We start from the raw sequence: 101,373 nt of genomic DNA, 5'->3' as shown, positions 1-101,373 counted from the left end.
AGCGCCGTGAGGCGTGGAGCGGACCAGTACTAATCGGTCGAGGACTTAACCAAGTTGTAAAACGTGGTGTTCTCAAAGAGAAAATAATTGAATAATATCTAGTTTTGAGGGAAGAAGTTCTCTTATAGTGTGGTGGCGATAGCCTAAAGGATACACCCGTTCCCATGTCGAACACGGAAGTTAAGCTTTAGCACGCCGATAGTAGTTGGGGGATCGCCCCCTGCGAGGATAGGACGTTGCCACGCGATTATTCCGGCATAGCTCAGTTGGTAGAGCACCTGACTGTTAATCAGGTTGTCGACGGTTCGAGCCCGCCTGCCGGAGCTTTAGATGGAGAGTTGTCCGAGTGGCTGAAGGAGCAGCATTGGAAATGCTGTAAACGGGTACTAACCTGTTTCGAGGGTTCGAATCCCTCACTCTCCGTTTTCATAAGTATGACCCGTTGGTCAAGTGGTTTAAGACACCGCCCTTTCACGGCGGTAACATGGGTTCGAATCCCGTACGGGTCATTTTGGAGGATTAGCTCAGTTGGGAGAGCGTCTGCCTTACAAGCAGAGGGTCACAGGTTCGAGCCCTGTATCCTCCATCGTAACATAACATTATTATGGTCCGTTGGTCTAGTTGGTTAGGACGCCTCCCTGTCACGGAGGAGATCACGAGTTCGAGTCTCGTACGGACCGTTGTTATGTTATTAACAATTTAATACACAACAAACATATTACATGAATGGTATATGGCTCGGTAGCTCAGTCGGTAGAGCAATGGATTGAAGCTCCATGTGTCGGCGGTTCGATTCCGTCCCGCGCCATTTATGGTGGGGTAGCGAAGTCTGGCTAAACGCGGCGGACTGTAAATCCGCTCCTTCGGGTTCGGTGGTTCGAATCCACTCCCCACCATTCATAGGGATATAGTTTAAAGGTAGAACTACGGTCTCCAAAACCGTCGGTGTGGGTTCAATTCCTACTATCCCTGTTTGTAATGTGATGGCGGTATTGGTGAAGTGGTTAACACACCGGATTGTGGTTCCGGCACGCGTGGGTTCGATTCCCACATACCGCCCTAGATTGGGCACTTGATTTATTTCAGCTGATCCAGTCAGATTGGATAGGCGATTATGGTGGTATAGCCAAGTGGTAAGGCAGAGGTCTGCAAAACCTTCATCGTCGGTTCGAATCCGATTACCACCTTTGACTTGGGTGTATCCAATCAATATTTTTTTGCCGGAGTGGCGGAACTGGCAGACGCGCTGGACTCAAAATCCAGTGACCGTTGAGGTCGTGTGGGTTCGAACCCCACCTCCGGTATAAGAAGTTTCATCTCGGTAGTCATCACATCAGGTGGTGGCTTTTTTGTTTTATGGTGTGTGGCTAGTAAGCGTAAGCACGCAATGACTAATCAAATCGGAACTGATAGCTTATTTACCATGGAATTTTACTCAGGATTCACAAGGAAAGACTCAGTTAAATACAGCCGCTTGGAGCAGGGGAAAATATTATCGAGTTACATTCATGTATAAGCGGCATCAGTACACCGAATAGCGTGATACACTAGCCGATGCCAAGTTACGTGAAGAGTTGCGGTACAAGTACTGGTCGAACTATGGTGACAAAAACTAAAGCCGTTCTGTGATTAGCAATGTGATTTTATTAGCTACTCATTTAATTGCTTTTCACGTTTGATCAGTAGCTCACGTAATTCGCTTATAGCATCGGCCTGGCTACGAATAAATCCCCAAGCAGCTGATTTTGCATTTAGGTAGCGTTTGCAATCAGCATTGTCAGTGTCCTATTTTTTGTTGGTTGTAGTTTTAGCCTTGGGTATATGTCTGGTCAGGCATATACATTCCTTCGAGTTATATAAGCCGAATTACAGCGTTGACAAGCGTCAAAACAACTCCGACGCCGATAGCGATAGTGAGGTAGCGCATGTATTCAGCTAGTTCAGTACAATCGTTATTTTTCTTTTCCATAGTGTCCACCTCGTGTTATTATGAGCATAGAAAAGCAAGGGAGTCACTCCCGTTACTTTATTTTACCAGTTTCTTGATTAGCTCGCTGATGATTTGAACTAAGCAACCTACGTCAAGCGCTACTGCCAAGTATGTCGCCTGTTTAGCTAGCTGAAATTTGATATTTTTTGTCAGCGGCCTTTTTCTTTCGCTTGTTCTTCACAAAACGCAAGAACAATTTAATCACTAGGACCAAATCTAGTACTAAGGATCTCTCAGGAGTTGGAGGTAGGTGTAAGTCAGTGTTCTAAGCTTGACCGCAGGCGGTAGTAAAAACGCTTAACGGGTGTCTGGAGATTGAACGGAGGCATGTTGTTCAGCGACATTAACTGGGCTAATAGTATCAAGCAACACGCCTTTAGGAAAATCGCGGCGAACCATGTCTAAGATTATTATTTGAGCACGGGTCACAAACTCTGGACCGCTGTTCGCAATGACCGACCTGATAATGGTTCCGTACAGGACGATGATGGTTTGCACGACATAGGCCACTGAATCAGCGGCGATCAATCAAACGGATGAGCTGGAATCGGGTTTGACGTTCAATCAAGGCCGTAATCACACGTTTGTGACCGTCATGTTTACCAACCAATCGACCTCAAAGTGTCCAAACTGTTTACGAGTCGCCACTTCAGGCGGTCGTTCCGCAATGCTTAGTCTCAGTTGTCGACTGTTTTTATGAACGACGTACTTAGGTAGTTAGTGGCTCATCTTCTCAGTGAGATTCAAAACACAGACCTCTAGTGGCTATTCATACAGCGTTTGAGTATCATTGAGTCGAAAGTGGCTAACTTCTTTATAGTCATCAGTGGCGTCGAACGGCGTCGGGAGCCCAGCTATTGGCTTTAAAATGTGCCAAGAAGGATTTACAAGGATAGTGACAAGTCTTACGGTTCTTGTGACACCGCTGTTCAGCAAGTTCGGTCACGTAAATTTGATAGCGTTTTTTCTTACCGTTAACAAACTGCTTATTGGTCATCAAGTTTCGTTTGACCTCTTTATTTATGATCCGTTGACTAACACTAATCAGAACAGCAGCCTATTTACCATGAAATTTTACACAGTCGCCGATTAATCGTGACGAGTTAAATGTAGAAATGGCTAGAGGCAAAGAAGATGGCGTCCTCAAAAAAACGAGGACGCCATCTTTTATTAATCTATATTTCAATGCAGTTAAACAGATAGCTATTGCTAAGCCGCCAACGGTACCACTATGAGTGGGTGTTCCTAAAAGGCATGTTAGACTACTCTGTGTTTCGAGACAGTTAGTCTAAGTTATTCGAGAACAATTGACGAGTAGGGGGGTAATCAAGATAACGCAAGCACAAGTCATTTCGAAATTAAGCTGTCGTCCGACCATTATTGGACTTGTTCGTAGTATGCAGGGCTCAAGAAGGATATGCGGTAGTATGAGGGCGATGAATTGAAAAACTAGAGAGTTATGCGGTGAAACACCATAGTTGCTTAGAAGACAATGGACAGTGTTAGGAACGACAGCTTTTCGATTCGTCTCGGGTGACTATTATTTTCCGTAATTAACACCGGGGTAGCGTTAAGCAGGGGGCTCAGCTGACCTAAATGACGTGCAGGGGCTTGTGGGCGGCTAGTCGATATTTCCGGTTAGTGGCTACTTGATCGTATCAAGATGAGGAAGTGACCGTATTTGGATACTGACCGGGAATACGATATTTTTGTAATGTGGTTACCCAAGTTTTTGTAGGCTGAGTTAAGCATAAACAGTAGTCGTGTCCCGGAGATGGGGGTTGACCCCACACGACCTCAGGGGTCATTAGAAAAAGGACAAATTAAAAACCCCAGCCGGGCAAGCCAGGGTTTTGCAGGTAGTCGTTAGCAAATTTTTTAATTTTGATAAGCATCTTGTAAACCGACCTTGTCTTGATGGTCGATAGACGCGTACCGGTCGGATGCATACATAACGCTAGATTCATCAGCAGAATGACTTAAGCCTAAAGCGTGACCAATTTCATGAGTAGCAACGTTGGTTCGTTGGCTCTTGGTGTAGTTGTACTTGTTTAAGAGGCTCCGGTTTAAAGTAGACTTGGCAGAAACAATTTGATTATTGTCGTCGCCCTTCTTTAAGTAGGAGTAGTTGGTGTAACCAGCAAGTTGACCACTCTTGGTACTGAGAGTATCGGAAGAGGTTAACGTGATATCGGCCTTTTCGCCACTCTTAGCAGCCTTCAACTGGACAACCCCAACCTTGTTCCACCGATTAACGGCGTTTTTCCAAACACTCTTGTAATAGGAAGAAGAAGTGTTGGTTTGGTAAGTGATAGTCGTGTCTTTCCAACTCCCCCATGAAGGTGTTGGGTTACTAGCGGATGCTAGGATCGTAGTACTGAAACTTGCTAGGACGATAGCCGTAGTGGCGATGATTAAGACTGCCCATTTTGTAATTTTTGCTAACATTTTGAAATACCTGCTTTCTTAAATTCCGAATGATCAACATTTAAGTTGTTCGCTATCTTATTGACTATGGTTAGTATAAAGCGAGTTACTAATTGGTTGGTTGGTCACATCTACTAGTATGGACAGTTTCTGGGGGACAAAATTGTTAATGTGGATATAAAATAGCCCCTTATAGTTGATAGGCCTTAGAAACCGTTACACATTGGCAATTGTGGCCATACTGTTAACTCCGTAAAACGGTGCAAATTCCACGAAATTTGCGCAAAAAAAAGATCACTCTGATTATGATGGTGTTGAAAATAATCAGGGTGATCCTAAAATTAGTCTATTTAGATAACAGACGTGTTACGAACATTAGAGTGCAACAGGTGTGTATTTATCATTAATTTACTTATATTTGACAGCGGTTCCATATGCAGCAACAGACTGCATATCTGTTCCAATCGATCCAGAATCAAAACGCATCATGACGACGGCATCTGCACCCATATCTGCCGCATTTTGCCGTAAACGGTCAACGGCAATACGACGTGCCTCGTCGAGCATCTTGGTGTAATCGCGGATCTCCCCCCCGACGACGTTCTTTAATGAAGCCCCGATATTCCGCAAAACGTTCTTGGATTGCGTGGTTAATCCGAAAACCTCACCGAGTACTTCGTAATCTTGACCAGGAATGTGTTCGGTGGTGGTTACTAAAATGGTTGTCATGTAAAATCCTCCTCCATTGATTACTCCCAATATACCGTTGCTGAGCAGGTAGCACAAGGTTGGAAAGTTTTTTTCTGTGGAGTTCTGGCTAAATTTGCCACGTGACTCACAGACTATCTGTATAATTAGTAGAATTGTGGCTAAGTATACAGGTAATGACCAGAGTATCTGCATAATATAAAAAAATAAATAAGTGAAATGGTATTAATTAAATTAAAATAAAATAATTAGCAGTATCAATTTAATTTACCGTATGTTATGGTTAGTCATACGGACGCTTGCTCACAGAGCTTTCGATAGAGAGGGGACACCTGATATGTCCGAAGAAGAAATGAGTCAAGAAGCACACGACGAACAAGCGTCCGATTTCCGCCCGGAGCTACAGCCATTCGACGAGAAACAGAAAGAACTGATCAACCACTATTTATTTTCCAGGACTGCGTATAGTTTGGCCGCGGCAGCCCTTGAGGATAACTTGAACGTTCCATTAGATCACTATCAACAGAAACGCCTATTTTACCGAGATATCAGTGATTTAGCACACTTTCGCCGTAACTTTTTTGATAGTGTGGGGAACTTTCTTCAACTCTCATTCGATACCACTTACCAACTCGAAATCTGGGATCGTCAATTTCATAGTAAATACAATTATTCGCAATCAGAGCTAAGTCAAGCTGGATTGTGTACGGTCAAAATGGGAACGGCAGTGGAGACGATAACCTATGGCAAACTTGGGTTTAAAATTCGCCGCTCATTTGAAATCGAACACGAGCATCTCTTCGGGACCAAGAGCCAGTTCTACGTCGCCGGGAAGCAAGTTCCTTGGGTGGACGGTCTCATGCTCTTACAGCACCAGTTAAAGGAACACACACTCTGGTTAAAGGGCTACATTTTAAAGATTGAAGACTTCACATAAGATAATTACTAGAGATATCCCACCGACAATCTGGGATATTTTTTTTAAATAGAAAAAGTCCAACCACATAATGATTGGACCGTTTATTTCGTGAGAGACTGAGTAAGCAGGGGAATCAGCTGATGAGTTGTCGGCTGCACGTTGCCCCGCAGAATATCGGTATGGCTAACAGCAATAACGTTACCATTACTGCTTAGGTGTTGGCGTAAACGCAGAATTTGTGCGTCTACCACGTAAATATTTTTAGAATCGACGGTTAAGTCCCAGTGATGTTCGGCTTGCACCGTTACTGCCGGGAGCTTGAGGGCAACTGCTAAGTTTTGACAAAAGTGATTAATTAGGGCGGCGTCGACGACAGGGTTTCCAGTCAACGCGGGTTGATATTTCCCGCTCAAGATGTCACCAATCACTTTAATTTCCGTCATGTTGGTTCCTCCATTATTAGATGATGCCTCATTTTAGCACGGAAACTAGGGTAGAGGCGCTACTTCATCTGGAGCTTAGCGAAACTTTAAAGGATTGTTTCAGGTTTAGAGAATCAAGTAGCCAACTAATAGTTGAAGAAAACCAGACGTGATCAACCGATAGTGATCGTTCAGATGTTGTACTAACCACCAGTGGGCGGCAACGAGTAAGACGACCACCACTAATTTCCAAGACACGGACAACGTTAATAGGGAAAGAATAAAAACTGCGGGAGTAACTAAAGTGAGACGCCAATCACGTTCTCCAGTCAGATAGTAAGGCTCAAAGAAGGTCAGGTAACTGGCCATCAATGGAATGAGCGGCAGTAGAAATTGTAAAGCGAGGTAGTGGTTACGTAAGAAAAATAAAATAACGGGGATTCCACAGCCAGCCAGAAAGCTAAAGACCACTAGGCCGTAAACGGATTGCAACCCTAACTGAGGGATGCATGCGAGAACTAAGAAAACACAGATCAGGAGCGCAAAGATTTGAATCAAATGTTCTTGAGGCGCGGCTAAAAATCCCATTGTACCAGCGGCGACGACCAAAATTGGCCCGATTCGTGATTGAAAATGACGAACGAGAATTAAAAAGTATCCAGCAGCTAAAAAAATGCCGTATATAATAAGATAGAATTTAACTTCACCAGCTAGTGGTGTACCGGTAGATGCCGTCGAACCAGCGATCCACCAGAGAATGTTTTGGCAGAAGGTGAATACGAAAAGTTGTTGCACCGTACGGTTTTTAAAGAAGGCCATGAGTGTGGTCATGGAATCGCTCCATTTCAACTGTTTATTGTATGTTGCCTTTAATCTTAATAATTATCTGGCGATTGGTCAATGTTTCTTTCAAAAATACTGGTAAGCTTTCTTTATAGTTCTACGGAATTGTGTTAGACTTCTTAAGTTATGAGTCAATTCCCGATAGGATTCACGAGTCTAGTGAAGCTGCCTTGTAACCGACTGGCGCGAGATTATCGGTCAACTCGTCGTCAACACTATCTAGGGGGAATATCCATTGCAAGAAAGACATTTATTTACTTCGGAATCCGTTTCTGAAGGACATCCTGATAAGATTGCTGATCAAATTAGTGATGCCATCTTAGACGCGATGCTACGACAAGATCCAGATTCACGGGTCGCCTGTGAGACCTCTGTTACAACTGGTCTCGTGCTGGTCTTTGGAGAAATTTCAACCAAGGCCTATGTCGACATTCAAAAAGTGGTGCGTCAAACCATTAAAGAAATCGGCTATACAGATGGTCAGTACGGGTTTGATGGCGACAATTGTGCTGTTCTCGTTGCAATCGACGAACAGTCACCTGACATTGCACAAGGGGTCGATGACTCCTTAGAGACGCGTGAAGGTGATGAAGATCCGCTGGATAAGATTGGAGCAGGCGATCAAGGGTTGATGTTCGGCTATGCTGTTAATGAGACACCTGAGTTGATGCCACTGCCAATCGAGTTGAGTCATGCCTTGATGCGGCGAATCGCCACTTTGCGGAAGACCAACGTCATCGACTACTTGCGCCCAGACGCCAAGGCTGAAGTGACGGTGGAGTATGACGACAACGAACGACCAGTTCGGGTCGACACCGTTGTGCTGAGCACCCAACATGATCCAGATGTGACGCTAGACCAAATTCGGCAAGACGTTATTGAACAAGTGATCAAACCGGTCATTCCAGCGAACCTGTTGGATGACAAGACCAAGTACTTCATTAACCCAACTGGCCGTTTTGTTATCGGTGGTCCCCAAGGGGATGCTGGCTTAACGGGTCGAAAGATTATTGTTGATACGTACGGTGGAGCTGCCCATCATGGTGGTGGGGCTTTCTCGGGTAAGGATGCGACTAAGGTGGACCGTTCAGCAAGTTATGCTGCGCGGTACATTGCCAAGAATATCGTAGCAGCCGAATTAGCAACCAAGTGTGAGGTGCAGATTGCTTACGCCATTGGGGTTGCAGAACCCGTCTCCGTGTACATCAACACCTTTGGGACCGGAACGGTTGCTGAGGGCAAGCTGAACGCCGCTGTGCGTGACCTCTTTGATTTGCGTCCAGCAGGAATCATCAAAATGTTAGATCTTAAGCGGCCAATTTACAAGCAAACCGCTGCATACGGTCATTTTGGCCGAACCGATATTGACTTACCTTGGGAACATTTAGACAAGGTTGAAGCGTTGAAAGCAGCCGTAAAGTAAGGCCGTTTTTGTGAAAGAATAGTTGTGGTGGCCCTCAGGGACTGGCACAACTTTTTTTATTTTTCGAGCTAAGCTCTTGCCTTTTGGCAGGGAACCCTTGATAATATGAGATATTACTGTTTTATCAGAAATTGGGAAGTGGCAGCAATTGGCTACTTAAATTCGTTGTGTGGCGGGGCCCAACGGCAGGAGGATATTATGTCAAATAAACAAACTAACGTGGGGGTCGTCACGGCAGCCGTTTTCGTTGCCACCTTCATGTCTGCCATTGAGGGGACCATTGTCTCTACCGCCATGCCAACCATCGTTGGGGACTTACACGGGGTCGCTCTAATGAACTGGGTTTTCTCGATTTTTCTACTAACGAGTGCCCTTGCCACACCAATCTATGGGAAATTGGCCGATACAGTAGGCCGTAAGCTGGTTTTCTTAGTCGGTCTCTTCATCTTCGTCTTGGGCTCAACCTTATCGGGCATGTCGCATAGCATGGAAACGCTGATTGCTTGGCGGGCCCTACAAGGAATTGGCGCCGGGGCTATCATGCCAGTCTCTTTTACGATTTTAGCGGATATTTATCCGGTCGAGAAACGAGCTCGAGTAATGGGCCTAAACGGCTCAGCTTGGGGGATTGCTGCGGTAGTGGCACCTTTGTTGGGGGGCTTCATCGTTGATCAATTGAGCTGGCACTGGATTTTCTTCATTAACATTCCCATTGGAATCATCACCATGGCGCTTATTTGGTTTAATCTAAATGAGTCTACGCAACGGAAAGCTTTCACGATGGACTGGGCTGGTTGTCTGTGGCTGTCGGTCGGTTTACTGGCGCTAATGCTGACCTTCCAGTTACTGGGTGAAGGTGACTTGAACATTCTATGGGTCGTTGCCGGATTGGTTGTAACGGTCGTCGCCTTCTGGCTATTTCTTCGTCGTGAACGGCAAACGGCTGATCCGTTGATCCCGTTGACCCTATTCCGTGATCGCACATTTGTCATTCAAAATTTGATTGCGGCATTGGTCAGTGGATTCATCATGGGTTTTGAAGTTTACTTGCCCACTTGGACGCAGGGACTGCTGGGCTTACGGGCCTCTCAAGCCGGCTTTGCCATCACACCTAGCTCATTGATGTGGATTATTGGCTCCTTTATTGCCGGTCGTTTGATGGTTCGGCGATCACCGTATCAAATTATCAATATTGCGTTGACTTTGATCATCATTGGTGCCGTAACGATGGCTCTAATTCCGGCAACCACGCCGTTCTGGTTTTTCTTCGTCATTGCGGCCATTTGTGGGACCGGGTTTGGGATTACCATTACGACCACGACTGTGACCGTTCAGAGCCACGTTGCGACCGATGAGATTGGGGTGGCGACTTCCTTTAACACGTTGTCCAGAACACTGGGACAGACGATGATGGTGTCCATTTTGGGAATCATCATGAACGTTCAAATGGCCAAGGGAGTTGCGAGCCATTCAGGAACGACGATGGGGATGATGAATAAGTTGATCAACCCACAAACTGCCAAGAGTTTGCCAGCACACTTGTTGCCAGAGCTACACGGCATCTTATATCAAGGGCTACATCTGATCTTTATTGCCGGAGCAGTTTTAATTGTTATCTCATTCTTGGTGAATTATTTGGACCGTAAGGATACGCAGCAAATCAGTGGGAACCAGGGGTAATTACTCCCGTTTTTCGTAGAATTACGTTATAATTATCATTAAATAACCAAAAGTGGAGGCGAGGAAGATGTTTGAGAATAATCATGCGCGGTATGCAAGCTATGGTACCGTTGCGGCCTTACCAGGTGACATGATCGATGCTGTCTGGCAGATTATTGACCGCGACCTCCAAGGCCTGTTCCCGTTAGATAACTTGTTAACGTTTAAGCTCCATGAAAATCAGGGGACTACGACGTTTGAGTACGTGCAGGAAGATGACCAGCAAATGGATCTGCGTGCCGGATTTGACACACAGTTTGCATACACACCGGAGTTGCCGGACACCGTCTTGGCATATGATGATGGGGACAGTCAAATTATTTTGCTACCATCTGAAACGGCTGAACATTAAATGTGTAACTAAAAAGTAGTTCGGGAATTGTCCTGAACTACTTTTTTTATGGCTGAATTGGGCGCGCTACGGGTACTAGAAGCGCCGCAGTTGGTAGTTTATTGAATCAAACCGAAATGCCGTAACCCATTGACGATACCATCGGTCATATTGCTTGTGGTCACATAGGTAGCCTTATTCTTAGCTTGGAACACACCATTGCTCATCGCAATTGGAACGTCAACTTCATCGAACATCTGCAGGTCATTTAAGCCGTCACCAAACGCATAGGTTTTCGCATCTTGTAATCCGGCTGTTTTGAGTAACGTTCGAATCCCAGTCTGCTTGGTGATGCCCATGACCATCGTGTCTAGTGCTCGGGGATTATTTCGGACGAGGGTCAGCTGACCGGCAAATTCACGCTGATAGATTTTTTCCTTGTCCCGATTAAAAATATTAAGGAAATTAATGTCGTGGGTTAGATACCAGTCGGGATCGACTACTGCGGATAGGCGTAGCAAATTGAAATTATCCTGGGTATCCTGATTGGCCTGACTCAACCGAAAACCTTGATTGTTAAAGTAGCCAACCGGATCACCCTGTTGCTTGGCAAATGTTGTGATAGCTTTTAGCGTGGAAATAGGGATGTTGGCTGCAGCCAGGCGTTTGCCTTGATACTGGACATAACTCCCATTAGCACTAACCACCGCACCAATATGTGTGGTGTCTAAGATAGATTGAATCTCAAATATGTTTCTTCCAGTCGCAATAACTGGTAGAATATGATGTTGTTGCATTTCATGAATAGCCGCAACACTTGTTGGCAAAACGTTCTTATTATCGTCAAATAGCGTTCCGTCCAAATCAAAAAAAACGATTGCGTGATACATAGAATGCCTCCTAGTTCTTATGCCTATAGTTTCATTATACAACAAGTTGCTTGATCTCCGTTTGGATTCGATTAGGTTACGTTGGTCACTAGAAGTTCAGAAAATTTGGAGAAATTTTGTCAGTCAGATGTAGTAGTCGGCTATTTTATGGTACACTATATCTTGTATTTTTAATAAAAGAGGGGCTATCATGGTGATAATTACAGCTGGAATGATCGGAGTCGGTAAAACGACTTTAACTGGAAAGATTGCGTCACACCTGGATACGCAAGCATTTTTTGAACCGGTTGGCGACAACCCGGTGTTGCCACTTTACTACCGGGACCCGAAGCAATATGGCTTCTTACTACAGATTTACTTTTTGAACAAGCGGTTTAGTATGATTAAACGCGCTCTGGCCGACGACAACAACGTTCTTGACCGTTCCATCTACGAAGATGCGCTCTTCACCCGCGAAAACAACGCCGAAGGTAACATTACCGACACGGAACTCGAGGTCTACTTAAATCTCCTCGATAACATGATGCATGAATTGGATGAACTGCCAAAGAAAGCGCCTGATTTGTTGGTTTACGCCGATGCTGATTTTGACACGATTCTGCACCGAATCAAGAAACGTGGTCGTGACTACGAACAGTTTGACGACAATCCAGAATTGGAATCTTACTACAAGAAGATGTGGACGGCTTACCAAGGCTGGTTTGCCGACTACGATGTTAGCCCTAAGATCAAGATTGACTTACAAAAGTATGACTTGGACGTTCCTGGTAATACGGAACTCGTTCTGGGTCAAATCGATGACGCACTAAAAGACTTACGTAGTGACGCCACCGTATAAAGTATCATAAAAAATCTCCCCAGTCAGAAATGACCGCGGGAGATTTTTTAATGGGTAAGGGTAAAGATGTTTTTCGAATAATTAACCTAATTGTTTTTCAATGTTAGCTAAAGTGACCAGGATCGTATCAGCAAAGACCATGTTAGCAGCACCTAATTCAGTGGCGTCACCGATTCCCAGAGAGACTTCACCAGCCGCATTGATAGCTGCGACGCCAGCTGCAGCATCTTCGACCCCAATACATTGTTCTGGTGGGAGGTTGAGGAGTTCGGCACCCTTGGTGTAGATTTCAGGATCTGGTTTGCCCTTCTTCAGGCTAGCTGGATCAACGATTTTAGGAAAGTAGTCTGCCAATTGTAGCTTGCCTAAGACTCGTGGCGCGTTCTTTGATGCAGATGCCAACGAGAGCTGGTAACCATTGGCCCGCAAACTGTCTAAGAAGTCTTTCATCCCAGGTAAGATATTGGCAGGGGTCATCTTGTCGACTTCGGCCACATAATTCGTGTTCTTTTGGGCGGCTAATTTTTTCTTTTCGGTTTCAGTGTAGTCGTTTTCCTTGCCACCGGCTTTTAAGATCATTTCCAGAGAGTCCATGCGGCTAATACCCTTTAAGCCGTTACCAAGTTCCTCGCTCCAAGCAACACCGAGGGAATCAGCCAACTGGTGCCAAGCCGTTCCGTGAAGAATGGACGTATCGGTAATAACGCCGTCCAGGTCAAAAACGAATCCTTTAATATCAGCAAATTTTGTCATGTAAAACACTCCTTAATAGGTAATGGTGGATGGAACGTGTGGTTTTAATGAAACCTGTTGTTGCCCAATTTTTAGGGTTGCTGCGTGATTGGCCGTGACCGTGACTTGGTGATGGTCGATGGCAAATGTATAACGTGTACCGCGCAGCAGCTGATTGAAACGAATGGCTTGCCAAGCTTGTGGCAAGTGGGGAGTGACGGTCAGCTCAGGGGCTAACGCGTCAACACCGGCGTAATACCGGGTAGACATCAAGGTAACGGCGCCCATGACGCCGAGGTGAATCCCCTCAGCGGTCGTGCCACCTTGAATGTCATAATAATCGGAAAAGAGCGCTTGAGAAAAGAGTTGCCAGGATTGGTCCATATTTCCCGCCATAGCCGTGAGTGCGGCGTAGACGATGCGTGAGAGGGTCGATCCATGAGTGGTACGGTCGAGATAGAATTGTAGATTTTTCAGTAATGCTGCCTGTGAAAAGTGATAGCCCAGTTGTTTTAATAAACCGATTACCGTTGGTGCATCGAAATTGTAGAAAGCCATCAGGGCATCGGCTTGCTTGGCCACCTGATAGGCATCAGGAGTCTTACCTTCAGCTTTTAAGATGCGGTCCATCCGGGAAATATCGCCGTACTTTTGTCGATATTTACGAAAATCAAGTTGTGGTAACTTGAAGTACCCTTCAAACTGGCCGAGGATGGTTTCATCATTGATGTCGAGTTTAAGGTGATGACTGACGTCGGTGAACTGTTTCAGCGTTTGGGCCGTAACCGTGGTCTTGTGATCTACCTGCTTAAGGGTTGCGGCGTCTAAGTGTTGTCGAATATCGGTCAATTCGTTGAAGACCCACGTGACCATGAGGTTGGTATAGGCGTTATTGGTGAGACCAGTGGTGTCCGCATTGGGATAGTTTTCGTGAAATTCATCTGGGCCCATGACCTTGGCAATCGAATAGCGGTGATCGCTCGGATCGAGCTGGGCTTTACTTAGCCAGAATTTAGAAATTTCTTGCACCATTTCTAATCCATACTTTGCCATGAAGTCTTGGTCGCCAGTGATACGGCAGTACATAATCACGTTGTAGGCGATAGCTAATGAAACGTGACGTTGGAGTGAGGAATAGTCTGGATCCCAGGTGTTAGTCAGGGGATTCAGGTGGACGACTTGTGATTGCTCGTCGCCAACTTCACCGGACTGCCAAGGAAACATCGCCCCCGCGTAGCCGGCTTTCTGTGCATTCTTTTTAGCCGCAGGGAGTCGACGGTAACGGTACATTAGCAGGGATCTCGCTAGCTTCGGATCGTGGAGTGCGTAAATTGGTAGGTCGAACATTTCATCCCAGAAAACGTGGCCCCGGTAAGCTTCACCATCTAGCCCACGAGCGTTGACCGAGGCGTCGATCTTGCCAGAAGCGATGGCTTGCGTTGCCGTGAACAGGTGGTAAAGGTTGACCCGCGTCAGTTTCTGTGAGGTCATGTCACCAGTGATTTGAATATCGGCATCCGTCCATCGGTGTTGCCAGTAGGTGGTACTGCTGGTCAGTGTGTCCTCAAAACTAGCTTGACTAAGTTCTTGCGTTGCAGTTGGGAGTAAGTCGCCGGTCGTTTCGCGATCAGTGAAGAGTACGACATTTTTCTCAAAGGTATAGGTGTGACGGGGGTGCACGTCAACGGACCGCATTTGACGAACCTGTTGCTCGGCGTTAGGCCGGTTAGCATTCGGCGTCTGTAACGCTTCTCCTGGCCCGGTCAGGTGTGACCCCATGACAAAATTGACGGCCGAGGACCGCGTCTGACCTTCGAGAAAGATACTGTCGGGTTGTTGACTGGTTCCTGTAACCCGGATATGCCGTTGATCAAAGGCACTATACCGCGCAACGTTGCCATTGACGACGCTGCCGTCAATGGCCGAGTAGACCTGCAGACTGCCCGAAAAGTTGAGCGGGGTGATTTGATAGCGAATAGCGAGGCGATGCCAATCCTTGAAGTTAGCCAGTTTCGTGGTTTGAATCCGGAGAGCGTGACCCGTTGAAAGCTGGACGAGCATGGTCGTGGTCAACGTCCCGGTGTGCAGGTCCAGGCTGCGATAAATATCTTGAATATCTGCAGCTTTGATCTGAAACGGATTCTGATGATCGACGCCAAAAGAAAGAGCCTGAGCGTTGGGTAAGTTGATGAGATCTTCGTTGGTGACTTGCCGACCGTTTAAATTTGTTGTCAGTTGGTCGTAAAGACCCGCAGTATACATGCCAGGATAGTTGTCGGTATCGGCATGCGCTTCGGTATAGGCACCCCGGAGACCAAAGAAACCGTTACCAACTGTCAACATGGCTTCTTGCCCGTAATTCCGTTTGCCTTGGTACTGGCCGTAATAATCAAGGTGCCAAGACAGATAGTCGCGCTTAACAGCCAGCGCGTGTTCCAAGCCGTGATCCGCAATGGCTTGCTGGCTAACGACAGGAATATTGAGCATGTTGGCGATGGCTAAGCCAATATCAATGCGCTGGTGATTGATCCCGACGATGGTATCTGAGAACGGATAGCTCAGGGCATTATCGACCACGGCGGCGTCGACGTCCAAGCCAGCTAGCTTTAAACGCAAGTTTTCCAGATTTTCTCCAATGGTTTGCTCGGGATTATAAGCGATGATAAATTGCCTCTGGGTCGGCTGGCCATTTGGATGATAACTGACCTCTAGTGAATCGTCTAAAACGTGAAGTGTAATGATTTTCAAACTCGAATCTGCTTCCTTCCTGCTAGTGATTAGCGTATTCCTTCACTTTCAATCTTAGGCGAGCAGCAACCAATTAGCAATTATTTCCCTTTAAAATTGCTGAACTCATGATAGCACATAATGCCTACACGACGCAATTGCAATCGGTTGCAATTGTTAACTGAACGTTAGTTGCACGAAAACGCTTACAACTGGAGCTGGACGGTTGGGGTGTTCCGTGCTTTTCTGAAAATTAACGGTTAGGAAAAATTAATCAGCTAACCTTTAGGTAATTTAAAGCTCCTGTATCTTGGCAACTAAATAGGGGCTGGAACGATACAAATAAAAAATCCCGGACAGTAAGTCGTTCCGGGATTTAACGTAATAGTTTTAGGTTAAGGGATGCTAGTTGACGATGTACAGGGGGTCAGCACCTTGGTCGACCTCAACGGCGTTATTAGCCACGATAGCAGCCATAGCATCTCTGGCTTCGACGGTCGCGTTGCCAACGTGTGGCGTCAGAATAACGTTGTCGAGGGCTTTGAATCCATCGTCAACGTTGGGTTCTGCTTCATAGACGTCAAGTGCAGCACCGGCTAACTGGCCAGATTTCAAGGCGTCTAGGAGGGCGGCCTCGTCAATGACGGGTCCCCGTGCAGCATTGATCAAATAAGCGGAGTTCTTCATTGCAGCGAATTCGGCGGCGCCGAGTAAATGATGTGTGTGATCGTTTAATGGACAGTGCAGTGTCAACACGTCACTCTTTTCAATGACCTCAGCTAATGTCGCATACGTGGCGTTGAGACTGGCTTCGGTGGCAGCTGGTAGGGGATGTCGTTGGGTATAGACGACCTTCATGTCAAAGGCGGCCATCCGCTTAGCAACGGCCTGTCCAATTTGGCCCATACCAACGATTCCTAACGTTTTACCCGCAAGCTCATGACCCAAGAAAAAGAGGGGTGACCAGCCAGCAAAGCCCTTGGTCCGCATGAGACGGTCGCCTTCGACCATCCGGTGAGCGAGGGTAATGATGAGGCCGGTTGTGACTTCAGCGGTCGAGGTAGTTGAAACCTTTGGGGTATTGGTGACTGGAATGCCTTTAGAACGGGCATAATCGGCATCAATATTGTTGAAGCCGGCACCGTAATTGGCAATTAATTTTAAATTTGGATCCGCATCGATGACGTCACAGTCGACTTGGGTAGATAATGGTGTAATGAGATAATCCTTACCGACAATTCGTTGGAGCAGGTCTTCTTTGGTGATCAAACCATCACCGGAATAACTTGCAACGTCGAGACCCGCCTGCGTTAAGATGTCCAAGGCGGATTGGGGGATGGGGGCAGTTACTAAAACACTGGTCATGTATGTCACTCCTTCAGTAGAATTCAATTTACACTTTCATTGTAACCGTTTCCAATTGTGAAAGCACCACTTGAGAAGATTAACTTCGAAATTACCCGGTAAACGTGGTAAGATTTGAACAATGAGATGGGATGAAGGAGCGAGGCGGATGAAGAGTGTGGCACTTATTTTGATGACGATCATGACGGGAATCCTGATTGGCGGAACGCTATGGCTGCTGTTAGCGTTGTCACTGACGGGGTGGTTGAAGTGGCTGGTCGGATTTGCGGGATTTGCTATTGCAACGGGATTAAACCTGGGGATTTTTTGGCTACTGTGGCCGAAGACAGGTTTTGCGGATGATGACGATGATTAGAGATTAAAAGTGAAAATTAGTTTCAAAATTGAATGGTAAAAATTTGGCAACGTTGTCCAACCATTGCTTTACCGGCCGGCAGATATGAGTTGGAACGGGATGAATACATTTTTAAGTCTCTACAATACCAGCCAAGTGTCGACCTTCGGGCTTACTTGGATGTCTCTGAGGTAGCAGAGATCATACCGCTAGCGACGTTGGTGGGTTGGGTTTAAACCTTAGCAACCACCTGGAATTCAGCGCTTGAAATTGACATGTACAATCGGAGCTGAAGTGCGGACATTACCACTAATTTAGGGATGACAATTCCAACTGTCGCAAGAACAACCTGTTTAATTTTTAAACCTGCTTAATAAAAAAAGGACAAATAAAAAAGCCATTACGATAAGTCGCAATGGCCAAAGAGTAAGGTTACAACATAATTGGGGGATTATGTTGTAAAAATTTCATCTACTTTGGGGGAGTAAAATGAAATCTGTCTGTTGAATGAGGACAGAAGCCTCACGCACAAGTTGAACGTTGGTTCAAACTTGCCCGCAACCATATAGTACCGCATAATGATAAAAAATGCTATTAAAAAATAAATATTTTATAAAACTATTGAAACTAACTTTTATAAAGTAACATTTTGTGGCATTTTTCAGGGCTCTAACAGTTAGTTAACCGAGGTTACATAGTGAAAGGAAGATGTATTGATGCAAGGAAAAGTTAAGGTGGGGGGTGCATTTGGGTGGCTCTGGCTTATTCTAATGCTGATTGTGACCAGCGTCGTCCAAGTGCCCCTGGTTTATATCAAAGGTGGGACCCTAGCCCATCAACTTATGTGGGCAGGACTTTACTTACTAGGATTTGTGGCCGCCATTGCCGTTGGCTTCTGGGGTTACCACCGTGTGCATAAGGGTTGGCAACGCTTGACCTACAATGATTGGTGGCTGATGGTCAAGGGGTACGGATTCATCATTATCAGCGAAATTATTTTAGGCTTAGCCAATCACATCTTTTACGGTGAAACGAGTACGGCTAACAACGATGCACTGCAACAGTTGATGGGGCGGAGCTCACTAACATTGGTCATGCTAAGTCTAACGGCAGTATTTGCATCGCCGTTTCTGGAAGAGCTCACGTTTCGTGGCCTGCTCATCGATGGCTGTTTTCCGGCCAAATGGTTTTGGGTTCCGGTCATTGCCAGTGGCGTGGTCTTCTCGCTGGTCCATATGAGCGATAACATTATCAGTTGGTTGCTCTACGCCATCATGGGCGGGACATTTGCCTACATTTATAAGCGGACCGGAAAGCTGCAGAGTACGATCATTCTGCATGGTTTTAACAACTTAATTGCGATAGGGGAAATGCTGATTCTCATACGCCATTAGCTTAGTCGTGCCAGTCAGCCAAAATAGTACGCGTCATATCATTGAGGGCCTGCTGATAGGCTCCATTTTCGTTAACGGTAAATCCGTGGCGGGAGTCAGTATAGCGCCGACAAGTGACCTGAGTGCCGACGTTGATGAGCTGTTGACCAAAGGCTTCGGCCTCAGTCAGCAGCGTATCGTGGTCAGCCGTTAAAATACTCGTGGCTGGAAATTCACGTAAGTCGTCTGTACTGGCATGTGTTGGTGAAATTAAGGGGTTACCAGGAACCTGATTTTGCCGATAAAAACGATTGAATAGCTGAGCTGTTTCCAATGGAATGACGTTAGTAGCGCCATCTGGAAACGGCTTTTCTTCTGGGGACGTATCCAAGTCTAGGACGGGATAATCGAGAATCAGACGTTGGGCAAGGTCCGTTTGCCGGCGTAAAGCTAAGAGTTGCGTCCCAATAATTAAGTTACCGCCAGTGCTGTGGCCAATCAGTGTGGGTGCTTTAAAGTGTGGAAAACGTTGATGGAGCTCTTCAACTACAGTGTAGCTAGCCTCCAAGGGTTGCGGAAAGGGGTGCTCTGGTGCTAACGGATAGTCGACATCAAAAATGGCGGCGTGTGTCCGGTAACTGAGCTTTTGACAGAATAAACGGTCCCAGTCGTTGTGGGGGAAAATAAATTCGCTACCGTGAAAGTTGATGATCATGTGATGGGCAGGCATAAGTGGCCAGTGAACATACACGGGAACCTCTCCTGCAGACGTTGGAATGATGAGGGTTTCTTCTCGGTCAACGGCTAACAGGGGTGCTGGCTGGTGGTTAGCAGCGGCTTCTTGTCGTAGCTTGCGGGCTTGTGATAAAAGTGACATCGGGGAACCTTCTTTCGGTAGATGATGCCTAGAAAATGGGCATCTTATTTACACATTAAGATAATTATATAGCTAATAAAGGACAAAAAACTAGCAACCTCACGAAATGGTGAAGTTGCTAGTTTTTTTAGACGAGATCGTCAACCTTTTTTGGAATTAAGCGCTGGTTGCTGACATTGTCAAGTTGTTCCTTAACGGTGACTAGTTCAGTCATCATGGAATCAATCTCTTTATTTGTCATTCCCAACAAGGTTTGACATTGGCCGATGCGTTGATAAACTTCATCACGCTTGGTAGTGGCCATATCGGTTAAGTGAATGAGGACTTGACGCTCATCGGTTCGGCTACGAACCCGAGTGACCCAGCCCTGTTTTTCTAAGCGTTTCAGTAGGGGCGTTAACGTCCCACTGTCAAGCTCGAGGCGGTCACCAAGTTGATGGACGGTCAAGGGCGCGTCCTCCCATAAAACCAGCATCGCAATATATTGCGGATAAGTTAGGCCAAAGGGCGCCAAGGCACTTTGGTAAAAATGATTGAATTTCTTGCTAGCAGAGTAAATTGAGAAGCAAAGTTGTTCATCTAGCAAGACAGGAGAAACTTTGGGCATGGCACAGGCCTCCTTTCGGTTACTTTCCAGAGTATTGTATACAATTAAATTGCTGATAGCAAGTAAAATTACTTTATTGCTTTGCTTAAAGTCAGGCGATTTATAAAGCAATTTTGTAAGTCACACACACCATCACACTAACGTAACATTAGAATAATTATATAGCATGTCGATAGGTAACTTCAATGATTATTGATAAAACAAGTCTTTTGTGCATTAATTTGATATCTGGCTAAGCTGAATCTGTGCAGGGGGTGTAAGGGTTTTGGAGACCTCTGATATTGAAGAAAAAGTTTTTTCGTTTTAGCCAATTAATCAAAAGAATAAGGTAATTAGCTCGTTAAAATAACGAATGAGCACCGTAACAACAGGGGTTACAGCTAAGCTTATCAAAATTGATAGTGTAAAAGGCACCGGTGAATTGAGATCAAATTAACCAGAGCACAACTGAGAATAGTTTAAATGGTCAGCAGCATTAAATATCGAGCGATAAGTAAAGACGACAACTAATTGCGAACAATTAAACAATAGTATAGCAAATTTGTTGCAAAAGAAAAAGCCATTTGCTAGTGGCATACGCTGTAAAACGCTGTTCCTTCAGGATTCATTTACGAAGGGCAAGTTAATATTGGTTAGTAAAACATGAAAACTGTATAGAAACAATAAACCGAGTGAGATAAATGACTTATCAGGTTTAAGAATCTCCCAGTGTGGGAGGGCTAGCCAGCCAATGAATAGTGTGCGGAAAAACAGGTGAGATATGAGCAATTTTCCATCCGTGAGGGAACAATGCTGATTGTGAAAAGCCGTAGCGGTATTTTTTAATATAAGGTTGGAAAAAATGGGGTATGAAACGATTTAACGGTCAAAGTGGAAGTAATGAATGCTGAATGTAAAAAAATAGGAACCTCGCAATTGCGAAGTTCCTATATCAGTTATTCATGATGCCCCGAGCAGGAATTAAACGCTTAGCTCACTAATCGTGATACCAGTGGGTTAGGCAGGGATCTAAAATCCGATGAGCGCGATTTGTTACCCTCTAAAACCGTCGAGAACGCTGAGTAATTTCTTATTTTGTTCGTCTTTCATCTCATGGATCATGTGTGAATAGACTCTAAGCGTGACGTTGAAATTTGCATGGCCTAGTCTCTCGGAGACATAGTATAGCGTTAGCCCCTTATAAATTAAGTAAGAGGCATGTGTATGGCGTAACCCGTGAAAGGTTATGTGCTTGGCTCCAATGTGCTCTAGCGTGCGTTTAAGCATGTTATTTGCGGCGGTACTGCTCGGTGGTGTAGTGCCTTGACCGAGGAAAACTAGATTGAATGGGTTCTCTTTATCAAGGAAGTCTTGTGACCTATGAAGTTGATGCAGAAAGTCGAATACTTCTTGATTAACGGCTATGTTTCGAACTGATTGCTTGTTCTTAGTAGCCTTAAACCCATCGTTGTCTAAAGTGTTCCAAGAACGCTTGATGTTGATGGTACCATTCGCTTCGTCCACATTATCCCAGGTCAGACCTGCAATCTCACCAAACCTGGCGCCTGTATATAGTGCCAATAGCGCCATGACGCGGCTTGACCGACGTGCATCGATGGTTGCGCTTAGGTCATCTATAAGTTTATGCATATCTTCACCGTCGAGATACTTCAGCGATTCATCCATGGCTTCGTGTCCGGTGACTACGACCCGACGCGTGAAGTCCCGTGCGATTGCACCATCAGCGACAGCGTCTCGAACGCAGGAGCGTATCTCCATCGCTACTTTTCGGGAGCTAGCGATGGCATGAGTTTTGCCAAAGTCATTTAGAAAGGTCTGGTAGTATTCTCGCGTTACCAGATTCAAGCGGAGCTCTTTAAAATACCCCTTGATGATGCCATGTGTATATTTGTAGTGGTTAAGAGTTTGTTCTTCAACGTGTGGAAGCTTGTAGGTGGTGAACCATTTCTCAAAGTAATCGGCGAACGTTTCTCTTGTGGTGGCCTTGCCGATAGATTCGTTGAACTTAGTCTGTTCGATCGATATGGCCCATTCTTCGGCTTGAGTTTTCCGCAGAAAACCGGACTTAGTTTGGTACTTACGCTCACCGGTCATTTGATCAGTGTAGCTGATTCTTGCAGTCCATGTTTTACCGCGCTTTTGATAGCTTGCCATTTTAATTATCTCCTTAATTTTAAATCACCTAGGCGGGTAGATTTGTGATTAAGGTTGTGGCATCACCTCCTTTAATTTATAATTAATTATGTAAAAAGGGTGTACTTATCCCTTGAATCTTATATGTTGAGCGCATCCCATTATCTTGGCGGGTAGGGGGATGCGTTTTTTATTATCTATTTCGCCAATCAGCTAACTTAGCTTTCAGCATTGAGATGAAAGCAGAGCAGATTTCTAACATGAAAGTTGCTTCGGCCAAATCAATTTTATGTTTTATCTCTGTTTTAGGGTGTCTAATTCCACCGTCACTAGCATAACCATAAAGTTTGCTCATTGCTTCTAGGTAGGCAGGATGTGTTTCAATAAAGTCATTATCTACTAGATTATTTATACTTTTTCCAAGAGTGTCCTTTACCTTACCGTTGAATAGCTCGATGGATACCTTTCTAGTGGCAACCTCAACGGCATCAATAGATTCTTTAATTACAGAAACTAGGTTTATATCTTCACGTTTTCCAAGTTCATTTAAAGCTTTTTGCAAGTGACCATCATCGATCTGTGTTTTCACTCCCGCTGTGATATTTGAAATATCAATATCGGAGCTAACGGGTTCTAATTGATATTTGATAAAGCGATAAGCAGAATGATTAGTTGATAATAATTGGTTTATGGTTTTGACGGATTCGGAGCTTCGACCCCAGATCTGTATTACATATTCGAGAAAATCGTACACTTCATAAAATTGAAGGTCGTCGTAATGATTATGCAGTACTTCATTAGGATTATCACCAGCCATTGCCATTTCATCTGTCAATGAACTAATTGAGATATGAAAGAAGTTAACCCAAAGCTGTTTTAACATTTCGTAATGTGTTCCCTGATAATTTTGTTGGAGATTGGAGTGTTGTTTATCGAACAATATATGGGCACCATAATTAAATATATCGTTTCGTAGTGTTTCATTCATTTTGTCTTTTTGAATCACATCATCAACTTTAACGAATCCCATTCTTTCAGAAAACCTCATGATAGTTTTATTTCCCACCTTTTTAATTAGTGTAATCTTGCACAACTTCGTAAGACTTGAACTTCTTATCAGTCATGAATTCGAATTGGTTGGTCTGTCCCTTGTCCCAGTTATCAGTGTAAACTGCTTGGGTATCAATGACCGTTTTTTGTGAATCCATCAACTTTACCTTGATGCCAAACGTTTTGAATGAGTAGTTTGAAGTGTTCTTGACTTTAGCGTCGTAGGTGTAAGTATATCCATCGTCTTTAGTTTGTTTGAATTTAATAGATTTAATTAGAGAATTGATTGCTTCGGTTTTCTGATTTTGATTAGCTACTGCATCACCATGACGTGTTAATTCAGTTAGATCACTTTTATATTTGTCAGCGACTTTAAGTTTGTGCTTCTGGTTGATTTGGACAATCATCTTAGTACGCACATTGTATGCCTTATTCCACTTGTCGAAGAAATTAGACTTGTCGTAACTTTTTAATGCGGTCTTTTGATCTTTCAGAGCATTAATGTATGTAAGAGCTTGCTCATGAAGTTTATCGTTTTTGAACTTTTTGTTTTCGTAAGGTTTCACTACCTTAAGCTCAGCATTAACAGATTTGTCCAAAGTATCTTGGGAAGCTTTGTCGATGTCTTTTACGGTGTCGGTTATAGCCCATCGCTTTTGAAGACCAGTTTCTAGTGCAGAAATGAAATCGCTATCGTAGTACTTTGTCTCTGATTTCTTATTACTACAAGCGACCAGGGATAATCCGGCTAAAAGCACAGTGACAAGTGTAAGTATACGTTTCATTGTTCAATTCCTCCTACGTGGGGGTATGTATTTGCAGCTTTTATAGCCATCAGCATGATTGGGCAATAGTACTATTTATTTGATGAAGCGATCAATTCATTAACACGTTCTAGTCTTTTTATAAAGTCTCTACGTGCAACGCCGGGGTTGCGTTTATTTCGCTCTATTCCAATTTTGAGTATTTTCGCTTCTTCTTCGAGGCGATGTTGCTTTCTGTAAAGCATAGCCAAAACTTGAAAAATAGCAGGGTACCAGTTTCCTTCTTCAACAGCCCAGAGTCCGATTGATTCCACACGATCTAAATCTTTGCGTTTCCAAAAAGTAGATAAGTTTTGTGTCTGACGGTAAAAATGATCATCCTGGGACATGGTTCCTTACCTCCTAACCGATTCGAGTAATGTTAACACACTTATTCAAATCGAAAATATATTCATGGTATTGGAAGACCAAGCCGTATTTGTTCCGATAGTTTTCAATAGCCTTCATGAGAAAATCAGTAGTGATATCGAAATAGTCCGCGATTTCTGGCGTCGACCAAATGCCTTGAAAAAAGCAGTTAACAAGTCCAGTTAAAGGTACTGCCTCAGTGAAAGCGATGGATCGGGCGAGATTTTCCTGCTTTCGCTTCTCAATTGAGTCTTGGTCTATTATTTCCCCCGATCCGGTATCATAATGAGCAAGTTCTTCAAGAAGGGTAGTGTATTGGACACTTCTATCATTTTTGCTATTAATAAAAATTTCTTGATTATCTTCGTACACCAATCCCGATAAATGATCGGGAAGATCAGTAGTAAATGTGTAATTAATGTTGTCGCGTTCTGCCATTAGTGATTCGATTCTATCCATAAGTTAACCTTCAATTCTGACCACCACGGGCCTTTTTTAGGTTTTCAATGAAGTTAATGATCTGTTGTTGTTCTTCAGCAGGGGTATCATCATCGATATGAGCGGCAATGACGCCAGTTGCGGAATTATCATCTATTTTTTTGTTTGATTGTTCTTCTTCATTACCTGTTAAAAGAAAGTCAACGGAAACGTTGAGGACATCGGCAACCTTTTGTAAGCTTTTAGAAGTCGGAGCTTGGGTTTTCCAACGGTAGATACTATTAATTCCAATACCGGCGTTTTGAGCTGTTGTTTTGAGATTCCAGCCATATTTATCTTTTGCAGTACTTTTTATTCGTTCGACTAACGGTGTCATAATAGGATTCCTCACAGTCATGACAAATAAATAATACTGTTTTCGATACTTTGGGGTTTACAAAAGTACTGAATTCAGTTATTATAAGTTCATCAAGTAATTAAGCAATAAGAAATCAGCACTATCAGCGAGGTGCTTTGGCGAGTAACGCTGATGGTAAGGCTTATTGCTCATATATTTATGGCTTAATTGTACTGAATTCGATACTAAAAGTCAACAACTTGATGAACAAATAACCGAAAGGAGTGAACGCAAAAAAGTCGTACTGACCAGGTATCAATACGGCTGCGAAATTAAATTTATTCCTAGGCATCACCTGAAATATCGGCTGGCACTTAAATGGTATCGTCGTCCAAACCTGTAAACCACCCCAGTTGTTTAACTTTAAAGTGTGGTCCTGCTTAAATCGGAGTCCAATTTACGTCGATTATGGATTCCTTATTGAATAGATAGCATACGACGAAGGCATGTCTGTTCCGGCAAGAGGTGCACAATTACGCTCGCACAAGCGCTTAGAGTCCTCACCAGCTCAACGGTTAAGCAAGTATCTGTAGGAAATACAGGCTAAACAAAAATTGTGACAAGATGAATCACTCCTTTAATTAAGCCTATGAAGTAAAGATACCAGATAATACAGATGCCGGCAATAACTTGATGAACAAATAACCGAAAGGAGGGATTTTCAAATGAAGGACTTACAGTTCGATACATTTCCAGAATTAACAGAAACCCAGCGAAGATTAATTGTTTCTGCTAGAAAAGAAAAAAAGCCAATCCTTGTTGTTGGGCATCAAGGACCGACCGGGAAAACAAGATTGACGAAATGGTTACGAGAAAATGGTGTTCAAGCATATGAGCCATTTGAAATGGAATGTTTAGAAATTGGTAAATCTATTCTAGAGATTTCCTAATATTGTTGATGGAGGATTCACTGACATTGTAAATTTCGTTTGGACCATCGTTTACAACTTGAGATTTAAAGCCGTAGCGATTCATTACACCTTTAAAGGCACCGTTAGTCAGGTAAAAACCTTCAGGTGAACGTTCAAAAAGGTGTTTCAGAGAATATGAATCACTTCTGGGATTTAGAGACTTAATCTCAGAAAGATTACCTACCCATCTCATCAGTGCTGCCTGCTGTGACGCAGATAATTCATTTAACTCACCTCAACAAAAGTATATCAGAAAGGAGATGCTATTTGTGACAGAACAAAATTTAGCAGAGGGTATGGAAGCAATCTATGCCCAGATTAAAATTGCGTTGTTTAAAAAGCATATGAGCCAGATTGAGCTAGCCGATTTAATTGGCGAAGGCCCCCAGCAATTGAGCCGAGCAATTCATGGCGATATGCAACCTAAGTCGAAAGAGATTCGGCAAAAAGTTTATCGTTTCTTGGATATCAAACAATAGGAGGAACTGACAATGTCAAAACCACGATTAGTAATCTACAAGGAAAAAGAGGCCAAGACAACCCGGCCAGTCTACATTGATACCGACCTTCATGCGCAATTGCTTTCACTAAAAGCTGAGACCGGATTAACTGTGAACAAAATTGTTCAACGATTCATCACGTACGGGTTGAAGAACGTCGAAATCGAAGAGAGTGAAGAAGAATGATAACTGCAAAATTACTACTCTTTCTATTCATTGGTTGGCTATTCGGTCGTTATGGCGATGAACTTTTCGACTAGGAGGGTGCTAGTAATGAATGATCTAGTTCAAGGATTAGCTACTTTATTTAAGCAAGCTTACCTGAAAGGTGTTGAAGACGGTCGGAAGGAAGTAACTGTCAGCACGAAGCTGCTTGATCGCAAGGACCTAGACAAAGAGTTCGGCATCAAGGTAGACACAGCTGACAAATACTATCTGTACCAACCGGATTTTCCGTTCGTCAAGCAAGGCAATCAACGCAAGTATTATGCACCAGCAGTTCATCAATGGCTTCTTAGTCATCAAGAAACGAGCAACTAATACCTAGGCGGGTAGTGATGATGAAGAGGATATGGAGGTAACGCAATGAAAATGAACAGTGACATCGAAAAGATGCTGAAGGATGTTGTCAAACGAGTATCAGCAGTACGGCCGTCGCTACAATGTGTTCACTTTGAAAATGGAGATGCAGTTGTAACAGACAGTCACCGACTAATCCGGGTTAAGGGTGCGGCGCCAAAGAACTTGATACTTGATTTGAACTTGGCAGATTTTAGTTTTCCAGAAATCAGTTATCCCAACGTAGATCGTTTGATTCCAAAAAAATTTTCAACAGAGTTCACTTTATCAAGAGCGGATGCTTTAACGTTGCTACCAAGTTTAAAAGCGATGACTAAGGTCAATTCCGACTTTAAAAAGGTCGTGAAATTGGAGGTGTCTGAGATGAATTTTAAAATTTCTTGTAGCGAAACATCCACTGGAATTAGTCAAATGATTGACCTTGAACCGAAAGAATTTTCTGGTGCTGAAATTAGTTTGAGCTGTAATTCACAGTATTTAGTTGATGCGCTTGAAGCACTCACATCTATGAAAGATATCAAGTTCGTGAATATGGAAGTGAAAATTAACTCTGGACTGACGCCTTTCCTTATCAGTGCGGGCAACATCGACTATTTGTTAACGCCAGTCAAAGTATTTTAGGGGGATGATGCAGTGATAGCAGTAGCAATTTTTATTGGTGTATTCGGGCTTGGCGGCCTGTTGAGAATTGGTTATGAAAGGTGGCGAAAATAATTATCAAAATAGCGTTCAACTATGGATGTGAACAAATTGAAGTTGCGAGTATTGAAGCTATGGAAGAAATTATCGCTAGGCGAAATAACTTCATCCGGGCGTTTCACTTTAAGCATTCGGAAGTAATTCGTAAGGATACTGGTACTGCACGTAGTCATGTCAATACTGGTACCTGGAATGTTAGATGCTTCAAATCAGGAATTGTAATTATTCCACGTCCAAATAAACGTAAGTTACCTGGGGTGCTTGTTCGTTGGGACAAAATTGATTGTGTTGAGGCCGAGTATGACAATTCGACAGACGAAGGCGGATGGTGGTAAATATGAGTGGCCTCAGACAGACAACAGTTAATAATCTTTGGCGAGTTATGTTCCAGTCGACCAATCCACAGAAAAGGCCCGTTAGCGTTGCACCGCTAGCGAGCCTGAGAAAAACTTTTATCTACGGTAAGAATACCGGAAAGCGAGGTATCTTTCAATGAAAAAGAGCACTTATTGGCACGTAAAGTTTTTACGAACACCGGTGGGCTATGAGAACTTAGCTTATTATCGGTTCCAGCAATACGAAAAGTATCTAAAGGAGGAACATGTATGGCTAACGAACTAGCAATTGTTGAACCGGTCATTGACGTAAAGCCGATGCCAATCACAATCAACAACCTCGATCAGGTTCAACAAGCAGTAACGGAAATTGTCTCTAAGTACAACCAAGACTTTGTGGTTACTGTGGATAATATCAAGGATGTCAAGAACATGCGGGCCGGTCTTAATAAGGTGTCTAAGGCGATTGATGAGAAACGGCTTACCATTAAGCGGCAGTATGCAGAACCAGTCAAGACCTTTGATTCTCAAATGAACCTGTTTAAAGAACAAATCGATTCAGTCATTTCGCCACTAGACACCAAGATTCGTGAGGTGACTGCGCAAGAACGAGCGGCTAAACAAGAACGGGTTGAAGGCCTGATTGCTGAGATGGCACCTAACTATGGTGTGGAAGTCAGTGAAGTTGACATCGAGCCGTCGTGGCTGAATAAGTCGGCTACTAAGAAGCAGATTGTGGAAGGCATTGCCGGTGTCATGACTCAGATGAAGAAAGAGGCCGACCAACTGGCTACCAATTGCGAAACTATCACCAAGTATGCTGAGATTCAGAAAGTGGACCCGGCAGGCTGGGTGGATCAGGTCAAGCAAGGCCAAGACGTGGACTATCTCATGAAGGCCATTGATAACCAGGTGGAACGGCAAGCCGAGAAGCAACACAAGCTGGAAGCCAAGGCCGCTGAGGAGCGCACCCACCAGCAAACGAAAGGTGACACGGTAGTTGATACCAATACTGGCGAAGTGGTCTCACGAGCCGTTGTGTTGAAGATTACAGCAACCCTTCCACAGATGAAATTGCTTAAAAGTTATATGGACTCCGAAGGCATTAAGTACGAACGGGAGGGATAGCCGTGGAAATCCAACACGCAACTGACATCAAGCGCGGTGAAGACTTCTCAGTATTGATTTACGCCCAACCAGGCGTTGGCAAAACTTCCACACTACGTTATCTTCCTGGCCGAACTCTAGTCATCGACGTTGACCGGACGACTAACGTACTGGCGGGACTGCCTAACATTGATGTGGTTAAGCTAGACACGAAACATCCACTAGAAGGGGCCCGTACACTACTGGGAGAAATTCACAGTACGCAATTGGGTAACTACGATAACATCGCTTTCGACAATCTTAGCGAGTTTGAGCAAGCATGGCTAGGCGAAAAAGCTAATGAAGCTAAAACCAAGTCTGGCGCTGACATGGGTATCCCCCAGATGAATGATTACAACCAGTTTGGTTTCTACCTACCTGACATGATCCGTTTCATTAATTCATGGCCAGGAGTCAATAAAGTCTACACGGCGTGGGAAGCTACCCGACAAATTGATACGCCGACCGGGCAGACTTATAACCAGTTCGTACCGCAAATGCGAGAGAAGCTGGTCACGAACGTCATGGGTCTCATGAACGTGGTTGGCCGCATGGTTATCTCTGACAAGACCGGGGCCCGGGGATTTATTCTCAAACCGTCCAATGCTGCATTTGCTAAGAACCAGTTAGACGACCGGCAATTTGCACTACCGGAGACGCTTTTCACGGAGATTGGTGGTGATATGAATGTATCAACTCCATCCGTACCAGACAAAGCTGGTCAACCAAGCAAGACAGGCACTAGCAAACGGCAATAAATCGGTGCTGTTGCAAAGCCCGGCCGGGTCCGGTAAATCGGTCATCATTGCAGAAATAGTACGGCTAACGGTAAGCAAGGGTGGCTCAGTGATGTTTATGGTTCACCGTAAGGAACTAGCTGAGCAGATAACTAATTCATTCCGAGAGAATGAGGTTGATCTCACTCGTTGTACGATTCTGACAGTAGGTAAGATTGCTAACAGATTAAAGATTCTGCCGCACCCCGCACTGATAATCACGGATGAGTCACATCATTCTCTGGCTAAGACCTACCGTAAGATTTACGACTACTACGCTGGGGTGCCACGATTAGGCTTTACTGCAACACCGTGGCGTCTAAATGGAAAGGGTTTGCACGATGTCTATGATGATATGGTTCTGGGCCCGTCAATTGATTGGTTGATTGAGAACCACTATCTGGCTCCATACAAGTACTTTTCGGTGAAATTGGTCAACGATGAAAAGTTGAAGAAATCGAGCACTGGGGACTACACCAATAAGTCGATTGATGATGCAGTGGGCCGGACTATCTTTGGGGATGTCGTTAAGACATATCAGGAGAAGACACCGGGCCAGCAGGCCATTGTGTACGCTCACTCGGTAGAGTTTTCCAAGGAAGTTGCCGAAGCCTTTAGACGAGCTGGTATCAACGCTGAGCACGCTGATGCTAAGACGCCCACAGCAGAGCGAGAGCGAATCATGGCCAACTTTAAGGCTGGTGAGCTCAAGGTTCTCTGCAATGTGGACTTGATCAGTGAGGGCTTCAACGTTCCTGACTGCTCGGTAGTCATCATGTTGCGGCCAACTGAATCGTTGGTACTCTACATTCAGCAGTCGATGCGTTCAATGCGTTATCGACCGAACAAGACAGCGACCATTATTGATCACGTCGCCAATTACTCACGGTTCGGGTTGCCAGATGATGAGCACACTTGGACACTTGACGACCGTAAGAAGCGTAAGAAGAAAGAGAGCGATGCCGTACCAATCAGAACTTGTGAGTTCTGTTATGCGGTGATCCCGGCTTCATCCACAGTCTGTCCGGTGTGTGGGAAAGCTATTCAGCGGACAGAGTCTGAGATGGAGGTAGACCACGAAGTGAGGCTCGAACAGATTCATGGTCGGCTGGATATGAAGAGTGAGTACAACTCGGTTCGTTTTGGTCGAATGAAGCCCAGTGAGGCGCAGACCATGGAAGATTTATATGGAATTGCGAAAGCCCGGGGTTATAAATCAGGGTGGGCGTGGTTCCAAGGAAAAAAGAAGGGATTGATAAAGAATTGAGCAAAAAAGGTTATTATATTGACTCGATTATTGTTGATGAGGACGGGAAAAAGAAGACAGTCTATAAACCCAACTACACAATATGCTCCAGTGAATGGGAATTTAAAGCTTATGGGCAGATGCCAGGTTGTGTGCAATTTGATAGTTACATTAAAGAGCGAGAAGCAGAAGGTATCCGAGTTGAGATTGTCAGTACTACAAATGAAAACATCATGCGAACAGATTTATCCCCATTAGATCATAAGTCATCAGAATTGTATGAAGTATTTGCGGCTGTATGGAAAGAATACGAGGAGGAATAAATAATGGCAGACTTTATGAACACGGATTACTCAAATAACACGGGTGGCGACTATGATGCGCTTCCTGCAGGCAATTACGAAATGATTATCAATAATGCAAAGGAAGACGCTACCAAGAACGGGGCAGAGACCTTACAGATTGATTTGTTGGTACGAAATGACTTAGACAAGGTGGCAGACCTAGCGGAAACCAACGGCAAGTTTCATAACCGCCACATCTTTGTGGATAACTGGAAGCGTAAGGCAACCAACCAGTACGACTTAGATGGATTCCAGTACATTTTGCAAGCGGCGGGAGTACCAGAAAATACGCCACTACACACGGTCGATGACTTTATCAAACTTATCAACGGTGCAGCAGTGCGGGTGTTCGTCAAACAAGAAGATAATACGTACAACGGCACCACGACTACGGTTAACCGGGTAGCCCCATGGAACTTTGAGGTTACGCAGTTCCCTCAAGTGCAGCATACGTACAAGGATAGGAAGAATGCACCTACGGCAGGGAACTCCGCACCTTCACCGGCTGCGAATACTAGTAACCCGTTTGCTAATACGGGTGATTCAGTTGATATCTCAGAAGACGACTTGCCCTTCTAAGGAGGAGTGCTGATGTATGAACGAATTCCCGAAGAACTCAAGTCCCTAAAGCGGTGGGGGCTTTACAAGCTAAAATGGCAACCTGACCGGAATAAGTATGCAAAGTACCCCAAGAATCCATACAACGGTGGGGATGGGAAGTCTAATGACCCGGCTACTTGGTCGGACTTTGATACGGCTCTGCAAGCTATGGACGATTACGGCATGGATGGCCTAGGTTTCTATTTTCAGCCTCCTTATGTGGGAATCGACGTGGATCATTTAGAGCAAGACCTAGAGCGGTGGCAACGTGGTGAGACGGATGAAAATGAGGTGCAGCACTTTCTCACAATCACCAAGTCTTACGCTGAAACTAGCGTATCTGGAACCGGTATCCACATTATCATTAAAGGCGAGATTCCGGGTGACCGACGACGGTCAGGCAATGTGGAAATGTATACGTCGGGCCGATTCTTCGCCATGACGGGCAATCAAATCGGGCCGTATGACAGTATCAATCAGCCTGAACCGAAGCTGATGAAGCTACTATATGATCGGTATCTCATGCCTAGCAACGTGGTGACGCTGCCGAACAATCAGCTTCCACAGATGAATGATTTGTCTGAGACGGAAGTCATCGCTCGGGCAGAGTCATCGCGTACTGGTCAACGATTCAAGCTCTTTATGGAAGGCGGCTGGGAGCAATTCTACACGTCACAGTCCGAAGCAGACCTTGCATTTGCTAACGACTTAGCCTTTTGGACCGGCCGGGACTTCACGAAGATGGATAACATTTTCCGACAATCTAGCCTCCAAAGAGACAAGTGGGATGAGAAGCATGGTAAGACGACCTATGGAGTTGCCACGCTAAACAAAGCGATTAACGAAACGCGAGACGTTTTCAATCGTGGTAAGGCACCACTGAAGTATGATTTCGAGTTTGCCAACCAAGCAGAAAAGAAGAAAGATTCACCGCCCCGTAGCTGGGACGACACTGGGAATGCGGATCGTTTCATGGACCGGTACGGTAAGCTCATTAAGTACTCTTTCACAGACAAAACGTGGTTGGTCTATAACGGTAGCTACTGGGCGACTGATGAGACTGGGCAAGTCCACAGTCTGGTGGACAGGGTAGTTGATGACCTTAAGCACGAAAAACTGGTGGTGCCGCCCGACAGTGGATTAACTGAGGAAAAAGCTGAAACTAAATTTCATGACCATATCAAGAAATCCCGTTCCAATGCGGGTAAGAAAGCCATGATGGAAGAGCTGAAACACCGGGTTCCGGTTCTTCATGGTGAGTTTGATAGTGATAAGACGCTTCTCAATGTTGCCAATGGTTATGTGGACCTCTCAAGTGGGATTTTGAAGGACCACGACATAAAAAAACTATTCTCACGGCAAGCGGCAGTGGAGTATACCGATACGATTGACGCGCCGGAGTGGACACAGTTTCTTGACCAGATTTTCGATAATGATTCGGAACTGATGGAGTATGTGCAAAAGGCAGTGGGTTACTCGCTCACTGGTTCCACAAAGGAACAAGTCATGTTCATTCTCTACGGGAACGGCCGGAATGGTAAGTCAATCTTCATTGATACCATTGCAGACACTCTGGGCAACTACGCCCGATCGATGCAGGCGGATTCGATCATGGTAAAAAATTCTAGTTCCGCTGCTAACTCAGACATTGCCCGACTTGAAGGTGCCCGGCTGGTTACTTCCAGCGAGCCTAACGATGGGTTGCGATTAGATGAAGGGTTAGTGAAGCAGCTGACTGGTGGTGACACTGTGACTGCCCGATACCTTTACGGGAAGGAATTCGAGTTCAAACCAGAGTTCAAATTGTGGCTGGCGACCAACCACAAGCCAATTATTCGGGGAACTGATGATGGTATTTGGCGTCGGCTTATGCTGGTACCATTTGCGGTTAAGATTCCTGATAACCGAGTTGACAAGGACTTGAAGTATAAACTTCAACGTGAAGAGGTTGGAATTCTTAACTGGGCCGTGGAAGGTGCCTTGAAGTGGCAGCGAGAGGGATTGAAACCGCCGGAGAGTGTGGTTCAGGCCAGCCAAAGTTATCGGAATGAAATGGACGTAACAACTGAATTTGTAGAAGAGTGTTGTATGGTCGACGAAGGCGAGATGGCACGAGCATCAGAATTATACCGACGTTATAAATCTTGGGCTGATGATAATTCTCAGTATTTGATGAATTCAACCAAGTTTGGTAAGGAAATGGCCGACAAGTATACAAAAAAACGCGATTCGCAAGGTGTTTACTACGTCGGTATTAGTTTAAAAGTATTCGTAAAGCCATTTGAAATGGTAACCAGTCATCCCAAAAAGAAGTGAATGTAGGGTATGTAGGGTTGTGTAGGCATGTGTAGGCATGCCAATCCCTTGTCCCCGTTGGCCTGTGTATAGTTATGTATACTTTCTTCTATATATCATTAATTAATATAAATAAACGTATATAAAAGAAAAGGGTAAAAGTGCCTACATTAACTACATTGCCTACATAAACCTTATGGGGCAAGGGATACAGCTTGTGTAGGCATAAATTTAACCCTGCATTGGCCTACATGAATTGGAGGTAATCCTATCGAAAGTGAGCATAAAATTCAATCCGACATCATGTTGGCGCTATCGAAGAATGGTTTTACCGTTTTTCGGAGTAACGCTGGCCGGGTTAGGACTGAGTCAGGAGCGATGATCATGTTATTCCCAAGAGGGTTTCCAGACCTCTGTGGGTTCCGCCACTCAGATGGTCGGTTCTTCTGCCTGGAAATTAAAAATGAGAAGGGACGGTTACGTCCTGACCAAAAGCTGTTTGCAAAGTTTATTCAATCTTTTCCAGTTTTGTACGGAGTAGCCAGAAGTGTGGATGATGCCCTGACAATTGTTGGAGGTGAGTGATATGTCGTTGAACAAACCATTACACGAAAAATTGACAGCTATCGAAAAACAATATGGTTATCGACCAGATGACTGGCCCGAACAAGAGTTAGTGGAGATACAGACATTAGCGGGTCGATTCAGTGAGTCAAGAGTATACACAAGTACTTGGGATAAGCAGTACTTGAAATCACTAATGGATCGGGGATTCTTTTTATCAACGATTGCCCACAAGATGAAGCGCAGTCGGGCATGGGTCACAATGCGCGTCATGGACGAAGTGGAGTGGACGATGACAGCAGCTGATCGAGCGGAACTGAAACAATATTCTAGTGATGGATGGTCGGCTAAGAAAATTAGCCGGAAAATGCAGCGTGATGTGCTATGGGTAAAGACAATGGAGGATGAACTATGAAAGTTAGAGACGAAAGTGCTTCACGGAAAGTGACTGCTTACAAGTGCGGGCAAGTGTTTGACACGGATGGGAATGTCTTTTGGGTCATAACCAACGGAACCGGATATTTGTTAATCGATGTGAAAGAAAACAAGGTGGTCGGTAAAGCTAACAACTTAGAAGACTTGTTCGACCAATGTCACGATAGTGCCGACTCGTTAATGAGTGCGGAGCTCTTAATCACGAATAATTTTAAGTCAACTGACTTTTAGGAGGAGAACATGAAAACTAGTGAGTTTAAGAAACGAGTGGAAGAAATGGGCTATAGCGGTTGGACTACAAGCACTAATGATTTGGTATTTGAGAGTGGCACTTTACCGGGTTCAGCAAGAGTTAGTCTCAATCGGGCCGGAACATACCATGCCATTGATTTGCCAAAGCGAGTAGTCAGTGTAGCGCAAGAGTTTGCTTGGACACCACTTGCAGAACGCGAAAAGCGGTGGAATGTGGTGATCGGAAATTTTGAAGATGAAAACGGGGATCTTAAATTATCAGTTTGGTGGAAGGGAGATCACGGTGAGTTTTGGATTTTTGACACAGTCGCTCTTGAAGACTTGTCAGAACCTGAAAATATTTTTACTGATACAGAGTTCGATAGTTTGGTTGCTTATATTAAGACACAGCCCAACGGCGACACCTACGCAAAAATTGCTGAGTTGGGTAAGCGGGAGGTGCGGTAATTTGTATGAATTAGAAATGAGTCAGCGATGGATTGAAGTTCCATTACCTGAAAATGGTAAAGCATTGATTCAATTTAGCCGTGTTGATTGTATTAAAGAAAATCGATTTGGCACGGTGTGGATTGAGTATAGTGGCAGAGTTTTAGAAGTTGCATGCTCTTACGACGACCTACGAACGAGGATGTTTAAGGAGGTGCAGTAATGCAGTACGAGCAAGTAGCACTAACTGAACCTAAAGTGATTGAGAGCACGCTAGGCATCGCGGACAACCACGATGGCACTTACACAGTGACAGCGGCCAAGCAATTTACACGGAAAAATGATCAGGTTCTTTCGATGAAGTTCACGAAGAATGGACTAGTAGTACTGACCGGTTACCTGAGAATGATTACGGAGACAGAATAATTAGCAGAAATTCTTATTTTATGTAGGAGGAAAAATCATGAAAAAGTATTTGGTGATTAACGAGTTTACACGGCCTGACGTAGCAGACAAGGCCTTTACGAAAACAATGGTAGTCGATGCTGATGACGCCAATGGGGCTTTGCTACAGGTGGCCCATGATGCCCTGTTCAATAAGAACGGTGACAAGTGGGACATGGCAGCTAACGATGGCAGACTGGATCAGTCTACCGTTGGAATTTACGAACTAGTATCGGGCGAGAATGAACTGCCTGCAATGGTTGAATAAAATTTCTGATTTACCTAGGAGGGAAGCTAATGACAACCGAAGAATTCACTAAAGCCATGAGAGCGTTTGGCTATGAGGTGGTACCGTCGGGCAATGACCTATTGTTTGAGAAACGTGATTGTTGTCCGGCACCGTATGGCTTCGTTGACACACGTTCAGTCAATGGGTTCGAGGTGCGAGAAGTTCCTAGTCAGGTTTTGCAAGTAATCTTAAAGTATGCCGGTACTGCTATTGCAAAACGAAGTCATATTTAAAGGAGGTACTAACAATGGGTGATTTAATTAAAGAAATTCAACTGTGGTCAATTGACCGCGGTCTGAACAAACAAGCCCCAGCCAAGCAACTACTCAAGCTAGTTGAAGAGGTTGGCGAGCTATCCGCTGCTTATAACAAGCAACACACCCTGGATGAAATCGATAGTGTGGGTGACATTTTGGTGGTATTGATCATCTACTGCCAGCAACGCGGGTTATCTATCGAAGATTGCTTGGAAGCTGCTTATGAAGAGATTGGTGGGCGTAAGGGCAAGATGATTGATGGGGTATTTATAAAGGAGGCGGATTTGAATGACAACTGACCAGAGAACTTTTCGCCGCTACCTTCTAACCGTCTTCGATGATCAGTGTAGCGATATTATTCGAACCATGATGTGGATGAGCAACCACTTTCAACGGTGGCCCAATACGGTGCGGGTAGCTTACCATCGATTGTCCACTGCTGAACGTAATGCAGTGATTAGGGAGGTACTTGTGAATGGCGATTGAACTATCGGATGAAACGATTGGTAAGATTGTAGACGGACTGATTACCGGGGGACACAACTTCTCTAAAATTGAGTCCGAGGAAGAGTTGCGGAATACGAAGTCGCTGCTGTCTCATTACCAGCTCTTAGAGAACCACTTGACGGTCGAATTGCCAGAGGTAGATGAAGATGTGCCGTTGTCACAGTATGAGCGGAGTTTGTACTCACTTCTTGGGTATCGGGTTCGGTCCAAGGAAATGATGGAATTCGTCAATAATATTCTTACGCGGTACCGGGAGATTTGTACAGCTGGGACTTTTGAAGACCAGCGTCGGTATGGCGTGATTAAGAAGCTCTATCTGATTGACGGTAAGCAGACGCGATTGCAATTGGCCGATTTCTATCAAGTCGATGAAAAGACCATTCGTCGGGACGAACGCAAGGCGATTGACGACCTGTCAATTATGATCTTTGGGATTGATGCGTTTAACGATATGTCCAAAACGCGCCGAACAGGTGTCCAGAAATAGCCGAATTAAAGAGTTACTATAGTAGTGTGAGATAGATTCAAGTATCGCGGTGGCGGAATAGGTAGACGTGCCCGGTTCGAGAGCGAACACGATTCAGCGGGTGTTCCAGTGTGGATATGTGAGGTGCAAATTCTCACCCGCGATGTTGATCGAGTATAGCTTAATGGTAGAGCGTGGGTGGCCGGTGATAAAAAGAACCCAAAAGGTGACGGTTCGATTCCGTCTATCCGATTTGTAACACTATACATCTCCTTCAGACTGACCCTAGCAGTAATGCTGGGGTTTTGTTATGCTTAATTATAGATGACTATAACTAAGTAGGGAGAATAATGTGAATTATGGCGGAATATAGAGCAGGTTGTATATTGAAGTATTTCGATGAAGAATATGCGGATGATTTCGTTGATAAAGGTGTAATCCATTTTTCGCAATTAGGGTATTTTATTGACCTGGAAGACGGAAATGATGCCATTGCGGATTCTTACGAAGGAAGTCGGGTACTCAATCTTGATATGACGGAACCAGGATATTCATTACTCATAGATGGTAAAAAGATATCCTTTAACAATTCCGAGGAAAACAGGCCTCAAGTTCAGGTAAAGGTTACGCCAGAATGGGTGAAGGAAAAAGGAATCGTTTCAATGGCTAATCTTGATTTTGTACATGATTTCAAACTTGATGCCTACAATGAAGCGACAGATCGAGGAGAATTTGTTATTAAGCCTGATGTTATTAAGGATCTAGAAAAGCTGAGTAACAATAAGAGTAGAGTACCGATAATTATTGACGCAAAGTGGTTGATGAAACGTTTGGATGAAGTAATGACGCATAATTATCATGCACAGCTACGAAGCGTTAGGTACTATGATGAAAAAGCTCCTCAGAATATTACCTTTCAGGAATTACAGGACACTCCTGAAAATGTTATTTTTTTAAAAAGGAATAAATACAGGTATCAGAGAGAAGTTAGAATTGCACTGTTGGATGCAGTTCCCGAAAAGGGGACGAATATTTCATTGGGAAGCATGACCGGGCATGCATTTAAATTAGACCCACAAACAGGTCTTGAAACGTTCAAAATTGCTATGGCAAAAAGTAAATGATAGAGGAGGTCTGCGAAATGCAGAAACTAACAGTAAAACAGCAGAAATTTGCTGACGAATATATTATTAGTGGCAATGCAACGCAGGCCGCTGAATTAGCGGGTTATGCAAAGCGAAGTGCCCATTCAATTGGAGCCGAGAACCTGCAAAAACCTGCAATCGCTACTTATATCGAATCACGACGGAAAGAGATTTCTGATGGGAAGATTGCTGACCAGCAAGAAATTTTGGAATACCTCACCGCTACCATGCGTGGTGAGGAAACCGAGTCAGTGGCAACTGCTAAGGGAATCTATACCGATGTGGAAGTTGGTGCCAAGGATCGGGTTAAAGCGGCCGAACTTCTCGGCAAGCGTTACGCTATGTGGACGGAGAAGCGTGATGTAACCGCAACAGTTGGTCCCGTGCAGATTGCAGATGACATCCCCACCGGAAGTGATGAGGATGGCTAGAATCAGTCTTGCTCACTCAATGGCGCCAAGCTTCTACCAATTGCATCAAGACATCAAGCACCGCCAACATTCAAATTACTGGCTATCAGGAGGACGTGGGTCGACCAAGTCCTCTTTTATTTCGCTTGAAATAGTCTTAGGCATCATGAAGGACCCGGACGCCAACGCGGTAGTCATGCGGCGATACGCTTCTAACTTGCGTGAATCGGTATATGACCAGTACCTATGGGCGATTGATACCTTGGGCGTCTCTCATCTGTGGGCAGACTCGGTGAGCCCAATGCAACTAACTTACATCCCCACTGGTCAGCAGATTCGCTTCAAGGGTGCTGATAAGCCAGAGAAGATTAAATCGCAGAAATTCCGGCATGGCTACACGAAGTTTAAGCACTTTGAAGAAGTCGCTGACTTTAAAGGCTTCAAAGAAATTCGGAATATAAACCAGTCATTGAACCGTGGTGGTTCAGATATCGTTACTTTCTACAGTTACAATCCTCCGGCCTCAGTCAATTCTTGGGTCAACCAAGCTAGGGAGGAGCAAGGCCGACGAAATGACACCTTGGTACACACATCTGATTACTTGTCAGTACCAAGAAGCTGGCTTGGCAAGGAATTCTTGGCCGATGCTGAACAGCTCAAAAAGGACAATCCAAAGGCCTACGCTCATGAATATCTGGGTGAGGTTACCGGGACGGGCGCCGAAGTCTTCAGCAACCTCACTATCCGAGAAATTACTGATGAAGAGATTAGTCACTTCGATAAAATCTATCACGGCATGGACTTCGGGTTTGCACACGATCCACTGGCTTATGGGGATGCATATTGGGACGCGGCCAGACGCCGGGTCTTTTTGTTTAACGAAATCTATAGCGTTGGCATGACAAACCGAGAAGCTGTGGAAGCCATTAAGAAGCTTAATCCAATGAACGGCTTAATCACTGCTGACTCTGCAGAGCCACGTACCATCGCTGAGTTCCGAGACTATGGACTGAACGTTGCTGGTGCTCGCAAAGGGCCTGGTAGCCGGGAGCATGGCTTTAAGTGGCTACAGGACTTACGTGAGATTGTTATTGACCCCGTTCGTTGCCCCAACACTGCCAGAGAGTTTACTAGCTATGAACTAGCCCGTGACCCTAACGGCAACTTCAAGGCTGGCTATCCTGATGGCAACGATCACAGCATTGATAAGACCAGGTACGAACTCGAATCACTGATGAAGAAGGGAGGTTTCAGACCGTGGAAATAAAGACGATGAAGCAACTACTCAAGAATACTGACGGACGGCGGATTAAGTTTGCCAATCAGTTCGATAAGTCGCTACACTATTACTTCAACAAGAACGACATTACCAACCGCAACAACGGTGAATCTAAACTGAATGAAGCTGGTAAGGATGAACCGCTACGCCGAGCAGATAACCGCGTATCAAGTAACTTCCATCAACTCTTAGTTGACCAGGAAGCTGGATACGTTGCTACTGTGCCGCCAACCATTGACGTAGAAAACGACACACTCAATGACAAGATTAAGGACGCACTGGGAGACAACTTCAACCTCCGACTCAACCAGATGGTAGTGGACGCTGCCAACGCAGGGGTTGCTTGGCTACACTACTGGATTGACGAGAGCGGTCAGTTCCGCTATGGTATTGTGCCGCCTGACCAAGTGGTGCCGATCTACTCAAGCGATTTGGACCGCAAGCTGTTGGCCCTACGACGCAGCTACAAGCAGCTTAACCCTGATACCGGCAAGTACTTCAAGGTTCATGAGTATTGGACTGACAAGGACGTGACGGTATTCAAATCGGAGATGGCAGACTACAGCGACCTATCGTTGTATGGTGATCGCTTCACACTCTATGATGTGACGAGTGGGGATGAGACGGGAACTGGAGCGGTCCTGGAACATCAGCTGGGGCGCATTCCATTCATTGCCTTCCCGAAGAATAAGTACCAGCGGCCAGACTTGTTGAAGTACAAAGGCCTAATTGATGTGTATGACAACGTCTATAACGGGTTCGTCAATGATGTTGACGACATTTAGCAGGTTATTCTGGTGCTGACTAACTATGGTGGGGAAGACCTGGCGACCTTTATGAAGGCTCTCAAAGAGGACCACGCCATCAAGATGGACAGTGTTGGCCCCGGTGATAAGTCAGGTGTCGATAAGCTGACCATCGACATTCCTGTGGAAGCCCGCAACTCCCTGCTGCAAGTCACTAAGTCAGATCTATTTGTTGAGGCTCAAGGAATTAACCCAGTGGACTTTAAAGAAATTGGCAACGCCTCAGGTGCTGCCATTCGTGCGCTATACGGTCACTTAGAACTAAAGGCGTCTATCACTGAGTCTTATTTCCGAGATGCTCTCACTGAGTTAGTCCGGGCCATTCTGACGTGGCTCAGGGTATTCGACGCCGATGGTCGAAAGATTACACAGACCTGGACTCGAACAGCTATCCAGAACGATCTCGAGCAAGCACAAATTGTGGCACAACTTGCTCAGTACACTAGTGATGAGGCCGTTGCCAAGGGTAATCCGCTGGTTGATGATCCACAGCAGGAGCTGCAAGACCGACAAGACGATATCGTTAAGCGTGACGGTTATGATAACCCCGATGCTCTCAATGACGTAGGCGGTGAGGACGATGACGAAGCTTAGTTACTGGGAGCGCCGGCACCTTCAGACGAAGGCTAAGCAAATCAAGTCGACAGAAGCTTATGAGAAGGCGTTGCAACCGGAGCTTAATGGCCTGTATCGTGAGTTACATGCTGAGATGGAGAAATGGTACGTTCGGTATGCCAACACGAAGGGTATTGACAAGGATGAGGCCAAGAAAGCCATGGCCGGCATCAACACAAAGCATTGGCAACTCACTCTCAAACAATTTGAGGAGCGGGCCAAGTCTGGTGGTTATCAAGAGCAGTTAGATGCGGAGTATTTTCGTAGCAGGGTGGCTCGCTTGCAGGACTTAGAGCAGCAGTTGCGGCAATTAACACAAGCGTTTGCCAATCATCGTACCGAAACTATGCGCGATGCATTAGCTGATCAGTATGATGACACCTACATGCGAACTACCTACAACATTCAAGCTCAAAAGGGTGCTTTTACCGCCAACTTCGCTCACTTCAATGAAGCACAACTGTGGATAGCTGTTTCTCAACCATGGGGGAAAGATGGCAAAGACTTTTCCAAGCGTATCTGGAAGGATTACCAGCAAGAGCTTCCGAGTTACCTAATGGACACCGTTCTTCGAGGTACAGTACTTGGGTGGAGCCCGCAAAAGGTCACTCAGATGTTTCATGCTCGTTTTCAAGACGTTAAGCGGAATGACATTCACAGGCTAGTCGTTTCTGAAATGGGACACGTTGCCGAAGAGGCGACCGCACAGAGTTATGAAGAAAATGAGATTGAACAATATGAGTACATGGCTACACTTGAAAGCCATACGTGTGACATCTGTGGACGTTTAGACGGTCAGGTGTTCAGAGTAGATAAGCGAATTGTCGGTGTTAATTACCCACTCATCCATGCTCGTTGTCGCTGTACGACGGTTCCTTACATTAAAGATTTACCTGATGTGACCGAGCGTTGGTCTCGAGACCCTGAGACTGGCAAAGGTAAGATGGTCAAGGACGTTAAGTTCAACGCATGGAAGCGGATAGTCGTTCGTGAGCGCGAGATGGCTTCAAGTTCTGGTGAGTATGGGGCTAACCTGGACTATGTTCGCAGTCAGGCATTTGCAGATAAACTAAAGCGTGATTCTAGAACAACAGCTATAAGCGATTCAGTGACCACTGTCGCTAGGCACATGCTTCAACATCGAAATGGGACGCCGTTTGAGGACTACTACTTGCTTGATGGTGAGACCGGAAAGACAATTGCTGTTTCTAATCAGGCTAGAAAGACTAAAGGGGTCGTTTACAACGGCCAAGTTAAAGACGCATTTAGGACTGGACGTAAAGGACAGTACGTTTCAATTCATAATCACCCCTCGGGATTCCCACCATCACTGAGTGATATTGCTACTTTGTCATTACAGTCGAAGCAACACACCGTTAGTATGGGCTTAACTATTGGACATGATGGTAGTATTTATTGGTATACGAAACCAGAAATAAAGATGCCCGTCAATGCTAATAGTAGTTACAACAATTTGATTAAAAAGAATATCAAATTAGGGTATAATGAAACCAAGAGTCAAGAGATAGCCTTAACTGAATTCTCTAATAAATATAATTTCAAATTTGGAAAGGTAGGGGATTGAACATGATCAGTGAGGATAGAAAACGATGGATACTAGACATGCATCATAAAACTAAATTAACTGATTTCCCTAGCTTTGAATTTGAAGATGACAGCGGTAAATATCCTAAATGGATTGATGAGCTGAGTGCTGAGGAATTAGATTGGTACTCAGATTATGTTGATTCAATGACTGAAACAGAATATATAAATAGCTTAGCTAAGTAGACTAGCGCCCGACGAACATGTTGAGTGCTATTTTTATACCCTGATTTGTCCCCAGCATGACGTAAAACTGCTTTTTGTTTTGCCTCAATCGAGGTCGCACCTCGTAAATCTAGCGAGAGAGGATGTTTGAAATGAAACGAGAATTTTTAAAGGGTTTGGACTTATCGGATGAACAAGTTGACGCCATCATGGCTGAACATGGTAAGGATGTGGAGACCTCTAAGTCACAGTTTACTGAATTGCAGACTGAGAACGAAAGTTTACACACTCAGATTGCTGACCGTGACAAGGATATCAAATCGCTCAAGAAGGATTCTGGTGACAATGAGGACCTATCCAAGCAACTGACCGACCTTCAAGACAAGTACAAGTCTGATACCGAGAGTCTGACTGCTCAATTGAGTCAAACAAAGCTTAATGGGGCACTGACCGCGGCACTGACGGGTGCCAAGGTGCGCAATCCTAAGGCTGTGGAAGGTTTGCTTGATATGGATAAGGTCAAGTTCACTGATGAAGGAAAGCTAGAAGGCCTAGACGACCAGCTCAGCGCACTTAAGGAGTCTGACGGGTACTTGTTCGATGAAGGACAGAAGGCCGGCTACGAGCCTAAGGGTGGCAATGGTTCTGACGATAATAATCAAGTTCAAACCCTAGTTGATGCATTCAAATAGCAGAAAGAAGGAAATAAAATATGGCAACAATTAATTATGCTGAGGCTTACCAACAGGCTATTCAGCAAGCATTCTACGATGGTCACTTATTCTCAGCTAGTCTGTGGAACTCTCCATCTAATAGCGTTATCAAGTTTGACGGTGCTAAGCATATCAAGGTACCTCGCCTGACGATTGATGAAGGGCGTCGAGACCGAGCACGTCGAACGATTACACAGCCAAACGCAAACTATTCTAACGATTGGGACAGTTACGAGCTGACCAATGAACGTTACTGGAGCACGCTGGTTGACCCATCCGATGTGGATGAATCCAACATGGTTATCTCTATCGCTAATATCACCAAACAGTTCAACCTTGACGAAAAGATGCCTGAAATGGACCGTCAAATGTTCTCCAAGCTATATCAAGAAAAGTTAGCGGCCGCTGATGGTGGTCTGCACACTGATACGCTCGATGAAAAGAACATTCTGTCTGCCTTCGATGACATGATGGTCAACTTCGATGAACAACGGATTCCGCAAAACAACCGGGTGCTGTACCTGACTCCTAAGAACAATGCCATCTTGAAGCGTGCGGAAGCTATGAACCGCGAACTGAATCTTAAGGACCCTAACAACGTTCAACGGACAGTCTACAGCATTGATGATGTGACTATCGTAGTCGTTCCATCTGACCTTATGCAGACGGCGTTCGACTTTACGGTTGGCTCCAAGGCTGTGGATGATGCTAAGCAAATCGAAATGTTCTTAATCTACAACGGGGTTCAAATTGCACCACAAAAGTACAGCTTCGTTGGCTTCGACGCTCCTAGCGCGGCTAATAGCGGTAACTACCTGTACTACGAACAAAGCTACGATGATGTTCTACTACTGAAGACCAAGACGAAGGGTATCGAGTTCGTTACGTCTGACAAGGTAGCTACCCCAAAAGCTTAGCGGCTCCTACCGCGATTAGTGTGAGCCCAAGCGAGGGCGGAGCCGACTTTACTGCGACAGGAGGTTAAATTATGATTTTAAACGTATATCAGGGCGAGATCCTGGTTGGTTCGGGGAAAGCCCCGGTCCACATTGATTTGCCAGCCAAGGCTTATGCCGCTGGTGAGTTCACTGGAGAACTGGTCGATGGTGATGGTGTCAAGACTGCTCGATTCGACTTCCCGGTAGTCACCATTACGGCACCAGCTGTCTTTGACCCAGCCGGTGACACTAAGCCGACCGATAGCAACACAGTGGCTGAGATTACCAGCTGGCTAGACGTTCACAGCATCGACCACAGTGGTAAGACGTTGAAGGCTGACTTGCTGGCGTTAGTGGGGTGATCTGATGGATAAACATCCACGGAGAGAAGAGCTACTGAAACAACTCAAGCTGTTTAACCCTGACGATGGGAGTAATCCTAGCTATCAGGTTATGTTGGAGTTCGGTTTCGACAAAGTGGTGCAGGATGTAGCAAACTACACGCACTTGCCCGTTACAGGACTTCCTGTTGAGCTTGACACAATTCTGTTGGGCTTGTGCCAGCAGTTTCTAGCTACACACCAATTGCTGACACCGGTAGCCGACCGTGAAGGAGATGTGAAGAGCCTCAATGAAGGCGATACGTCCGTTACTTTTAAGTCGATTAGCGAGGTGTACGCAGAGCTACAGTCGGTGAACTCACTGACCGATAACTACACAGCACAATTGAACTCATTTCGGGTGGTGAAACGATGAAGGCTGCATTTAATCGAATGGGAAGTCAACTCACTAAGCTGTGGTTTGATCGAGTGACTATCACTGGTGTCAAGACGGTCAAAGACGGCGCCTTCACCGACACTGTGCCTGTGATTATCGTTGAGAATGAACTGGCCAAAGTGATTCTCAAAGGACTCAAGGCTAGTGATCAGACATTCTTCGGGACTGACGCTTACGATGCCAAACTACTCATCAGAAATGGCTTAGAAATCCCTCCTGGTGCCGACATTGATGTCACTGATGTAAATGGTCAGGCGACACACTATAAGCGTGCCAGCAAGGGATATGCCGGATACGTGAGTCACCAAGAAGTAGCAATGGTTCGGGATGAGAAAGCTAGTGAGGAGGTGGAGTAGATGGGAGCGTTCACGATTGATGATGCTGAATTTCAAGCATGGGCTAAAGAGGTTCAAGCCAAGGCATCTAATGCCGCACAGCTAAAGTCTGAATTACAGCAATCGCTTAAGAGAGTGGGGGTTCAGGCTATGAGACGAGTTAGCAATTCTACTCCCGTTGATACTGGTAACTTGCGACGGGGATGGAACATTGAGGGGCCATTCATTGGTGGAACAATCATTTCGCTCCAATTGTCCAATAACGTTGAGTACGCGCCATTCATTGAAAATGGTCACCGGACGAGAGGTGGGGGCGGTTGGGTCGAAGGACGATTCATGCTACGCGATACTGTGGAAGCTGTTTCCGGTGAGTTGCCGGGGTTATTGACTCCAGGATTTATGAGGGCAATGGAGGGACTGTTGTAATTGAATATTATCGAGCGCATTGGACAACTTCTAGCGAGTATCTCGCCGGGATTGCCCGTTTATCGTGAGAACCAGAAAGGCGGCTTTAAGGAACCGTCTTTTTATGTGTCTGCGATTGGAAGTCGGGGCCAACCAGAATTGTTTGGGCGGCAGAAACGAACTCATGGTTATCAAGTGGTTTACTTCCCAGACCCAAATAAGCCAAACCAGGACATGGAGAGAATGGAGCAAATACTGCTAGACAAGTTTCTGGTTCTCCCTGAGTTCGCCTATATTCGGGATCGTAACTTTAGCCGGGTAGATGGAACACTGACAGTAGACTTTAACATCATTTTCTGGGCCCAACCGGTGGAAGGCGGTCTCAAACTAAAAACTATGGAATATCATGGAGTGATTGCATATGACAAATAGCTTTAGCAAAGCTTCTCTGGTTGACAGTAAAACATTTAAACCTATCGAACGTGACATCTTATCAATGAAACTTGTAGATAGCAAGATGTATACGATTAGCGAAGCAAAGAAAATTATCAAAGCATTTAAAGGAGGAATTTAAATGGCTGGAGGAACATGGACTAAACAGAATAAGCAACGTCCCGGTGCCTATATCAACACAAAAGCGATTGCCCAGACTAAACCAGATACTAGTCTAGGACGGGTCTTACTGATTGGTGCGATGCAGACAGGCTGGGGTGCTCACGGAGTCATTCCACTGGAGATTGAAAGTGACTTCAAGGCCCTCCTGGGAATTACTCTGGACGACCCCAAGTTGGTAGCTGTGAAAGAGGCATTGAAGGGTGCCGTCACCGTGCTTTATGTGAACATGAATCCAGGCGAGAAGGCAAAGATTTCCGATGCCGCTTTACCTTGGAGCTTCACTGCTAAGTATGCCGGTACCAAGGGGAACGACTTAACTGTATCAGTTGAGAAAGACCCTAACGATGAAACACTGGTCAACGTCAACACATTGTTTGGCACAGAACTGGTCGCGCAGCAGCAAGTGCGGACGACTACCGCTAGTGGGTTAGAATCCAATCCCTATGTGGACGTAGAATTTACCGGTGACATGACTACACCAACTGGTGATGCCTCTGCTACCACTGGCGGAGCTGAATTCTCTGCCACAGCTGGTAAGGCTAAGCTGGAAGCTTTGGCTGCTAGCACAACTTACAAGCTGACGGGTGGGACTACTGAGGACGCTGAAGATGAGCTTGATTTGATTGACAACGCTTTGAGTACTGAAAACTACAATGTGGTCACAACTGCGGGAATTGCAGCGGAGAACGTACTTCATGGACTTGTAGCGACCACAACGAAGCGGCTTCGAGAAAAAGAAGGTTACAAGATTCGTGCAGTAGTTCCAGCTCTAGAAGGTGGCACTAAGTACGACTATGAAGGTGTGTCAGTAGTCAACAATGGTGTCACGTTAGCTGATGGGACTGAACTGACTGCTACACAGGCAGCTGGTTGGGTTGCTGGGGCTTCTTCGGCTGCTAACGAGACAACTTCACTCACTTACGTTGCCTATCCTGATGCTGTGGCAGCTAATCCCAAGCGGAGCAACGAACAAACGATTGATGCGCTCAATGCCGGTCAGATTGTATTTACTACGCGCCGTGACGGTACTGTAGTGGTTGAGCAGGACATCAATTCTCTGGTCACTGAAACCAAAGATAAGTCTAAGGACTTCCGAAAGAACCGGGTAGTTCGGGTGCTAGACACGATTACTACTAATACACACGATGCTTTTGAATCACGATTCATTGGTAAGGTAGCGAACAACGATACGGGCCGCAGCTTGTTCAAGTCGGATCGTGTTTCATACCTGACAGGACTACAAGATGCTGGGGCAATCGATACCTTTTCTGCGGATGACTTAGTAATCAGTCCGGGTGAGGATTCCGACGCAGTAGTTGTGAATTTAGCAGTTACGCCATTGGATTCCATGGAAAAGCTGTACATGACCGTTAATGTAGGTTAGAAAGGGGAATTATATGTCATTTGATGGATTTTTAAATGGTCGGGACACTATTAGCACCAAGGATGCCAAAATCTTTACCACCATTGATGGTAACGTTCGGCTGATGTTTGAAGCTAATGCGTTCACGGCAAAAATTGAAAAGAACAAAGAAGATGTTCAAGTTTTAGGTAACCATTGGAAGAAAAAGAAGGTTACTTCCGTAGAAGGCACTGGGACTATGGGACAATACGTCATCAATTCCAACTGGCTGAAGTATGGGATTCCTTATACCGAAGGTGGTCGGGACTTGTACTTCGATGTAACTATGGTGATTGAGGACCCAACTTCACGAGCAGGTAAGCAGACGGTCCTTTTGACAGAAGTTAACTTGGATGATATTCCAATTGCTGATTTCGAGGCCGACGATGGTGTGATGGAACTTGAAAGCGACTTTACTTTTGAAGGTGTCAAGCTGATTGATGAATTCATGGGATTAGATTAGAAAATGGAGGGTAACTAATTATGACAGAACAAGTTCAACCACAAGCGAGTGTAGAAGATTTCCTTAAACAGAATGTGAATGTAGAAACAGCCACTGAAAAGGTTGAGTTCAAACGCTTTAAGTCGGCATTTGTAATCAAAGAATTAACCAATAAAAAGGTTGATGAATTGCGAGCAACAGCTACTACCAAAAAGAAAAATCCACAGACTGGTCAAGTTGAAAAGCATACGGACGAAATGAAAGTTGCCGAGGCAATGATGGTGGAATCCGTTGTAATCCCAAACCTGAACAGTAAGCAGCTTCAAGAAAGCTACGGTGATTTAGCGGACCCAGTTGGACTGCTTAAGGACATGCTGACTGTTGGGGAGTTGCAAGATTTAAGCTCTAAGGTTATGGCATTGTCCGGAATCAATCAGAACAACCTGAAAGATAAGACTGACGAAGTAAAAAAATAATCGCTGAGGGGCGTGGTGCGGAGTTTAACTACTATCACTACGCTATGAATGAGTACCATTGGTTACCCTCCCAATGGGCCGAGCTTTCTATGTATGAGAAGGCGTTGGTCATTGCAGGTATTGACATTCGAGTTAAGGAAGAGAAACGACAACAAAAGGAAGCAGAGAGAAGAGCCAAGTCTAAGGGTCGTCACCATTAGGCCCTTGGCTCTTTTCCTTTTGGCTTGGAAAGGAGGTAACGTATGGCAGGTTCAAATTCAGTTAGTGCAACGATTAAAATCAATGATGGCTTTACAGGACCATTAGATAAGCTGGCCGCTGGGTTAGCCAAGGGGTCAACTGGTATGAGTCGCTTGAAGAACGCGATGAGTAGCGGTGGACCGGAGAAGATGGCTAGTGGGTTTAATGGGCTGAACAATACGGTCGGGAAAACCGGTGGCATGTTTAAGCAGTTTCTAGGAGCTAATGTTATCGGTACTGGTATCACCAAGGGCATTGGCCTGATTGGTAGTGGGATTACCAGCATGGTCGGAGAGCTAAACGAGTCTTCAAAGGCTTGGCAAACTTTCGATGGGAACATGAGCATGATTGGTAAGAGCCCGGCACAAATTACCAAGACGAAGGGGAGCTTACAGAAGTATGCTCAGCAAACCATCTATTCAGCTTCTGATATGGCTTCCACATACAGTCAACTTGCCGCTGTGGGAACTAAGAACACTACGTCTTTGGTTAAAGGATTTGGTGGTTTAGCTGCCGCCTCATCCGATCCACAGCAAGCCATGAAAACTCTTAGTCAACAGGCAACCCAAGCTGCTGCCAAGCCACAGATTCAATGGGCTGACTTCAAACTTATGCTTGAACAGACGCCAGCCGGGATGGCGATGGTCGCTAAGACGATGCACAAAAGTACTGGTCAGCTGGTCAAAGATGTTCAAGCTGGGAAAGTTAAGACACAGGACTTCTTCGATGCGATTGCGAAGACTGGTACCAACAAACAATTCTCGAAGATGGCTACGCAGTACAAGACTGTTGGGCAAGCTATGGACGGCTTGCGAGAGACCATTGCTAATAAGATGCAGTCAGCTTTCGATAAGGTAGGCAAGGTCGGAATCAAAGCTATCAGTGGCATTACTGATAGTATCAGTAACGTCAATTTCGATGCATTGGGGAGCAAGATAGTTCCGGTGGTTAAAGGAATCGTTAGTGGTCTTCAAACGGCCGGGAAAGCAATTGGCTCATTCTTCAAATCTTTGGGAAATACTGGTGCTATGTCAGCAGTAACTTCGACACTAGGCTCAATTGGTAAGGCTTTTGGTAGTGTAATGGACAAGCTCAGTGGGAGCAGTAAGAAGGACCCGTTTGCTATGTTTAAGACACTAGGGAGTCTTACTGGTGGTGTGATTAAAGGTGCCGCTAACGGAATCAAAGCTATCGCGGATGTTATCGGGAAGCTTGATCCAACAGCTTTGAAGGTTCTTGGTGGTGCATTTCTAGCATTGAAGATGAGCACAAAAGGTCTGGTTATTACTGGTATCGTTGCTGGACTGACTGCTCTTAGTAAGTTGAGTCCGGGAACTCTGAATGGTATTGCAATGGCTATAGGTCTGGTTGCAACAGCCGTCCTGGCTTTTAAGGCTGCCAAGAATGTTGCAGATATAATAGGTGGAATTAGTAATTCAATTAGAGGATTAGGTTCCGGAGGTGGACTGGCTACCACAGCTAAGTCGGCGCCCAAAGCTGCTGCTGGATTCATTAAGCTGGGAGTATCGCTGATGATGGTTGGCGGGGCAGTCTTACTTGCTGGTGCTGGACTATGGTTGATTGCTAACGCCACAACTCAATTAGTTGCCGCCGGGTGGCCCGCAGTTGCTATGTTCTTTGGGATGGTACTTGCTGTGGCCGCTTTAGCAGCTGTGGTAACACTGCTGGGACCAGGTTTAGCTGCTGGCGCAGTTGGCTTTGTCATTCTTGGAGCCGCAATGCTTCTTATTGGGGCGGCAGTATTTATTGCGGCTGCTGGGATTACGATGCTGGCAACGCAGCTGCCAACCATTGCTACTTATGGAGCTTCGGCCGCGCTGGGATTAGTTCTATTAGGGGCAGCAATGGCAGTGTTTGGTGCCTTATCCATTGTGGCGGCTCTAGGACTGGTGCTTTTGGGTGCCGGGTTGATTGTAGTTGGTGTTGGATTCACCATTGCGGCTGTGGGAGCAATCCTGTTTGGTGCTGCAATGTTAATAGTGGCTGTTGGAGTTGCTCTGGCCGCGGCTGGTATGATGGTTCTCACCATTGCATTACCATTGATTGCTGCGTTCTCTATGGTTGCAGCTGTGGGCATGCTACTGATGGGCGCCGCATTGGTTATTGTAGCCGCAGTGGCGATGATTGCCGGAGCAGGGATGATGATTCTTGCACTAGCTCTCGTTATTGCAGCACCGTTGATGATGATTGCGGCTGCCGGTGCCGTTGCACTGGGTGCAGCTGCTATTGTGCTCGGAGCGGGACTGATGGTCGCTGGTGCAGGTTTGATGGTTGTGGCAGCAGGGTTACGAGCAGTGATTTCAGCCGTGTCCGCAATGGTATCAGCGTTTGTCAACGGAATCTCTCGCCTAATAAGCGCAGTGACTTCGGGTATGTCAAATGTCGTTTCAGCGGTACGAAGTGGAATGCAGAATGCAGTTAATGCAGCTAAGAGCTTTGGAAGTGCCTTATTTAATGCCGGTGTAGATTTAATTCAAGGACTGGTAAATGGTATTAAATCTATGGTTGGTAGAGCTGTGGCGGCTGTACAGAATGTTGCCAAAGGTGTCGTTAGTGCCGCAAAAAATGCCATGGGTATCGGCTCTCCTTCCAAGATTTTTAAGCAGTATGGTCGTTGGGTTGTAGAGGGTCTTGCGATTGGTTTAGGATCTAATCAGGCCGAAACTGCTTCTCGAAGCATGGCTATGGGAGTTGTTGGAGCAGCTGACGTGCTGAACCACGTGCCAATGGTTAGTCCTGGGGATATGCTAGCGGACGGATTTAATCGTGCGTATGATGCAGTTACTGGTGTCGCGTCGGCTATGCGCGGTGTTGGTGGTCAGACGATTGGCGTCAATGGTCAATTGAACACGGATCCTAATGTTCCACAATCAAGTCCGTTTGCGACTGGAACAGGGGCAAGTTCAACTGTAACTATTACTAATCATACGAATAACTCGAACGAACAGAACAGTGGCGCGACTACCGTTACATTTGCTCAAGGAGCTATTCAACTCACTGGTGGTGGCAATGGGAAACTTAATATTGATGAAATCCTGTCAGCTATTGAAACACACTTAGTCAATCTTAACGAACGGAGGGGATAACCAGTGAAATTCAATTTAACGGACAGTAAGAACAAGACGTTTGCATTACCGGTTAACCCCGCCGAAATTAATGTTGAATCGACGACTGACGACAAGACTATCACGGTGGTCAAACTAGGTGAAATCAGTCTGATTGGTCCCGAAAAGGTCAAGACGATTGAGCTCACTAGTACGATTCCAGTCAAGACAACCGGAGTCCACTATCTTAGTACTTCGAAGCCATACAAGAATGGTCAGACCTACATCGATAAGATCAATAAGATGTATAAAGCTAAGAAACCTATCCGACTGGTAGGCACTACCACCAAAATTAGCTTCAAGGGTACGATTTCGGACTTCAAGTATGGTATGACGGGTGGGAACGCTGACGAGTACACCTTCACGCTTAAACTGACTGAGTACAAAACTCATAAGGCCAAGAAAGTGAAGTCTAGCAAGAAAAAGAAGACCGCTAAGAAGGGCAAGTCCCGCTCAGCACCACCTAAAAAGGTGGGCCGCGGTTCGAAGGTAGTCGTCAATGGTCAGTTGCACCGTAGCTCGACTGGTAGTGGGGTTGGTGCGACTGAACGGAACGCGACTCGAAAGCTTACGCTGGTGGCCACCGGTGCCAAGTACCCGTATCACGTAGCAACGCTTAGTGGTGGCGCCCGTGGCTGGGTGTCTAAGTCGGCAGTAAAGGCGGTGTAAGTATGGCAGTAACTTTTTTTCAGTCACAGACACCGGGAAGTAAGACTAAATGGGACCTACGGGAGATTCTGGAATCAGATATCCAGTGGGTCACTGATATCGACTTTTCTGCTGGTCAGCTGACGTTTAAGCTAGTCGAAGTGGACGAAGGGTATACACCTAAGAATGGTGACAATATCTGGTTCAACTGGGACCATGATCATGTGTTCAAGGGAAAAGTCTTCAAGGTCGATTACGATGAGTCGGAAGTGTTCAGCGTAACAGCTTACGACTCACTCAGATACTTTAAGAATCAGGACTCATTGGTTCTGCCAGTATCGACTATCTCTCAGCGTTTTACCCGGGTAGCCAAGTTAGCCGGGGTGAAACATAAGGTTGTCAATAACTCTACTCATAAACTTGTGGCGGAAGTTGCCGACAGCAAGAGCTATTTCGATATGCTGAAAGCTTCCTTTAAAGCAACGCGACTGGCTACTGGGCACCGCTACTTCTTACGAGATAACTATGGGACTGTGGAATTACGACGGGCGCCGTACAAAAAGTTAACGAACATCATTGGTGACCAGTCACAACTGACTGGTTTTTCTTTTTCGAAGAGTATCGATGATACGGTCAATGTGGTGCGGGTGGTCCGGACTGATAAAAAGAAGAAGCAACAGACTTCTTCCACAGCCAAGACTAAGGCCAAGAAACAGACCGCAGCACAGAAAAAGGCAGCCGACGTGGCCAACACGAAGCTGACTACGGTGACTGCTGCTGGTGGGTCAGTGGAACGCTGGGGGAAACTTCAAGTGGTCGAAAAGGCCAAGGATAAAGCCAACGCCGCTCAGATGAAACAGAAAGCCAAGGATATCCTTAAGTCGAAGAACAAACAGGCCTACACGTTGAAGCTGACAACTATGGCTAACCTGAATGTAGTTGCTGGGAATGAAGCCATGGTTAAGGTAAAAAGCTTGAAGGATATTGGCTTAGGTAGCAAGTATTTGTTGATTACGAAGGCGACCCATACCTTTACCGGGACAACCGATACAGCTGAAATTGAAATGAAGGTGAGAATCTAATGGCTGGAGAGATTTTACTGGGCATGATTAACTCACGCGGTGGTTTGGATAGCGACTATTCGGACATCATTTTTGGCACGGTCGTTGATGACGCCCCACTTAAGATTCAGATATCCAATCAGATGACGCTGACTGATGCCTTTCTCAATTTAGGAATCGGGGTCACTAAGCACAAGGTGTGGATGAAGACTACTGGACGTAAGCGAGAAGATTTCAAAGCCCCGATTGAAGATGGCACACCGGCCACTAAGTACACTGAGTATGAAATCGATGGGCGCCTGAAGAGGGGCGATGGGGTCGCCATGATTCGCCAAGATGGCGGACAGCAATTTTATGTATTTGAAAAGCTAGGAGGTGACGTAGATGGATGATGAAGTAGACGAGGTTGAGACCGATGACGTTGTTGATGAGGTGCCGGACGAACTGGAAGAGGAGACGCTCTCCAGTTACACGTATCTAATCAAGAACGGCCACATCATGAGTATGACTGACGGCCGCAAAGCCATGGTACAAGCCGTGGATAAGATTCTCCGGACGGAACGGTTTGTCTATCCAATTTATGATGATCAATACGGGAATGACTTCGAAGAGTTACTTGGTAAAGACTTCGACTATGCCGAGGTCGAAGTTGACCGTATGCTGACTGAAGCTCTGGAGGCCGATGACCGGGTGACCGATGTGGCTGTTGATTCGATTGAGAAGATTGATTCAACGACGCTTAAGGTGATTGGGTCCTGTGAGACCATTTACGGCACGATTCCAGTAGAAAGCGAGGTGGGGTTAGATGAATCCGGAAGCACTGGCGACTGAGTTAGAGGCACACGACTTCGATTATTTTATGAATGACATGCTAGACGAGATTGACGATGACAAGGATAAACGGCAAGGGTCAATTATCTATGACGCGATGGCCCCAGCGGCTACTAAGCTGGCTGAAGAGTCCCTGTCATTAGCCAACATTGTCCGACTGACCTGGACACAAACGACCAATAGCGAGTTCTTAGATTGGCGAGCGGCTGAGCGTGGGGCTTCACGGCAACTAGCAACCGCTGCAGAGGTGATTGCTAAGTTCCTCGATGCCGATGGTAATCCTATCAGTAATGTAGCAGTTAGTGACCAGTTCGCAAGCGTTGGAGAAGAGCCTATCTTCTATCACGTCAAAGAGGTCAACACAGACCTGACAGCATTACTGGTAGCCGATGAGATCGGTACCCGTCCGAATGGGTATCAGGGACAGATTTTACCAGTAACGCCGAATGATGCGCTGAGTTGGGCTGAGATTACTTCGGTAGCGGTACCAGCCAAGGATGACGAGACTGACGACCACTTACGGGACCGAATTCTCTCTCCGGACGCTTACAACGCGTACGGTGGGAACATTGCGGACTACTTGGACATGTTGAGCAAGATTGAGTCTGTGGGTGCCGGTCAGGTCTATCCGACTTGGCGCGGTGGTAGCACGGTCAAACTGGTCATTGTGAATAACGACCTAAGAGCGGCTAGTCCTGAGTTGTTGAGTCAGGTCAAAGAGACTATTGACCCGGCGGACGCAGAAGGACAGGGCTACGGGTTAGCACCAATTGGACATGCGGTCACGATAGTTGCTCCCACAGAAGTGAGAGTGAATATTGAAACAACCGTATCAACAGCAACTAACACGACGTTAGAGGCAGTTAAACCACAGATTCTAGCTGGAATTGAGTCCTACTTCGACTTACGCCGCAAAGCTTGGGACGATGTGAATCAGAAGACCGGTCGGGGCTATTCTCTAACTGTTTACCGCTCACAGATTCTAGCGGAGGTCATGCGAGTTGACGGTGTAATCAATGCAACGCTGCCGGTTTTAAGCGGGACCGAGAATGATGTGGTAATGGTCTTCAATAATGAGGCTTCCCAACTTCCAGTAGTTGGTGAGGTGACGCTCAATGAGTAAGCTAGTGGATTACTTGCCAGATTACTATGACAAAGTAGTTGAGATGCAGAAGCTGATGGTTGGTGAACAGCCAGTGTTTGATGCGGTGAGTGAGCAGGCTGACCGGATTCTGCTGAACGAGTTTGTCATGGCTACTGATGTGGACGGATTGTCGATGTTCGAGAACCAATTCGGTATGGTGGCCAGCCCAACAGCCACAGTTGAATCCCGTCGATACGACATTCTGGTACGGATGTTACCGCCACGGCCGATTACGATTTGGTACTTCAAGGAGCTGGTCGCCTCGTTTGCTATTCCGGCTATGGTGGTTGTGGATTCGGTGAAGAGTCGAATTGACACGCTAAGTGAAGCACATGTAATCACAGCGGAACAGGTTGAACGACTAAAATACCTGTTGAACGTTTACACACCAAGCAATCTGGAGCAGCATATCAGGACTAGTTACGACGTAGAGAACCGGTTACCGGTGTACTTCGGTCAGGCGGCTAGTATCTGTATCAATTCAGCAGTCATGCCACAGGCAGTCAATTTTAGTTAGGAGGTAAAAGATGTCAAAATATAATGAATCAGTGTTGACCACAGCAGGATTGGAGTTGGCTACGCGGGCTTTTCGAGGCCAATCTAAGTTCACCATCACCCGGACAGCTACCACAGCAGATACGCTAACTGAGGCTGGAGTCAAGGGGCTGGCTAAGCTCCCTAATGAGAAGCAGACAGGGACGCTGACTAGCTCGCTTAATACGCCGGATGGTGACGAACAGGTTGCCGGGACTAAGGTGCTGTACACCAATGAAAAGGTAACTAAGGGATACAACATTACGGCTATTGGTCTGTATGCTAAAGAAGAGGGCAAAGACGCCGAGTTTCTGTATGCTGTGACCTTAGCAGCGGAACCTGAGTACATGCCAGATTTTGGCAACAAAGTGTTGTTTGAATTTGGTATGAGTATCTTTGTGATGGTCGGCCAGAAACAGTCCGTGACAATTCAGTTGAATCCACAGTCACTAGCGACGATCGAGTACGTGGACAAGGCGATTGCTGATCACCAAGTGGTCTTCCCATCGGACTTGGCTTATTTGGATAAAGACGAGACGATTTCTGGTAAGTGGAAGTTTGGACAGAACCCGGTTGATAAGAACGGGGATGAATATGTAACTGGAAAAGTTGCCTCGATGGATGCGCAGACTAAAGCAAACGCAGCACAGGCGGCAAGTATCAGTGCAGCAGCTGTGGATGCTACCAACAAAACTAACTCAGCAAAAATTGCGGCACACGCTGATGCCGAAGCAGTAGCTACTTCACATGCTACGTCTGCTAATCAGCAGGCGAATAAGTATACGGATAACGAGGTAGCACCGCTAGTTAAAATGGCGGACACGGTTGACTGGCAAAAGACAAAAATCACGCTTGATAACGGCGTAGCTTCCAAGTCTATACTTGCCGCAGATGGCATTACTTTTCAGCAGTGGTTGTTAAACTTGCCTATCGGATTTCATACTGTCTATTGTCAGGCGGGTGTTGGCGGTAACCCTAGTAGTGATGAGCCACTCCGGGGATATATACACGTTACCAACAAGACTAGCACGAACGTGATTGCTTCTGGTGAAGTAAGAGGGCTGTTGACTCGCAAGCTGTGGACTATCAACATTAATTCACAGACGTTAACCGATGTTGGTAACGTATTTATCGATGAGAAAGCCGGCGTTGGTGATCAGTTCGGTGGCAATCTAATTCCTAATAGTGTGGATTTTGTCCTTACGAATCACTGGAAGGGAAATATCTATCCTGTACAGAATGTGACCCACCCATTTTATAAAAATGGCACTGGTAGACTGCTTACATGGAAGACAACACAGTCTCATGTTGAAAATACGGCCTCAACTGACCATATCGCTGTTACCCCGGGAGCAACTTATACAGTGGAAGCAGATGGGTTCATGTCAGCAAATGTTGAAGGAATTGATATTTGGTTTTTAGGTTCTAAAATAATTGGTGCTACAGACTATGACACATCAATCGAGCTTGTGAACAATACGAGATGGTCTAATACTTCCGCTACAAGTACTTCGTTAGTTACGTTTACCGTGCCAGCGGGTGTTGTCCAAGGATACATTCGGATTGATAATAACGGCTCGGCTGACGGTAAAGATGCTAGCGTATATTTGATATCCGTTCAAATGGTTCAAGCTACGCATAGAGTGCCGATGGCTCCAGCATTCTCAGATTTTGTTCGAGATAATGGAGATGGAACGGTTACCATTAATGGAAATACCTTTGTTCCAGCCGATAATGCCAACGTCTCCCACCGTAACCCCAACACGGGCGTGATTTCCGAGAAATCCGATTTCACTCAGCTCACTGTGTCAGGAGGTAAAACAGTCGCTACTAGCGACGATTTAAAAAGCGTTGCGCAATCTGCTTGGTATCCAATAACAGTTAATTCTGAATTCACTTCAACACCATTTTTAATGAAGTATGATTCAAAAACTGGAGTTACAAAGATTATTGGTGGCATGAAAATCTCATGGGACAAGACAAAAGGAACATGGACTAATGTTTTGATGACGTTACCAGTTGGATTTCACTTCATTAAAAATATGAGCTTACCAATCCACGTTGGAACAATTGATGGTGGCAATAATGCAACGACAACTGTGACTGGAAGAAACCTTGTTCTTACTTTTAAATATCCATATGAAGGTGAGGCTGGTATTATCAGCGTGCTTTCTTGGGGATCTAAATCTTTTTGGCAAGATGGGTTGGATAACTGGACGACCGATGCAATTGTACCTGATTAGGAAAGTGAGGAAAGACAAATGATTTATTACGTTAAGCCAGACTCAAATAGTGAGTTTCCAGACAAAGACACAGTACCAGCACTAGATGCTGCTGAAGGATTAGTAGCAGTTGATATTCCAAGTACTTCAGTCCAATATTTCACCCGCTACTGGTGGATGTACCGATTGATGGGCAATGGCCGAGTTGAAGCACCTGGCAATCTACCTAGTTTGGATATCGACTACTTAACTGGTCTAGTTGATAAGCAGGCTGAGACTATTGAAAGTTTGAAAGATATCGCCGCTCAGTTAGGCGGTGCCCAAGCCGTAGCAGCAGTTGATTTAGATAGCGTCAAGACGGCTGCGAGTGAGCTTGGCGGACAGTTTGCAGAGTTTATGGTGGCCAATGCTTCTGCCACTAAAGAATAGGAGGAAAAATCATGAACTACACTTTGATTAAGATGTTTTACAGCTGGGGTAAGCTTACACCAGCTATTGGCTGGTATCGGGAGAATAATTTTATCGATGACAAGCAGTACCAAACGATTACAGGTACCGCATACCAAGCACCGGCTACTGACGCAGAGAAGTAGAGGTGCTTTTATTATGGACGACAATAAATTATATGAGCATTACAAGAAGAATCAGTTTTGGTTCTGGTCCGCCGTTGAGACGTACGCCATTGCCATCGTATTTATTGTTCAGGTCAATTTCTTTGACTTGAAGCCCCCAGCCCACACTATGCTAGGATTTCTGGACGATCCCGTCTCAATCTTCTTGATTGCGGTGATTGGGACGTTTGCCATCGTGTACTCAATCTGGGATTTCCATTGGTTCTACGCCCGACCGATTATGATTGGCTGTCTAGTCTTTGTGTGGATGAGTTTTTTCCTAGGGTTCCTAGTGCACGATATGGAGATGGGCGCTTTGATTAGTCCGGGTGCCGTTTTGACTGGCGGGGTGATTTGTCGGATTGTTAGCTATGCATTCACGGGGGATGATTAATATCAGTGATAAGGTATTTACCGCGATTCTCTCTGCCATTTCTGCTATCGCGGTTGGCTACGTCCCGGTGTGGATTGCTCGAATCAACGCAGGTAAGCCGCCAACGAAGACAGACGAGATTAAGCGGTTAAAGCGAGAGAATGAACGATTAAAGAAGGAAAACCAAAAATTGAAGGAACGAGGTGAGTAGCATGGATTATATCCAGCAACTCAATCTGGGAACGGCGACTGAATTGGCATTGACCACTTTGGTCGTTTTTGTTTTGACTCAGGCCGTAAAGCAGACGAAGGTGCCGAATCAGTGGATGCCGTGGCTGTCGATGGTAATTGGCATGTTGGTCGGCTTGCTATCGGTATTTGTGACGGCTGACCATAACTTTCTGTCAGGGGCCGTTATGGGACTGCTAGTAGGTGGGTTCACGTCTGGCCTATTTGATGGATTCAAGGGTTTCAATATTAAGGAGGACGATAAACGATGAGCTATTCATTTAACCACAGCTATGAACTTGGGGCCAACCAGGGATCTGGATCCAAGGCAGCACACAAGTACATCATTGCCCACGATACCGGCAACGATAACAATAAGGGCGTTGGCTCCGGTAAGAACGAAGCTAGCTATATGAAGGGTCACTGGTCCGCAGCATACACCCATGCTATTGTGGATGACCAAGGTATCTATATTGTGGGAACGCCCGGTTACGTCGCTTATGGTGCGGGGACCGTGGCTAACAACGCTAGCCCGTTCCAAGTGGAATTGGCTCACGTAAATTCCCAGAGTCGCTTCAACGCGAGCTACAAGCGTTATGTGTGGGTGCTTCGATATTACGCGAAGAAGTACGGTATCCTGCTGACGCTAGACGGCTCAGGTCCTGGTATCAAGTCTCACAAATGGGTGTCAGACAATCTATGGGGTGATCACCAAGACCCGTATGGGTATCTAGCTAAGTGGGGAATCAGCAAGGCTCAGTTTGCCAAGGACTTGAAGAACGGCGTTGGTGGGAGCTCATCCACACCAGTAAAAAAGGCCACCTATTTGAAGGCGGCCAAGCAAGTTAAGGCTAAGACTAGTGTGACGCGGTACTACGACAAAGCATTTAAGAAGGCTGAGAAAGAGTTTGCCAAGGGGACTGTCTTCGATGTTGAGTCTGTGGTAAGTTATGGAAAGATTACGCGGTTGAAGCTGGGGAACGGGCTGTATATCACAGCCAACGCAGATTACGTTAAGAAGCTCAAGTAACAACGAAGCCACTCTATCCAGATTAATGGGTAGGGTGGCTTTTTGTGGTATATTGTCTGCTAAGGCAAGAAACCGTTGAAAATTCTCTTTTTAAAAAATTTAGGTAAAAATTTGAATATTAAGAATATGCCGATAGAAAGAAGCATAAGCGTTAACATCACTAAAGAAACACGCATACCCCGATTGATAAGCCCGTCTGGCGTTGTTCTTGAACCAAGGATTAGACATATAAGATTATTTATTGGTGGTGACTTCACGAGAAATTCGGATAACGCGATAAAGAATAATATTACTAGAGAAGCGTATTTACCCAAGACGAAGAAATCTTTTTCTTTTGGTGATAGTGTATTTTTATATTTTTCAACATTCAAATTACCATGATTCATGGCTTTACAGAGTCCAAAAAAATCTAATGAGAATGATTGAATAATCAATGTGACTAAAATAGAAAATATCATCGATTTTGTAGGGTCAAAGAATCCTAGAAATAAACATATAAGCATCATAATACCCATACAGAGCCAAGCTAATTCTCTGTATACTGCGTAAGATCTTACGTGATCCTTAAGTAAGTCTGATATGAAAAATATTAAAATTGTATCAATCAGTTTAATAATAAAAAAAACAGAGAAAATCAATTTAGAAACAACAGGGATTGGAATACTTGCGTTTATAACGATACATGCAACAAATGGCAATAATATTAAATTCGTAAACAAGTAGGGGAATTTTTGAAATTGCTTCAGGGACCATCTATTTCCTGAAAATGCAAGATAAACCATACCCAGCGAGGGGATTTCTAGCCCCAAAAATAAAGTTTTATATAATTCATGACCTCCGAAGTGATAGGCCACTCTCATACATAAAAATATGAATAGAGTAGTTAGAATTGTGATTACTCTATTCATATTCTTATTGAATTCAAAATTTGTAAAAGCATGTTTTCTTTTGTCTAAAATATAAATCCTCCCCTAAGTGACTTTCATTTAACAAAAAACGCATCTTGCACAAACTGAAGGTATACCAGATTGATTATGTAATTTACCCGCCTAGGATTTTTGGGTAACAAACGATGGTGCTTATAATCCAGTGGTACCGAGGGATTGAGTGCCCTCCATTTTTCTGAGGGTAACAAAAGTTAAAATCAGTTTTTTTCAGCCAATTTGTTACCATTTTGTTACCCTCGATACCGTTTTGAATCGTTTTATATCGTTTAGACAAAATAAAAAACGCTGATTTCTCAGCGTTTCAAGCAGTTCCAGAAGGAACTAATTGGTATTTTGATGCCCCGAGCAGGATTCGAACCTGTACTTGATCACTCAAACAGCGACCTGAACGCTGCGCGTCTGCCAGTTCCGCCATCGGGGCAACTCAACAACAAATAGTATATTACACTAAATCTGAATAAATGGGAACCCCTTTATTCAGATTTTTTTTGATTTGGAAATTTTATTGCCGTGCCATAACCGTGAACAATCAGAAATTTTGGTGCAACGTTCATCCGGACGACCTCGGTATTGAAGCGAACTTCAATTAACCCATCGGCACCGGATTCCTGTGCCTGCTTCATCAAATCCTGTTTGGCCTCATCGAATAGCCTGTCAAATAAGGAAAACTCATCTGGCTTTTCCGAGCGGAGCATCGTGTGAGCCGTTGCTGTCAAGATGCCTTGAATGGCATGTGAGCGGTTTAGACCACCAGTTGTCATGAACATTATTCTTTCCTCCTCAATTTAACCACCGAAAGTGGCGTTGTAATCCCCACATGCAGGCTGCCCCAATGATGACACCGAGACAGTTGGTCAACACATCGTTGATATCAACCCAACGTCCGAGGTGAACGCAAGCATTAAAAATTGCTTGACCCGTTTCCAACGTTAACCCCGTTGCGAGGCCTGCAAGCAGCCAGCGGGGCCAACGAGTCTGTGACCAGTTGAATTGTAGCAGCATCCCTTGGGGTACCGTCATCACAATGTTGGCCCAGAAGGATAGGTCAATGCTTGCTCGTTGTAGTGGAATCAGCACCCAAGTACCGCCTGCCCATTCGAAGGACGAAATCTCACCAACGCTATTACCTAGTGTAATCGTAATAGGGGTCCAAGTGAGGGCATTGAGCCCCCAGCACCCCAGCCACCACCAAATACGGCGATAGCGGTGAGCCAGCAGGTCCTTGAGACCCAAGCTGGCCCACAATAGGCTGACCAGAATAAAAGGTAGCCATCGTATCATGTTGTGTGCCCCCTTAGTACGTCTAGTATACCCAGTCTCCAAGGGACCGGCAATGCCTTTTTCAAGATTAAATGTTAAGCTAGAGAGCAACACAGTCATTTTAAAATTGGGTGAAAGGGGCCATTAGTTTTCATGCCAAATCAATCAAAGACACAATTACCAACCAAGATTAAGGTTCGGGGTGCCAAGGTCAACAACCTAAAGAATCTGGACGTGGACATTCCCTTGAATAAGTTCGTTGCCATCACCGGACGCAGTGGTTCGGGGAAATCATCACTAGCCATGGGTGTTCTGTATGCTGAGGGGGCACGGCGCTATCTAAATGCGCTGTCAACCTTTACCCGACGACGAATTAATCAAATGGGGAAAGCTGCCGTGGATTCGGTAGAGTACCTGCCATCCGCATTAGCTTTGCGCCAACGGCCACAGGTTCCGGGTGTTCGGTCAACAGTGGGGACCATGTCTGAGAGCCTCAATATTTTGCGGCTTGTTTTCTCGCGGCTGGGCTCGCCAGTTTGTCCCAACGGCCACCAAGTGCCACCAACATTAGATGTGGCCGAAAATGATGGTTACGTGACTTGTCCGACCTGTGGCGTGACCTTTAGGGCGCCGGGAGCGGAGAGCTTTGCTTTTAATTCGGATGGTGCCTGCCCGACGTGTGGCGGTCTTGGTGAGGTGCGGCAACTAGATGCATCCTTAATCATCGGAAATGAAGATCAGACGTTGGCGGAGGGGGCGGTGGCGTCTTGGCATTTGCCTGGTCGGAACTTTATGCCAACCGTGGCCAATGCCATTGGAATTCCAACCGATGTGCCCTATAAAGATCTAAGTGAACCAGATAAGCAACGGGTTCTGCATGGTAAAAAACAGTTTGTTTCGTTGGATATTCCTAGTAGTAAGGGCAAAATTTTTCATATGGATAAAGCTGTTTATGAAAATGCCTTTGCGGCTGTGGAAGACAGTATGGCGACCACGAAAAATGAGCGGACGATTGCGAAGCTCAATAAATTCTATACATTTGATACCTGTCCCACTTGTCATGGGACGCGGTTGAATCCCAATCTACTTAAGCAAAGGCTTAACGGAAAGAACATTGCAGAAGTTTGTGATTTGCCCATCAATGAGTTACGGGAGTTTGCCGGAACCATTGTTGACTGGTTGCCAGCGAACATGCAGCAGTTGGGCCAGAGTTTGGTCGACGAACTGTTGTTGAGTTTACAGCCCATGGTCGATCTCGGTTTAGACTACCTGACATTAAGCCGGCCGGGGGCCACGTTATCAACTGGCGAACTCCAACGCATTCAGTTAGGACGTACGCTGCGCAGTGCCACGACTGGTGTTTTATACGTATTGGACGAGCCATCGGTAGGCCTGCATCCAGCCAATGTGACCGGACTGATCAAGGCGTTCCACGGGTTAGTTGCTCAAGGAAACTCCGTAGTGGTAGTCGATCACGATACGCGAATCATTAGTGCTGCCGATTATGTCATTGAAATTGGTCCGGGCGCCGGAAAGACTGGTGGAACGGTGGTCGATGAAGGCGCTGTCGCGACCATTGCGGCCAGCCCCCACTCCCTAATTGCACCATTTCTAAATGGGACCGCGCAGCTACGGGAACGGCCACAACTAGCGCCTAAAGCGCTCTGGCAAAAGGGGAGCCTAGACATTGAGGTCCAGCACCGTTTCAATATTGACGATGTTGCCGTTAAATTCCCAAAGAATCGATTGACCACGGTAACGGGGATGAGTGGGGCTGGTAAAACGACGCTGGTCTTGGACAGTTTGATTCCTGCAATTGAAGCGGACGTTGACCACCGAGCTTTGCCGCAACACGTCACACGGCTGGACCGTGCCGGAGTTCGGCACATCGTTAAGGTCGATTCCGTTCCGGTCGGAAAAAATGTTCGGTCGACCGTTGCGACGTATACGGACATTCTAGATCGTCTGCGGAAGTTATTTGCGGCGACCCCTGAAGCTCAGAAGCTGGGTTACACAAACAGTCGTTTCTCTTACAATGTGAAGGCGGGGGCCTGCCCAATGTGTAATGGGACTGGGCAAATCTCGCTGGACGTCCAGTATTTGCCGGATATCACGGAAGTTTGCCCTCAGTGTCATGGGGAACGTTACAATCAGGAAACGCTGACCGTTAAATGGGAAGGTTATAGCATCGCAGATATTTTGGCATTGTCCGTCGATGAGGCGCTCAAAGTCTTTACCGACGAAACGGGAATCACACAAACGTTGCAAACGCTCCATGATATGGGCCTGGGATACCTCCTGCTAGGGGAAAGTACACCGGCCTTGTCTGGTGGTGAAGCCCAGCGGTTGAAACTAGTGTCACGGATTGGTAAGCGCCAGACCGGTACGTTATTTATTTTCGATGAACCTACAGTCGGCCTACATCCCCTGGATATCCAGCAGTTGGTCAAAGTTTTCGACCAGCTCTTACAGCAGGGGGCGACAGTCATTGCTATCGAACATGATCTCGACTTGATCGCCAATGCCGATTACGTTATCGACATGGGTCCGGGTGGTGGCATCGACGGTGGTCAACTAGTTGCTACGGGAACACCCGTTGAAGTCAGCGAAAATTCAGCTAGTGTTACCGGTAAATACCTACGAGACCAACTGAAACTATTTCAAAAATAACTAAATTACTGGCGAAAATTGGCAACTTTAGCGCGTTCTGCGGTTTATCGGTCGGCAGATATGGGGTGAACCGGCGTTAATCAACTTAAGCCAATCAAAAAGCGCATCGTCGAGGTTAAATCGACGGTGCGCTTTAATTCGTTTACAATTTTTTTGAGACGGTATAGCGTTTGGTGGTGGATGGTTCCGTCTTATCACTCAGTTGTTGTTCCGCTAAGAAGATATCGAATGACGGCTCGCCACGATCGCTTTTAACGACCAGCACGTGACCGGATTGATCGTGCCGTTCTTGATAAATTTGCGCCGTTTGAACGGCTTCATGATAATCGTGAAAGTTACCAATTGAATCACCAGGGTTGAAAAGTACAACTTCATCCATGTAATCATTCCTTTCAGGGCTAGTTGCTAATTTCATTATAGCGCAATTGCTCTGAAAACGATACCAATATACGATTGGGACGGCCACGTAATCTGGAGATTAGAGATTATCATCCATGGTAAAAGAGAGTGCTGAGAGGTCCGCGTTGGCCTGAACCAACTTGCCGATCTGTTCTTGAATTGCGGTGTTAAATAACTGAGCGGTTTCTGCGTTGAGGACGCCTAGACTCATTTCATCTGGCGCAGAAATTACATCGCCACTGGTTAAGCGTTGGATACCCCAGGATTGCATGGTAGTCAAGAAGCTGTCACGTAGTTTCCGATTCTGTCGGTAGTGGTCTTCACTCAAAATGTTGAGTAATTTGGCCGCCCAATAAGGGTTTTGACCGTTGTAATCCGTATTGTCCCCTGCAAATGTCGCATCGAGTTGATTACCAGCTGCGTAGACGGGGAGGTAGGGGCTGAAGGCCGGATTACCAAGCGCTTGCCAGATGACGCCAGCTAAAGCGGGAACGACATCTCTTCTGAGTTGTAAAATATGTGAATTTTGTGTCCGCGAAAGACCAACCGCACGGAATTGATGGCGTTCCTGTTCAGTGCCGTTGCCTAAGGGATCAAACGGTGTTTCTTGGTAGTGTGATCCGAGAAAGGCTTCGACTTGCGGCACACTGATTTTTTGCTCGGCGTGCCGAATGAAAGGTAACGCCATACTAGTTGGTTCCTCGAAGGCACTTGGTGTGAATAACTTGTGTCCGTACCAGACACGAGGTGTGTTGTAATGTGCGTCATCCGCCGTGTGCGTGCCAAAGATATGACGAGAGTTGAAGCGATTGCCATCTGGATTCAACCGATGAGCCTGGACAAAATGCTGAATATTGGCAGAGGCCATGAAGTTTTTCGGGTCATCAAAGTCAATATCCTCAATGGCTAGTTGGTTAGCAACCACGGCGTAAGCATCGTCTGGGATGCGTTGGGCGACCCAATGATGACCGCTAACGATTTCCATGTACCAGACCTCATCGGTGTCGCTAAACAGGACACCGTTCGTTTCGGCGGCTCCGGCAGTGGTGACCAGCTGACCTAGACGTTGTATGCCAGCGCGAGCGGAGTCAATGTAAGGGAGAATCACCGTGAGCATGGCGTCTTCGGCGATGCCAGTGGCAACTAACGGATCGACTCCCAAGACTAAACTATTGGTATAGGCACTCTCGGTGGCACTCATAGCGACATTGTGGGCATTGATCCCACTTTCTTCATAATGGCCTTCATCGGGATTGGTATCGGGCATCGCCGTGTAGTGGACGGCGTGTTCCGGTAGGGTCGTCGTGAAATGATTTTTTTTAGAGATAAAGGTCAGATCACGGGATTCATCGGCTGGATGGACCATTACCCGTTTGGGCCAGATTGCCACAAAGTTATCTTCGTTGCGGGCAATGAGTGTGCTGCCATCGATGGTAGCGTGTTTACCGGCTAAAAACGAGGTACAGGCTTGGTGCGTAAAGCGTAACATGAAAGGTCCTCCTTCAAGGATAATATTGAAATCACTATAGCACATTTTAGTGAAGTGAGGCATCTTTTACCGTATTCCGGCCAGTCTTTGCTAAAATGGGATTAATCAATGCACTTATTCGATATTGTCGGCGGTCGCGACCGGGACTAGAATAGAGGCTGTTCAGGCCGTTGAAAATTGGAGACTAGAATAGTAGGCGGCTAACGTCGTGGGCCGCTCGCCAGGTGTGGCTAGCATGTTGCGCCCCTGTGCCTATATCTATTGACTAGAAAGATGGCCATAAAATTTATGGTCGATTGGGAAGTAAACTATCGGGAGTACAAGGCTTTCAATAGGCATCATGGTTGAGCAAAAGTCAGGAATGGTGCGAGTTGGGACCAACTACGCCCACAGTCCGAAGTGTCCTCACAACAGATAGTAACCCTGGCAGCCGCAGTATAAAGAACATAAATTTAAAAGGAGATGCCGTCATGGAACATGGACACCAGCATGAACACTCTATAGAACGCGAACGGGAATGCGTGACCGGCGTACCAATTTTTCAACAGTTAACTGATGATCAAATTACCTCGGTTGCTAAGGTGACCCGGCCGATTCATGCGGATAAAGGGGGTGCCGTGTTTAGTGCTGGAGAAGTTTCCCAAACGTTATACATTGTCAATCAGGGGCAGGTACGCCTTTATCATTTGGCCGATGATGGTCACGAACAGGTCTTGCGGGTCTTAAATCCCGGGGACTTTGTTGGCGAAATTGCGTTGTTTACCGATGAAATCCATGGCTCCTACGCCGAAGCCACGACCACGACCGAACTTTGTACAATTTCACGGGCTTCCCTGACGGCGCTGATCAAGTCTTTGCCACCATTAGCCCTGTCCCTATTGGGAGCGTTGGCGGTGCGACTCAAGACAGCCGAGAAACAAGCCACGTTATTGGCGATTCCGGATGCATTACCGCGGTTGGCCGGCTACTTACAGGAATTAAGCGGTCATCGGACTGGAACGTTCGAGCTGCCAATGAGTAAACAAGACCTGGCAGCCTATCTGGGGATGACCCCGGAATCGCTTAGTCGAAAACTGAAACAATTGAGTACCAAAGGGGTCTTAGAGACGGTTGGTCGCCGGCAAGTTAAGGTGATTAACGTTGCTAAACTTGCCGAATTGGCTCCGGAATGAGGGCATTGACAGCTATCTCGTTAAGAATCCTTAATAATATGGTATTCCCGAAATAAATTTGCTAAAATAATGGGTGTTGTGTTTCATTTAAATCTTAATGAACGATCAAATTAGATTAAAGACTAAACAAGAAAAAGGGGATACGCACATGTGTGGATTCGTTGGCTATGTGAATCAAAAAGATGTTCCGACCAGTACAATCAATGATATGGCAGATCGGATCAAACACCGGGGGCCAGATGACGAGGCTTACTTCCACGATGAACAGGCTGTAATGGGGTTCCGCCGGTTATCGATTATTGATTTAGCCCACGGGAAGCAACCAATGTATAACCGTGATCAAACAAAGGTTTTGACCTTTAACGGTGAAATTTATAACTACCAAGAAATCCGGGCCGATTTGCAGAAGTTAGGCTATGAATTCAGGACGGATGTGGACTCAGAAGTTCTGATTCACGGGTATGATGCCTGGGGACCAAAACTGTTGGATCGACTCCGAGGGATGTATGCCTTTGCCATTTATGACAAGACGAAGAACGAAGTCTTTGGTGCGCGTGACCACTTTGGGATTAAGCCAATGTATTACTACGATGACGGCAAGACTTTCCTTTGGGCTTCCGAAATTAAAGCGTTCCTGGAACATCCTAATTTTAAGAAGGAATTCAACGAAGAACTTTTACCCATTCATTTGAGTTTTGAATTTATTCCTTCCCGCGAAACCATGTTCAAGAATGTTTACAAGGTATTACCTGGCCAGTACTTCATTCATCACGCCAATGGAGAAACTGAAACGCACCGGTACTTCAAGTTCAACTATGACCACATCGATAATAGTCAAACGGTCGAAGAAGACGCTAAGAAGATTCGCGGTATCGTTGATGAATCTGTTAAGACGCATATGATTGCCGATGTTGAAGTGGGTAGCTTCCTATCTAGTGGAATCGACTCCTCCTACGTGCTCAATGAAGCGTCCAAGCTCCAGCCAATTCAATCTTTCTCCTTAGGGTTCAAAAACTCCAAGTATAGTGAGTTGAGCTGGTCCACGGAATTTGCCAAGGAAATCAAACAGAAAAATACGCCACTTTACATGACGGGTGACGATTACTTTGATATCTTACCAACTATTATGTATTACATGGATGAGCCGTTATCTAACCCTTCAGCCATGCAGCTCTACTACCTCTCAAAGGGGACACGTGAAGCCGTTAAGGTAGCATTGTCTGGTGAGGGTGCCGATGAATTCTTCGGTGGATACAATACCTACCTTGAAGCCATTCCATTTGAACGTTACCAAAAGTGGGTTCCAGGTGGTATCCGGAAGATGTTAGGCGCAATTGCTGAAAAGTTCCCTCGCTTCCATGGTCGACGGTTCTTGGTTCGGGGTGCACAGCCACTGAGTGAACGCTACTACCGGGTCAACTATGTGTTTGACTACCACGACCGGAATAAGATCTTGAAGAACCCAAAGCTCAACCAAGATGCTGGGGCCTACACGAAGCACTTGTTTGATGACGTTAAAGGCTTAGATGAAATGACGCAGATGCAGTACTTTGACATCAACACCTGGTTACCTTATGACATTTTGCATAAGGCCGACCGGATGAGTATGGCAAACTCGCTGGAAGTCCGGACGCCATTAGTCGACAAGGAAGTTGCAAAGTTTGCCGCGACTATGCCGGTTAAGACACGGATTCATACCGATGAGACCAAGGTATCTCTGCGAGCTGCTGCTGAGGCTGAATTGCCAGAACGAGTTGCGAAGAAGGAAAAGATGGGTTTCCCATCCCCAATAGCAACCTGGATCAAGACGGAACCTTACAAGTCACGGATTATCGAAGCGTTTAACTCCGACGTGGCCCACAAGTTCTTTAACACGGATGCCCTGATGGATATTCTTCACGAACACATCAACGGAAAATCCAGCATGCAAAAGATTTTTACCATCTATACGTTTATCTTGTGGTATGAAGTTTTCTTCCCAGAAGACACGACGGCTAAGACGGTTGATCTGGTTCACCGCACCCAAATTTAATTAAAAACGGCATAGCGCTTTAGCTGGCCGATAACGATCAAGGTTGCTATTGGACTCGTCCGCTAACAACCTTGATTGTGTTTACTTAGTTTTAAAGAATTTAAGAACGTTGTGAAGGGACTTTAAGCTGTTATGGAAACCAATGGAGTAAAATTCACGCCTATTTTATTGGGGAGTGACTTTAACGTTTACGGGATGGCCCGGTCATTTTATGACATGTACCATGAACCCGTTCAGGCCTTTGCTAGTATTCAACTGGCACCGACTCGTTACACGAAAATTGTTAACTTGGAATTGATCCCAGGGTTTGACGAAGATCCTGTTTGGATTGAGACCATGCGTAAGTTGAAAGCGCGGTATGCGGATCATCCAGAACCCGTCATCTTGATTGGGTGTGGGGATGGTTACGCGCAGCTGATCAGTAAGCATAAGGATGAACTGGAGGATGTCTTCATTTGTCCATACGTGGATTACGATAAGTTACGGCACCTGAACAACAAGGAAAACTTCTACAAGGTTTGTGACCAATATGGTCTGCCTTACCCCGCAACGCGAATCATTACGAAGGCCGAGGCCACCGGTGAACAACCCGTTGAACAACCATTTGATTATCCAGTGGCGTTGAAGCCAGCCAACAGTGTTGAATGGCTTGACGTTCATTTTGAGGGGCGTAAAAAGGCCTTCCGGATTCAATCTGAGGCCGAATTCAAAGATATCGTGGGTAAGGCTTATGCGAATGGTTACACATCGGACCTCATCTTACAGGACTTTGTGCCTGGGGATGACAGTAACATGCGGGTCGTGAACGCCTACGTTGACCAGAACCATCACGTTAAAATGATGTGCTTAGGTCATCCCTTGCTGGAAGACCCAGCACCATCCGCAATTGGTAATTACGTGGCAATCATTCCGGAATATAACGAAACGATTTATCACAATATCCAAAAATTTCTGGAAGCCATCGACTTTACGGGTTATGCGAACTTTGATATGAAGTACGATGTTCGCGATAAGACGTTTAAGTTGTTTGAAATCAACCTGCGTCAAGGCCGGAGTAGCTTTTTCGTGACACTAAATGGGTACAATCTGGCTGACTGGGTCGTAAAAGACTACGTCAAGGGGACACTAAGCGATGCGCCAACCGTTTATGGCAACCAAGACGAAAGCAAGCACGCGCTATGGTTAGGTGTGCCAGTCAAGGTATTCAAGCAGTATACGCGTGAAAATGCGGATAAGGATCGTGCGTTGAAACTGATTACTGCTGGAAAATTTGGAACGACTTACCACTATGATCAGGATATGAACCTGAAACGGTGGGCGCTGCTCCAGTGGATGCAACACAACTATACAGTAAACTTTAAAAAGTACTTCGCAGAAAACAAGGGGTAATTACCATGCAAAAATTCTTTACGATCATTGGCGGCATGGGGACCATGGCCACCGAAAGTTATTTACATCAACTTAACTTACGGACGCCAGCTCATGCTGATCAGGATTACTTGAATTATATTTTGGTCAACCACGCGACGGTACCGGACCGGACGACTTATATTTTCGATCATAGTCAGCCCAATCCACTTCCTGACCTGCTCGAGGACATCCAACAGCAGAGTAAGCTGGGCCCAGAGTTCTTCACGCTGCCTTGTAATACGGCGCATTATTTTTACGACGAATTGCAGGCTGCAACCGATGTTCCAATACTTCACATGCCCCGTGAGACAGTGAAGGAGATTACTCGCAAATATCCGAATGCCAAACGGATTGGCATTACAGGAACACGGGGAACCATCGAGGACCAGATTTATGAACAAGAGTTGAAAGCGGCTGGGTTGACGCCAGTATTGCCAACTGATGCCATTGAAGACGAGACCATGGAGCTAATCTACACGCACATCAAGGAGCAAAATGAGGTGGATGCGGAACTGTACCACCGCATTCTTCAGCAGATGGTAACGGAACAGGGAGCAGAGGTTGTCATCTTGGGCTGTACGGAATTGTCGTTGGCTCAGGAGCGCGAACCCGAAACCGAGCTGTCGTTAGCAGATGGGCAATCCATCTTGGTCGACCGGACCATCGAACTGGCTACTAAGATGCGTCAGGAATAAGCGATACTTGAAAAAAAGTGCGTGACAAAAGGTGCTTGGCTGGCGAGTGTTAGGCGGAACTGGCTACCTTTGGGTGCACGTTTCAGCTATATAAATTCAGAGATATCAAAGAGGCTGTGACTTTTGTCGCAGCCTCTTTGATTTGGGTACGCTTTCCTGAGTCTCAGGGACTTTTCCTGATGAATTTCTATCATGCTGGTCGTTACGCCATGTCATTCAGACTATTTTGTCGGATCCTATCCAAGGCTCAACACTACTAGTGACTTGAGAGATGACCTGTGGAATAGACACTAATGGTTAAAAATTTTTGCTGACATAGGTGACGAATTGTCAAACCAAGCGCAACACTTTATCAAATAAAGTTTCTTCAGGGGTACGGTAGCTTAAGATCCTTTTCGGACGGCGATTTAACTGTTTCTGACATTGTTCAACCTCTACTATTGTCTGAGTACTAAGACGCTGTCCTTTGGGGAAATATTCACGGATTAAGCCATTAGTATTTTCATTAGTGCCTTGCTATTCTGGCGAATACGGGTCAGGCCAATAGATGGTCACATTCAGGTCATCACGAATGTCTGCGAGTTGTAAGAATTCCGCGCCATGGTCTAGCGTGATTGAAAGGACGACCTCTTTAGGAACGCTACGAAACATGGTCAATAGCGCTTTATTTATCGATTCTGCGTCCTTATGTGGGACCTTAGTCATCAACGACATTTAAGCCTAAATTCGATTTGATCTTAGCGATCCGCTGCGCCTGCAGTGCGATCGCTTTTTTGTTATTCTCCCTTACGCCACACGCCGTCGCCATTATGAATCACTCGACTAAAATAATAAATGCCCAGAATCAAAAATAAGAAGGCCGGAATCATTCGCAATAGGACAAACGGGGTTTCAAACGCAAATGCTTTCCAGAACCATTCCCCCTGCATATGCCACAGCCCTTCAGTCAGATACCAGCTCCTAGGATCTAAAAGGTTGATGCTACTGGAATGCATAAAAAAATAAAAATATGACAAGAAGAAGGCACCGTTGACATAAGCACACCTACTATCCCGGTTGCGACTTCTCTGTTTAGAACGATCATCCGAGAAAATATCGTGACCCGATGCCGGGCTCATCTGCTGAAAGTATTGAATGCCACCATGCCGACTTCCCGTGACCAAACGCCACCCGCTATCGTTAAAAAGTTGTTGGTAATCCTGATAGTGCTGTCGACTCAGGCCACGATCTCGAAAATCCAATCGTGTATATGGGTTAAAGTCTTCTGCTGATGCCAATCTTTGAAATGTATAGCGGTGAAGAAAGGGGTTCACCCCCGTCAACCGGTGGCCACCTGCTTGAACGCCATTGATCCAATCTTCTTCAGTGTTAAGGTCCAAAAATAGCTTGAACTTTTTCATCATTTACCTCTCCCTTAATAGCCAAACTCTGCGGCCAGTGCCCCCAATTGACGCAATCGTGCCGTCTCCAATGTTAAAATTTTCTGTCCTGCCATGGTAATCTGATAGACGCGTCGTCGCTTATCGGTGCTAGGAACCTCCTTGATCCATTTCAGTTTCAATAGATTTTCGGTAGCCCCATACATCGTCCCCGCGGCCACCTTGACTGTATCCTGGCTAATACGCGCAATCTCCTGAATGGCCGCATAACCGTGAAGCGGTCGGGTAAGCACTAACAGAACATAGTAAGTGGTCTCTGTTAGCGGCAAATTTTTGTCTCGTGCCATAGTCTTCTTTGGACTCCTTTTCATACAGCTTAGCTTTATACAGTTTTACTATACACGGTCTAACTGTATACTTGTGATTTTACAAGTGCCACTTGCCAGCGATTATCTCGCAACCGAAGTCTCGACAATTTGGGAACGCACACAAAAAGAGCTGTAAGTAGCACACAGCTCTCTTAGTCACAGTTACTAGCGAAAGGCCAGTGTTAATCCTAGTCCCACGGTAATTAGGGCGACGATTCCTAGAATCCAGTAGATAAGATGTGACGTTGATCGTTCCATTTTACGACCAAAGCCAATTTCAATTAAGGCAATCGTCCCAATCCCTAGTAAAAATTTCAGGCTGATTAGTAGCGGGGCATGGCTGAACGTACGGATGCTGAGTACGACCCCACTAATAATCATGACCAAATAAGCGATGCGGGCAAGAATCAAAAATTGTGTTGCCCGTTTCTCGGAATGACGAGTCAAACCGCCAATGACCAAAACGGCCAACACGATCCAGGTCCAGAAATGCAGGGCTAACCACATACTAACCGCTCCTTTTCTAACGTAATGTCCTTAGCCTACCATACTCAGTGGTGACAAGGTATTAATTTGAGCAGTGAGGGGATCATTATTGATAGCCTGAATCGACGGCACAGGGCGTGATTGGCAATGGCAAAATTGAAACTAAGAAGTGACGTCCGTGTCTTTTTCAGTCAGATAATGACTTGCTTTTAAGCTCAGTAATGTTGCGACAACACTGATAATGGGTGGCTTATAGCTTTCAAGCTTTAGGTTGGATCTTGTGATAAATCAGCTCGGCGAGGGGACCGATGGTGTGGGCCACTGCCAATTCGAATTGGCGTGGGGCGGCGAGTTCGCCAAAGAGCCGTTTACCACTTCCAAGCATGATCGGCGCAATCTGAAGGTAGAGGTCATCGATGAGATTGGCCGCTAAAAGTGGGGTGAGGATAGTTTGACCACCAACCACCCAGATATTACCGGGCCCTGACTGTAGGCGTTGTGCTAAGGCGAGAACGCCTACAGATGTGAAGGTGACTGTCGGGGTACTTGGCCGTGACTGATGCGTCAGCACATAGTTGTGCATGTCCGGGTTTGCCGGGTTAAATGGCATATCAGGTGCTAGCTTGGTCACGTAGTCGTAGGTAACACGTCCCATGATGGCACTAGTCATCTGTGAGAGAACTGTTTGTCCGGTATCGGCCGGAATATTAGGCAAGGTGGTCAGCCAGTCAATATTGTCGTCGCTAGTAGCGAGGTAACCGTCTAAAGACGTTGCACCGTAAAATTGAATTTTTCCCATGGGGGTAATCTCCTTTAGGTAGAAAAAACGAGTTTGGACATTTTATCCAAACTCGTTTAAAAAAATTAATGATTAACCAACCTCGGTCAAACTGGTACTCTTGACCCAGTAGGACTTGTTGTTGAGCGTGAAGCGGAACCAAGTTGACTGATCGCTAGCCTTGTAACCTTGCTTGTTGACCTTAACCTTAGTTCCTGCAGCGAAGTCCTTGGTGTGTGCCGTAGTCTTGGAGAGATAGTTCGAATTCAAGACGTGGTTGTACAGAGAGAAGTTGCTGCTGGTATTCAGCGTGAATGACTTGTTAGTGTCAGTGTAGGTAACCTTTGGAAAATTCAAGGCCTTGCTGTAGACCCAATACTTGTAACCGGAGTTCTTGCTGAATCGAATCCGGTACCAGGTACCACTCCAACCGCCTTTTTTAACGCCGCGACTGTCAACGTAAACCTTAGCGCCACGATAATCGGAGCTTAAGCGACCCCAACCAATCTTGTAAGCACCACTCGTGCCCTTGATGTGGTTGTAAACGGTCCAGTTCGTGTAGTTGCTGGCTAAAGTAGCCGTTTCATTGTTTCCACCGTGGTAGTACTTGACCGTCTTCTGCTTAACGGTCGTGGTGTGATCCGTGGAGCTATCAGATGTACTATTCGAGTTGGTGGTTGAGCTAGAATTACTTGAACTGGAACTAGAACTAGATGCTGAACTGTCCGTTGTATCAGTTGTCGTGCCACCTAAAGCTGCGTATTGCGTTTTGACTAATGTCACGAAATCATTCATGTTGTAAGTCGTCCCAAAGTAGGTGCGAGCATTAGCTGTCCAGTAGCCATCCGGGTCGGTATGTGTGGTGCCACCTAAGAGATTCGTGACGTCATGGTGAGAAAGCACCGTCGTGTAGCGCTTAGGAGTCAAGCCATATTGCTTTAAAATGTAGGCTGTGTAGTAAGCTGCATTGTTCAGTTCAGAGGCAAAGGCTGCCTTGGAGTGGACTTCAATCTGCTCAAATTGGACGTAGCGGGCATTGGCGATTGGGCCGGCACCCCAACAAAGATACTTGGTGTTGGCAATGTTGATGATGCTGTTAGCGTCAACGAACGTGTGCACAAAGGCATTTTGGTAATTGTTCTTCATATAAGCAATTTCATTATAAATGGTTGAATTTGGATTAGCCGTTTCGTGAACGACAACCCCCTCTGGTTTGCCATAACGATAGTTGTTCTTAGGGAAACCAGACCAAATATTGGTGGTAATTTGTGGTGTTGCGTAATTTTGACTCGCAATGTAGTCATTGATTGAATTCGCGCTGGCGTTGGTTGACCAGAATAGGCCAATACTACCCGCTAATAGGGCGATTCCCCGAACCGCCCAGCGATGCCATTTCTTCATAATTTATCTTCTCCTCCTGTAACAAACTCTTATAAATAACGATATAACGCAACGCCTAAAGTATAACGTATTTTTCGGAAATTGCGTATTGATTAAGAAAACAATTATTTAGACTGTCGTTCGTGAAATCCTCATGATTTGTATGATTTTATAGAAATTAGTCGTAAATTACCAATATTGATACGATTTCCAAGAAATTTACATAAGAAAGTTCGTGATGCGGCCATTATTTCAAACTCCTTACAATTCTATTGCGAGTTAAAGAAAGACATTGCTTGCGTGCGCTCGCCAAGTTAGCTATAATATTACTTTGCATACGAAAGGAGCGACGAACATGGCTGAGGCTACTGAGATTAAGATTGGCGATTACGTTGCGGCAAAGAAATTTGGTCCATTGGAACATGGGTTTACCGGAGAAGTGACCAAAGTGTATGATAATTCAGTTTTAGTTGAAATTAGAGACTACGATCCAGCCGATAAAACGGCGGTAGGTGACATGAATAACCGTGCGGTTGTGCGGAAGTCAGCTGCTAAGATTACGGGACACGTAGCGGATAAAAACTAACTTTTGTAACTTTTTTTGAATTTATTTGCAAAAAATGATGACAACTCACAGATGGTATGCTATACTTTTCTGTGTTGTGCGGGTGTAGTTTAGTGGTAAAATTCAAGCTTCCCAAGCTTGTGTCGCGGGTCCGATTCCCGTCACCCGCTTTCGAAAGTCGGGCGGCCTCCTGGGTCGTCCTTCTTATTTATTCGAAAGCTAGTCAGCGTTATTGCATAAGTACGTGGGGAAACTTCTTCTCAGCGAATCCGGGAGGCTGTGAGCCGGATAGGAAGACCACACGGAACGGGGCAATGAACGACAATTAAACTGAATTTCAAAGTGGACTTTAAAGTCAATCAGAGTGGTACCGCGGGTCGTCTCGTCTCTTACAAATAATTTTGTAGGAGACGTTTTTTTATCCCGTGAACCAAATGGTGTAGACTGAGACTATCAACGTCACTCAGAAAATTAGGAGGAATATCAGGATGGATTACAAACAAACGGTTACAGCAGTTCTGGCTACCGCGTTAGACGGACAATTGACTGCGGACGAAATTTCCGCTAAGTTGGAACGCCCAAAGACGTCTGACAAAGGGGACATGGCATTCCCCACGTTTACGTTAGCTAAGTTATTACACAAGGCACCGCAACAGATTGCGCAGGACCTGGCCGACAAACTTGACACGACGGCCTTTGAAAAGGTTGAAGTGGTAGGGCCTTACCTGAACTTCTTTTTCGACAAGGGCGTGTACAGTGAAGCGACGCTGAATACGGTTCTGACCGCCGGCGCTAGTTATGGTCAAAATGAAGATGGTAACGGTGGTAATGTCCCAATCGATATGTCTTCACCTAACATTGCCAAGCCAATGTCCATGGGGCACTTACGGTCAACTGTGATTGGAAATTCCATCGCCGAAATTTTGACCAAGAATGGATACCACCCAATCAAGGACAATCACTTGGGTGACTGGGGGACGCAATTTGGGAAACTCATCACGGCTTACAAGCTGTGGGGAAATGAAGAAGACGTGAAGAGGGACCCCATCAACAAGCTGGTGGAGTACTATGTCCGTTTCCATAAGGAAGATGTTGACAAACCAGAACTTGACGACGTTGCACGTGAATGGTTCAAGAAACTCGAAGACGGCGACCCTGAAGCTCATCATCTGTGGGAATGGTTCCGCAAGGCTTCCTTACAAGAATTCAATGACGTTTACGATGAACTTGGCGTGAAATTTGACACCTACAACGGTGAGGCTTTCTATAACGACAAGTTAGGCGAAGTCGTTCAAATCTTGAAGGACAAGAACTTATTGGTTGAATCTCAAGGTGCCCAAGTGGTTGACTTGAGTAAATACGACCTGAACCCCGCACTGATCTTGAAGAGCGATGGTGCCTCCCTGTACATCACGCGAGACATTGCGACCGCGTTGTACCGTGACCGGACTTACAAGCCAGCCAAGAACTTATACGTGGTTGGTTCCGAACAAACTTATTACTTCAAGCAATTGAAGGCTGTTTTGAAGGAAATGGGCGTGCCGTCCGCTGATGACTTACAACACGTGCCATTTGGTCTGATCACCGTCGATGGGAAGAAACTGTCCACCCGTTCCGGTCGGATCATTCTGTTGGCGAAGGTCTTGGAAGAATCCATCAAGTTGGCCGGCGAAGAAATCAACGAAAAGAACCCTGATTTGGCCAACAAGCAAGAGGTTGCTAAGCAGGTCGGTGTCGGCGCCATCGTCTTCGGTGATTTGAAGAATGAACGGACCAACAACATTGACTTCGTGTTAGCTGACCAATTGAAGTTCGAAGGCGAAACGGGTCCTTACGTGCAGTACTCTCACGCGCGGGCTGAAAGCATTCTGCGCAAGGCGGGTAACATTGACGTGACTGCTGCAGGGAACCAAGTGGCTGACCCGGAGGCCTGGGATACGATTAAGACATTGGCTGACTTCCCGGCCATGGTCAAGATGGCCTGCAACGAGCTCGAACCATCCGTCATTGCTAAGTACGCTATTCGTTTGGCCAAGACGTTCAACAAGTACTACGCACATTCTAAGATTTTAACGGAAGACGACGAGTTGCCAGCACGTTTGGCATTGGTTAAGTCGGTCTCCACGGTCTTAAAGGAAAGCCTGCGTCTCTTGGGCGTTCAAGCACCAGACGAAATGTAATTTTGACTTGATAAATGTGTTGGTAGGCTGCCATTATGGGGCCTTTTTTTGTTGGGCCAAGCTTGGTTTTCTGGTGGGTCGCCATGCAGTCAAATTACGGTTCTTTGCCTGACCTACGATAGACGCAACCCGTTAAGTAAGGTTCTTTGCGTTGAAAACGAATATTTGGTACACTTACTTTATAAATATGCAGAGTCATGTGGCTAAATTCCGCATCCTTTGTTATACTTAATGCAAATTTATGCGGGAGGGTCGCCAGATGAAAAAAAGTATTCGCCAAGCGCGCATTGAACAATTAATTAACCAATACCCCATCGGAACGCAAGAGGAATTGATGGAACACCTTGAGGAGGTTGGCATTCAGGCGACCCAGGCCACCATTTCCAGAGATATTCGGGAAATGCAAATCGTTAAGGCTCAAGATGGCCATGGGCATCTGCGTTACACAATTTTTAAGGCCGGTAATCGAAGCGAGGAAGAACACCTTAAGGAAACTATCAATGAAGTGGTTACGGGGTTGACACGTGTTGAATTTGTCAATATTTTGAAAACGCTGCCGAGCAACGGGAATCTACTAGCGGCTATCTTTGATGATTTGAATTTGCCAGAGATTGCCGGGACGCTAGCCGGACACGACACAATTTTCATCATTAGTCCCAATGCAGAGGTTGCCGAGAAACTTCACGACGAGATTGCGGCAGAAATGAATCCCGAAATTATTCACTAAATCCAGAAAACGTCAGCCGGTAGATTACCGTTTGACGTTTTTCTTTACATTCGCTAAGATAACTTGAGATTGACGATAATCGTTGGTTTGATAGGGCTTTTCACTGGTTAAGCTTGCTTAAAGGTTCGTAAAGTTTGGGAGAAAGTGGGGAGACCCGGCGTGACTATGCTAAAATAGTTTTATTACAATTGAGGGGCATGCTGTGGCTGAGTCACAACACGTAACTATGATAGAAGAGGCTACTTAAAATGAATAACCAACCTAATCAGACTTTTTGGTCAGGCTTTAAAATGCGGTTCAAGCAGTTCTGGCGGCGATTTCAAATGACCCGTTGGCTGATTGTGGTCATTCTCACCCTCGTTTTCGTGATGAGTGCGTACCTGACGTTTATGGCGAAAACGGCAAACGTTGGGGACCTCAAAGCTGCGTTGGAAAACCCAACGCAGATTTATGACCGTAGTAATAAGAAGGCCGGCACGCTGTATTCCCAGAAGGGAACTTACGTGGCGTTATCCAAAATTTCAACCAATGTACAGGACGCCGTGGTGTCCACGGAAGACCGTAATTTTTATCATGAATACGGGTTTTCTGTAAAGGGCTATGCGCGGGCATTCTTTCTGTATGCCAAGAATAAAGTGTTACGCAGAGGCTACATTAGTGGTGGGGGAAGTACGTTGACCCAGCAATTAGTGAAGAACGCGTATCTCACGCAGGAGCAGACGTTTACGCGAAAATTTAAAGAACTTTTCCTGTCGATCGAAGTGGAAAATGTCTATAGCAAGAAAGACATTCTGTCGATGTATCTGAATAATGCCTACTTCGGAAACGGGGTTTGGGGTGTTCAGGATGCGGCTAAACGCTATTTCGGTAAGAGTGCGGCGGCATTGACGGTTCCTGAATCCGCCGTGTTGGCCGGAATGTTGACGTCACCTAGTGGGTATAACCCGATTGATCATCCTAAGGCGTCTAAAGCTCGCCGGAATGTCGTCTTGGGGTTGATGGCAGAAACTGGTGCGATCACGAGTGATGCTGCTAAACAGTACCAAGCCAGTGCGTTAACGACGAATGATAACTACGCTTACAAGAACAGTTATAAATACCCGTACTTTTTCGATGCTGTTATCAATGAGGCAGTTAACAAATATGGCTTAACGGAATCGGAAATCATGAACAAGGGGTATAGGATCTATACAACGCTGGATCAAGCAAACCAAACGCAGATGCAGACTCTATTTAAAAATGATGCTTACTTCCCAGCCAATGCTAGTGATGGGACCAAGGTCCAAGCGGCAAGTATTGCAATCGATCCGAACACGGGTGGTGTCGAAGCGGTTGTTGGTGGACGTGGTAAGCACGTTTTCCGAGGTTACAACCGGGCAACCCAGATGCGGCGACAACCTGGATCGACCATTAAGCCGTTGGCCGTTTACACGCCGGCACTGGAAAATGGCTACTACTATGATTCCGAATTGACTGATAAGAAACTGTCGTACGGGACTAATAAATATTCACCGCATAACTATGGTAATCAATATAGCGGTAAGGTCCCTATGTATTCAGCGTTAGCACAGAGTAAAAACGCACCGGCCGTCTGGCTACTCAACAAGATTGGTGTCGACAAAGGATACGAGTCCGTAAAGAAATTTGGCTTGCCCGTATCGAAGTCGGATAAAAACTTGGCGTTAGCATTGGGTGGCTTGAAGACCGGGGTATCGCCACAACAGTTGGCGCAGGCCTACACGGCATTTGCTAATCAAGGGACGATGAGCTCGGCCCACTATATCCGGAAGATCGTCGATGCATCCGGTAATGTTATTGTGGACAACAGCGACACCGAGGCTAAGAAAACCAAAGTCATGTCTAGCAAGGTCGCTAAGGAAATGACCAGTATGATGATGGGCGTCTTCAACTACGGGACTGGTGCGAGTGCGAAACCTTACGGGTACACGATTGCCGGAAAGACCGGGAGTACCGAAGCCGATGGAGATGCTGATGCGACCCGTGATAAATGGATCGTTGGGTACACACCAGATGTTGTCGTGACGACCTGGGAGGGTTTCGATAGTACTAGCTCGACCCACCATTTGGAGGATGTGAGTGGTACTGGTGAAGGTCCACTGTACCAAGCAGAGATGCAAGCTATTTTACCAAATACGAAGGGCACAGCATTTGACACGAAGGATGCTTCGACCATCGCTAAGGCAGAAAGTAATGGGACCAGCTCGACGAATAGCGACGTCTGGGATCAAGTCCAAAAGGGCATTGACAATGCCGGCAAGCAGTTCAACAATGCTGCTGATACGGTCAAGTCTTGGTGGAATAAGGCGAAGTCGGCCTTAAACTAAAGCAGTTGGGATATAATATTTCTGTCAGTTGCTGGTTCCTGTCTGCCATAGTTAACCCTGGCAGGTTCAACTCTTGTGAACGGTATGGTAAGTTAATTGTACAGAGAATTTTAAACGCCTAACGCTACGTATGGCCGCTATGGCAACAATGAGTAGACGATAATTTGACGTCTGTTTTTCGTTAGAATTCCCGTTGGGTGCAGGCAAAAAGCATGGTACAATGAATAGGTGGTAATTCTGGGCGCAAAGCCCAACTAGGAGGAACACCAATGGCTGACAAGATGCAAGACTTGAGCGAACAAATTGCACAAGCACTACAAGATACAGATCAATTCAAGAGTCTCAAGGCTGCTTTCGAGGCAATGAAGGCAGATGACGACACCTACAAACTGTTCAAACAATTCCAACAAATTCAGTTGGACTTACAACAGAAGCAGATGGCAGGTCAACAATTAACTGACGACGAAATGAAGAATGCCCGTGAAGTTGCTGACAAGGTTGCTAAGATTGAAACCATCAAGACTTTAATGGAAGCAGAACGGGGCGTTAACGACCTGTTATCCAACTTAAATAAGATGATCACTGAGCCCATTCAAAATATTTACCAGGGTTAGGCAAAGAATCGTCGGCGCAACCACTCATTCGGGAGGTCGGTGCCGGCGATTTTTTCGATTTAATAGGAAAGGGAGAGCGCTTACCGTGAAATTTATTCATGCAGCAGATTTACATTTGGATAGTCCATTTCTGGGATTGACCACCCTCCCAAGTTCTTTGCTGGCAACGGTTCGGCAGTCAACATTTGCCGCGGCTACTCGAATTTTTGACCGAGCGTTAGCGGAGCACGTTGACTTTGTGGTGTTGGCAGGAGACCTCTTTGACCGTTCCGAACAGAGTGTGGCCGCACAAGCATTTCTGTTTCAGCAATTTCAACGACTAGATGATGCGCAAATTCCAGTGCTTATTAGCTTTGGGAATCACGACTATGCTGCCGATCAGCGACAGGCGGTTGCGTATCCGACCAACGTGACGACATTTGGACCCAAAGTGGGAACTAAGACCCTGACATTGGTCTCCGGTGAAACTGTTTCGGTTAGTGGCTTTAGTTATCCCGAACGCTGGGTCACGACCGATCCCATGGCTGACTTCCCGGATCATGCACAGACAGACTGGCACATTGGCCTTTTACATGGTGCAGTGGCGACGGGAAGTGTCGATCATTATGCACCGTTTACCATTGATGAGTTACTCGCAAAACGCTATGATTACTGGGCCTTAGGACATATCCATCACCGACAGTTGTTAAACGAACAGCCACCGATTCTGTACGCGGGAAATCCGCAGGGACGATCGATTAATGAGACGGGCACCAAGGGGGCTTACTTGGTGACGAACCAGCAGGGAAAATTAGTTCCGGAATTCTTTGAGACAGGAGTCGTTGATTGGGAGACGCCGATTGTGCAGCTCACGGCGACAACGTTAAGTGAGCTGAGTGAACAAGTTGCCACGTGGTTGGCCGATCATCCAGCAACGAAGCCCACGCTGACCGCCATGACAGTTGAATTGGGGACGGCGTTGGTCGAATCCATTTCGACAGATTGGCTCAGCTTATTTCAGAAGACCCATCAGCGACAAATGAAGGCGAGTCAGCGCTTCGTTATTCGGCTAGACGTGACGGCGCCAGCAGTGACACTAGTTGCACCACAACTTGACCAAGTGTACTGGGACCAGGGGGCCACGACAGTCTTCACAACGGCAAACGAAGAACAACTTTTTGGCAAATTGGCGCAGAATCCAGCGTTGGCTGCTTGGTTCGAGCAACCAGCAACGCGTGCACGGCTACAAGTATTGGCTGAACAGAATTTACGACAGGTAATGGGGGAGGTGGGTCACGATGTATCTTAATCAATTAATGATTTATGGATTTGGTAAATTTCATGACCGAACCTTCGACCTTACCACGGGGTTGAATGTGGTCGTGGGTCCCAATGAGGCTGGTAAATCAACGTTAACGCAATTTATCACGGCCGTTTTGTTTGGCTTTCCGACCAAGAAGCATCCAGAGCTACGGTATGAACCGCTCGATGGTAGTCGATTTGGTGGTGAGATTACATTTACACAGAAGCAGACCCGCTACCTGGTGACCCGAACGGATGGCCCCCACGGTGGGACTGTAACGTTGCGGGATCTTACGAACGCACTGACGCTACCGTCCGCGAGCTTACCTCACCTGCTGGAGCCAGTCGATGAAGCCTTATTTACCAGTACCTATGTCATGAATGAACCGCGATTAGGGACGGTATTTTCCGCGTCAAAGCAGGAGCTGATCGACCGATTACGCCATGTTGGTGCCATTGGCAGTGACTTTTGGTTAAATCAAGCACAGACTTTGGGGAAACAAGCCGATGAACTGTATAAACCGCAAGGCCGCAATCCTATTTTAAACCAGCAGTTACAAGAACATCAGGAACTCACAGCTAAGCTCGCAAAGGCTAAGGCGGCGTATGGCACCTACTGGGATTTCTTGCGACAACAAGAAACACAACGTCAGCAACAAGGCGTGCTTCAGCAGAAGTTGGATCAGCAGCGACAGATCACGGCGCAGCTCGAACGACAAGCCGCAAGTTGGCCGACCTTCGTTCAATGGCAACAGTTGGCACAGCGGCAACCACTGACGACGACGGGATTTACACGGAAAGATGCGACCGAACTGGAACGGCTCACTAGTCGGACAACGGCAATGGCGGCATCCCTTAAGGCAGACCAGAATAAACTCCAACGGTTACAGCAAGGGGCGAAAGTGACGCCGCTATTCACCCAGTATTTGGCAGCAACGACCCAGGTTGACCCGTTATTCGAGCAACTTACGACTGTCAAAGCGGCCAATGAGACTTGTAATCAGTTACGTGCGAATCAGCGGGATTACCAACAACGGGCGACTGCTATCGAGCAACAGTACGCATCAACTGGACAGATGCCACGACCATTTTCATTGGCGACACACCAACAGGTCAAACGATTGCAGAAAAAATTGATGGCAGCTAATCAGAAGCGCCGTCAACTGCAACAGGAGTTGAATCGGCTTAACGAAGACTATCGACAGGCACAGCCAACTCGGCGACAACACAGTAATCCCTTAGCAGATAAGCAACTCGGGTGGTTGGCGGCTGGGTTGGTCATTTTGATTGGCGCCATGTTTCTCCCTGGGACGATCTTTAAGCTGATTGGTGCATTGTGCGGGGTGGCGATCGGCTACTATGGGGTCTTTATCGTCGATGGCGAGACACCGGCGAGTCGCCAACTTCAAGATCTGACTGAAAGTATCCGCGATATTCAAGCTCAGCTCCGTGAGGGCGGTCAGCAAGAAGATGCCTTGACCAATCAATTGGAAGCGGTCGGAGATTCTTACGGCTTGGGTCAGATTCCGGTAGAACAGTGGTCGGCAGCCCAGACGGCTATCGGTGAATGGGAACACCTGACCCAACAGTTACAGCAAACGGCAGAGCAGTTGACGGCTCAGACACAGACCATTAGTGACTTTCAGATTGCGATTGATCAAGCCTTGCCCGAGCTACAACATCAGCCATTAACAAATGTTTTACAACAACTAGCTGGCCTGCAAGTGATGCGTCAAGCTCTTGGATCACAGCAAACGGAGTTAACAACGGTGGCCGATGACCTGCAACGCACGCAACACACCTTGAGACAGACACAGCAGGCAGAAGAGACCTTCCTAAGGACGCGTAATTTGACGACGGTCGATGATTTTTATCGGTACTATCAACAAATTCGTGAGCAAGATAATCAATTGGCCCAGCAACAGGCCTTAGCGAGTCAGTTAGGCGTTACTATGCGAACGGCCTTGCAGCAATACGCGACTCAGGCTGAGTTGATTGGAGTCGTTCAGCAGGCCCAGCACCAGCAACAGGCCTTACAAGGCCAATTGGACACCCTTACGACGAGTTTAGCAACGTTAGCTGGTCAGCTTGACCAACTTACAGCTAGTGGGACACAAGCCGTCTTGCAGCAAAAATTGGCCAATTTGGAAGCCCGGATGACGGCGACTGCGCAGACGTGGTTGGCTAACAATTTGACTCGCCAATGGATCGCGGCGACCTTAGCAGCGGCTTCGGGAGACAGATTACCCCAAATAGTGACACAGGCTAGTGAATTTTATGGCAAATTAACTGAAAACCGGTATACTGAAATTGAATTAACCCCCAATACATTACGGGTTCGATTGGCAACGGGGGAGTGGCGAGAAGTTAGCCAGCTCTCCAGAGGAACGGCAGAACAGTTAGATCTGGCCGTTAAGCTGGCCTTTGCAGTGATTATGAACCAGCGTGTCGGTATGCCCTTAGTGATTGATGATGGACTGGTGAACTTTGATGAGCACCGCCGACAAGCAGCATATGCGCTCTTGGCTGAAATCGGTAAGACGGTTCAGGTGATCTTCTTAACGGCCGATGTCACGGTAAATGCGATTGCGGGAAATTTGATTCGGTTAACTGACTAGGAGGGACTTCAATGGCGGCAACAAAACAGTTAATGGATTACGATGTTGATGAAGCGGTGGACGTTTTTGCGTTGTTAAAATCAGCGGATGTTCGAACCGCAAAGAACGGTAAACAGTATATTGCTTTGGTATTTGAGGACCAGTCCGGTGAAATCTCAGGGAAATACTGGGATGCCTCGGCGGAAGATGTCAAAAACTATGTGGCCGGCCGGGTCATTCATTTACAGGGAAAACGGGAGAATTATCAAACACACCCGCAAATTAAGATTTTTCATTTACGTTTGACGGGTCCGGGCGAACCAGCCGATCCGGATCAATTCATTGAGCGTGCACCAATGTCGCGAACGGAGATGGAGGAGTATATTAACCAAACGATTTTTGAGATTACCCAGCCGACTTGGAACCGTCTTGTCCGTAAGCTACTGGCAGAATTTCAGGACCAGTTCTTTACGTTTCCAGCGGCTAAGAGTAACCATCATGCCTTTCAGGGGGGCTTAGCGTTTCACACAATTTCTATTTTGAAATTAGCCCATTCAGTGGTGGCGCAATATTCGGATTTAAACGCACCATTGTTGTATGCGGGCGCGATTCTACATGACTTGGGGAAGACAATAGAATTGTCCGGACCGAAGTCGACGACCTACACGCTGGCCGGCAACTTAATTGGTCACATTGTGTTGATCGATGGTGAACTGGTCCGGGCTTGTGATCCTCTGAAATTAGATCCACAAGCGGAGGATGTGTTGTTGCTGCGGCACATGATTCTCAGTCATCATGGTCTCTTGGAATACGGATCACCTGTGCGGCCAGCGTTACGTGAGGCCGACGTGTTGCATCAACTGGATGAATTGGATGCTTCAATCATGATGCTGGATACGGTTGTGGGGCATACGGAACCCGGTGAATTCTCAGAACGGGTCTTTGCGATGGACGGACGGCGTTTCTATCGGCCAACAACGGATACGCCACAACCGAAGACGGATTAGTATGTCTAAATAAGAACCTGAAGATTGAAAGGTCTAAAATACCTATTGTGCTGTCGTCACAACGATACTGAGACTTACGGTTATCAGATATGGCTGAAACGGCGCGAACACACCTTGAAGCTTCGAGAATAGCCTAGTCTAAAAGCCTGGTTTTCATTTGGGCCAATGGGAAAATCAGCCTAAGTAGAGCGGACTGATTCCATATCTGCCGAGCTATCGGATTACTTGGATGTCCTAAGGTAACCTGGATTGGGCTTTTAAAAACGTTCGTGGCTTTATAATATTTATATTTAGTGAAGGAGCTGGTGATCAGTTCCTTTTTTATTTTGCGTAACCCGCACAAAAAGGGCACCAACCAAAATGGTCGGTGCCCTTAATCGTAGTCACAAATGACTTAGTTAAGATTACTTAGAAGATGATGAAGCTGATGAGCTGCTTGATGACAAGTAGTCAGAAAGGATGTTCTTCAAGTCGCTATCCTTGATAGAAACGTTACCCTTCTTCAAGACCTTAGCCACAACATTGTGTAAAACAGTGCTGTCGTTCATGTCGTTGTCAAGAACTTGCTTCTTTAATTCAGCCTTGTGTTGGTTCATAGTTCCCTTACCAGGGTTCTTCAACATTAAGATGACGTGGTAACCATATTGCGTCTTAACAGGCGTCGTGGTAAATTCGTCAGTGCTTAACTTGAAGGCAGCCTTCTTGAAGGTTGAATCTAGAGAAGTATCAGTGCTATCGAAGGCACTCAACTTACCACCCTTGTTCTTGGTAGCCGTATCAGTGGAGTACTTCTTAGCCAACTTCGTGAATTCACTAGTCAGATTGCTCTTCTTAGTGCTCTTCAAATCGCTGATGACCGTATTAGCTGTGGACTTCTTGGCAACCAAGATGTGGGCAACAGTAACTTCTGGTTCGTAACTCTTGAATTGCTTCTTAAGTTGCGCATTCGTAACTGTGACGTTGTCCTTAACGGCTTCCTTCAAGAGTAAGTTCGAACGGATTTCCGTCTTCAAACTGGATTGGGTCATACCGCTTTGAGATAAGACACTGCTAAATGATGAACCATATTGCGCCTTGTATTGGTTGAATTGCTTGGTAACAGCGGACTTCTTGACCTTGCTACCGTATTCCTTTTCCAAGACCTTGTTCAAAATCATTTGTTGCAGAACCTGCTTACCAGAGGAAGTACCCTTTAAACTGCTGTAGTAGGCACTTTCAGTGATCTTACCACCGTTAGTTGTGGCAACGGTTTTGCTCCCACAGCCGGCAAGCGTAAAGGTTAATAACACACCGGCAAGGGCAATAAACCATTTCTTCATATTGCTCAACACATCCATTCATCAAAATTGGTGTAAACACCATACTCAGACATCATAACACAAATCTTGCGAAACCTAAAAAGGTCGACAAAGCTTTACAAAAAGTTCAAATTTACGCATCGTCCCAGCGTGACACGGTTTCTTCAATTTTTTCGACACGTGGGGCAATTTTAAACGTAAATTTTTCAATATCCGTTTGAATATCATCGAGGACTGGCATCGCCGCATCGATTGTGGTGGTTAACCGTTGGGTACTTTGCGTTAAATTATCCTTAGCGTCTTTGACGTCATCAAATTTAGCTGCCGTATGCTTGGCTTGCTCGCCCACGTGCCGACTCCAGGTGACGGGATCTTGCTTGGTTAAAGTTAAGTAAGCGGCCAAACCAACGCCAACTGCGAGCGCGCTACCCACTAAGAAACGACCGATTTTCATAAGTTAAGCCTCCAAGTGTGCTTTAATTTGTTCTTGAATTGCAGCGTACTTTGCAGGGGTGTAATTGTCAGAATTGTCTTGGAAAATCATCTTGAAATCATCGTGATCCGTGTAGCGAGGAACCAAATGAAAATGAGAGTGGAAGACGGACTGGTAAGCGACCTTACCGTTGTTATTCACAATGTTCATCCCAGTAATGGTCGGGTCAGCCGCTTGAATGGCACGGGCAATCTTTGGAATTCGAGAGAAAACGGCGGCAGCCAAGTCAGCGTCATAGGCAAAAATATCTTGCACGTGCGTCTTCGGAATTACCAGCGTATGGCCGGGAGTTCCTTGGGAGATATCCAAAAAGGCTTTAACAATGTTGTCTTCGTAGATAGTGTAACTAGGAATTTCTCCTTGTAAAATCTTACAGAAAACACAGTCGTCGGCATAGTGTGGCTCGAGGGTCATTTGATCCATGAAAACTCCTTCTTTCGGTTCGATTTCTTTTCATTATACACCATCAAGGAGACGGCTTGGCAAGCGGTTTAGTTAGCGATAAGGATTGGAGATATTACTTGAATGTTTAGCTAGTGACTAGGTTAGCGTAAATTGGCGTACGTCGGTTGCTAGAAGGGGCGCGGGTGTCTGCTGAAGTTGTGGTTAGATTCAAAGATAGGCCTGCTTTAGTCGTAGCATGATCAATTTGTAACCAAGTCATAGTCTATTCGACTTTTAAGCCAACATGGCAGACAAATTCGTTTACCCAGTGGGCTATGGTATAATAGGACAGTTATCCGTTAGCCACAGTCCAGCCTTAATTGGCGGGGCAGCCACTGGAGTAAGGTGGTCTGCGCTGACGGCATTAAAACTCAAATTTAAAAGAAATGAAGGGATGCATAATGGCTTTAGAAGTCAGCCATGTTGTGGGTGGTTACTCACAAATTCCCGTCTTAAAGGATATTAGTTTTGACGTTCGGGACGGAGAACTAGTCGGATTGATCGGATTGAACGGGGCTGGGAAGTCAACCACCATTAATCACGTCATCGGCCTATTAACGCCACACAAAGGGACAATTACGCTGAATGGGGTCACAATTGACCAAGACAGTCAGGCTTATAAACAGCAGATTGCCTATATTCCGGAAACACCAGTTCTGTATCAAGAGTTAACCTTACGGGAACATTTGGAGATGACCATGATGGCCTATGATTTAGACCAAAAAGTGGCTTGGGAAACGGCCCACAAACTCTTAAAAATTTTCCGTCTCGACAATAAATTGGATTGGTTTCCCGCTAACTTCTCTAAAGGGATGAAACAAAAGGTGATGATCGTCTGTGCTTTCTTGACGCAGGCAAAGTTGTACATCATTGATGAACCTTTCTTAGGATTGGATCCACTGGCCGTCAACGATCTGCTGAACCTGATTGAAGAGCGGAAGAAGACTGGGGCCAGCATCTTGATGTCGACCCACGTGTTGGACACTGCGCAACGGTACTGTGACCGCTTTGTCTTGTTACATGATGGTCAGGTAAAGACTGAGGGGACACTCAGCGAGTTACAAGCCGCTCTTCCGGAAGCGGGGGAATCGCTGAATGATATTTACCTTTCAATGACCAAGGTTGACCGCGCATGACCGGTTTATTTAAGTCACGGCTGCAACGCCATCTCCGGGAAATGGCGAAATATTTGCGGTTAGTTTTTAATGATTTCTTTGTCTTTGCGTTGATGTTTCTCTTGGGAGGCCTGGGATATGGCTACTCAAACGTACTGAAGCAGCTGAAAATGGGACTCTGGTGGGAACCAGTAGTCGTTGTTCTAGTCTTACTGGTGACCCTGCAAGTTGGCCGGTTCGCAACGTTGATCGAAGATGCCGACCGGGTCTTTCTCTTGCCGAAAGAACGTGCCATGCATGCTTACCTAGTGGCAGCACGGCGGTATAGTCAGGGCTTGGCGCAGACAACACAAGTGATCGTTGTCTTTCTCTTAGCGCCATTCTTGCGGGTAGCTTTGGGCTGGTCAGTACCACAGATTGTGGGTTTACTGGTCGTTCAAGTCATCTTAAAGGATACACTGTTACGACTAGACTTAGCGAGTGCCTATCAGGTGACGGGGCAACGGCGGATGAACGAGTGGCCCATTAAATGGTTATTGGGCTTAGTCACACTGGCCGTCGGTGTTTGGTTAACGCCTTACGCCGCCATTGTCTTAGCCATCTTAGCGGATGGTGCCATCGCCGTCTGGTTACAACGTCATTGGCAGAAACAGCAGATTCGGTGGCGCGAGCAAATTAAGATTGAAGACAACCGGATGCTAGGCATTTATCGCTTCTTTAACCTCTTTACCGAGGTGCCCATGGTGGAAGGAACCATTAAGCGGCGCCGTTACCTCGATTGGTTGTTCAAATCGATTAAGGCAACACATCAGCAGACTTACACGTACCTATTTAGTCGTGGCATGGTCCGTGGTACCGATTTCAGTGGGCTAGTTGTCCGGCTAACGGTCATTGGCATGCTGTTGCTCTACTTTGTGCGGGGCGACTGGTTACCCGTATTGCTTGCGGCGTTATTTATCTACCTGATTGGGTTTCAACTCTTACCGTTTTTTCAGCAGTATGATGATGTGGTCTTCACACACATCTATCCGATTGCGCCAGAATTGCGGTTGAGAAGCTTTGAACACCTAGTTACGTTGATTTTAGGGGTTGCGGCTCTGCTGATGTGGGTAATCATTGTTGTCGCTAATCTTAGCTTGGTGACGGCCGGAATTGCCTTGGTGGTTGAACTAGTAGAGGTTTGGTATTTAGCCAGAATCTATACGCCACAGCGCTTAGCGCGAGCAATGAAAAATAAGGCTTGACGTTGCCGCAATTTCCCCATAGAATTAATACTAGCTGACAAATTGAGGAGGGGTGGCACGAATGGCACTGGATATTAGTGATGGCTGGAGCTTATTTCCGCTGGGTGGTAACACAGGCACAGCGTACATGGGCACGAAGGCGTCGCAAAAAGTGTTCTTAAAACAAAACGCGTCACCGTTTCTTGCCGCACTTTCCGTTGAGGGAATCACCCCACGGTTGGTGTGGACGAAACGCTTAGCTACAGGGGACGTGATGACGGCTCAGGAATGGTTGAACGGGCGGACGTTGCATCGCAAAGAGATGCGCGAACAGCGAGTTGCTCGAATTCTTCACCGTGTGCATCACTCAAAACTGCTTCATGAAATGTTATTAAAAGTCGGCGGCCGTTTCACAACGCCCGCCCAGTTGTTAGCTCGCTTGCAACCCGCCTTAGCTGCGGACTTGCGCCAACATCCGCTGATTCAGTCGGCCTTTGCTAGTTTACAAGCTGAGCAGCCTCAACTGCCCGAGACGCACTATGAGGTTTGTCATGGTGATTTAAATCATAAGAACTGGTTGTTGTCTGATCGCCAACGGTTATACTTGGTTGATTGGGATGCCGCGACGTTTGCCGATCCGGCGTTCGACCTTGGCGCACTGCTTTGTGAGTACGTGCCGTTAGAGGAGTGGCAACGTTGGTTACAGGATTACGGTGAACAGGTGAGGCCGGACTTAACTGCCCGAGTCAATTGGTATGCTCGGGTGCATTGCCTGAGCGTAATTGCCGAAAGTTATCACCAACAACGTTTCCAAATCATGAATCAACATTTAATTTTATTAGAAAAGCTGACGAGAGAGTCAGCAACTGATTAGAAACGTCGGCGGGAGCGGGGCAAACCTCGTGCCCGCCGTTGTCGTTTAGCGTTTAAGTACAGTCAAGGAGGAATTTTACGATGCGTGTGCGAAACAAACCGTGGGCGAAGGGCTACATTGAAGACCATGCCGACAAGATGGTCACGGCACCAGAACCACTGAAGGGCAACTGGCAGAGCCGCTTTCCGAGTGAACAGCCGTTGTTTGTAGAAATCGGGACGGGAAAGGGCCAATTTATCGTTGAAATGGCACGTCAACATCCCGACCAAAACTTTATTGGTATTGAAATTCAGATGTCCGTGATTGCAGTCGCTCTAAAAAAAGTCGTTGCCAGTGGCTTAACTAATATTCAAATGGTCCACACGGATGGCGAAGCAGTGAATACCTTCTTTGATGCCGGCGAAGTAGCCGGTCTGTACCTGAATTTTTCTGATCCCTGGCCAAAGAGTCGCCATGCCAAACGGCGATTAACATCGCCCGTCTTTTTAGCCCACTATGCCGATGTTTTACAATCAGAAGGTCAGATTCAATTTAAGACCGATAATCGCGGTCTCTTCGAATATTCTTTGGAAAGTCTCAACAACTTCGGGTTGGTCTTTGATGGCGTCTGGTTGGACCTACATGCCGCAACCGATGGCGTGGAAGACATTGAGACTGAATACGAACAAAAATTCTCAGCAAAAGGACCAATCTACCAAGTGATTGCGCACTTTCCCAAGGCTGCTGAATAATTAAATGTGCTTTGATAGGACCGCAATTGCCGAATTTAGGTCGTTGCGGTTCTTTTTGCCGTACAATTAATTTTATTCTGAATATAAAAAGTAGTTCACGAACCTTTACGGAGTTAGTCAGTGTAAAGGGGATGGAAGCCATGCTGATTGCGCTAGAAAACCAGAAACTAGTTGATGCTGAAGATGCAGCTCGTCGCCATGACTATTTATGTCCAGCCTGTCAGCAGGCAGTCGTTTTACATCATGGGACTCGGGTGCAACCTTATTTTGCGCACAAGAGCTTGGGGGACTGCGCGGTTGCCTCCGAAGGGGAAACGCAGCAGCATGTTTTAGGAAAACGACAATTGGCGAAATTTTTTAGCGATTGGGGAGTTGTAACACTTGAAAAAGTTCTGCCGGAGATTCAGCAACGTGCTGACTGTTGGATCAATCGTGCCCATCCTGTTGCTGTGGAGTTTCAGTGTAGTCCGATCAGTACCGAACAGGTTGCACAGCGAACTGCGGGGTATCGCCGATTGGGTAGCTATCCCTGTTGGCTATTGGGTGAACGTTTTGGTCGCCAGAAGATTGGTTGGTCTTTGATCGACCGTTTTGCCAGTCCCTTACGTGGTTGGGGACTTTGCTTACTCTTTTGGGATGTGGGTCGCCAGCAGGTTCGGGTAGTCCATCACCTCTATCAGGACGCCACGGGTACCTATAGTTATTGGCAAAGTTGGGTGGCGAACCTGACTGAGTTAGAGGCGGGCAACCAGCGTCAACTATGGGTACCACCAATCAATGTCCGGCAATTTCGCCGTGACCTAGACCAAAGGTTGTTACGCGCAGCTCCCGCCTTACGCCCGCTACAAGAAATCCTATATCTTCAGGGTCATCATCTTGCAGGTTTTCCAGCAGTTTTCGTGACACAACACGTGACGTTACCGATATTTGGACAGGGACTCCTCGTGTGGCGGGCAGTCGTGGGTGCCTGGGTCTTTTCCTTGCGTGGTGAGGTGTTGACGCCGGAAACGTTAAGACGATTAGCTGAAGAGGGGCTCAGATTGATTGGGGGCCATTTACAAGCCGGTCGCTTTGACGGAACGGCTGGGCTGGTGCGTGCACAGCGGGATTTTATGGTAGATTTGGATGCGGCAGGAGCCGTTAGCAGGGTCAAAACTGGTTGGCAAATTAACGTAGAACCCCAGTGGGCCGCCGATTATACAGCATGGTTAGAGAATGATGAGAAAAAGTTGGGCTAAATGGCCAAATAATGAGATGAAAGTGGTAGACTATTATTATGCAAAATTAAGGAGGACGAAAATATGAAGCAAATTCCAGTACGTTCAGCGGTCCCAACCGAGTTAACCTGGGACCTGACGCCAATCTTTCCTGACGACGCAGCCTTTAAGGCCGCCGTTAGTGATATTCAACAGGCAGCTAAGCAGGCTGCCGAGCTAAAAGGGCAATTGACTAAGAGTGGTCAGGCACTCTATAAGGTCACAACTACGGTTTTTGATTTGAACCGTCAGTTAGAACGGGCATATGTGTATGCTTCTCTGAAGAATGATCAGGATACTGGCGATGCAAATGCTCAAGCACTTTCCGGGCAAGCAGATAATTTGATTGCGACGGTCTCATCAGCAACTTCCTGGTTCGAACCCGAGGTGTTAGGACTACCAGCAGCGGACCTGCAAGCCTTGATTGCAGCAGAGCCAAAGTTAGCAGCATATCAACACTATTTTGATGTTTTGGGTCAGCAACGTGACCATACCTTATCTGCTGCCGAAGAAAAGTTGCTGGCTGGTGCTAGTGACATTTTTGCGGCATCATCGAAGACTTACAGTGTCTTAAGCGATGCCGATTTGAAATTTCCGGTTGTTCAAGACGAAGACGGTAATGATGTTCAACTGTCAGAAGGTCTTTATGGGGTCTTGTTGCAGTCGACGACGCCTGGTGTCCGTAAGCAGGCTTTTGAGGCACTTTATAGTGTCTATCAGCAGTTCCGTCATACGTTTGCTTCAACGCTGTCTAGTGAAGTCAAAACGCATAATTTTGGTGCTGAGGTTCGGCACTATGGTAGTGCTCGCGAGGCAGCTATGAGCGCGAACAATGTTCCTGCCGTCGTTTATGACACCCTAGTCAAGTCGGTCAATGCTCATTTGGATTCTTTACACCGTTACGTTGGCTTGCGTAAGGAAATTTTAGGATTAAAGGATCTGCATTTCTATGACCTCTACACGCCGATCACTGGGGAGCCTAGCTTGAGCTACACTTACGAAGAGGCCCAACAAGAAGCTTTGAAGGCGTTAGCAGTTTTGGGGCCAGATTACGTCGCCAATGTGCAGAAGATGTTCGACAGCCGGGCTATTGATGTCGTTGAAAACAAGGGGAAACGAACTGGTGCCTATTCCGGTGGAATGTATGACACGAAGCCGTATATCTTACTGAACTGGCAAGATAGCTTGGAAAGTCTGTTCACGTTGGTTCACGAAATGGGTCACAGCATGCACAGTCACTATACCCGGACAAATCAACCCTATCAGTATGGTGACTACTCGATCTTTGTGGCCGAAATTGCGTCCACGACGAACGAAAATCTCTTGACGGACTACCTGTTGAAGACACAAACTGATCCGCAAGTTCGCGCTTACGTCTTGAACCATTACCTGGATGGATTCAAGGGGACGGTCTACCGGCAAACCCAATTTGCTGAATTCGAAGATTACATTCATCAACAGGCTGCGGCCGGTGAAACGTTGACGGCCGACTTTATGAGTCAGTTTTATGGTGAGTTGAACGCGCGTTACTACGGCGACAATTTAGCCAAGGATCCCCAGATTGCTGACGAGTGGACACGAATCCCACATTTTTACTATAACTACTACGTTTACCAATATGCGACGGGATTCGCAGCCGCTACGACGCTCTCACAGCGAATCCTGAGTGGGGATGTTGCCAAGCGTGATGCTTATTTGACCTACTTGAAGTCGGGGAGCTCAGCATTACCATTGGATGTGATGCGTAAGGCTGGTGTTGACATGACTCAACCAGATTACTTGGAAACGGCTTTTACCACGTTTGACAAGCGGTTGGCTGAATTCAATGACTTAGCGCACCAACTGAAGAAGTAAAGGTTGAAGGCCAAAATGTTTACGCCGCTTTTGCGACCATAGGAATTGTCACCGCTAAATTAGTGGACTTCGGTGGTCAGGGCTTGGAAAACGTTTCCAGCTAAAGAATGGGCTTTCAGGTCGTCCCACGATGTAATTCGGTAAGGCGATGACTGGACGACGTTGCCCAATTCTAGACTCAGTAGTGGTGTGACAACAGTTATAATGAGTGTTCTGGAGCCTTCATTTTTCAGATTAAAGGCATAAAGCAAGAATGACCACGCTATCCATGAGAGGTAGCGTGGTCATTTTGTATAAATATTTTTTAAAAAGATTGCCAGTCACGTTGCCACAATAAGCCCATGGTCTTTTCTCCCGTGTGAACACTGATGGCGGGGCCTAACTGGCTTTGAGAGATGCGAACTTCGGGATAGTTTTCCGTTAACTCGGCAGTCCACTCGTCGGCCAGATCGGTATTATTGGCATTGATGACGGTCGCGTGCAGGGGATAGTCAGTGATTTTTAACGATTCCTCTAGGCGATCAGTCATGTAGCGGAAGGCCTTCTTCATGGTTCGTTCTTTGCCGATTGCAATGATCTGACCCGCATCGTTAAACGTTAGGAGTGGCTTGATGTTGAGCAGATTACCAATAATTGCTGAGCGATTGCTGAGGCGTCCCGTTCTGGCGAGATGGCTCAGATTGTCGACCGCGAAGTAGACCTGCATGGTACTCCGCAGATTTTCCAGTTCTGGGACGACATCAGCAGCCCTATCACCATTCGCGACCATCTGACCAGCGAGGAGACAAAGGTTAGCTTCTCCAGCGCTAGCAACCAGTGAGTCTACTGGATAAATGTGAGCTTTGGTATAGGTTTTGCAGAACATCTTAAGGTTGCTCATGAAAGAGGTGATTCCACTGGACAGATGAATGGAAATGATTTCGTCAAATCCTTGAGCAGCTAGCTTGTCATAGGCTTCTTCAATCTGACCTAAGGAGACTTGTGCTGTCGTGGGTAGCTCATTATCTGTATTCAAATAGTCGTAGAAGGTCTGCAGGCTCAACTTGGATTCCGGATACTGATGGTCGCCTAGAATAACCGTAATCGGTAAAACGACGATGTGATATTGCGCAACCTGAGCGGGTGTCAGGTAAGAAGCAGTGTCCGTAACGATGGCAGTTGGCATAATTTATCCCCTTGATCTCAAAAAATAGTTGGGTCAATCATACCATATTGCTAGCAGATTTGATATTAGGGAGGTCAACAAATTAACGCGCCAAAAAATCTGGTTCTACAATATCTGTTGTTGGTAATAGATTTTTATCTATTAATGATGACAGATTTTTTGTTTATCATTAGAATAA

Annotated in this window: 110 protein-coding genes, 14 tRNA genes, 1 rRNA gene, 1 pseudogene and 1 riboswitch; of the genes and pseudogenes, 94 read left to right on the top strand and 32 right to left on the bottom strand. The window is 46.1% G+C overall.

Annotation, left to right across the window (positions count from 1 at the left end; all coding sequences use genetic code 11):
* The first annotated feature begins 128 nt into the window (after window positions 1–128).
* The 12 genes from rrf (at window position 129) to EKM89_RS04475 (ending at window position 1,304) form a co-directional block, all read left to right on the top strand.
* Window positions 129–245: ribosomal RNA gene (gene rrf, locus EKM89_RS04530) — 5S ribosomal RNA — on the top strand.
* 6 nt (window positions 246–251) lie between these two features.
* A tRNA-Asn gene (locus EKM89_RS04525) sits at window positions 252–324 on the top strand.
* An 8-nt stretch (window positions 325–332) separates the two neighbouring features.
* Window positions 333–423, top strand: a tRNA-Ser gene (locus EKM89_RS04520).
* Between the two features lie 13 nt (window positions 424–436).
* Window positions 437–509: transfer RNA gene (locus EKM89_RS04515), tRNA-Glu, on the top strand.
* A gap of 4 nt (window positions 510–513) precedes the next feature.
* Window positions 514–586: transfer RNA gene (locus EKM89_RS04510), tRNA-Val, on the top strand.
* A 20-nt stretch (window positions 587–606) separates the two neighbouring features.
* Window positions 607–680 (top strand) — tRNA-Asp (locus EKM89_RS04505).
* 55 nt (window positions 681–735) lie between these two features.
* Window positions 736–808: transfer RNA gene (locus tag EKM89_RS04500), tRNA-Phe, on the top strand.
* Between the two features lie 5 nt (window positions 809–813).
* A tRNA-Tyr gene (locus tag EKM89_RS04495) sits at window positions 814–896 on the top strand.
* Between the two features lie 5 nt (window positions 897–901).
* Window positions 902–972: transfer RNA gene (locus EKM89_RS04490), tRNA-Trp, on the top strand.
* 14 nt (window positions 973–986) lie between these two features.
* A tRNA-His gene (locus tag EKM89_RS04485) sits at window positions 987–1,059 on the top strand.
* A 57-nt stretch (window positions 1,060–1,116) separates the two neighbouring features.
* Window positions 1,117–1,187, top strand: a tRNA-Cys gene (locus EKM89_RS04480).
* Between the two features lie 32 nt (window positions 1,188–1,219).
* Window positions 1,220–1,304 (top strand) — tRNA-Leu (locus EKM89_RS04475).
* Window positions 1,305–3,868: 2,564 nt separating this feature from the next.
* Here EKM89_RS04475 and EKM89_RS04465 read toward each other — a convergent pair.
* Together EKM89_RS04465 and EKM89_RS04460 are read right to left on the bottom strand one after the other, a co-directional pair.
* Entirely contained in the window at window positions 3,869–4,438 is a 570-nt protein-coding gene (locus EKM89_RS04465; RefSeq protein ID WP_125686083.1) for a matrixin family metalloprotease, read from the bottom strand.
* Between the two features lie 387 nt (window positions 4,439–4,825).
* Window positions 4,826–5,146, bottom strand: a complete 321-nt coding sequence (locus EKM89_RS04460) for a heavy metal-binding domain-containing protein (protein WP_125686081.1) — start codon at window positions 5,144–5,146, stop codon at window positions 4,826–4,828.
* Window positions 5,147–5,462: 316 nt separating this feature from the next.
* Between EKM89_RS04460 and EKM89_RS04455 the strand changes: the two genes are divergently transcribed.
* Window positions 5,463–6,062 carry a hypothetical protein gene (locus EKM89_RS04455; protein ID WP_191988749.1) on the top strand — a complete coding sequence of 200 codons (600 nt, stop codon included), beginning with the start codon at window positions 5,463–5,465 and terminating at the stop codon, window positions 6,060–6,062.
* Between the two features lie 83 nt (window positions 6,063–6,145).
* Here EKM89_RS04455 and EKM89_RS04450 read toward each other — a convergent pair whose 3' ends face one another.
* Both EKM89_RS04450 and EKM89_RS04445 read right to left on the bottom strand, forming a co-directional pair.
* Window positions 6,146–6,487, bottom strand: coding sequence for a hypothetical protein (locus EKM89_RS04450; protein ID WP_125686079.1), 342 nt, complete (start codon window positions 6,485–6,487; stop codon window positions 6,146–6,148).
* A gap of 105 nt (window positions 6,488–6,592) precedes the next feature.
* On the bottom strand, window positions 6,593–7,297 hold the full coding sequence (locus EKM89_RS04445; RefSeq protein WP_125686077.1) for a hypothetical protein: 705 nt from the start codon (window positions 7,295–7,297) through the stop codon (window positions 6,593–6,595).
* A 131-nt stretch (window positions 7,298–7,428) separates the two neighbouring features.
* Window positions 7,429–7,547, top strand: a riboswitch (SMK box riboswitch).
* Here EKM89_RS04445 and metK point away from each other — a divergent pair.
* From metK to EKM89_RS04430, 3 genes are all read left to right on the top strand, one after another.
* Window positions 7,545–8,732: a methionine adenosyltransferase gene (gene metK / locus EKM89_RS04440; protein WP_125686075.1), complete on the top strand. Its 1,188-nt coding sequence runs from the start codon at window positions 7,545–7,547 to the stop codon at window positions 8,730–8,732. Its footprint overlaps the riboswitch before it by 3 nt.
* Before the next feature lie 198 nt (window positions 8,733–8,930).
* On the top strand, window positions 8,931–10,412 hold the full coding sequence (locus EKM89_RS04435; protein WP_125686073.1) for an MDR family MFS transporter: 1,482 nt from the start codon (window positions 8,931–8,933) through the stop codon (window positions 10,410–10,412).
* Between the two features lie 67 nt (window positions 10,413–10,479).
* Complete coding sequence (locus EKM89_RS04430; RefSeq protein ID WP_125686071.1) at window positions 10,480–10,803, top strand: DUF960 domain-containing protein; 324 nt, start codon at window positions 10,480–10,482, stop codon at window positions 10,801–10,803.
* A 98-nt stretch (window positions 10,804–10,901) separates the two neighbouring features.
* On the opposite strand, the gene EKM89_RS04425 is transcribed toward EKM89_RS04430, so the two are convergent.
* The gene (locus tag EKM89_RS04425) at window positions 10,902–11,672 is read right to left on the bottom strand and encodes a Cof-type HAD-IIB family hydrolase (RefSeq protein WP_125686069.1); all 771 of its coding nucleotides are present in this window, start codon (window positions 11,670–11,672) and stop codon (window positions 10,902–10,904) included.
* Window positions 11,673–11,862: 190 nt separating this feature from the next.
* Here EKM89_RS04425 and EKM89_RS04420 point away from each other — a divergent pair, with 190 nt between their 5' ends.
* A complete protein-coding gene (locus tag EKM89_RS04420; RefSeq protein WP_125686067.1) occupies window positions 11,863–12,510 on the top strand; it encodes a deoxynucleoside kinase in 648 nt (215 codons plus the stop codon).
* An 81-nt stretch (window positions 12,511–12,591) separates the two neighbouring features.
* On the opposite strand, the gene pgmB is transcribed toward EKM89_RS04420, so the two are convergent.
* The 3 genes from pgmB to EKM89_RS04405 all read right to left on the bottom strand — a co-directional run bounded on the left by pgmB (window position 12,592) and on the right by EKM89_RS04405 (window position 17,334).
* Complete coding sequence (gene pgmB, locus EKM89_RS04415) at window positions 12,592–13,263, bottom strand: beta-phosphoglucomutase (RefSeq protein WP_125686065.1); 672 nt, start codon at window positions 13,261–13,263, stop codon at window positions 12,592–12,594.
* A 12-nt stretch (window positions 13,264–13,275) separates the two neighbouring features.
* Complete coding sequence (locus tag EKM89_RS04410; RefSeq protein WP_125686063.1) at window positions 13,276–15,990, bottom strand: glycoside hydrolase family 65 protein; 2,715 nt, start codon at window positions 15,988–15,990, stop codon at window positions 13,276–13,278.
* Between the two features lie 384 nt (window positions 15,991–16,374).
* Window positions 16,375–17,334 carry a 2-hydroxyacid dehydrogenase family protein gene (locus tag EKM89_RS04405; RefSeq protein WP_125686061.1) on the bottom strand — a complete coding sequence of 320 codons (960 nt, stop codon included), beginning with the start codon at window positions 17,332–17,334 and terminating at the stop codon, window positions 16,375–16,377.
* A 148-nt stretch (window positions 17,335–17,482) separates the two neighbouring features.
* Here EKM89_RS04405 and EKM89_RS04400 point away from each other — a divergent pair, with 148 nt between their 5' ends.
* Both EKM89_RS04400 and EKM89_RS04390 read left to right on the top strand, forming a co-directional pair.
* A complete protein-coding gene (locus EKM89_RS04400; protein WP_125686059.1) occupies window positions 17,483–17,689 on the top strand; it encodes a hypothetical protein in 207 nt (68 codons plus the stop codon).
* Between the two features lie 695 nt (window positions 17,690–18,384).
* Entirely contained in the window at window positions 18,385–19,062 is a 678-nt protein-coding gene (locus EKM89_RS04390; protein WP_125686055.1) for a type II CAAX endopeptidase family protein, read from the top strand.
* A gap of 1 nt (window position 19,063) precedes the next feature.
* Here the strand turns inward: EKM89_RS04390 and EKM89_RS04385 are convergent, their stop codons facing one another.
* From EKM89_RS04385 to EKM89_RS04350, 8 genes are all read right to left on the bottom strand, one after another.
* Window positions 19,064–19,918 carry an alpha/beta hydrolase fold domain-containing protein gene (locus EKM89_RS04385; RefSeq protein ID WP_125686053.1) on the bottom strand — a complete coding sequence of 285 codons (855 nt, stop codon included), beginning with the start codon at window positions 19,916–19,918 and terminating at the stop codon, window positions 19,064–19,066.
* Window positions 19,919–20,045: 127 nt separating this feature from the next.
* Window positions 20,046–20,525 carry a MarR family winged helix-turn-helix transcriptional regulator gene (locus EKM89_RS04380; protein ID WP_125686051.1) on the bottom strand — a complete coding sequence of 160 codons (480 nt, stop codon included), beginning with the start codon at window positions 20,523–20,525 and terminating at the stop codon, window positions 20,046–20,048.
* 1,032 nt (window positions 20,526–21,557) lie between these two features.
* Window positions 21,558–22,679, bottom strand: a complete 1,122-nt coding sequence (locus tag EKM89_RS04375) for a tyrosine-type recombinase/integrase (protein ID WP_125686049.1) — start codon at window positions 22,677–22,679, stop codon at window positions 21,558–21,560.
* Window positions 22,680–22,851: 172 nt separating this feature from the next.
* Window positions 22,852–23,706, bottom strand: coding sequence for an AbiJ-NTD4 domain-containing protein (locus tag EKM89_RS04370; protein ID WP_225421810.1), 855 nt, complete (start codon window positions 23,704–23,706; stop codon window positions 22,852–22,854).
* A 22-nt stretch (window positions 23,707–23,728) separates the two neighbouring features.
* A complete protein-coding gene (locus EKM89_RS04365; RefSeq protein ID WP_125686045.1) occupies window positions 23,729–24,493 on the bottom strand; it encodes an FxLYD domain-containing protein in 765 nt (254 codons plus the stop codon).
* A gap of 71 nt (window positions 24,494–24,564) precedes the next feature.
* Complete coding sequence (locus EKM89_RS04360; protein WP_125686042.1) at window positions 24,565–24,861, bottom strand: hypothetical protein; 297 nt, start codon at window positions 24,859–24,861, stop codon at window positions 24,565–24,567.
* 13 nt (window positions 24,862–24,874) lie between these two features.
* Complete coding sequence (locus EKM89_RS04355; protein WP_164510502.1) at window positions 24,875–25,339, bottom strand: ImmA/IrrE family metallo-endopeptidase; 465 nt, start codon at window positions 25,337–25,339, stop codon at window positions 24,875–24,877.
* Window positions 25,340–25,349: 10 nt separating this feature from the next.
* A complete protein-coding gene (locus EKM89_RS04350; RefSeq protein WP_125686038.1) occupies window positions 25,350–25,694 on the bottom strand; it encodes a helix-turn-helix domain-containing protein in 345 nt (114 codons plus the stop codon).
* Between the two features lie 686 nt (window positions 25,695–26,380).
* Here EKM89_RS04350 and EKM89_RS04345 point away from each other — a divergent pair.
* From EKM89_RS04345 to EKM89_RS04085, 55 genes and pseudogenes are all read left to right on the top strand, one after another.
* A complete protein-coding gene (locus EKM89_RS04345) occupies window positions 26,381–26,605 on the top strand; it encodes a hypothetical protein (RefSeq protein ID WP_125686036.1) in 225 nt (74 codons plus the stop codon).
* Between the two features lie 290 nt (window positions 26,606–26,895).
* Complete coding sequence (locus EKM89_RS04340) at window positions 26,896–27,105, top strand: helix-turn-helix domain-containing protein (RefSeq protein WP_225421809.1); 210 nt, start codon at window positions 26,896–26,898, stop codon at window positions 27,103–27,105.
* A 12-nt stretch (window positions 27,106–27,117) separates the two neighbouring features.
* A complete protein-coding gene (locus tag EKM89_RS04335; RefSeq protein WP_125686034.1) occupies window positions 27,118–27,312 on the top strand; it encodes a hypothetical protein in 195 nt (64 codons plus the stop codon).
* Between the two features lie 87 nt (window positions 27,313–27,399).
* Window positions 27,400–27,666: a hypothetical protein gene (locus EKM89_RS04330; protein ID WP_125686032.1), complete on the top strand. Its 267-nt coding sequence runs from the start codon at window positions 27,400–27,402 to the stop codon at window positions 27,664–27,666.
* Window positions 27,667–27,711: 45 nt separating this feature from the next.
* Complete coding sequence (locus EKM89_RS04325; protein WP_125686029.1) at window positions 27,712–28,326, top strand: hypothetical protein; 615 nt, start codon at window positions 27,712–27,714, stop codon at window positions 28,324–28,326.
* A gap of 152 nt (window positions 28,327–28,478) precedes the next feature.
* Complete coding sequence (locus tag EKM89_RS04320) at window positions 28,479–28,739, top strand: hypothetical protein (RefSeq protein WP_164510501.1); 261 nt, start codon at window positions 28,479–28,481, stop codon at window positions 28,737–28,739.
* 270 nt (window positions 28,740–29,009) lie between these two features.
* A complete protein-coding gene (locus EKM89_RS04315) occupies window positions 29,010–29,867 on the top strand; it encodes a DUF1351 domain-containing protein (protein ID WP_125686025.1) in 858 nt (285 codons plus the stop codon).
* Between the two features lie 2 nt (window positions 29,868–29,869).
* A complete protein-coding gene (locus EKM89_RS04310; RefSeq protein WP_125686023.1) occupies window positions 29,870–30,643 on the top strand; it encodes an AAA family ATPase in 774 nt (257 codons plus the stop codon).
* Window positions 30,573–31,928 (top strand): DEAD/DEAH box helicase, encoded by a 1,356-nt coding sequence (locus EKM89_RS04305; RefSeq protein WP_125686021.1) that lies wholly within the window; start codon window positions 30,573–30,575, stop codon window positions 31,926–31,928. Before EKM89_RS04310 ends, EKM89_RS04305 begins: the two co-directional genes overlap by 71 nt.
* Window positions 31,883–32,230, top strand: coding sequence for a hypothetical protein (locus tag EKM89_RS04300; protein WP_125686019.1), 348 nt, complete (start codon window positions 31,883–31,885; stop codon window positions 32,228–32,230). Before EKM89_RS04305 ends, EKM89_RS04300 begins: the two co-directional genes overlap by 46 nt.
* Window positions 32,231–32,233: 3 nt before the next feature.
* Window positions 32,234–32,830, top strand: coding sequence for a DUF669 domain-containing protein (locus EKM89_RS04295; RefSeq protein WP_125686017.1), 597 nt, complete (start codon window positions 32,234–32,236; stop codon window positions 32,828–32,830).
* 12 nt (window positions 32,831–32,842) lie between these two features.
* On the top strand, window positions 32,843–35,167 hold the full coding sequence (locus EKM89_RS04290; protein WP_191988748.1) for a phage/plasmid primase, P4 family: 2,325 nt from the start codon (window positions 32,843–32,845) through the stop codon (window positions 35,165–35,167).
* A 282-nt stretch (window positions 35,168–35,449) separates the two neighbouring features.
* On the top strand, window positions 35,450–35,731 hold the full coding sequence (locus EKM89_RS04285; protein ID WP_318530993.1) for a VRR-NUC domain-containing protein: 282 nt from the start codon (window positions 35,450–35,452) through the stop codon (window positions 35,729–35,731).
* Between the two features lies 1 nt (window position 35,732).
* Window positions 35,733–36,125: a hypothetical protein gene (locus tag EKM89_RS04280; protein WP_125686015.1), complete on the top strand. Its 393-nt coding sequence runs from the start codon at window positions 35,733–35,735 to the stop codon at window positions 36,123–36,125.
* A complete protein-coding gene (locus tag EKM89_RS04275; RefSeq protein ID WP_125686013.1) occupies window positions 36,122–36,376 on the top strand; it encodes a hypothetical protein in 255 nt (84 codons plus the stop codon). Before EKM89_RS04280 ends, EKM89_RS04275 begins: the two co-directional genes overlap by 4 nt.
* Before the next feature lie 9 nt (window positions 36,377–36,385).
* Window positions 36,386–36,844 carry a hypothetical protein gene (locus tag EKM89_RS04270; protein WP_125686011.1) on the top strand — a complete coding sequence of 153 codons (459 nt, stop codon included), beginning with the start codon at window positions 36,386–36,388 and terminating at the stop codon, window positions 36,842–36,844.
* A 1-nt stretch (window position 36,845) separates the two neighbouring features.
* Complete coding sequence (locus tag EKM89_RS04265; RefSeq protein ID WP_125686009.1) at window positions 36,846–37,046, top strand: hypothetical protein; 201 nt, start codon at window positions 36,846–36,848, stop codon at window positions 37,044–37,046.
* Window positions 37,046–37,249, top strand: coding sequence for a hypothetical protein (locus EKM89_RS04260; RefSeq protein WP_125686007.1), 204 nt, complete (start codon window positions 37,046–37,048; stop codon window positions 37,247–37,249). The genes EKM89_RS04265 and EKM89_RS04260 overlap by 1 nt, the downstream gene beginning before the upstream one ends.
* Before the next feature lie 37 nt (window positions 37,250–37,286).
* A complete protein-coding gene (locus EKM89_RS04255; RefSeq protein ID WP_125686005.1) occupies window positions 37,287–37,535 on the top strand; it encodes a hypothetical protein in 249 nt (82 codons plus the stop codon).
* 29 nt (window positions 37,536–37,564) lie between these two features.
* Entirely contained in the window at window positions 37,565–37,789 is a 225-nt protein-coding gene (locus EKM89_RS04250; RefSeq protein ID WP_125686003.1) for a hypothetical protein, read from the top strand.
* Window positions 37,790–37,803: 14 nt separating this feature from the next.
* Window positions 37,804–38,112 carry a MazG-like family protein gene (locus EKM89_RS04245; protein ID WP_125686001.1) on the top strand — a complete coding sequence of 103 codons (309 nt, stop codon included), beginning with the start codon at window positions 37,804–37,806 and terminating at the stop codon, window positions 38,110–38,112.
* The gene (locus EKM89_RS04240) at window positions 38,102–38,299 is read left to right on the top strand and encodes a hypothetical protein (protein ID WP_125686000.1); all 198 of its coding nucleotides are present in this window, start codon (window positions 38,102–38,104) and stop codon (window positions 38,297–38,299) included. Before EKM89_RS04245 ends, EKM89_RS04240 begins: the two co-directional genes overlap by 11 nt.
* On the top strand, window positions 38,289–38,807 hold the full coding sequence (locus EKM89_RS04235) for a hypothetical protein (RefSeq protein ID WP_125685999.1): 519 nt from the start codon (window positions 38,289–38,291) through the stop codon (window positions 38,805–38,807). Before EKM89_RS04240 ends, EKM89_RS04235 begins: the two co-directional genes overlap by 11 nt.
* 149 nt (window positions 38,808–38,956) lie before the next feature.
* A tRNA-OTHER gene (locus EKM89_RS14015) sits at window positions 38,957–39,039 on the top strand.
* Window positions 39,040–39,145: 106 nt separating this feature from the next.
* A complete protein-coding gene (locus EKM89_RS04230) occupies window positions 39,146–39,910 on the top strand; it encodes a hypothetical protein (protein WP_125685998.1) in 765 nt (254 codons plus the stop codon).
* A gap of 17 nt (window positions 39,911–39,927) precedes the next feature.
* Window positions 39,928–40,362 (top strand): terminase small subunit, encoded by a 435-nt coding sequence (locus EKM89_RS04225; protein ID WP_125685997.1) that lies wholly within the window; start codon window positions 39,928–39,930, stop codon window positions 40,360–40,362.
* On the top strand, window positions 40,355–41,608 hold the full coding sequence (locus EKM89_RS04220; RefSeq protein ID WP_125685996.1) for a PBSX family phage terminase large subunit: 1,254 nt from the start codon (window positions 40,355–40,357) through the stop codon (window positions 41,606–41,608). Before EKM89_RS04225 ends, EKM89_RS04220 begins: the two co-directional genes overlap by 8 nt.
* A 5-nt stretch (window positions 41,609–41,613) precedes the next feature.
* A pseudogene (locus EKM89_RS14170) lies at window positions 41,614–43,020 on the top strand (phage portal protein).
* Window positions 43,007–44,626: a minor capsid protein gene (locus EKM89_RS04205; protein ID WP_125685989.1), complete on the top strand. Its 1,620-nt coding sequence runs from the start codon at window positions 43,007–43,009 to the stop codon at window positions 44,624–44,626. The pseudogene EKM89_RS14170 and the gene EKM89_RS04205 overlap by 14 nt, the downstream one beginning before the upstream one ends.
* Window positions 44,627–44,628: 2 nt before the next feature.
* Window positions 44,629–44,832: a hypothetical protein gene (locus EKM89_RS04200; RefSeq protein ID WP_125685987.1), complete on the top strand. Its 204-nt coding sequence runs from the start codon at window positions 44,629–44,631 to the stop codon at window positions 44,830–44,832.
* A 131-nt stretch (window positions 44,833–44,963) separates the two neighbouring features.
* Window positions 44,964–45,503 (top strand): phage scaffolding protein, encoded by a 540-nt coding sequence (locus EKM89_RS04195; protein WP_125685985.1) that lies wholly within the window; start codon window positions 44,964–44,966, stop codon window positions 45,501–45,503.
* A 20-nt stretch (window positions 45,504–45,523) separates the two neighbouring features.
* Window positions 45,524–46,441 (top strand): capsid protein, encoded by a 918-nt coding sequence (locus tag EKM89_RS04190; RefSeq protein ID WP_125685983.1) that lies wholly within the window; start codon window positions 45,524–45,526, stop codon window positions 46,439–46,441.
* Between the two features lie 71 nt (window positions 46,442–46,512).
* Window positions 46,513–46,824 (top strand): hypothetical protein, encoded by a 312-nt coding sequence (locus EKM89_RS04185; protein WP_125685981.1) that lies wholly within the window; start codon window positions 46,513–46,515, stop codon window positions 46,822–46,824.
* A gap of 4 nt (window positions 46,825–46,828) precedes the next feature.
* Window positions 46,829–47,218 (top strand): head-tail connector protein, encoded by a 390-nt coding sequence (locus EKM89_RS04180; protein ID WP_125685979.1) that lies wholly within the window; start codon window positions 46,829–46,831, stop codon window positions 47,216–47,218.
* Window positions 47,215–47,595, top strand: coding sequence for a hypothetical protein (locus EKM89_RS04175; RefSeq protein WP_125685977.1), 381 nt, complete (start codon window positions 47,215–47,217; stop codon window positions 47,593–47,595). The genes EKM89_RS04180 and EKM89_RS04175 overlap by 4 nt, the downstream gene beginning before the upstream one ends.
* Entirely contained in the window at window positions 47,596–48,000 is a 405-nt protein-coding gene (locus tag EKM89_RS04170; RefSeq protein ID WP_125685975.1) for an HK97 gp10 family phage protein, read from the top strand.
* Window positions 48,001–48,411 carry a phage tail terminator family protein gene (locus EKM89_RS04165; RefSeq protein WP_125685973.1) on the top strand — a complete coding sequence of 137 codons (411 nt, stop codon included), beginning with the start codon at window positions 48,001–48,003 and terminating at the stop codon, window positions 48,409–48,411.
* Window positions 48,401–48,553, top strand: coding sequence for a hypothetical protein (locus tag EKM89_RS14010; protein WP_164510500.1), 153 nt, complete (start codon window positions 48,401–48,403; stop codon window positions 48,551–48,553). Before EKM89_RS04165 ends, EKM89_RS14010 begins: the two co-directional genes overlap by 11 nt.
* Complete coding sequence (locus tag EKM89_RS04160) at window positions 48,554–49,978, top strand: phage tail sheath family protein (protein ID WP_125685970.1); 1,425 nt, start codon at window positions 48,554–48,556, stop codon at window positions 49,976–49,978. It abuts the gene before it with no gap.
* A 13-nt stretch (window positions 49,979–49,991) separates the two neighbouring features.
* Window positions 49,992–50,459: a phage tail tube protein gene (locus EKM89_RS04155; protein WP_125685969.1), complete on the top strand. Its 468-nt coding sequence runs from the start codon at window positions 49,992–49,994 to the stop codon at window positions 50,457–50,459.
* Window positions 50,460–50,479: 20 nt separating this feature from the next.
* Window positions 50,480–50,914, top strand: coding sequence for a phage tail assembly chaperone (locus EKM89_RS04150; RefSeq protein WP_125685967.1), 435 nt, complete (start codon window positions 50,480–50,482; stop codon window positions 50,912–50,914).
* A 242-nt stretch (window positions 50,915–51,156) separates the two neighbouring features.
* Window positions 51,157–54,261 (top strand): tape measure protein, encoded by a 3,105-nt coding sequence (locus EKM89_RS04145; protein WP_125685965.1) that lies wholly within the window; start codon window positions 51,157–51,159, stop codon window positions 54,259–54,261.
* 3 nt (window positions 54,262–54,264) lie between these two features.
* Window positions 54,265–54,948, top strand: coding sequence for a hypothetical protein (locus tag EKM89_RS04140; protein ID WP_125685963.1), 684 nt, complete (start codon window positions 54,265–54,267; stop codon window positions 54,946–54,948).
* Window positions 54,949–54,950: 2 nt separating this feature from the next.
* Window positions 54,951–56,009: an XkdQ/YqbQ family protein gene (locus EKM89_RS04135; protein ID WP_125685961.1), complete on the top strand. Its 1,059-nt coding sequence runs from the start codon at window positions 54,951–54,953 to the stop codon at window positions 56,007–56,009.
* Complete coding sequence (locus EKM89_RS04130; RefSeq protein WP_125685959.1) at window positions 56,009–56,380, top strand: DUF2577 domain-containing protein; 372 nt, start codon at window positions 56,009–56,011, stop codon at window positions 56,378–56,380. The genes EKM89_RS04135 and EKM89_RS04130 overlap by 1 nt, the downstream gene beginning before the upstream one ends.
* Window positions 56,373–56,819 carry a DUF2634 domain-containing protein gene (locus tag EKM89_RS04125; RefSeq protein ID WP_125685957.1) on the top strand — a complete coding sequence of 149 codons (447 nt, stop codon included), beginning with the start codon at window positions 56,373–56,375 and terminating at the stop codon, window positions 56,817–56,819. Before EKM89_RS04130 ends, EKM89_RS04125 begins: the two co-directional genes overlap by 8 nt.
* On the top strand, window positions 56,794–57,942 hold the full coding sequence (locus EKM89_RS04120) for a baseplate J/gp47 family protein (protein WP_125685955.1): 1,149 nt from the start codon (window positions 56,794–56,796) through the stop codon (window positions 57,940–57,942). Before EKM89_RS04125 ends, EKM89_RS04120 begins: the two co-directional genes overlap by 26 nt.
* Window positions 57,935–58,480 carry a putative phage tail protein gene (locus tag EKM89_RS04115; RefSeq protein ID WP_125685953.1) on the top strand — a complete coding sequence of 182 codons (546 nt, stop codon included), beginning with the start codon at window positions 57,935–57,937 and terminating at the stop codon, window positions 58,478–58,480. Before EKM89_RS04120 ends, EKM89_RS04115 begins: the two co-directional genes overlap by 8 nt.
* A 10-nt stretch (window positions 58,481–58,490) precedes the next feature.
* On the top strand, window positions 58,491–60,740 hold the full coding sequence (locus tag EKM89_RS04110) for a hypothetical protein (RefSeq protein ID WP_125685951.1): 2,250 nt from the start codon (window positions 58,491–58,493) through the stop codon (window positions 60,738–60,740).
* Window positions 60,741–60,758: 18 nt separating this feature from the next.
* Window positions 60,759–61,148 (top strand): hypothetical protein, encoded by a 390-nt coding sequence (locus EKM89_RS04105; RefSeq protein WP_125685949.1) that lies wholly within the window; start codon window positions 60,759–60,761, stop codon window positions 61,146–61,148.
* A gap of 11 nt (window positions 61,149–61,159) precedes the next feature.
* On the top strand, window positions 61,160–61,312 hold the full coding sequence (locus EKM89_RS14005) for a hypothetical protein (RefSeq protein WP_164510499.1): 153 nt from the start codon (window positions 61,160–61,162) through the stop codon (window positions 61,310–61,312).
* Window positions 61,313–61,325: 13 nt separating this feature from the next.
* Entirely contained in the window at window positions 61,326–61,724 is a 399-nt protein-coding gene (locus tag EKM89_RS04100; protein ID WP_125685948.1) for a hypothetical protein, read from the top strand.
* Window positions 61,717–61,914, top strand: a complete 198-nt coding sequence (locus EKM89_RS04095; protein ID WP_125685946.1) for a hypothetical protein — start codon at window positions 61,717–61,719, stop codon at window positions 61,912–61,914. Before EKM89_RS04100 ends, EKM89_RS04095 begins: the two co-directional genes overlap by 8 nt.
* A 1-nt stretch (window position 61,915) precedes the next feature.
* Window positions 61,916–62,203, top strand: a complete 288-nt coding sequence (locus EKM89_RS04090) for a holin (protein ID WP_225421808.1) — start codon at window positions 61,916–61,918, stop codon at window positions 62,201–62,203.
* Window positions 62,200–62,961, top strand: coding sequence for a DUF5776 domain-containing protein (locus EKM89_RS04085; RefSeq protein WP_125685942.1), 762 nt, complete (start codon window positions 62,200–62,202; stop codon window positions 62,959–62,961). The genes EKM89_RS04090 and EKM89_RS04085 overlap by 4 nt, the downstream gene beginning before the upstream one ends.
* A gap of 59 nt (window positions 62,962–63,020) precedes the next feature.
* Here EKM89_RS04085 and EKM89_RS04080 read toward each other — a convergent pair whose 3' ends face one another.
* The 4 genes from EKM89_RS04080 to EKM89_RS04065 all read right to left on the bottom strand — a co-directional run bounded on the left by EKM89_RS04080 (window position 63,021) and on the right by EKM89_RS04065 (window position 65,189).
* Window positions 63,021–63,815 carry a hypothetical protein gene (locus tag EKM89_RS04080; protein ID WP_164510498.1) on the bottom strand — a complete coding sequence of 265 codons (795 nt, stop codon included), beginning with the start codon at window positions 63,813–63,815 and terminating at the stop codon, window positions 63,021–63,023.
* Between the two features lie 430 nt (window positions 63,816–64,245).
* Window positions 64,246–64,329: transfer RNA gene (locus tag EKM89_RS04075), tRNA-Leu, on the bottom strand.
* 52 nt (window positions 64,330–64,381) lie between these two features.
* The gene (locus tag EKM89_RS04070; protein ID WP_125685938.1) at window positions 64,382–64,675 is read right to left on the bottom strand and encodes a heavy metal-binding domain-containing protein; all 294 of its coding nucleotides are present in this window, start codon (window positions 64,673–64,675) and stop codon (window positions 64,382–64,384) included.
* A 13-nt stretch (window positions 64,676–64,688) separates the two neighbouring features.
* Window positions 64,689–65,189 carry a VanZ family protein gene (locus tag EKM89_RS04065; RefSeq protein WP_125685936.1) on the bottom strand — a complete coding sequence of 167 codons (501 nt, stop codon included), beginning with the start codon at window positions 65,187–65,189 and terminating at the stop codon, window positions 64,689–64,691.
* Window positions 65,190–65,321: 132 nt separating this feature from the next.
* Here EKM89_RS04065 and EKM89_RS04060 point away from each other — a divergent pair, with 132 nt between their 5' ends.
* A complete protein-coding gene (locus EKM89_RS04060) occupies window positions 65,322–67,838 on the top strand; it encodes an excinuclease ABC subunit UvrA (protein WP_125685934.1) in 2,517 nt (838 codons plus the stop codon).
* Window positions 67,839–67,980: 142 nt separating this feature from the next.
* Here EKM89_RS04060 and EKM89_RS04055 read toward each other — a convergent pair whose 3' ends face one another.
* Together EKM89_RS04055 and EKM89_RS04050 are read right to left on the bottom strand one after the other, a co-directional pair.
* Window positions 67,981–68,217 carry a hypothetical protein gene (locus EKM89_RS04055; protein WP_125685932.1) on the bottom strand — a complete coding sequence of 79 codons (237 nt, stop codon included), beginning with the start codon at window positions 68,215–68,217 and terminating at the stop codon, window positions 67,981–67,983.
* A 99-nt stretch (window positions 68,218–68,316) separates the two neighbouring features.
* On the bottom strand, window positions 68,317–69,726 hold the full coding sequence (locus EKM89_RS04050; protein ID WP_125685930.1) for a C69 family dipeptidase: 1,410 nt from the start codon (window positions 69,724–69,726) through the stop codon (window positions 68,317–68,319).
* Between the two features lie 470 nt (window positions 69,727–70,196).
* Between EKM89_RS04050 and EKM89_RS04045 the strand changes: the two genes are divergently transcribed.
* From EKM89_RS04045 to EKM89_RS04030, 4 genes are all read left to right on the top strand, one after another.
* Window positions 70,197–70,898 carry a Crp/Fnr family transcriptional regulator gene (locus EKM89_RS04045; RefSeq protein WP_125685928.1) on the top strand — a complete coding sequence of 234 codons (702 nt, stop codon included), beginning with the start codon at window positions 70,197–70,199 and terminating at the stop codon, window positions 70,896–70,898.
* A gap of 148 nt (window positions 70,899–71,046) precedes the next feature.
* Window positions 71,047–72,930 carry an asparagine synthase (glutamine-hydrolyzing) gene (gene asnB, locus EKM89_RS04040; RefSeq protein WP_125686087.1) on the top strand — a complete coding sequence of 628 codons (1,884 nt, stop codon included), beginning with the start codon at window positions 71,047–71,049 and terminating at the stop codon, window positions 72,928–72,930.
* Window positions 72,931–73,062: 132 nt separating this feature from the next.
* Window positions 73,063–74,319 carry a carboxylate--amine ligase gene (locus EKM89_RS04035; protein WP_125685926.1) on the top strand — a complete coding sequence of 419 codons (1,257 nt, stop codon included), beginning with the start codon at window positions 73,063–73,065 and terminating at the stop codon, window positions 74,317–74,319.
* A gap of 5 nt (window positions 74,320–74,324) precedes the next feature.
* The gene (locus EKM89_RS04030) at window positions 74,325–75,035 is read left to right on the top strand and encodes an aspartate/glutamate racemase family protein (RefSeq protein ID WP_125685924.1); all 711 of its coding nucleotides are present in this window, start codon (window positions 74,325–74,327) and stop codon (window positions 75,033–75,035) included.
* 516 nt (window positions 75,036–75,551) lie between these two features.
* On the opposite strand, the gene EKM89_RS04025 is transcribed toward EKM89_RS04030, so the two are convergent.
* The 6 genes from EKM89_RS04025 to EKM89_RS04000 all read right to left on the bottom strand — a co-directional run bounded on the left by EKM89_RS04025 (window position 75,552) and on the right by EKM89_RS04000 (window position 79,447).
* Window positions 75,552–75,743, bottom strand: coding sequence for a hypothetical protein (locus EKM89_RS04025; protein WP_164510497.1), 192 nt, complete (start codon window positions 75,741–75,743; stop codon window positions 75,552–75,554).
* A gap of 68 nt (window positions 75,744–75,811) precedes the next feature.
* Window positions 75,812–76,438 carry a DUF2812 domain-containing protein gene (locus EKM89_RS04020; RefSeq protein ID WP_225421807.1) on the bottom strand — a complete coding sequence of 209 codons (627 nt, stop codon included), beginning with the start codon at window positions 76,436–76,438 and terminating at the stop codon, window positions 75,812–75,814.
* A gap of 11 nt (window positions 76,439–76,449) precedes the next feature.
* Window positions 76,450–76,761 (bottom strand): PadR family transcriptional regulator, encoded by a 312-nt coding sequence (locus EKM89_RS04015; RefSeq protein ID WP_125685918.1) that lies wholly within the window; start codon window positions 76,759–76,761, stop codon window positions 76,450–76,452.
* A gap of 186 nt (window positions 76,762–76,947) precedes the next feature.
* Window positions 76,948–77,289 (bottom strand): YisL family protein, encoded by a 342-nt coding sequence (locus EKM89_RS04010; RefSeq protein WP_125685916.1) that lies wholly within the window; start codon window positions 77,287–77,289, stop codon window positions 76,948–76,950.
* A 238-nt stretch (window positions 77,290–77,527) separates the two neighbouring features.
* Window positions 77,528–78,067, bottom strand: a complete 540-nt coding sequence (locus tag EKM89_RS04005) for a dihydrofolate reductase family protein (protein ID WP_125685914.1) — start codon at window positions 78,065–78,067, stop codon at window positions 77,528–77,530.
* Between the two features lie 72 nt (window positions 78,068–78,139).
* A complete protein-coding gene (locus tag EKM89_RS04000; protein WP_125685912.1) occupies window positions 78,140–79,447 on the bottom strand; it encodes a peptidoglycan recognition protein family protein in 1,308 nt (435 codons plus the stop codon).
* 334 nt (window positions 79,448–79,781) lie between these two features.
* Here EKM89_RS04000 and EKM89_RS03995 point away from each other — a divergent pair, with 334 nt between their 5' ends.
* The 9 genes from EKM89_RS03995 to EKM89_RS03955 all read left to right on the top strand — a co-directional run bounded on the left by EKM89_RS03995 (window position 79,782) and on the right by EKM89_RS03955 (window position 90,742).
* The gene (locus EKM89_RS03995; RefSeq protein WP_125685911.1) at window positions 79,782–80,012 is read left to right on the top strand and encodes a DUF2187 domain-containing protein; all 231 of its coding nucleotides are present in this window, start codon (window positions 79,782–79,784) and stop codon (window positions 80,010–80,012) included.
* A 78-nt stretch (window positions 80,013–80,090) separates the two neighbouring features.
* A tRNA-Gly gene (locus EKM89_RS03990) sits at window positions 80,091–80,161 on the top strand.
* A gap of 318 nt (window positions 80,162–80,479) precedes the next feature.
* Window positions 80,480–82,171: an arginine--tRNA ligase gene (gene argS, locus EKM89_RS03985; protein WP_125685909.1), complete on the top strand. Its 1,692-nt coding sequence runs from the start codon at window positions 80,480–80,482 to the stop codon at window positions 82,169–82,171.
* 259 nt (window positions 82,172–82,430) lie between these two features.
* The gene (locus EKM89_RS03980; RefSeq protein ID WP_125685907.1) at window positions 82,431–82,898 is read left to right on the top strand and encodes an arginine repressor; all 468 of its coding nucleotides are present in this window, start codon (window positions 82,431–82,433) and stop codon (window positions 82,896–82,898) included.
* A 248-nt stretch (window positions 82,899–83,146) separates the two neighbouring features.
* Window positions 83,147–85,243, top strand: coding sequence for a PBP1A family penicillin-binding protein (locus EKM89_RS03975; RefSeq protein ID WP_125685905.1), 2,097 nt, complete (start codon window positions 83,147–83,149; stop codon window positions 85,241–85,243).
* Window positions 85,244–85,512: 269 nt separating this feature from the next.
* A complete protein-coding gene (locus EKM89_RS03970; protein ID WP_125685903.1) occupies window positions 85,513–85,857 on the top strand; it encodes a YlbF family regulator in 345 nt (114 codons plus the stop codon).
* 85 nt (window positions 85,858–85,942) lie between these two features.
* Window positions 85,943–87,145: a metallophosphoesterase family protein gene (locus EKM89_RS03965; protein WP_125685901.1), complete on the top strand. Its 1,203-nt coding sequence runs from the start codon at window positions 85,943–85,945 to the stop codon at window positions 87,143–87,145.
* Window positions 87,135–89,756, top strand: coding sequence for an ATP-binding protein (locus tag EKM89_RS03960; RefSeq protein ID WP_125685899.1), 2,622 nt, complete (start codon window positions 87,135–87,137; stop codon window positions 89,754–89,756). The genes EKM89_RS03965 and EKM89_RS03960 overlap by 11 nt, the downstream gene beginning before the upstream one ends.
* A gap of 11 nt (window positions 89,757–89,767) precedes the next feature.
* Complete coding sequence (locus EKM89_RS03955; protein ID WP_125685897.1) at window positions 89,768–90,742, top strand: 3'-5' exoribonuclease YhaM family protein; 975 nt, start codon at window positions 89,768–89,770, stop codon at window positions 90,740–90,742.
* 404 nt (window positions 90,743–91,146) lie between these two features.
* Here EKM89_RS03955 and EKM89_RS03950 read toward each other — a convergent pair whose 3' ends face one another.
* From EKM89_RS03950 to EKM89_RS03940, 3 genes are all read right to left on the bottom strand, one after another.
* The gene (locus EKM89_RS03950) at window positions 91,147–92,061 is read right to left on the bottom strand and encodes a peptidylprolyl isomerase PrsA (protein WP_125685895.1); all 915 of its coding nucleotides are present in this window, start codon (window positions 92,059–92,061) and stop codon (window positions 91,147–91,149) included.
* A 112-nt stretch (window positions 92,062–92,173) separates the two neighbouring features.
* The gene (locus tag EKM89_RS03945; RefSeq protein ID WP_125685894.1) at window positions 92,174–92,494 is read right to left on the bottom strand and encodes a hypothetical protein; all 321 of its coding nucleotides are present in this window, start codon (window positions 92,492–92,494) and stop codon (window positions 92,174–92,176) included.
* Between the two features lie 3 nt (window positions 92,495–92,497).
* Entirely contained in the window at window positions 92,498–92,956 is a 459-nt protein-coding gene (locus tag EKM89_RS03940) for an HIT family protein (RefSeq protein ID WP_125685892.1), read from the bottom strand.
* Window positions 92,957–93,378: 422 nt separating this feature from the next.
* Here EKM89_RS03940 and EKM89_RS03935 point away from each other — a divergent pair, with 422 nt between their 5' ends.
* The 6 genes from EKM89_RS03935 (at window position 93,379) to pepF (ending at window position 100,030) form a co-directional block, all read left to right on the top strand.
* Window positions 93,379–94,113, top strand: coding sequence for an ABC transporter ATP-binding protein (locus tag EKM89_RS03935; protein WP_125685890.1), 735 nt, complete (start codon window positions 93,379–93,381; stop codon window positions 94,111–94,113).
* A complete protein-coding gene (locus EKM89_RS03930) occupies window positions 94,110–95,336 on the top strand; it encodes an ABC transporter permease (protein ID WP_125685888.1) in 1,227 nt (408 codons plus the stop codon). Before EKM89_RS03935 ends, EKM89_RS03930 begins: the two co-directional genes overlap by 4 nt.
* Window positions 95,337–95,397: 61 nt before the next feature.
* The gene (locus tag EKM89_RS03925) at window positions 95,398–96,189 is read left to right on the top strand and encodes a phosphotransferase family protein (RefSeq protein ID WP_125685886.1); all 792 of its coding nucleotides are present in this window, start codon (window positions 95,398–95,400) and stop codon (window positions 96,187–96,189) included.
* 80 nt (window positions 96,190–96,269) lie between these two features.
* A complete protein-coding gene (gene trmB / locus EKM89_RS03920; RefSeq protein ID WP_125685884.1) occupies window positions 96,270–96,920 on the top strand; it encodes a tRNA (guanosine(46)-N7)-methyltransferase TrmB in 651 nt (216 codons plus the stop codon).
* Between the two features lie 140 nt (window positions 96,921–97,060).
* Complete coding sequence (locus EKM89_RS03915; RefSeq protein WP_125685882.1) at window positions 97,061–98,158, top strand: competence protein CoiA; 1,098 nt, start codon at window positions 97,061–97,063, stop codon at window positions 98,156–98,158.
* A gap of 63 nt (window positions 98,159–98,221) precedes the next feature.
* The gene (gene pepF / locus EKM89_RS03910; RefSeq protein WP_125685880.1) at window positions 98,222–100,030 is read left to right on the top strand and encodes an oligoendopeptidase F; all 1,809 of its coding nucleotides are present in this window, start codon (window positions 98,222–98,224) and stop codon (window positions 100,028–100,030) included.
* Window positions 100,031–100,334: 304 nt separating this feature from the next.
* Here pepF and EKM89_RS03905 read toward each other — a convergent pair whose 3' ends face one another.
* On the bottom strand, window positions 100,335–101,195 hold the full coding sequence (locus tag EKM89_RS03905; protein ID WP_125685878.1) for a DegV family protein: 861 nt from the start codon (window positions 101,193–101,195) through the stop codon (window positions 100,335–100,337).
* Window positions 101,196–101,373 lie beyond the last annotated feature (178 nt).

This window comes from Levilactobacillus fujinensis (genome assembly GCF_003946335.1).
In the GTDB taxonomy this organism is placed as follows: domain Bacteria; phylum Bacillota; class Bacilli; order Lactobacillales; family Lactobacillaceae; genus Levilactobacillus; species Levilactobacillus fujinensis.
This window is presented reverse-complemented; position numbering and strand designations above follow the sequence as displayed.

Coding starts and splice junctions, on each gene's coding strand:
- EKM89_RS04195 (WP_125685985.1), top strand. CDS start 44,964: ATGAAACGAGAATTTTTAAAGGGTTTGGACTTATCGGATGAACAAGTT.
- asnB (WP_125686087.1), top strand. CDS start 71,047: ATGTGTGGATTCGTTGGCTATGTGAATCAAAAAGATGTTCCGACCAGT.
- EKM89_RS04400 (WP_125686059.1), top strand. CDS start 17,483: ATGAAGAGTGTGGCACTTATTTTGATGACGATCATGACGGGAATCCTG.
- EKM89_RS03915 (WP_125685882.1), top strand. CDS start 97,061: ATGCTGATTGCGCTAGAAAACCAGAAACTAGTTGATGCTGAAGATGCA.
- EKM89_RS04030 (WP_125685924.1), top strand. CDS start 74,325: ATGCAAAAATTCTTTACGATCATTGGCGGCATGGGGACCATGGCCACC.
- EKM89_RS04335 (WP_125686034.1), top strand. CDS start 27,118: ATGTCAAAACCACGATTAGTAATCTACAAGGAAAAAGAGGCCAAGACA.
- EKM89_RS04220 (WP_125685996.1), top strand. CDS start 40,355: ATGGCTAGAATCAGTCTTGCTCACTCAATGGCGCCAAGCTTCTACCAA.
- EKM89_RS04235 (WP_125685999.1), top strand. CDS start 38,289: ATGGCGATTGAACTATCGGATGAAACGATTGGTAAGATTGTAGACGGA.
- EKM89_RS04315 (WP_125686025.1), top strand. CDS start 29,010: ATGGCTAACGAACTAGCAATTGTTGAACCGGTCATTGACGTAAAGCCG.
- EKM89_RS04385 (WP_125686053.1), bottom strand. CDS start 19,918: ATGTCACTTTTATCACAAGCCCGCAAGCTACGACAAGAAGCCGCTGCT.
- EKM89_RS04375 (WP_125686049.1), bottom strand. CDS start 22,679: ATGGCAAGCTATCAAAAGCGCGGTAAAACATGGACTGCAAGAATCAGC.
- EKM89_RS03975 (WP_125685905.1), top strand. CDS start 83,147: ATGAATAACCAACCTAATCAGACTTTTTGGTCAGGCTTTAAAATGCGG.
- pepF (WP_125685880.1), top strand. CDS start 98,222: ATGAAGCAAATTCCAGTACGTTCAGCGGTCCCAACCGAGTTAACCTGG.
- EKM89_RS04175 (WP_125685977.1), top strand. CDS start 47,215: ATGAAGGCTGCATTTAATCGAATGGGAAGTCAACTCACTAAGCTGTGG.
- EKM89_RS04350 (WP_125686038.1), bottom strand. CDS start 25,694: ATGACACCGTTAGTCGAACGAATAAAAAGTACTGCAAAAGATAAATAT.
- EKM89_RS04325 (WP_125686029.1), top strand. CDS start 27,712: ATGAAAATGAACAGTGACATCGAAAAGATGCTGAAGGATGTTGTCAAA.
- EKM89_RS04260 (WP_125686007.1), top strand. CDS start 37,046: ATGCAGTACGAGCAAGTAGCACTAACTGAACCTAAAGTGATTGAGAGC.
- EKM89_RS04255 (WP_125686005.1), top strand. CDS start 37,287: ATGAAAAAGTATTTGGTGATTAACGAGTTTACACGGCCTGACGTAGCA.
- EKM89_RS04000 (WP_125685912.1), bottom strand. CDS start 79,447: ATGAAGAAATGGCATCGCTGGGCGGTTCGGGGAATCGCCCTATTAGCG.
- EKM89_RS04010 (WP_125685916.1), bottom strand. CDS start 77,289: ATGTGGTTAGCCCTGCATTTCTGGACCTGGATCGTGTTGGCCGTTTTG.
- EKM89_RS04320 (WP_164510501.1), top strand. CDS start 28,479: ATGGAAGAAATTATCGCTAGGCGAAATAACTTCATCCGGGCGTTTCAC.
- EKM89_RS04105 (WP_125685949.1), top strand. CDS start 60,759: ATGATTTATTACGTTAAGCCAGACTCAAATAGTGAGTTTCCAGACAAA.
- EKM89_RS03960 (WP_125685899.1), top strand. CDS start 87,135: ATGTATCTTAATCAATTAATGATTTATGGATTTGGTAAATTTCATGAC.
- EKM89_RS04115 (WP_125685953.1), top strand. CDS start 57,935: ATGAGTAAGCTAGTGGATTACTTGCCAGATTACTATGACAAAGTAGTT.
- pgmB (WP_125686065.1), bottom strand. CDS start 13,263: ATGACAAAATTTGCTGATATTAAAGGATTCGTTTTTGACCTGGACGGC.
- EKM89_RS04135 (WP_125685961.1), top strand. CDS start 54,951: ATGGCAGTAACTTTTTTTCAGTCACAGACACCGGGAAGTAAGACTAAA.
- EKM89_RS03925 (WP_125685886.1), top strand. CDS start 95,398: ATGGCACTGGATATTAGTGATGGCTGGAGCTTATTTCCGCTGGGTGGT.
- EKM89_RS03995 (WP_125685911.1), top strand. CDS start 79,782: ATGGCTGAGGCTACTGAGATTAAGATTGGCGATTACGTTGCGGCAAAG.
- EKM89_RS04145 (WP_125685965.1), top strand. CDS start 51,157: ATGGCAGGTTCAAATTCAGTTAGTGCAACGATTAAAATCAATGATGGC.
- EKM89_RS04390 (WP_125686055.1), top strand. CDS start 18,385: ATGCAAGGAAAAGTTAAGGTGGGGGGTGCATTTGGGTGGCTCTGGCTT.
- EKM89_RS04445 (WP_125686077.1), bottom strand. CDS start 7,297: ATGACCACACTCATGGCCTTCTTTAAAAACCGTACGGTGCAACAACTT.
- EKM89_RS04130 (WP_125685959.1), top strand. CDS start 56,009: ATGGCTGGAGAGATTTTACTGGGCATGATTAACTCACGCGGTGGTTTG.
- EKM89_RS03980 (WP_125685907.1), top strand. CDS start 82,431: ATGAAAAAAAGTATTCGCCAAGCGCGCATTGAACAATTAATTAACCAA.
- EKM89_RS04085 (WP_125685942.1), top strand. CDS start 62,200: ATGAGCTATTCATTTAACCACAGCTATGAACTTGGGGCCAACCAGGGA.
- EKM89_RS04150 (WP_125685967.1), top strand. CDS start 50,480: ATGACAGAACAAGTTCAACCACAAGCGAGTGTAGAAGATTTCCTTAAA.
- EKM89_RS04100 (WP_125685948.1), top strand. CDS start 61,326: ATGGACGACAATAAATTATATGAGCATTACAAGAAGAATCAGTTTTGG.
- EKM89_RS14010 (WP_164510500.1), top strand. CDS start 48,401: ATGACAAATAGCTTTAGCAAAGCTTCTCTGGTTGACAGTAAAACATTT.
- EKM89_RS04190 (WP_125685983.1), top strand. CDS start 45,524: ATGGCAACAATTAATTATGCTGAGGCTTACCAACAGGCTATTCAGCAA.
- EKM89_RS04420 (WP_125686067.1), top strand. CDS start 11,863: ATGGTGATAATTACAGCTGGAATGATCGGAGTCGGTAAAACGACTTTA.
- EKM89_RS04015 (WP_125685918.1), bottom strand. CDS start 76,761: ATGGCACGAGACAAAAATTTGCCGCTAACAGAGACCACTTACTATGTT.
- EKM89_RS04280 (WP_125686015.1), top strand. CDS start 35,733: ATGTCGTTGAACAAACCATTACACGAAAAATTGACAGCTATCGAAAAA.
- EKM89_RS04380 (WP_125686051.1), bottom strand. CDS start 20,525: ATGCCCAAAGTTTCTCCTGTCTTGCTAGATGAACAACTTTGCTTCTCA.
- EKM89_RS04110 (WP_125685951.1), top strand. CDS start 58,491: ATGTCAAAATATAATGAATCAGTGTTGACCACAGCAGGATTGGAGTTG.
- EKM89_RS04055 (WP_125685932.1), bottom strand. CDS start 68,217: ATGGATGAAGTTGTACTTTTCAACCCTGGTGATTCAATTGGTAACTTT.
- EKM89_RS03955 (WP_125685897.1), top strand. CDS start 89,768: ATGGCGGCAACAAAACAGTTAATGGATTACGATGTTGATGAAGCGGTG.
- EKM89_RS04155 (WP_125685969.1), top strand. CDS start 49,992: ATGTCATTTGATGGATTTTTAAATGGTCGGGACACTATTAGCACCAAG.
- EKM89_RS04045 (WP_125685928.1), top strand. CDS start 70,197: ATGGAACATGGACACCAGCATGAACACTCTATAGAACGCGAACGGGAA.
- EKM89_RS04330 (WP_125686032.1), top strand. CDS start 27,400: ATGAATGATCTAGTTCAAGGATTAGCTACTTTATTTAAGCAAGCTTAC.
- EKM89_RS04120 (WP_125685955.1), top strand. CDS start 56,794: ATGAATCCGGAAGCACTGGCGACTGAGTTAGAGGCACACGACTTCGAT.
- EKM89_RS04275 (WP_125686013.1), top strand. CDS start 36,122: ATGAAAGTTAGAGACGAAAGTGCTTCACGGAAAGTGACTGCTTACAAG.
- EKM89_RS04430 (WP_125686071.1), top strand. CDS start 10,480: ATGTTTGAGAATAATCATGCGCGGTATGCAAGCTATGGTACCGTTGCG.
- EKM89_RS03940 (WP_125685892.1), bottom strand. CDS start 92,956: ATGGATCAAATGACCCTCGAGCCACACTATGCCGACGACTGTGTTTTC.
- EKM89_RS03935 (WP_125685890.1), top strand. CDS start 93,379: ATGGCTTTAGAAGTCAGCCATGTTGTGGGTGGTTACTCACAAATTCCC.
- EKM89_RS04240 (WP_125686000.1), top strand. CDS start 38,102: ATGACAACTGACCAGAGAACTTTTCGCCGCTACCTTCTAACCGTCTTC.
- EKM89_RS04035 (WP_125685926.1), top strand. CDS start 73,063: ATGGAAACCAATGGAGTAAAATTCACGCCTATTTTATTGGGGAGTGAC.
- EKM89_RS04370 (WP_225421810.1), bottom strand. CDS start 23,706: ATGAGGTTTTCTGAAAGAATGGGATTCGTTAAAGTTGATGATGTGATT.
- EKM89_RS04065 (WP_125685936.1), bottom strand. CDS start 65,189: ATGATACGATGGCTACCTTTTATTCTGGTCAGCCTATTGTGGGCCAGC.
- EKM89_RS04230 (WP_125685998.1), top strand. CDS start 39,146: ATGGCGGAATATAGAGCAGGTTGTATATTGAAGTATTTCGATGAAGAA.
- EKM89_RS03905 (WP_125685878.1), bottom strand. CDS start 101,195: ATGCCAACTGCCATCGTTACGGACACTGCTTCTTACCTGACACCCGCT.
- EKM89_RS04270 (WP_125686011.1), top strand. CDS start 36,386: ATGAAAACTAGTGAGTTTAAGAAACGAGTGGAAGAAATGGGCTATAGC.
- EKM89_RS04450 (WP_125686079.1), bottom strand. CDS start 6,487: ATGACGGAAATTAAAGTGATTGGTGACATCTTGAGCGGGAAATATCAA.
- EKM89_RS03970 (WP_125685903.1), top strand. CDS start 85,513: ATGGCTGACAAGATGCAAGACTTGAGCGAACAAATTGCACAAGCACTA.
- EKM89_RS04360 (WP_125686042.1), bottom strand. CDS start 24,861: ATGTCCCAGGATGATCATTTTTACCGTCAGACACAAAACTTATCTACT.
- trmB (WP_125685884.1), top strand. CDS start 96,270: ATGCGTGTGCGAAACAAACCGTGGGCGAAGGGCTACATTGAAGACCAT.
- EKM89_RS04005 (WP_125685914.1), bottom strand. CDS start 78,067: ATGGGAAAAATTCAATTTTACGGTGCAACGTCTTTAGACGGTTACCTC.
- EKM89_RS04125 (WP_125685957.1), top strand. CDS start 56,373: ATGGATGATGAAGTAGACGAGGTTGAGACCGATGACGTTGTTGATGAG.
- EKM89_RS04465 (WP_125686083.1), bottom strand. CDS start 4,438: ATGTTAGCAAAAATTACAAAATGGGCAGTCTTAATCATCGCCACTACG.
- EKM89_RS04305 (WP_125686021.1), top strand. CDS start 30,573: ATGTATCAACTCCATCCGTACCAGACAAAGCTGGTCAACCAAGCAAGA.
- EKM89_RS04405 (WP_125686061.1), bottom strand. CDS start 17,334: ATGACCAGTGTTTTAGTAACTGCCCCCATCCCCCAATCCGCCTTGGAC.
- EKM89_RS04460 (WP_125686081.1), bottom strand. CDS start 5,146: ATGACAACCATTTTAGTAACCACCACCGAACACATTCCTGGTCAAGAT.
- EKM89_RS04285 (WP_318530993.1), top strand. CDS start 35,450: ATGTTGGCGCTATCGAAGAATGGTTTTACCGTTTTTCGGAGTAACGCT.
- EKM89_RS04050 (WP_125685930.1), bottom strand. CDS start 69,726: ATGTTACGCTTTACGCACCAAGCCTGTACCTCGTTTTTAGCCGGTAAA.
- EKM89_RS04205 (WP_125685989.1), top strand. CDS start 43,007: ATGACGAAGCTTAGTTACTGGGAGCGCCGGCACCTTCAGACGAAGGCT.
- EKM89_RS04170 (WP_125685975.1), top strand. CDS start 47,596: ATGGGAGCGTTCACGATTGATGATGCTGAATTTCAAGCATGGGCTAAA.
- EKM89_RS14005 (WP_164510499.1), top strand. CDS start 61,160: ATGAACTACACTTTGATTAAGATGTTTTACAGCTGGGGTAAGCTTACA.
- EKM89_RS03930 (WP_125685888.1), top strand. CDS start 94,110: ATGACCGGTTTATTTAAGTCACGGCTGCAACGCCATCTCCGGGAAATG.
- EKM89_RS04355 (WP_164510502.1), bottom strand. CDS start 25,339: ATGGATAGAATCGAATCACTAATGGCAGAACGCGACAACATTAATTAC.
- EKM89_RS04250 (WP_125686003.1), top strand. CDS start 37,565: ATGACAACCGAAGAATTCACTAAAGCCATGAGAGCGTTTGGCTATGAG.
- EKM89_RS03950 (WP_125685895.1), bottom strand. CDS start 92,061: ATGAAGAAATGGTTTATTGCCCTTGCCGGTGTGTTATTAACCTTTACG.
- EKM89_RS04245 (WP_125686001.1), top strand. CDS start 37,804: ATGGGTGATTTAATTAAAGAAATTCAACTGTGGTCAATTGACCGCGGT.
- EKM89_RS04090 (WP_225421808.1), top strand. CDS start 61,916: ATGGATTATATCCAGCAACTCAATCTGGGAACGGCGACTGAATTGGCA.
- EKM89_RS04455 (WP_191988749.1), top strand. CDS start 5,463: ATGTCCGAAGAAGAAATGAGTCAAGAAGCACACGACGAACAAGCGTCC.
- EKM89_RS04020 (WP_225421807.1), bottom strand. CDS start 76,438: ATGATGAAAAAGTTCAAGCTATTTTTGGACCTTAACACTGAAGAAGAT.
- EKM89_RS04425 (WP_125686069.1), bottom strand. CDS start 11,672: ATGTATCACGCAATCGTTTTTTTTGATTTGGACGGAACGCTATTTGAC.
- EKM89_RS04070 (WP_125685938.1), bottom strand. CDS start 64,675: ATGTTCATGACAACTGGTGGTCTAAACCGCTCACATGCCATTCAAGGC.
- EKM89_RS04435 (WP_125686073.1), top strand. CDS start 8,931: ATGTCAAATAAACAAACTAACGTGGGGGTCGTCACGGCAGCCGTTTTC.
- EKM89_RS04095 (WP_125685946.1), top strand. CDS start 61,717: ATGATTAATATCAGTGATAAGGTATTTACCGCGATTCTCTCTGCCATT.
- argS (WP_125685909.1), top strand. CDS start 80,480: ATGGATTACAAACAAACGGTTACAGCAGTTCTGGCTACCGCGTTAGAC.
- EKM89_RS04290 (WP_191988748.1), top strand. CDS start 32,843: ATGTATGAACGAATTCCCGAAGAACTCAAGTCCCTAAAGCGGTGGGGG.
- EKM89_RS04295 (WP_125686017.1), top strand. CDS start 32,234: ATGGCAGACTTTATGAACACGGATTACTCAAATAACACGGGTGGCGAC.
- EKM89_RS04225 (WP_125685997.1), top strand. CDS start 39,928: ATGCAGAAACTAACAGTAAAACAGCAGAAATTTGCTGACGAATATATT.
- EKM89_RS04345 (WP_125686036.1), top strand. CDS start 26,381: ATGAAGGACTTACAGTTCGATACATTTCCAGAATTAACAGAAACCCAG.
- EKM89_RS03945 (WP_125685894.1), bottom strand. CDS start 92,494: ATGAAAATCGGTCGTTTCTTAGTGGGTAGCGCGCTCGCAGTTGGCGTT.
- EKM89_RS04060 (WP_125685934.1), top strand. CDS start 65,322: ATGCCAAATCAATCAAAGACACAATTACCAACCAAGATTAAGGTTCGG.
- EKM89_RS04160 (WP_125685970.1), top strand. CDS start 48,554: ATGGCTGGAGGAACATGGACTAAACAGAATAAGCAACGTCCCGGTGCC.
- EKM89_RS04200 (WP_125685987.1), top strand. CDS start 44,629: ATGATCAGTGAGGATAGAAAACGATGGATACTAGACATGCATCATAAA.
- EKM89_RS04365 (WP_125686045.1), bottom strand. CDS start 24,493: ATGAAACGTATACTTACACTTGTCACTGTGCTTTTAGCCGGATTATCC.
- EKM89_RS04185 (WP_125685981.1), top strand. CDS start 46,513: ATGATTTTAAACGTATATCAGGGCGAGATCCTGGTTGGTTCGGGGAAA.
- EKM89_RS04180 (WP_125685979.1), top strand. CDS start 46,829: ATGGATAAACATCCACGGAGAGAAGAGCTACTGAAACAACTCAAGCTG.